Annotated in this window: 113 protein-coding genes and 1 tRNA gene (2 of these 114 only partly in view); 54 read left to right on the top strand and 60 right to left on the bottom strand. The window is 61.1% G+C overall.

What is annotated here, in order from left to right:
• Positions 1-279: the 3' portion of a cupin domain-containing protein gene (locus tag ACK509_RS09230; protein ID WP_410766192.1), read on the top strand. Its footprint begins 99 nt before the window's first position; only the last 279 of its 378 coding nucleotides appear in the window; the start codon falls outside the window, past its left edge; its stop codon occupies positions 277-279.
• Positions 276-872, top strand: a complete 597-nt coding sequence (locus tag ACK509_RS09225; protein ID WP_410766191.1) for a hypothetical protein — start codon at positions 276-278, stop codon at positions 870-872. The genes ACK509_RS09230 and ACK509_RS09225 overlap by 4 nt, the downstream gene beginning before the upstream one ends.
• A gap of 32 nt (positions 873-904) precedes the next feature.
• Here the strand turns inward: ACK509_RS09225 and ACK509_RS09220 are convergent, their stop codons facing one another.
• From ACK509_RS09220 to ACK509_RS09210, 3 genes are all read right to left on the bottom strand, one after another.
• Complete coding sequence (locus tag ACK509_RS09220) at positions 905-2,722, bottom strand: carbon starvation protein A (protein WP_410766190.1); 1,818 nt, start codon at positions 2,720-2,722, stop codon at positions 905-907.
• Between the two features lie 168 nt (positions 2,723-2,890).
• On the bottom strand, positions 2,891-3,856 hold the full coding sequence (locus tag ACK509_RS09215) for an ArsA family ATPase (RefSeq protein ID WP_410766189.1): 966 nt from the start codon (positions 3,854-3,856) through the stop codon (positions 2,891-2,893).
• A gap of 1 nt (position 3,857) precedes the next feature.
• Positions 3,858-4,154 (bottom strand): hypothetical protein, encoded by a 297-nt coding sequence (locus ACK509_RS09210; protein ID WP_390225485.1) that lies wholly within the window; start codon positions 4,152-4,154, stop codon positions 3,858-3,860.
• Between the two features lie 101 nt (positions 4,155-4,255).
• Here ACK509_RS09210 and ACK509_RS09205 point away from each other — a divergent pair, with 101 nt between their 5' ends.
• The 7 genes from ACK509_RS09205 (at position 4,256) to ACK509_RS09175 (ending at position 11,565) form a co-directional block, all read left to right on the top strand.
• Positions 4,256-5,497 (top strand): CobW family GTP-binding protein, encoded by a 1,242-nt coding sequence (locus tag ACK509_RS09205; RefSeq protein ID WP_410766188.1) that lies wholly within the window; start codon positions 4,256-4,258, stop codon positions 5,495-5,497.
• Entirely contained in the window at positions 5,494-5,697 is a 204-nt protein-coding gene (locus ACK509_RS09200) for a hypothetical protein (protein ID WP_410766187.1), read from the top strand. Before ACK509_RS09205 ends, ACK509_RS09200 begins: the two co-directional genes overlap by 4 nt.
• An 86-nt stretch (positions 5,698-5,783) precedes the next feature.
• Entirely contained in the window at positions 5,784-6,467 is a 684-nt protein-coding gene (upp, locus tag ACK509_RS09195) for a uracil phosphoribosyltransferase (RefSeq protein WP_410766186.1), read from the top strand.
• Between the two features lie 86 nt (positions 6,468-6,553).
• Positions 6,554-6,754 carry a hypothetical protein gene (locus tag ACK509_RS09190; RefSeq protein ID WP_410766185.1) on the top strand — a complete coding sequence of 67 codons (201 nt, stop codon included), beginning with the start codon at positions 6,554-6,556 and terminating at the stop codon, positions 6,752-6,754.
• A 369-nt stretch (positions 6,755-7,123) separates the two neighbouring features.
• The gene (locus ACK509_RS09185; protein ID WP_410766184.1) at positions 7,124-8,143 is read left to right on the top strand and encodes a TAXI family TRAP transporter solute-binding subunit; all 1,020 of its coding nucleotides are present in this window, start codon (positions 7,124-7,126) and stop codon (positions 8,141-8,143) included.
• Positions 8,144-8,188: 45 nt separating this feature from the next.
• The gene (locus tag ACK509_RS09180) at positions 8,189-8,674 is read left to right on the top strand and encodes a DUF1850 domain-containing protein (protein ID WP_410766183.1); all 486 of its coding nucleotides are present in this window, start codon (positions 8,189-8,191) and stop codon (positions 8,672-8,674) included.
• 14 nt (positions 8,675-8,688) lie between these two features.
• Positions 8,689-11,565, top strand: coding sequence for a TRAP transporter permease (locus ACK509_RS09175; protein WP_410766182.1), 2,877 nt, complete (start codon positions 8,689-8,691; stop codon positions 11,563-11,565).
• 27 nt (positions 11,566-11,592) lie between these two features.
• Here ACK509_RS09175 and ACK509_RS09170 read toward each other — a convergent pair whose 3' ends face one another.
• Positions 11,593-12,225: an IMPACT family protein gene (locus tag ACK509_RS09170; protein ID WP_410766181.1), complete on the bottom strand. Its 633-nt coding sequence runs from the start codon at positions 12,223-12,225 to the stop codon at positions 11,593-11,595.
• A gap of 279 nt (positions 12,226-12,504) precedes the next feature.
• Positions 12,505-13,008 (bottom strand): ACT domain-containing protein, encoded by a 504-nt coding sequence (locus ACK509_RS09165; protein WP_410766180.1) that lies wholly within the window; start codon positions 13,006-13,008, stop codon positions 12,505-12,507.
• A 174-nt stretch (positions 13,009-13,182) separates the two neighbouring features.
• On the opposite strand from ACK509_RS09165, the gene ACK509_RS09160 reads away from it, so the two are divergent.
• On the top strand, positions 13,183-13,902 hold the full coding sequence (locus tag ACK509_RS09160; RefSeq protein ID WP_410766179.1) for a hypothetical protein: 720 nt from the start codon (positions 13,183-13,185) through the stop codon (positions 13,900-13,902).
• Here ACK509_RS09160 and hisB read toward each other — a convergent pair whose 3' ends face one another.
• Positions 13,903-14,496 (bottom strand): imidazoleglycerol-phosphate dehydratase HisB, encoded by a 594-nt coding sequence (hisB, locus tag ACK509_RS09155; RefSeq protein WP_410766178.1) that lies wholly within the window; start codon positions 14,494-14,496, stop codon positions 13,903-13,905.
• A 140-nt stretch (positions 14,497-14,636) separates the two neighbouring features.
• Between hisB and ACK509_RS09150 the strand changes: the two genes are divergently transcribed.
• Both ACK509_RS09150 and ACK509_RS09145 read left to right on the top strand, forming a co-directional pair.
• Positions 14,637-14,795: a hypothetical protein gene (locus tag ACK509_RS09150; protein WP_410766177.1), complete on the top strand. Its 159-nt coding sequence runs from the start codon at positions 14,637-14,639 to the stop codon at positions 14,793-14,795.
• A 40-nt stretch (positions 14,796-14,835) separates the two neighbouring features.
• Positions 14,836-15,021, top strand: coding sequence for a hypothetical protein (locus ACK509_RS09145; protein ID WP_410766176.1), 186 nt, complete (start codon positions 14,836-14,838; stop codon positions 15,019-15,021).
• A gap of 7 nt (positions 15,022-15,028) precedes the next feature.
• Here ACK509_RS09145 and hisA read toward each other — a convergent pair whose 3' ends face one another.
• The gene (gene hisA / locus ACK509_RS09140; RefSeq protein ID WP_410766175.1) at positions 15,029-15,745 is read right to left on the bottom strand and encodes a 1-(5-phosphoribosyl)-5-[(5-phosphoribosylamino)methylideneamino]imidazole-4-carboxamide isomerase; all 717 of its coding nucleotides are present in this window, start codon (positions 15,743-15,745) and stop codon (positions 15,029-15,031) included.
• A gap of 147 nt (positions 15,746-15,892) precedes the next feature.
• Between hisA and glmM the strand changes: the two genes are divergently transcribed.
• Both glmM and ACK509_RS09130 read left to right on the top strand, forming a co-directional pair.
• Positions 15,893-17,254, top strand: coding sequence for a phosphoglucosamine mutase (gene glmM / locus ACK509_RS09135; RefSeq protein ID WP_410766174.1), 1,362 nt, complete (start codon positions 15,893-15,895; stop codon positions 17,252-17,254).
• A 58-nt stretch (positions 17,255-17,312) separates the two neighbouring features.
• Positions 17,313-17,906, top strand: coding sequence for a GNAT family N-acetyltransferase (locus ACK509_RS09130; protein WP_410766173.1), 594 nt, complete (start codon positions 17,313-17,315; stop codon positions 17,904-17,906).
• Here ACK509_RS09130 and ACK509_RS09125 read toward each other — a convergent pair.
• The 3 genes from ACK509_RS09125 to ACK509_RS09115 all read right to left on the bottom strand — a co-directional run bounded on the left by ACK509_RS09125 (position 17,896) and on the right by ACK509_RS09115 (position 19,606).
• Positions 17,896-18,147 (bottom strand): hypothetical protein, encoded by a 252-nt coding sequence (locus ACK509_RS09125; protein ID WP_410766172.1) that lies wholly within the window; start codon positions 18,145-18,147, stop codon positions 17,896-17,898. The genes ACK509_RS09130 and ACK509_RS09125 overlap by 11 nt on opposite strands.
• 18 nt (positions 18,148-18,165) lie before the next feature.
• On the bottom strand, positions 18,166-18,528 hold the full coding sequence (hisI, locus tag ACK509_RS09120; RefSeq protein WP_410766171.1) for a phosphoribosyl-AMP cyclohydrolase: 363 nt from the start codon (positions 18,526-18,528) through the stop codon (positions 18,166-18,168).
• A gap of 64 nt (positions 18,529-18,592) precedes the next feature.
• On the bottom strand, positions 18,593-19,606 hold the full coding sequence (locus ACK509_RS09115) for a prepilin peptidase (protein ID WP_410766169.1): 1,014 nt from the start codon (positions 19,604-19,606) through the stop codon (positions 18,593-18,595).
• Positions 19,607-19,842: 236 nt separating this feature from the next.
• Between ACK509_RS09115 and ACK509_RS09110 the strand changes: the two genes are divergently transcribed.
• Complete coding sequence (locus tag ACK509_RS09110; RefSeq protein ID WP_410766168.1) at positions 19,843-20,136, top strand: hypothetical protein; 294 nt, start codon at positions 19,843-19,845, stop codon at positions 20,134-20,136.
• 77 nt (positions 20,137-20,213) lie between these two features.
• Complete coding sequence (locus ACK509_RS09105) at positions 20,214-20,366, top strand: AbrB/MazE/SpoVT family DNA-binding domain-containing protein (protein ID WP_410766167.1); 153 nt, start codon at positions 20,214-20,216, stop codon at positions 20,364-20,366.
• Positions 20,367-20,410: 44 nt separating this feature from the next.
• Here ACK509_RS09105 and ACK509_RS09100 read toward each other — a convergent pair whose 3' ends face one another.
• Both ACK509_RS09100 and ACK509_RS09095 read right to left on the bottom strand, forming a co-directional pair.
• Positions 20,411-21,103: an NTP transferase domain-containing protein gene (locus ACK509_RS09100; protein WP_410766166.1), complete on the bottom strand. Its 693-nt coding sequence runs from the start codon at positions 21,101-21,103 to the stop codon at positions 20,411-20,413.
• Positions 21,100-22,329: a molybdopterin molybdotransferase MoeA gene (locus ACK509_RS09095; RefSeq protein WP_410766165.1), complete on the bottom strand. Its 1,230-nt coding sequence runs from the start codon at positions 22,327-22,329 to the stop codon at positions 21,100-21,102. Before ACK509_RS09095 ends, ACK509_RS09100 begins: the two co-directional genes overlap by 4 nt.
• 161 nt (positions 22,330-22,490) lie before the next feature.
• Here ACK509_RS09095 and ACK509_RS09090 point away from each other — a divergent pair, with 161 nt between their 5' ends.
• Genes ACK509_RS09090 through ACK509_RS09045 form a run of 10 tightly spaced genes read left to right on the top strand, consistent with a single transcriptional unit; the run spans position 22,491 to position 33,540 of the window.
• Positions 22,491-23,087: a CoxG family protein gene (locus tag ACK509_RS09090; RefSeq protein ID WP_410766164.1), complete on the top strand. Its 597-nt coding sequence runs from the start codon at positions 22,491-22,493 to the stop codon at positions 23,085-23,087.
• Positions 23,084-23,971 carry an FAD binding domain-containing protein gene (locus ACK509_RS09085; RefSeq protein WP_410766163.1) on the top strand — a complete coding sequence of 296 codons (888 nt, stop codon included), beginning with the start codon at positions 23,084-23,086 and terminating at the stop codon, positions 23,969-23,971. Before ACK509_RS09090 ends, ACK509_RS09085 begins: the two co-directional genes overlap by 4 nt.
• Positions 23,968-24,597 (top strand): (2Fe-2S)-binding protein, encoded by a 630-nt coding sequence (locus ACK509_RS09080; RefSeq protein WP_410766162.1) that lies wholly within the window; start codon positions 23,968-23,970, stop codon positions 24,595-24,597. The genes ACK509_RS09085 and ACK509_RS09080 overlap by 4 nt, the downstream gene beginning before the upstream one ends.
• Positions 24,594-27,077, top strand: coding sequence for an aerobic carbon-monoxide dehydrogenase large subunit (locus ACK509_RS09075; RefSeq protein ID WP_410766161.1), 2,484 nt, complete (start codon positions 24,594-24,596; stop codon positions 27,075-27,077). Before ACK509_RS09080 ends, ACK509_RS09075 begins: the two co-directional genes overlap by 4 nt.
• A 6-nt stretch (positions 27,078-27,083) precedes the next feature.
• Positions 27,084-28,241: an XdhC family protein gene (locus ACK509_RS09070; RefSeq protein ID WP_410766159.1), complete on the top strand. Its 1,158-nt coding sequence runs from the start codon at positions 27,084-27,086 to the stop codon at positions 28,239-28,241.
• Entirely contained in the window at positions 28,238-29,272 is a 1,035-nt protein-coding gene (locus ACK509_RS09065; RefSeq protein WP_410766157.1) for an AAA family ATPase, read from the top strand. The genes ACK509_RS09070 and ACK509_RS09065 overlap by 4 nt, the downstream gene beginning before the upstream one ends.
• Positions 29,256-30,707: a VWA domain-containing protein gene (locus ACK509_RS09060; protein WP_410766156.1), complete on the top strand. Its 1,452-nt coding sequence runs from the start codon at positions 29,256-29,258 to the stop codon at positions 30,705-30,707. The genes ACK509_RS09065 and ACK509_RS09060 overlap by 17 nt, the downstream gene beginning before the upstream one ends.
• Positions 30,700-31,581 carry a Rossmann-like domain-containing protein gene (locus tag ACK509_RS09055; protein ID WP_410766155.1) on the top strand — a complete coding sequence of 294 codons (882 nt, stop codon included), beginning with the start codon at positions 30,700-30,702 and terminating at the stop codon, positions 31,579-31,581. The genes ACK509_RS09060 and ACK509_RS09055 overlap by 8 nt, the downstream gene beginning before the upstream one ends.
• The gene (locus tag ACK509_RS09050) at positions 31,578-32,774 is read left to right on the top strand and encodes an XdhC family protein (RefSeq protein WP_410766154.1); all 1,197 of its coding nucleotides are present in this window, start codon (positions 31,578-31,580) and stop codon (positions 32,772-32,774) included. The genes ACK509_RS09055 and ACK509_RS09050 overlap by 4 nt, the downstream gene beginning before the upstream one ends.
• Complete coding sequence (locus tag ACK509_RS09045; RefSeq protein ID WP_410766152.1) at positions 32,767-33,540, top strand: hypothetical protein; 774 nt, start codon at positions 32,767-32,769, stop codon at positions 33,538-33,540. Before ACK509_RS09050 ends, ACK509_RS09045 begins: the two co-directional genes overlap by 8 nt.
• A 74-nt stretch (positions 33,541-33,614) precedes the next feature.
• On the opposite strand, the gene fer is transcribed toward ACK509_RS09045, so the two are convergent.
• From fer to ACK509_RS09020, 5 genes are all read right to left on the bottom strand, one after another.
• Positions 33,615-34,004 (bottom strand): ferredoxin Fer, encoded by a 390-nt coding sequence (gene fer, locus ACK509_RS09040; protein WP_390225408.1) that lies wholly within the window; start codon positions 34,002-34,004, stop codon positions 33,615-33,617.
• Between the two features lie 118 nt (positions 34,005-34,122).
• A complete protein-coding gene (locus tag ACK509_RS09035) occupies positions 34,123-35,244 on the bottom strand; it encodes an anion permease (protein ID WP_410766278.1) in 1,122 nt (373 codons plus the stop codon).
• 95 nt (positions 35,245-35,339) lie between these two features.
• Positions 35,340-36,632, bottom strand: coding sequence for an O-acetylhomoserine aminocarboxypropyltransferase/cysteine synthase family protein (locus tag ACK509_RS09030; RefSeq protein ID WP_410766151.1), 1,293 nt, complete (start codon positions 36,630-36,632; stop codon positions 35,340-35,342).
• A 117-nt stretch (positions 36,633-36,749) separates the two neighbouring features.
• Positions 36,750-37,997, bottom strand: coding sequence for a homoserine O-acetyltransferase (metX, locus tag ACK509_RS09025; protein WP_410766150.1), 1,248 nt, complete (start codon positions 37,995-37,997; stop codon positions 36,750-36,752).
• On the bottom strand, positions 37,994-39,316 hold the full coding sequence (locus tag ACK509_RS09020) for an O-acetylhomoserine aminocarboxypropyltransferase/cysteine synthase family protein (protein ID WP_410766148.1): 1,323 nt from the start codon (positions 39,314-39,316) through the stop codon (positions 37,994-37,996). The genes metX and ACK509_RS09020 overlap by 4 nt, the downstream gene beginning before the upstream one ends.
• Before the next feature lie 102 nt (positions 39,317-39,418).
• On the opposite strand from ACK509_RS09020, the gene ACK509_RS09015 reads away from it, so the two are divergent.
• From ACK509_RS09015 to ligA, 4 genes are all read left to right on the top strand, one after another.
• Positions 39,419-40,066: a helix-turn-helix domain-containing protein gene (locus tag ACK509_RS09015; RefSeq protein ID WP_410766147.1), complete on the top strand. Its 648-nt coding sequence runs from the start codon at positions 39,419-39,421 to the stop codon at positions 40,064-40,066.
• A gap of 62 nt (positions 40,067-40,128) precedes the next feature.
• On the top strand, positions 40,129-41,487 hold the full coding sequence (locus ACK509_RS09010; protein ID WP_410766146.1) for a cytochrome P450: 1,359 nt from the start codon (positions 40,129-40,131) through the stop codon (positions 41,485-41,487).
• A 48-nt stretch (positions 41,488-41,535) separates the two neighbouring features.
• Positions 41,536-41,754 carry a hypothetical protein gene (locus ACK509_RS09005; RefSeq protein WP_410766145.1) on the top strand — a complete coding sequence of 73 codons (219 nt, stop codon included), beginning with the start codon at positions 41,536-41,538 and terminating at the stop codon, positions 41,752-41,754.
• 54 nt (positions 41,755-41,808) lie between these two features.
• On the top strand, positions 41,809-43,944 hold the full coding sequence (gene ligA / locus ACK509_RS09000) for an NAD-dependent DNA ligase LigA (RefSeq protein ID WP_410766144.1): 2,136 nt from the start codon (positions 41,809-41,811) through the stop codon (positions 43,942-43,944).
• Between the two features lie 28 nt (positions 43,945-43,972).
• Here ligA and ACK509_RS08995 read toward each other — a convergent pair whose 3' ends face one another.
• The 4 genes from ACK509_RS08995 to ACK509_RS08980 form a co-directional block, all read right to left on the bottom strand.
• The gene (locus ACK509_RS08995) at positions 43,973-44,899 is read right to left on the bottom strand and encodes an ABC transporter permease (RefSeq protein WP_410766143.1); all 927 of its coding nucleotides are present in this window, start codon (positions 44,897-44,899) and stop codon (positions 43,973-43,975) included.
• On the bottom strand, positions 44,896-45,861 hold the full coding sequence (locus tag ACK509_RS08990; RefSeq protein WP_410766142.1) for an ATP-binding cassette domain-containing protein: 966 nt from the start codon (positions 45,859-45,861) through the stop codon (positions 44,896-44,898). Before ACK509_RS08990 ends, ACK509_RS08995 begins: the two co-directional genes overlap by 4 nt.
• 114 nt (positions 45,862-45,975) lie before the next feature.
• Positions 45,976-46,242: a hypothetical protein gene (locus tag ACK509_RS08985; RefSeq protein ID WP_410766141.1), complete on the bottom strand. Its 267-nt coding sequence runs from the start codon at positions 46,240-46,242 to the stop codon at positions 45,976-45,978.
• Positions 46,243-46,366: 124 nt separating this feature from the next.
• On the bottom strand, positions 46,367-47,845 hold the full coding sequence (locus tag ACK509_RS08980; RefSeq protein WP_410766140.1) for a methyl-accepting chemotaxis protein: 1,479 nt from the start codon (positions 47,843-47,845) through the stop codon (positions 46,367-46,369).
• Positions 47,846-48,010: 165 nt separating this feature from the next.
• Between ACK509_RS08980 and ACK509_RS08975 the strand changes: the two genes are divergently transcribed.
• A complete protein-coding gene (locus ACK509_RS08975) occupies positions 48,011-49,750 on the top strand; it encodes an excinuclease ABC subunit C (RefSeq protein ID WP_410766139.1) in 1,740 nt (579 codons plus the stop codon).
• Positions 49,751-49,846: 96 nt separating this feature from the next.
• Here the strand turns inward: ACK509_RS08975 and mdh are convergent, their stop codons facing one another.
• The gene (mdh, locus tag ACK509_RS08970; RefSeq protein WP_410766137.1) at positions 49,847-50,761 is read right to left on the bottom strand and encodes a malate dehydrogenase; all 915 of its coding nucleotides are present in this window, start codon (positions 50,759-50,761) and stop codon (positions 49,847-49,849) included.
• A 177-nt stretch (positions 50,762-50,938) separates the two neighbouring features.
• On the opposite strand from mdh, the gene ACK509_RS08965 reads away from it, so the two are divergent.
• Both ACK509_RS08965 and ACK509_RS08960 read left to right on the top strand, forming a co-directional pair.
• On the top strand, positions 50,939-51,526 hold the full coding sequence (locus ACK509_RS08965) for an Sjogren's syndrome/scleroderma autoantigen 1 family protein (RefSeq protein ID WP_410766136.1): 588 nt from the start codon (positions 50,939-50,941) through the stop codon (positions 51,524-51,526).
• Between the two features lie 34 nt (positions 51,527-51,560).
• Positions 51,561-51,950 (top strand): universal stress protein, encoded by a 390-nt coding sequence (locus ACK509_RS08960; protein WP_410766135.1) that lies wholly within the window; start codon positions 51,561-51,563, stop codon positions 51,948-51,950.
• A gap of 18 nt (positions 51,951-51,968) precedes the next feature.
• Here ACK509_RS08960 and ACK509_RS08955 read toward each other — a convergent pair whose 3' ends face one another.
• From ACK509_RS08955 to ACK509_RS08935, 5 genes are all read right to left on the bottom strand, one after another.
• Positions 51,969-52,205 carry a hypothetical protein gene (locus tag ACK509_RS08955; RefSeq protein ID WP_410766134.1) on the bottom strand — a complete coding sequence of 79 codons (237 nt, stop codon included), beginning with the start codon at positions 52,203-52,205 and terminating at the stop codon, positions 51,969-51,971.
• A 150-nt stretch (positions 52,206-52,355) separates the two neighbouring features.
• The gene (locus ACK509_RS08950) at positions 52,356-54,848 is read right to left on the bottom strand and encodes a DEAD/DEAH box helicase (RefSeq protein WP_410766132.1); all 2,493 of its coding nucleotides are present in this window, start codon (positions 54,846-54,848) and stop codon (positions 52,356-52,358) included.
• Positions 54,849-55,213: 365 nt separating this feature from the next.
• Positions 55,214-56,200, bottom strand: a complete 987-nt coding sequence (locus ACK509_RS08945) for a Zn-ribbon containing protein (protein WP_410766131.1) — start codon at positions 56,198-56,200, stop codon at positions 55,214-55,216.
• Positions 56,201-56,247: 47 nt separating this feature from the next.
• On the bottom strand, positions 56,248-56,637 hold the full coding sequence (locus tag ACK509_RS08940) for a DUF2073 domain-containing protein (protein WP_410766129.1): 390 nt from the start codon (positions 56,635-56,637) through the stop codon (positions 56,248-56,250).
• 5 nt (positions 56,638-56,642) lie between these two features.
• Positions 56,643-57,284: a GTP-binding protein gene (locus ACK509_RS08935; protein WP_410766128.1), complete on the bottom strand. Its 642-nt coding sequence runs from the start codon at positions 57,282-57,284 to the stop codon at positions 56,643-56,645.
• 1,505 nt (positions 57,285-58,789) lie between these two features.
• Between ACK509_RS08935 and ACK509_RS08930 the strand changes: the two genes are divergently transcribed.
• A complete protein-coding gene (locus ACK509_RS08930) occupies positions 58,790-60,391 on the top strand; it encodes a Cdc6/Cdc18 family protein (RefSeq protein ID WP_410766277.1) in 1,602 nt (533 codons plus the stop codon).
• Positions 60,392-60,484: 93 nt separating this feature from the next.
• Here ACK509_RS08930 and ACK509_RS08925 read toward each other — a convergent pair whose 3' ends face one another.
• A complete protein-coding gene (locus ACK509_RS08925; protein WP_410766276.1) occupies positions 60,485-61,174 on the bottom strand; it encodes a S26 family signal peptidase in 690 nt (229 codons plus the stop codon).
• 202 nt (positions 61,175-61,376) lie between these two features.
• Between ACK509_RS08925 and ACK509_RS08920 the strand changes: the two genes are divergently transcribed.
• Positions 61,377-62,975 (top strand): DNA-directed DNA polymerase II small subunit, encoded by a 1,599-nt coding sequence (locus ACK509_RS08920; RefSeq protein ID WP_410766127.1) that lies wholly within the window; start codon positions 61,377-61,379, stop codon positions 62,973-62,975.
• Positions 62,976-63,037: 62 nt separating this feature from the next.
• Here the strand turns inward: ACK509_RS08920 and ACK509_RS08915 are convergent, their stop codons facing one another.
• Positions 63,038-63,469 (bottom strand): hypothetical protein, encoded by a 432-nt coding sequence (locus tag ACK509_RS08915; RefSeq protein ID WP_410766126.1) that lies wholly within the window; start codon positions 63,467-63,469, stop codon positions 63,038-63,040.
• 188 nt (positions 63,470-63,657) lie between these two features.
• Between ACK509_RS08915 and ACK509_RS08910 the strand changes: the two genes are divergently transcribed.
• Entirely contained in the window at positions 63,658-64,836 is a 1,179-nt protein-coding gene (locus ACK509_RS08910; RefSeq protein WP_410766125.1) for an aspartate kinase, read from the top strand.
• A 210-nt stretch (positions 64,837-65,046) separates the two neighbouring features.
• Complete coding sequence (locus ACK509_RS08905; RefSeq protein ID WP_410766124.1) at positions 65,047-66,393, top strand: tryptophanase; 1,347 nt, start codon at positions 65,047-65,049, stop codon at positions 66,391-66,393.
• A gap of 64 nt (positions 66,394-66,457) precedes the next feature.
• Here ACK509_RS08905 and ACK509_RS08900 read toward each other — a convergent pair whose 3' ends face one another.
• Entirely contained in the window at positions 66,458-67,117 is a 660-nt protein-coding gene (locus tag ACK509_RS08900; protein ID WP_410766123.1) for a metallophosphoesterase family protein, read from the bottom strand.
• Between the two features lie 50 nt (positions 67,118-67,167).
• Positions 67,168-67,740, bottom strand: coding sequence for an IMP cyclohydrolase (locus tag ACK509_RS08895; RefSeq protein ID WP_410766122.1), 573 nt, complete (start codon positions 67,738-67,740; stop codon positions 67,168-67,170).
• Positions 67,741-67,871: 131 nt separating this feature from the next.
• Here ACK509_RS08895 and ACK509_RS08890 point away from each other — a divergent pair.
• A tRNA-Gln gene (locus tag ACK509_RS08890) sits at positions 67,872-67,944 on the top strand.
• A 106-nt stretch (positions 67,945-68,050) separates the two neighbouring features.
• Here ACK509_RS08890 and cgi121 read toward each other — a convergent pair.
• Both cgi121 and ACK509_RS08880 read right to left on the bottom strand, forming a co-directional pair.
• Positions 68,051-68,545, bottom strand: coding sequence for a KEOPS complex subunit Cgi121 (cgi121, locus tag ACK509_RS08885; RefSeq protein WP_410766121.1), 495 nt, complete (start codon positions 68,543-68,545; stop codon positions 68,051-68,053).
• Positions 68,542-70,956 (bottom strand): ATP-dependent DNA helicase, encoded by a 2,415-nt coding sequence (locus ACK509_RS08880; RefSeq protein ID WP_410766120.1) that lies wholly within the window; start codon positions 70,954-70,956, stop codon positions 68,542-68,544. Before ACK509_RS08880 ends, cgi121 begins: the two co-directional genes overlap by 4 nt.
• 166 nt (positions 70,957-71,122) lie before the next feature.
• Here ACK509_RS08880 and ACK509_RS08875 point away from each other — a divergent pair, with 166 nt between their 5' ends.
• Both ACK509_RS08875 and ACK509_RS08870 read left to right on the top strand, forming a co-directional pair.
• Positions 71,123-71,368 carry a ferredoxin gene (locus ACK509_RS08875; RefSeq protein WP_410766119.1) on the top strand — a complete coding sequence of 82 codons (246 nt, stop codon included), beginning with the start codon at positions 71,123-71,125 and terminating at the stop codon, positions 71,366-71,368.
• 210 nt (positions 71,369-71,578) lie between these two features.
• Positions 71,579-72,397, top strand: a complete 819-nt coding sequence (locus ACK509_RS08870; protein ID WP_410766118.1) for a hypothetical protein — start codon at positions 71,579-71,581, stop codon at positions 72,395-72,397.
• A gap of 21 nt (positions 72,398-72,418) precedes the next feature.
• Here the strand turns inward: ACK509_RS08870 and ACK509_RS08865 are convergent, their stop codons facing one another.
• Both ACK509_RS08865 and ACK509_RS08860 read right to left on the bottom strand, forming a co-directional pair.
• Positions 72,419-72,997: a hypothetical protein gene (locus ACK509_RS08865; RefSeq protein ID WP_410766117.1), complete on the bottom strand. Its 579-nt coding sequence runs from the start codon at positions 72,995-72,997 to the stop codon at positions 72,419-72,421.
• 86 nt (positions 72,998-73,083) lie between these two features.
• Positions 73,084-73,542, bottom strand: a complete 459-nt coding sequence (locus ACK509_RS08860) for a DUF2391 family protein (RefSeq protein WP_410766116.1) — start codon at positions 73,540-73,542, stop codon at positions 73,084-73,086.
• A gap of 123 nt (positions 73,543-73,665) precedes the next feature.
• On the opposite strand from ACK509_RS08860, the gene ACK509_RS08855 reads away from it, so the two are divergent.
• Positions 73,666-74,346, top strand: a complete 681-nt coding sequence (locus ACK509_RS08855; protein ID WP_410766115.1) for a class I SAM-dependent methyltransferase — start codon at positions 73,666-73,668, stop codon at positions 74,344-74,346.
• Positions 74,347-74,364: 18 nt separating this feature from the next.
• Here the strand turns inward: ACK509_RS08855 and ACK509_RS08850 are convergent, their stop codons facing one another.
• From ACK509_RS08850 to ACK509_RS08840, 3 genes are all read right to left on the bottom strand, one after another.
• Positions 74,365-75,414 (bottom strand): ABC transporter ATP-binding protein, encoded by a 1,050-nt coding sequence (locus tag ACK509_RS08850; protein WP_410766114.1) that lies wholly within the window; start codon positions 75,412-75,414, stop codon positions 74,365-74,367.
• 76 nt (positions 75,415-75,490) lie between these two features.
• Positions 75,491-77,203, bottom strand: a complete 1,713-nt coding sequence (locus ACK509_RS08845) for an ABC transporter permease (RefSeq protein ID WP_410766113.1) — start codon at positions 77,201-77,203, stop codon at positions 75,491-75,493.
• A 1-nt stretch (position 77,204) separates the two neighbouring features.
• Positions 77,205-78,344, bottom strand: coding sequence for a thiamine ABC transporter substrate binding subunit (locus ACK509_RS08840; RefSeq protein WP_410766112.1), 1,140 nt, complete (start codon positions 78,342-78,344; stop codon positions 77,205-77,207).
• A 106-nt stretch (positions 78,345-78,450) separates the two neighbouring features.
• On the opposite strand from ACK509_RS08840, the gene ACK509_RS08835 reads away from it, so the two are divergent.
• Positions 78,451-79,518, top strand: a complete 1,068-nt coding sequence (locus tag ACK509_RS08835) for an AI-2E family transporter (RefSeq protein WP_410766111.1) — start codon at positions 78,451-78,453, stop codon at positions 79,516-79,518.
• A 63-nt stretch (positions 79,519-79,581) separates the two neighbouring features.
• Here ACK509_RS08835 and ACK509_RS08830 read toward each other — a convergent pair whose 3' ends face one another.
• Positions 79,582-80,358 carry a sulfurtransferase gene (locus ACK509_RS08830; protein WP_410766110.1) on the bottom strand — a complete coding sequence of 259 codons (777 nt, stop codon included), beginning with the start codon at positions 80,356-80,358 and terminating at the stop codon, positions 79,582-79,584.
• Positions 80,359-80,609: 251 nt separating this feature from the next.
• Here ACK509_RS08830 and ACK509_RS08825 point away from each other — a divergent pair, with 251 nt between their 5' ends.
• Entirely contained in the window at positions 80,610-81,470 is an 861-nt protein-coding gene (locus ACK509_RS08825) for a sulfurtransferase (protein WP_410766108.1), read from the top strand.
• Positions 81,471-81,497: 27 nt separating this feature from the next.
• Here ACK509_RS08825 and ACK509_RS08820 read toward each other — a convergent pair whose 3' ends face one another.
• Entirely contained in the window at positions 81,498-82,925 is a 1,428-nt protein-coding gene (locus ACK509_RS08820) for a short-chain fatty acid transporter (protein WP_410766107.1), read from the bottom strand.
• A 138-nt stretch (positions 82,926-83,063) separates the two neighbouring features.
• On the opposite strand from ACK509_RS08820, the gene ACK509_RS08815 reads away from it, so the two are divergent.
• The 3 genes from ACK509_RS08815 (at position 83,064) to ACK509_RS08805 (ending at position 84,559) form a co-directional block, all read left to right on the top strand.
• Positions 83,064-83,663 carry a transcription antitermination protein gene (locus ACK509_RS08815; protein ID WP_410766106.1) on the top strand — a complete coding sequence of 200 codons (600 nt, stop codon included), beginning with the start codon at positions 83,064-83,066 and terminating at the stop codon, positions 83,661-83,663.
• 181 nt (positions 83,664-83,844) lie between these two features.
• Positions 83,845-84,093 (top strand): hypothetical protein, encoded by a 249-nt coding sequence (locus ACK509_RS08810; protein ID WP_410766105.1) that lies wholly within the window; start codon positions 83,845-83,847, stop codon positions 84,091-84,093.
• A gap of 64 nt (positions 84,094-84,157) precedes the next feature.
• On the top strand, positions 84,158-84,559 hold the full coding sequence (locus tag ACK509_RS08805) for a hypothetical protein (RefSeq protein ID WP_410766104.1): 402 nt from the start codon (positions 84,158-84,160) through the stop codon (positions 84,557-84,559).
• A 134-nt stretch (positions 84,560-84,693) separates the two neighbouring features.
• Here ACK509_RS08805 and ACK509_RS08800 read toward each other — a convergent pair whose 3' ends face one another.
• Positions 84,694-84,963 (bottom strand): hypothetical protein, encoded by a 270-nt coding sequence (locus ACK509_RS08800; RefSeq protein WP_410766103.1) that lies wholly within the window; start codon positions 84,961-84,963, stop codon positions 84,694-84,696.
• Positions 84,964-85,051: 88 nt separating this feature from the next.
• Between ACK509_RS08800 and uvrB the strand changes: the two genes are divergently transcribed.
• Together uvrB and ACK509_RS08790 are read left to right on the top strand one after the other, a co-directional pair.
• Positions 85,052-87,106 carry an excinuclease ABC subunit UvrB gene (gene uvrB / locus ACK509_RS08795; RefSeq protein ID WP_410766102.1) on the top strand — a complete coding sequence of 685 codons (2,055 nt, stop codon included), beginning with the start codon at positions 85,052-85,054 and terminating at the stop codon, positions 87,104-87,106.
• 5 nt (positions 87,107-87,111) lie between these two features.
• Complete coding sequence (locus ACK509_RS08790; RefSeq protein WP_410766101.1) at positions 87,112-87,498, top strand: NUDIX domain-containing protein; 387 nt, start codon at positions 87,112-87,114, stop codon at positions 87,496-87,498.
• A 106-nt stretch (positions 87,499-87,604) separates the two neighbouring features.
• On the opposite strand, the gene ACK509_RS08785 is transcribed toward ACK509_RS08790, so the two are convergent.
• On the bottom strand, positions 87,605-87,850 hold the full coding sequence (locus ACK509_RS08785; RefSeq protein ID WP_410766100.1) for a hypothetical protein: 246 nt from the start codon (positions 87,848-87,850) through the stop codon (positions 87,605-87,607).
• A gap of 52 nt (positions 87,851-87,902) precedes the next feature.
• On the opposite strand from ACK509_RS08785, the gene ACK509_RS08780 reads away from it, so the two are divergent.
• Together ACK509_RS08780 and ACK509_RS08775 are read left to right on the top strand one after the other, a co-directional pair.
• Positions 87,903-88,985, top strand: coding sequence for a sulfite exporter TauE/SafE family protein (locus ACK509_RS08780; protein ID WP_410766099.1), 1,083 nt, complete (start codon positions 87,903-87,905; stop codon positions 88,983-88,985).
• Between the two features lie 36 nt (positions 88,986-89,021).
• Entirely contained in the window at positions 89,022-89,450 is a 429-nt protein-coding gene (locus tag ACK509_RS08775; protein ID WP_410766098.1) for a universal stress protein, read from the top strand.
• 53 nt (positions 89,451-89,503) lie between these two features.
• On the opposite strand, the gene ACK509_RS08770 is transcribed toward ACK509_RS08775, so the two are convergent.
• The gene (locus ACK509_RS08770) at positions 89,504-90,673 is read right to left on the bottom strand and encodes an SPFH domain-containing protein (protein WP_410766097.1); all 1,170 of its coding nucleotides are present in this window, start codon (positions 90,671-90,673) and stop codon (positions 89,504-89,506) included.
• 77 nt (positions 90,674-90,750) lie between these two features.
• On the opposite strand from ACK509_RS08770, the gene ACK509_RS08765 reads away from it, so the two are divergent.
• A complete protein-coding gene (locus tag ACK509_RS08765; RefSeq protein ID WP_410766096.1) occupies positions 90,751-90,945 on the top strand; it encodes a hypothetical protein in 195 nt (64 codons plus the stop codon).
• 96 nt (positions 90,946-91,041) lie between these two features.
• Entirely contained in the window at positions 91,042-91,539 is a 498-nt protein-coding gene (locus ACK509_RS08760; RefSeq protein ID WP_410766095.1) for a 2'-5' RNA ligase family protein, read from the top strand.
• A 30-nt stretch (positions 91,540-91,569) separates the two neighbouring features.
• Here the strand turns inward: ACK509_RS08760 and ACK509_RS08755 are convergent, their stop codons facing one another.
• Both ACK509_RS08755 and ACK509_RS08750 read right to left on the bottom strand, forming a co-directional pair.
• Complete coding sequence (locus ACK509_RS08755) at positions 91,570-92,943, bottom strand: cytochrome P450 (RefSeq protein ID WP_410766094.1); 1,374 nt, start codon at positions 92,941-92,943, stop codon at positions 91,570-91,572.
• A 70-nt stretch (positions 92,944-93,013) separates the two neighbouring features.
• A complete protein-coding gene (locus ACK509_RS08750; protein ID WP_410766093.1) occupies positions 93,014-93,673 on the bottom strand; it encodes a helix-turn-helix domain-containing protein in 660 nt (219 codons plus the stop codon).
• A 92-nt stretch (positions 93,674-93,765) separates the two neighbouring features.
• On the opposite strand from ACK509_RS08750, the gene ACK509_RS08745 reads away from it, so the two are divergent.
• Positions 93,766-94,119 (top strand): methyltransferase family protein, encoded by a 354-nt coding sequence (locus ACK509_RS08745; protein ID WP_410766092.1) that lies wholly within the window; start codon positions 93,766-93,768, stop codon positions 94,117-94,119.
• Positions 94,120-94,123: 4 nt separating this feature from the next.
• On the opposite strand, the gene ACK509_RS08740 is transcribed toward ACK509_RS08745, so the two are convergent.
• On the bottom strand, positions 94,124-96,319 hold the full coding sequence (locus tag ACK509_RS08740) for an ATP-dependent DNA helicase (protein WP_410766091.1): 2,196 nt from the start codon (positions 96,317-96,319) through the stop codon (positions 94,124-94,126).
• Positions 96,320-96,453: 134 nt separating this feature from the next.
• Here ACK509_RS08740 and ACK509_RS08735 point away from each other — a divergent pair, with 134 nt between their 5' ends.
• A complete protein-coding gene (locus ACK509_RS08735; protein WP_410766090.1) occupies positions 96,454-96,912 on the top strand; it encodes an ester cyclase in 459 nt (152 codons plus the stop codon).
• 10 nt (positions 96,913-96,922) lie between these two features.
• Here ACK509_RS08735 and argF read toward each other — a convergent pair whose 3' ends face one another.
• From argF to ACK509_RS08665, 14 genes are all read right to left on the bottom strand, one after another.
• On the bottom strand, positions 96,923-97,822 hold the full coding sequence (argF, locus tag ACK509_RS08730) for an ornithine carbamoyltransferase (RefSeq protein WP_410766089.1): 900 nt from the start codon (positions 97,820-97,822) through the stop codon (positions 96,923-96,925).
• A gap of 18 nt (positions 97,823-97,840) precedes the next feature.
• Positions 97,841-98,920, bottom strand: coding sequence for a [LysW]-lysine hydrolase (locus ACK509_RS08725; RefSeq protein ID WP_410766088.1), 1,080 nt, complete (start codon positions 98,918-98,920; stop codon positions 97,841-97,843).
• Positions 98,917-100,065, bottom strand: a complete 1,149-nt coding sequence (locus tag ACK509_RS08720; protein WP_410766087.1) for an aspartate aminotransferase family protein — start codon at positions 100,063-100,065, stop codon at positions 98,917-98,919. The genes ACK509_RS08725 and ACK509_RS08720 overlap by 4 nt, the downstream gene beginning before the upstream one ends.
• A complete protein-coding gene (locus ACK509_RS08715) occupies positions 100,062-101,051 on the bottom strand; it encodes an acetylglutamate/acetylaminoadipate kinase (RefSeq protein WP_410766086.1) in 990 nt (329 codons plus the stop codon). The genes ACK509_RS08720 and ACK509_RS08715 overlap by 4 nt, the downstream gene beginning before the upstream one ends.
• A gap of 21 nt (positions 101,052-101,072) precedes the next feature.
• A complete protein-coding gene (gene argC, locus ACK509_RS08710) occupies positions 101,073-102,116 on the bottom strand; it encodes an N-acetyl-gamma-glutamyl-phosphate reductase (protein WP_410766085.1) in 1,044 nt (347 codons plus the stop codon).
• A complete protein-coding gene (gene lysX, locus ACK509_RS08705) occupies positions 102,113-103,036 on the bottom strand; it encodes a lysine biosynthesis protein LysX (protein ID WP_410766084.1) in 924 nt (307 codons plus the stop codon). Before lysX ends, argC begins: the two co-directional genes overlap by 4 nt.
• 55 nt (positions 103,037-103,091) lie before the next feature.
• Positions 103,092-103,271 carry a lysine biosynthesis protein LysW gene (gene lysW / locus ACK509_RS08700; RefSeq protein ID WP_390225274.1) on the bottom strand — a complete coding sequence of 60 codons (180 nt, stop codon included), beginning with the start codon at positions 103,269-103,271 and terminating at the stop codon, positions 103,092-103,094.
• A gap of 314 nt (positions 103,272-103,585) precedes the next feature.
• Positions 103,586-105,052 carry an argininosuccinate lyase gene (argH, locus tag ACK509_RS08695; protein WP_410766083.1) on the bottom strand — a complete coding sequence of 489 codons (1,467 nt, stop codon included), beginning with the start codon at positions 105,050-105,052 and terminating at the stop codon, positions 103,586-103,588.
• A gap of 1 nt (position 105,053) precedes the next feature.
• Entirely contained in the window at positions 105,054-106,280 is a 1,227-nt protein-coding gene (locus ACK509_RS08690; RefSeq protein WP_410766082.1) for an argininosuccinate synthase, read from the bottom strand.
• A 476-nt stretch (positions 106,281-106,756) separates the two neighbouring features.
• Positions 106,757-107,968 (bottom strand): cation:proton antiporter, encoded by a 1,212-nt coding sequence (locus ACK509_RS08685; protein WP_410766081.1) that lies wholly within the window; start codon positions 107,966-107,968, stop codon positions 106,757-106,759.
• Positions 107,968-108,453 carry a cation:proton antiporter regulatory subunit gene (locus ACK509_RS08680; RefSeq protein ID WP_410766080.1) on the bottom strand — a complete coding sequence of 162 codons (486 nt, stop codon included), beginning with the start codon at positions 108,451-108,453 and terminating at the stop codon, positions 107,968-107,970. The genes ACK509_RS08685 and ACK509_RS08680 overlap by 1 nt, the downstream gene beginning before the upstream one ends.
• A 45-nt stretch (positions 108,454-108,498) precedes the next feature.
• The gene (locus ACK509_RS08675) at positions 108,499-109,041 is read right to left on the bottom strand and encodes a dolichol kinase (protein ID WP_410766079.1); all 543 of its coding nucleotides are present in this window, start codon (positions 109,039-109,041) and stop codon (positions 108,499-108,501) included.
• Between the two features lie 58 nt (positions 109,042-109,099).
• Positions 109,100-110,884, bottom strand: coding sequence for a glycine--tRNA ligase (gene glyS, locus ACK509_RS08670; protein ID WP_410766078.1), 1,785 nt, complete (start codon positions 110,882-110,884; stop codon positions 109,100-109,102).
• On the bottom strand, positions 110,877-111,547 hold the 3' portion of the coding sequence (locus ACK509_RS08665; protein ID WP_410766077.1) for a CBS domain-containing protein. The gene runs 184 nt beyond the window's last position; only the last 671 of its 855 coding nucleotides appear in the window; its start codon lies beyond the right edge, outside the window — the gene reads right to left on this strand; the stop codon is at positions 110,877-110,879. Before ACK509_RS08665 ends, glyS begins: the two co-directional genes overlap by 8 nt.

The raw sequence follows: 111,547 nt of genomic DNA, 5'->3' as shown, positions 1-111,547 counted from the left end.
GCGCTCAACTACTTCCGGGCCGAACCCGGCGAGCAACCGCCGCTGATGTATCACTCTCACTCTGAACAGGAAGAAGCGTTTTACGTCCTCTCGGGCACTCTTTTCGTCGAAACGCCCGAAGAAACGTTCGAAGTGGCGGAAGGAAGCACGTTCGTCGCCGACCCCGAAAGCCCACACCGGGCTCACAACCCTGCAGACGCGACGGAGGCAGTCGAACTCTTGGCTATCGGCGCACCCGCAGTCTCCGGCGACGCCTCGCCCTACGAACCCGACGAATGAGCGACGGCGCGCGACCCGACGAGGAGTTCGACCCGCCGGTCTGGGACGACGAGTATCTCGACCGCGTTTCGGACCGCCTCATGTTCAACTACGACCTCGAACAGGACTACAGCATCCACGGAGAGCAGTTCGACCTCTTCGGGTCGATGCGGATGGAGACGCAGAAACAGTTCGTCCATCAGTCGATTAACTACGCGAACCACCACGCGAAAGAGTATCTCTTCGCTCGCTACGTCGATACCGCGACGATTGCCGAACTCGAACGACTCGTCGAACTCGGCCACAGACTCAGCGACGAGTGGGTCGAACCGAGCGAAGAACACTTCGGGACGGACTTTACGTTCGTCCTCATCGCACCCGACGTTCCCGACGACGTACACTCGTTCGTCAGCGACTTTTCGGACCGAACGCTCCTCAAATTCGGCTACTACGGCCACTTCGAGATGAACGTCGCCGTCGTCTCTCCCGAGACGGAGACGGCCATTGCGAGTCCGAGTGCCGATTCGGTCGCCGCGTTTACGCTCTGGACCGACGTGTCGCCGACTGCCTCGGGTGGGTTGGTGCAGCGGCTCCTCGACCGGTTACGCAAATAAAAAAAAGCGAATCGACGGTTCGATTCTATTTTTTAGTCGTCGCTCGGCGTCGGACGACCGCCACTGCCACCACTGGAGTCGCGGGCGTCTTGGATGTTGTCGTAGCCCATCTTCGCCAGCGAGAGTGCCAGGTAGATGAGTACGAGTGCGATGACTATCTGCACGACCGACGAGAGGATAGCGAAGATGCCAGCGTCGGCCATCCATTCGCCGTTCATGAACTTCGCGTAGATGTTGTCGTGGAAGACCAGCCACAGCAGACCGAGCGTGGTGATGGTCGTCATGAGCGCCATCGGGCCGCCGGTGCTGAGAAGCTGCTTGGAGTCGTCCCAGTTGGCGAGCCAGACAGTCGCCGTCAGGAGTGCCATCGCAGCGAGGAGCTGGTTTGCGCCACCAAACAGTTGCCAGAGCGTGAGCCACGACCCACTCGTGATGAGCAGGTACGCGGGCACGGACTGGACAAGTGCGTTACCGTAGCGGTCAGACGCGAACTCTTCGACCGGCGACTCGGGCGTGCCGATGATCTCTTCCATCATGTAGCGGCCGAGACGCACAGCCGTGTCAGTCGAGGTGAGCAAGAAACTCACGAGAACGAGAGCCATGAACGGGCCACCGAAGCTCGTCGGAATACCGAAGCTCGACAGGATGACACCGCCACCAGTTGCGAACGTCGGAAGTGCGAGGCCGATACCGCCACCCACGTCGGGAGCGATGATAGCGACCGTTGCGAGTGCGACGGTAGCGAGCAGGCCTTCGCCGAGCATGCCACCGTAGCCAATCATCCGTGCGTCGCTCTCCTTGTTCAGTTGCTTCGAGGTGGTCCCCGAAGAGACGAGCGAGTGGAAACCGCTGATGGTCCCACACGCGATGGTGATGAACAGGAGTGGGAATAGTGGTGCGCCGGAGCGACCGATGAACCCGTAGAAGGGTTCGAGGTTGGTCACGAGCGGTTGGGTCGGGTTCGTGACGAACGTCCCGACCACGATTGCAACGAGCGACCCACCGACGCCTGCGTAGAGCAGGAACGACGAGAGGTAGTCACGCGGTTGGAGAAGCACCCAGACCGGAAGGGCGCTCGCAATCGCACCGTACAGGAGGATAATCGGCACCCACGCCGCTGCGTTTGCACCGAAGGCTCCCGCACCGGGGAGCCACGCGCCACCGTCTCCGAGCAGAACGAGCGTCGATGCGGGAGCACGCGCCGCTGGCTCGAAGATTGCAATTGGGAACTGAATGCCCGCGTAGACACCGGCGAACATCGCGATGACGAACGCGGCGGTTCCCGGCAGGAACGGCAGATTGAGTTGGTACAGGTAAACCCCGAAGAACACTGCGAGAACGATGTATACCAAACTCGCAGTTGCCGCCTCGGGATACGCGTTGAACACGATTGCCACCACGAGGGCGAACACCGCGACAACCAGTACAATCGTCAGGAACGCGAACCAAAGAAGCATGTTCTTGCCGCGTTCGCCGACGTACTCACCGATGATGTATCCAATCGACTTTCCGTCGTGTCGCAAACTGCTCGAAAGCGACACGAAGTCGTGTACACTGCCGAGCAGCGGATTACCGATCGCAATCCATGCCAGCGCCGGAAGCCATCCCCACACCACACCGGCCGTAATCGGGCCGACGATAGGTGCGCCGCCTGCAATACTCGAATAGTGATGCCCCAGTAGCACCGGCTTCTTCGCCGGAACGTACTCTTGACCGTCTTCGTATTTGTGTGCCGGTGTATCACGACTGTCGTCGAGATCGACGAACTGCGCAAGGTACCGCGAATATCCGAAATATCCGACGGTAAACAACGCTACAACCGCTGCAACCAGCCAAATGACTTGTACCATGGTACTCTGCCCCATTGCCCGACACGGATATATCTAACTTAACGTTAACGATAGTTGTGAAACTATCACGGACGAATAACAGGTAACGGAGGAGAGATGACGGAGAAGTTGTATCTGGCAAATATCTGGAAATTACCAGTTCCGTTCTCGTTCAGTACGAGTCGGTCGTTATGCGTCGTCAGGTTCGACGTCGATGTCGAGTTCGTCGGCAACCTCGCCGAGGAAATCTCCTTTCACTTCGGCGATGCGTGTCTCGATTGTGGCGACGAGCGGGGGTTCGAGGTCTTCGCGGAGTTCGTCGAGTCGGTCTTGCTCAGTTGTGACTCTGTCGCGCAAGAACCGTGCCCCCCGTCCCTCTTCGTCGGGGTCCGGCTCGGGCGTCAGGCGATTGACCGCGAGGCCACGAACCGATAGGTCGTAGGAGTCCAGTTCGTCTACTGCTCGTTTCGTCTCCCAAATCGAGAGTTGGTCGGGGTTGACGACGAGGAAGAACGCCGCATCGTTTCGAAGCGTCTCCGCGGCGAACGAGAAGTTGTCGCGTCGAGCTTCGAGGCGGGCGATAATCGGGTCACCGTCCATCATTCTTCGAGGCTCGTTGTTGCCGATTGCGGCGCGTTCGAACAGTTTGACCGACTGTTTGCGCTTGTGGATGAGTCGCTGAATCCACCCGTCGAGATACCCCGGGAGCGAGAGAAGTCGAAGCGTCCCGCCGGTTGGCGAGGTGTCGAAGACGACCCGGTCGTACTCGTCCGAATCGCGCATGACCTCGATAAAGCGGTCGAACAGCGCGGATTCGTGTGCCCCGGGTGTCTGGTGAGACATCTCGATTTGGCGGTCGATTTCGTTCACCATCGCCGGACTCACCTGGTCGGAGAGCGCCCGCTTCGTCTCCATCAGATGGTCTCGAACCTCTGTCTCGGGGTCGATTTCCATCGCATCGAGGTTGGGTTCGCCCTCGACAGGAGATGGTTCGTCTGTAAACTCTTGGTCGAACACGTCGCGAGTGCTGTGTGCCGGGTCGGTCGAGACGAGGAGCGTCTGCAAGCCTGCTCGTGAACACTTGACCGCGTACGCACTCGACATGGTAGTCTTACCGACGCCGCCTTTGCCGCCGAAGAAGACGAATTTACGCATATTAGAAGTGGTACTGGTGGCCTTTTCGTTCGAGCAACGAACCCCGGTCCCACATCCGTCGTTCCCACGCTTCGAACTCGTCTTCGAGGTAGGGGAGGAGTTCCGCCGTGTAGTAGGAGACGGGCGAGGGGATGCCGAACGCATCGGGGAAGCACGCGAGCATGAACGCGTCTTCGTAGTCTTCTGCCTGCTTCTCGATTTTCTCGTAGGCAGGGTGGGTAATCATCCCGTGATAGAGTCCCCGAACCCACTCTTCGACCAGCAGTCGGAACGACTCGATTCGCGCGGCGAGGGTCATCAGTTTACAGTGTCACCATCCCCCGTGCAAAAGCGTATCGCTCATGAATTTACACCGAAGATACCCACGGCTTCTTATACGAGGGCGAGGTAGGCCCGCCTATGACTACGCGGGATACCATCCCCGTGACTATCCTCGGCGGAAGCCTCGGCGCAGGGAAGACGACGCTGCTCAACCACTTGTTGACGAACGCAGACGGGAGAGATATCGCCGTCCTCGTCAACGACATGGGTGAAGTGAACGTCGATGCCGAGTTGGTCGCCGCAGAGTCCGACCTCGCGGTCGGCGGGGGAGTCACAGAGCTATCGAACGGGTGTATCTGCTGTGAACTTCAGGACGACCTCGAAACGGCAGTCGTCCGCCTCGCCCAAGAACGGTCGTTCGACCACCTCGTCGTGGAAGCTTCCGGCGTCTCCGAACCCGGCCCAGTCGCTCGTCTCTTCGTCACCTCGCGCGCGGCCGCGCGATACGATATCGCCGGACTCGTCACCGTCGTCGATTCACGCCTCTTCGCGGATACCTTCGCGGGCGGTGACCCCGACCAAACTATCGCCGAAGACAGCGACGGTGAGGTTCGACCACTCTCAGACCTGCTGGTCGAACAGGTCGAGAGCGCCGACCTCGTGGTACTCAACAAGCGTGACCTCGTCTCAGACGAGGAGTTAGCGGGTGTCCGCGACGTGGTGAGCGCGCTCCGACCAGAAGCAGACATCGTCGAGACGGCCCACAGCAACGTCGATATCGACACGTTGCTCGCCGACCTCTACGACCCCGAGGCACCGGTCGGGTGGCGGGCGGCACTGGAGACCGAAGGCGATGAGAGTGACCACGGTCACGACCACAGCCACAACAGTGAGGACCACAGCCACGACCACGACCACGCCGTCGTTTCGCACGCCGAGGAGACCTACGGCATCACGTCGTTCGTCTACCGACGACGTGCCGCGTTCGACCCCGACGGCCTCGAATCGGTACTCGGCGACCTGCCGAGTTCGGTGATTCGTTCGAAAGGAACCGTGTGGGTCGGTGGGGCAGAAGACGTCCAGTACACCTACAGTCAGGCCGGACCGTCGGCGTATCTCACCGCCAGTGGCCCGTGGATTGCCTCGCTGCCGGAGTTCGAACAGGACACCTATCGTCGCAACCACCCCGAACTGTCGTGGCACGACGAGTACGGCGACAAGCGCACGGAGTTGGTCTTTATCGGCCGCGACATCGACGAAGACGCGCTCGTGGCGGCGTTGGACGAACACGCACTGGACGCCGCAAGCGACACGGACCAGCACTTCCCAACAGAACCCGGTGCGGAAGTGGCTCTCGCCGAACCGGAGGCGGACCAATGAGCGAGGAAGCCGAAGGTGGCATCGAATGGGGCGAAGGCGACCCGCGAGTGCTTCTCGTGATGAACATCATCCTCTCGTCGATATTCGCAACAGTCGTCGTCTGGGCGCTCGACTACGCGAGTCTCTGGACGTTCAACGTCGTCAACGTCGTCACGGCGGCGCTGGTACTCACGGCGATAACCTACCTCGTGACGAAGTAAGTCAGTCGCTCGTCAACGTACAGCAAACGTTCGTCTGGGCGGCCGATAGCCGGTTTTATGTCCTTCGGGAATCCGCTTATTCGGTAATGCCGATTGAAGACCGAGACGATGCGTACGTACTCACGCATGCGCTGGCGAAGGACACGCTCTCGCGCCTCCGCGACGTGGAAACGACGCAGGTAGCGTTCCGGAAAGGGCTGGTCAAACTCGGCCGCATCTGTGGCTACGAAATCATCGACGGGGCCATGGAAACCGAGTACGTCAGCATCCAGACGCCGCTGGCAGAGACGACCGGCGAGCGTGTGAAAGGACTGGACAATGTCGTCATCATCAACGTGCTTCGCGCCGCGACGCCCTTCGTCGAAGGCCTGCTCAAGGCGTTCCCACGCGCAAAGCAGGGTGTCATCTCTGCCGGGCGCGACGAGGAAGCGGGCATGGACGACGATGGAAACTTCCCCATCACCATCGACTACGTGAAACTCCCCGAAATCACCGAGAAGGACACCGTCATCGTGGCCGACCCGATGCTAGCGACGGGTTCGACGATGTGTTCGGTCCTCGACCACATCCTCGACAACAACGACGGCGTCGACCCGGCCAAACTGTTCGTTCTCTCGGCCGTTTCGGCCCCCGACGGACTGCTTCGCGTCGGTGACGAGTTCCCCGACATCGACCTTCTGACGGTCTCTATCGACGACTACCTCGACGACGACGGCTACATCGTCCCCGGTCTCGGAGACGCAGGCGACCGCGCCTTCCGCACGACGTAAACGCGAGTTGGGCGGGTAACGACTAAGTTACCCCCCGCGGACTTCGGAAGCATGGACGAGATTCGCGCGACAGGAGGTACGCACCGATGAGTGACCCTTGCGACGGGTGCGGCCAATCGGTCGAAGACGCACTTGCCCGAGACGTTCGACTCCAAGTCGACCGCTCGACAGTCGATAGCCAGCGGTTCTGTCCAACGTGTTTCGCCGAGTGGATTACGAAATATCAAGAACAGATGTCGCCGTCGTCGAACCGCGAATCGTCGGACGCCGACATCATCGTCGACTAAGAACCCCCTTTCTTCGAGTCGAAAATCGAGAGACAGCGTTAGATTTTTCTGTTATCGAAGGTGTTCCGAAACGGACCCATAGAACACTATTGTGAGATACCCTGCCGACAGAACGCCCACACGAACCTCCCCCACGATTCGAACCCCTTCTGTTTGGGTCGAATCTGCACCATCATGTTACCAGTTCTATATTTCGAGAGAATTGTTGTGCATATTTGTCAAAGGTGGCGCGAAATAGACTCTATTGCCAATGATTAGCATTTAACAACAATACCATAATAATGATTTATTACAATTGGTGTGAAAATATACACATGTTTTGTGTTGACATGAACAGGCCTATATATTAATTAATACCAATAGTAGTGTATGACTCGGAAACTTAACCGTCGAGAGTTTATCGCAGCAACAGGCGTCGCCGGCGTTGCAGGCCTCGCTGGCTGTACTGGTGGCAACGGTGGCGAAGACACGACCGCCGAAGACACGACCACTGAATCTGGCGGCGAAGAGACGACCACGGAAGGTGGAAACGAGAGCGGTTCGTCCCGTCTCTCGTGGCACGCTGGTGGTACCGGTGGGACGTACTTCCCACTCTCCAACGAGTTCAAGTCCGTCGTCGAAGCGAACACGGACTTCACGCTCCAGGTCCAATCGACCGGTGCATCCGTCGAGAACGTCGGCAGTCTCGCCCGTGGCGACGCCGACTTCGCACTGATTCAGAACGACGTTGCCTACTTCGCACGCAACGGTGAGGGTATCGAAGCGTTCCAGGGGAACCCCGTCGAGAACCTCCGTGGCGTTGCGACGCTCTACCCTGAGACGATTCACATCATCACGCTCGCAGACACCGGCATCGAGTCGGTCGGCGACCTCTCGGGTGCGACCATCAACACCGGTGACCTCGGTTCGGGTACGCAGGTCAACGCCCTCCAGATTCTCGAAGCCCTCGGAATCAGCGACTACTCCGAGCAGAACACTGGCTTCTCGCAGGCATCCGACCAGCTGAAGAACGGTGACATCGACGCCGCGTTCGTCGTCGGTGGCTGGCCAGTCGGCGCAATCGAAGAACTCGCCGCAACCGAGGATGTCGTCGTCGTCCCCGTCGATGGCGAGGACCGCGAAGCCGTCAAAGGTGCAGCACCGTTCTACGCGGACGACGAGATTCCGGCCGGTACGTACGGTCTCGAATCGGCCGTCCCGACCGTCTCCGTGCAGGCGATGATTGCGACCAACGCCGAACAGCCTGATGCAACCGTCGAAGAAGTCAGCGCGGCTATCTTCGACAACGTGGACGACCTCACCATCAAGACCGACTTCATCTCGAAGGAAACCGCACAGGACGGCATGTCCATCGAACTGCACCCCGGCGCGCAGGCCTACTTCGGCTAATCGGTCGGCAAGCGTCCACAGAACCGCACACTTTCACCTCTTTCAATGCTCGACTCGACAGCAAAACGTCTCCTCGTCGTCTTCGCCATCTTAGCACTCGCTGTCGGCGGCAGTGCCGCGGTCCCAGCGGGGCAAGCACTCGTCGTCGAAGATGCAGAGACCGGCGAGGTTCTTTTGACACAGCACGTTTCGGAAAACTCGACTGTCTCGGTCGAATACAACCACAGTGTCGAAAAGACACGTGTCCTCGACGAGTACACCGTCCGGAACGGTGAACTCGAGATGACGAGAATGGAGTTCGAATCGTACGGTTGGGGACTTCCCGCCCGTGCCGACGTACACAAAGAAAACGGGTCGTACGTCTTCGACCCCGAAGGAAGCTGGGAGGAAATTTACGTCAAGCCCGGCCACGTCGCGGGGCACAAACTCCACGTAGGAGAGAAGACGTATGACCTAGTAGCGCTCTCGGATGCGCGAACGGTCCGACTCAGCGTGACGAACCAGTCCGTACTCGACGCAGCCCTCCACTGACTACCGACTGACCAATGACGAACCGAATACACGACGAGGGTCGAGGCAACGACCCTTCCGACGAGAACTGTGGTGGCCGCGAGTCCGACGAGTGGACGGAAAGCGACACCACCTCGCCAGCCGTGCTACCCGATGGAGGCACTCCTTCGGACGAGGCAGGCGAGAGTACAGACGAAGAGCTATCCGAAGAAGAGGCACAGGAGATGCTCGAAGGAATCGAGCGAAAGCGGACCCTCACTGGGTGGGCCGCCATCGTCACCTCGATTATCGCAATTTCCTTTTCCCTCTTCCAGTCGTGGCTGGCCGCACGCGGCTTCGACTTCTCTGCGACGCTTCCACTGGTGGGCGAAGTGTCGCTCGGCGCGCTGCAACTGTTGCAGGTCAACGCCGTCCACGTCGCATTCGCGCTCGTCTTGGCGTTCATCCTGTTTCCGCCGACGACCGGGCACGGCGCGTTCGCTCGTCGCCTCGGGCGAGTCGTTCCAACACTCGCCTCGCGGTTCGGTGAAGACAGCCCCATTACGCGCGCCGCAGACGGGCTCCGTCGCGGGGTTCGATGGCTCGCCGTCGACCCCGAACGCGAGCGTGTGACGCCACTCGACGTGGTGTTCATGATACTCGCCGCGGCGACGGCACTCTACATGGTGATGGAGTGGGGCGAGATTCAGCGCCTCCGCGTGTTCGGTCTCTCGGCAGGCCGAAGCGTCGCGGAGTATCTGAGCATGCCCTTCGCCGCACTCGGTGACGTCTTGGGGGTCGATTTCATCGCCAACGCGGCGATGGGTCTCATCGGTCTCCTTCCGTTCTCGGACATCTCCTATCCGTTCTTCCTCGGAATCGTCGGCGTGTTCCTCGTGCTCGAAGCGACGCGGCGCTCGCTCGGGTTCTACCTGACTATCATCGTCGCGTCCTTTATCGTCTACGCGCGGTGGGGCTACCTCATCTCGCCGAGCATGCCCATCGTCGGCGTCCTCTCGATTCCGCAGGGGTCGTGGACGAACATCATCCAGAACCTCTGGTACAACACCGAAAACGGTGTCTTCGGGATTCCGGTCACCGTCTCGGTGCAGTTCATCTACATCTTCATCCTGTTCGGCGCGTTCTTGGAGATGTCTGGTGCGGGTCAGTGGTTTATCGATCTCGCGTACGCCGCAACCGGAACGCGAAAAGGTGGCCCGGCCAAGGCGTCGATTCTCGCCTCCGGGTTCATGGGAACGATCTCCGGCTCGTCGATTGCGAACACCGTGACGACCGGTGCGTTCACCATCCCGCTCATGAAGAAATCCGGGTATCGCTCTGAGTTCGCGGGCGCAGTCGAAGCATCTGCATCCTCCGGTGGACAGATTCTCCCACCGGTCATGGGCGCGGCCGCCTTCCTGATGATTGAGTTCATCGGCGTGCCCTTCGCGGACATCATCATCGCCGCGACCATTCCGGCTATCGTGTTCTTCTTCGGGGTGTGGGTGATGGTCCACCTCGAAGCCACGCGGGCGAACATCGGGGGACTCGACCGCTCCGAGGTCGTCAACATACGACAGCATCTCTCTCGCGGGTGGTTCTACCTCCTCCCGCTCGGGTTGCTCATGTTCTATCTCATCGTCGAGCGACTGACCGTCGCTCGCTCTGCGTGGTTCACGCTCATCGCCATCATGGCGTTGCTCGCCGCAGTGGCCGCGTACAACGAGCGGACGAAGATACCCCTGCTCGGGACGATTGGCGCGGTGTATCTCGCACAGGTCGTCTCGTTCCTCACGACCGGTGTCGGCCTCCCCGACGCGATTGCTGGCGCTGGCGGCGAGGGTCTCTCGCTCGGTGGCGCACTGTTTGCTGCCGCGGGCAACCTCGGCTACATCGTCATCTTCGTCAGCCTCGCAATCATGCTGGCGCGGCCAAACCTCGATGCACCACTGCTCCGGTTCGACGACGCAGTGGACGAGACGGCAGACAAGCTTTCGACGAAGCTCTCGCGCCCGTCGCTCTCGGACATCAACGCGTTCCGCTACGTGACGTTCATCGGCAAGTCGATGGACTCCGGTGCGCGTACTTCGACCGAAGTCGTCATCGCCGTCGCCGCCGCCGGTATCATCCCCGGCGTCGTCAGTGCGACTGGCCTCGGTCCGAACCTGACCGCGCTCATCAAGGCAGTCGCAGGCGGGTCTATCGTCCTGCTCTTGCTCTTCACCGCGATTGCCTCTATCATCCTCGGGATGGGCATGCCGACGACCGTGACGTACATCATTCTGGTGTCGCTCCTCGGTCCGGCAATCGCTCAGTCCTCGGATATCCCGCTTCTTGCGGCCCACCTGTTCATCCTGTACTTCGGGGTGATCGCAGACATCACACCACCGGTGGCGGTCGCAGCGTATGCTGCATCCGGGATTGCCCGGTCCAATCCGTTCCGAACGGGGACGAAAGCCTTCTCGCTCTCGCTCAACAAGGCGGTCGTTCCGTTCGCGTTCGCACTCACGCCGGGCATCCTGCTCCTTCGCGGGCGGGGTGAGGCGGCGAAAGTCATCACGTTCGCCGACGTAATCGACCTCGGGTGGTTCGTTCCGCAGGTCGTCATCCCCGTCGCGGGCGTCTTTATCGGCGTCATCGCGCTGGGTGCGACGGTCATCGGGTATCTCTACACCCGTGTGAGTCGCTCCGAACGCGCGCTGTTCGCACTCTCGGCGTTCTTCCTCATGGCACCGTCGCTGCTCTTGAACGCCATCTTCGACCTCGGTGGGGCACTCGGACTCGTCGGCGCGGCACCCGGCGGAGTCATCGTCGACCTCGGAATGCGCGCCGTGGGTGGCGTCATCTTCGGGGCGCTCGCGCTGAAGAACAAGCGAGAAACTCGGGACGGCAGTCAACCCGCACCCGAAGCAATGGCCGAACCGACCGACTAACGCGACGGTTCGACCGAAAACACCCTTTTATTCGAGTTCGACGCGTCCGCTCGTCGCACTCCTGAGTCTATCTCGAAGTTCGTCGGCGTCTTCGATGGGAACGCGAACCGCAAACGACACCTGCTGGTCGTAGTCGGCGTCGAACTCAACGCCCGTCGATTCTAAGATTCCTCGCACACTCCCCGAGTCGTCGTACTCGACTGTCGCGGTGAATCGCTCGTGAGGAATCTCTTCGACGACGCCCGCCGCGTCGAGTGCCTCTTTGACGGCCCGTGAGTAGGCCCGGGCGAGGCCGCCGACGCCGAGGTTGGTCCCGCCATAGTAACGAGTGACGACCACGACGACGTTGCGGATGTCTTGTTGGACTAAGACGTTGAGCGCGGGTTTGCCCGACGACCCGGTCGGTTCGCCGTCGTCGCTCTGGTACTCGCGGAGCATGACGTTGCCACCGCCCGGAACCGACGACGAGGACGACCCGGCGGGAACGCGATAGGCGGGAACGTTGTGGGTCGCATCCGGGTGCTTCGCCTCGATTTCGTCGATAAACGCCTCCGCGTCTTCGACCGTCTCGGCAGGGGAGATGTATCCGATGAACTCCGAACCTTGGACGTCAAACCGCGCGTCGGCCCGGCCCGAAACGGTGCGATAGGCGGTAGTCATGACTCCGAGTTGGCGACGCGGCACTCAAAAACATTCGCACAAAGAGAGGTTACAATCCGCAGGAATTCGCGTAGGAGGTACAGCCGTTTTGGATACAAACGCCACAGAAGTGGCTCGTCTGGGAGACCGTGGAACCACAGCACAGGCAGGTTCGGAATTGGGACATGCTACAATGTAGCACAAATTTCTATATGAATCTTATCCCCAAAATGACAGAACTTCACGAATTGTAACAATAACCAGAATTTCCGTCATGAACGATAGTTCAGAAATCGGCGTTTATGCGATGGTGATACGGCGAACGAACGAGAGCGTCGAGAGGTCGTTGAGGAGTTCGCCGGGCACGGGGTCGTCGGTGATGAGGTAGAGTTTCGGGTCGTCGGTGAACTCCGGGTCTTCGCTTATAGTCTGTCGAATCGAGATGCCTGCGTCGGCGAGTTTCGACGTGACCGTGGAGACGATACCGGGTTCGTCCGCGTTGGCGACTTCGACGGTGAGTACCGAGAGGTTCAACACGGGTGCGAGGTCCATCAGACTCGGAATCGAAGAGATGTTCTGGAAGATGCGGCGCAGTTCGTCGTCAGCGAGAATGGCGTCGGTGGTCGAATCGACGACGCGGCGGTCAACACCTGCCTCGCGGGCGATTCCCGTGTTCGGAATCTCGATACCGCCGGAAACGACTCGCCCCTCGTCGTTGACCGAGAATCCACGTTCCAAGAGCAATCGAATGACAGCCTGTTGACTTGGACTGCCTTCGAACTTCTCCATAATCTCGTCAAACATCTGAATGGGTGCAGATTTGCGTCCTGACGCATTAAGTGGTACGTCAGACAGCACATTCGCCCCGGCGTGGGCATGGAAAAACACGGCCGAACCACGAAGAGAGAGCAGGTCACGAAATACGACGAAAGTGCTGGTGGACAAGGGTTTTTCCCGCCGCAGGGAGACACCTCGTGCATGCGCGAACTTCGCTCCTGTGACTTCTGTGGTGGCGACGCCGCAGGAATCTTCGAGGTGCTTCCCCCGAAATTCACCCCCGCTCCGGACCAGCGCCGTGTCATCCTCTGTGCCGACTGCCAAGAGACGCTCACCTCCGTCATCGAACCGCTCATGACGAGACTCGGCGTGTCGGACGGCGACGCGCCCGCACCCGATGTCACTCCCGAGCCGACGGCGGGACCGCCGGAGTCGGCTGGGTCGCAGGCAGGTGGGGCCGCATCCGTCGAAGTCGATGCTGTCGAACCTGCGCCAGAACCCGAACAAGAGTCAGTGTCGGAGTCACTGACCGAAAAATCACCGACCGAAGACCCACTCTCGGAACCGGAATCGACAGAGACAGTCGAAGTGGGCGTAGAATCCGAAGGAGAACTGGCCTCCGAGGAAGTGGTTGAATCCGACGAAGAAGAAGACAACGAGACGGTCGATACAGCAGACACAGGGGCCGACGAACCAGCGAACTCGACCGCAAACGGCGATGAACTGCGACCTGAGCCACCGAAGTTCCGACAGGTGATTCGCATCCTCCAGAACCGCGAATTCCCGGTCGATAGAAACGACGTCGAAGACCTCGCGGCGAACGCCTACAGTCTCGAAGACGACGAAGTACGCGACATCTTCGAGTACGCTATCGAACGCGGTCTCCTCGAAGAGACGAACGGGCAGTTGCGAAAAGTCTGATTAGAGGGTGCCTTTGGTACTCGGGGTGTCCGAGCGCCGTGGGTCGATTTTCGTCGCGTCGTCGAGTGAGCGAGCGAGTGCTTTGAACATCGCTTCGACCTCGTGGTGAGCGTTGTCGCCTTCGACACCGACGTGGAGGGTGAGTCCGGCGTTCATCGCCAGCGAGAGCGCGAAGTGTTCGGCCATGTGGCTGGTGAACTCGCCGATGTAGGGTTGCGAGAAGTCGCCATCGAAGTCGAAGAACGGACGGCCCGAGACGTCCACGACGACGGATGCAACCGCCTCGTCGAGCGGAACCTTACGGTCAGCGTAGCGGACGATACCACGCTTGTCGCCCAGTGCTTCGACGAACGCCTCGCCGAGGACGATGGACACGTCTTCGATAGTGTGGTGGTCGTCGATGTGGAGGTCGCCATCGCAGTTGACCGTGAGGTCGAACAGTCCGTGTTTGGCGAAGGCTTCGAGCATGTGGTCGAAAAAGCCGATTCCCGTATCGACGACGGCGTCGCCATCGCCATCGATATCGAGTGTCACCTCGATAGTCGTCTCGCTCGTCTCGCGCGAAAGCGCAGCAGTTCGGTCGGCGTCGCTCATATCGCGTTCGAAGAGGGGCGAACATAAGGTGATTGCGCTCCCCACAGTCGCTCGAACTGAATGGTTTGTGCAAATTGTGTGGCGCTGTGTCAGACGCACGTCTGCCTGAATTTCATATCTTCTGACTGAGAGAGACCCACATGCATCGAACAGGAGCGCTGATGGCTGGGTATACCATCTGCATTGGCGGGCTGTTGCTCACCGCTCCTTCAGGAACGACGGCCGCAGTGGGTGGGGTACTCGTGCTGTTCGCGGCCGGAGCAACGGTGGTGAGTGAATGGGGAGACAGAAAGGCGTAGCCAGCGATTCTCTCGAGGGAGAGAGACGGAGGACCGCATAATGTGCGCACTCACGAGTCACCCGAAGCGTGACCTCGTGACCACAGCGATGCTCGCACTTGGCGCGCCCTTCTTGCACACCCCACGGCCCGAAATCGTACTTATCGGCGTGCTGTTCGTCGCAGCAGGCGTCTACGGAACGGTCGATTCCATCGCGGAACTCGTCACGAAATACGTCCGTCTCTGAGACGAATTCAGGCGTCCATCGCTTCTTCCAAGGTAAAGCGACCCTCGTAGAGTGCCGTCCCGACGACGACCGCCGCCGCACCAGCATCGCGGAGCGCACGGATATCGTCCAGTGTGGCCACACCGCCCGATGCGACGACCGGGATATCGACGGCTTCGACAACACTCGTGGTCGTTCCGAGTTGAACACCCTCGAGTTGGCCTTCGACGTCCACGTCGGTAAAGAGAATCGCGGCCGCACCGAGTTCTTCGTAGCGCGCGGCGGCCTCGGCGGGGTCGAGACCGGTCCCTTCGGTCCACCCGGAGACGAGGACTTCGCCGTCTTTCGCGTCGAGGCTCACCATCACGCCGTCGGGGTAGTCGGCGGCGAGTTCGGAGACGATATCGGGGTTTTCGACCGCCGCAGTCCCGAGAATCACCCGGTCAACGCCACGTTCGAGAAGTTCGCGCGCGTCGTCAGCAGTTCGAATCCCGCCGCCGAGTTGAACCGGAACTGAAACTGCGTCGAGGACGGAATCGACCGCAGGAGCGTTCTTTCGCTCGCCTTCGAACGCGCCATCGAGGTCAACGAGGTGGAGTGTTTTCGCGCCCGAATCGACCCACTTGCGTGCGGCTTCGACCGGTTCGCCGTAGCTTTTCTCGGTCCCACGCTCGCCTTGGACGAGTTGGACGACCTCGCCGTCTTGCATATCGACTGCCGGGATAACTTCGAACTCAGGGAACATACGCCCTCCTGAGAGAGCGAGGGGCCTAAACACACCGAATGCGGCGACTGGATGCCCAGTAAGAAGCTCGGTTGCGACCACAAATTGACCGACCTGAATCCCAACAGTTCGGAACGGCTTTGTCGCGCCAGTGTAGAGACAGAGGCAATGAAACTCTTCGGTTCCAGCGGCACGCGTGGCGTGGTGGGTGAAAGTCTCACCCCCGAGTTCGTGCTTCGCGTCGCCAAAGCCGCGGGGACGGTCTGGAACACCGACCGCGTCGCAATCGCCCGTGACACGCGAACGACGGGTGAGATGTTCGTCAACGCCGCCTCCGCAGGGCTCGCCAGCGTCGGTGTCGATATCTGTGACCTCGGCGTCACGCCGACGCCTGCGGCCGTCCGTTACTGCGAAGTCGAGGACGTTCCGGGCGTCATCATCACCGCCTCCCACAACCCGCCAGAGTTCAACGGCGTCAAACTCGTGGACGACGGCGTCGAACTCTCGGTCGAACAGTTGGAACTGGTCGAAGACCACATTCTCGCAGAAGACTTCGACGTGGCCGCGTGGGACGAGGTTGGGTCGGTCCGAACCGTCGAGACGGCGAATCAGGACTATCTGGACGAACTCCTCGCCAGCGTGGATAGACAGAAAATCGCGGACGCGAATCTCACCGTCGCACTCGACCCCGGCCACGGCGCAGGCTCGCTCGTCACGCCCAACTTCCTCCGCGAACTCGGCTGTGAAGTCCGCACGGTCAACGCCCAACCCGACGGCCACTTCCCCGGTCGCGAGTCAGAACCAATCCCCGAGAACTTGACCGACCTCGAACGACTGGTTCGCGCGAGCGACGCAGATATCGGCATCGCCCACGACGGCGACGCCGACCGCGCCGTGTTCGTCGACGAGAACGGCGAGGCAATCTCCGGTGAGTCGTCGCTGGCGGCGCTCGTCGCCGCGAACCTCGAACCCGGCGACGCGACCGTCTCTGCGGTCAACGTCTCACAACGGCTCGTTGACGTGTGCGAAGAAGCCGACGCTGACCTCGAACTCACGCCGATTGGCTCGACCAATCTCATCACCCGTATTCGTCAACTGTGGACCGAAGGCGTCAACGTCCCGGTGGCGGGCGAGGGCAACGGCGGCGTCTTCTTCCCGAACTACCGACTCGTCCGCGACGGCGCGTACATCGCGGCGAAGTTCCTCGAACTCGTCGCCGAGCAACCTGCAAGTGAGGTCGTCGCCCCGTATCAGGACTACTACAACGTCCGCATCAACGTCGAATATTCACGCGACGAAGAACTCGATGCGATGCTCTCGGCGGCCGCCGCGTACGCCGAAGCCTCGGATGCGACGCCGAATACGACCGACGGCTACCGACTCGACTACGGCGATGCATGGGTTCTCGTCCGACCCTCGGGGACCGAACCCAAAGTTCGGGTCTACGCCGAAGGCCGGAGCGAAGCACGCGCCCAAGAACTCGCCGAAGACGCCGCCGACGCGCTCTATGCGGCCTTAGACGAACTGTAACTCGATTTCGACTTATAACTCGGTTCTCACTTTTACGACTCGCCTGCGTAACTCCGGTATGAACAGCGACGTGGTCATCAGGCCGCCGCGTTCTCGTGCCGACATGCGCGGCATCTGGCGCGTGGACGTCCGATGCTGGAACGACGCCTACTGCCACATCCTCCCCGACGAGGCCCTGCCGAGTCTCGAAACTGTGCCACCAACCTCGTCGTTAGAAGAGCGACTCGTCTACGCGACCAGCCTCAACGAGTCGAGGACCGGGCGCTACGTCGTCGCCGTCGATGAATCGGCAGGGGACGCTGTCGAGGAGTCCAGTGCTGGAGACACAACCGGCGACCACATCGTCGGTTTTGCCGCAGTTCGATGGGGAGAAGACACCAAATCGTTCGTCGGCGACGACGAGGCCGGACTGTGGGTACTCTACGTCGACCCGGCGTGGTGGGGAGAGGGTATCGGGACACGACTCCTCGAATCGGTCGAGGAAGCGATTCCCGAGGAGTACACGACTCTCGTGTTGGACACACTGGCCGACAACGACGTTGGAAGACGATTCTATCGCGCTCGCGGGTTCGAGAAACGCGAGACGATGCAGGTAGAAATCAGCGGAGAGCCCTACGCGGTCGTAATCCTGTCTCGCCCGCTCAGAAGCTAATCGCCGCGAAGAGGAGACACAGGCCGCCGAAGACGAGAAGCATGAAGCCGCGTTCGAGGCCGTCGCCGTCGATTTCGTCGTCTGGTGGGTCCTCGCGTGTCGGGTCGAGGACGAACTCGGGGTCGTCTGGACGAGCGGTACGTTTGGCGGCGGCAGCACTCTTCAGCAAGCGGGCCCCCATGCCGAAGCACGCAAGCCCGAGGAGGAGCGAAAACACCGCGACCGGGTTCACGTTCAGCATCGCTCTCTCAACATTCGATTATTCGTATACGTCGTCGGGGTCGAACACGCGCTCGCCCACGGTCTCACCGTCGATAGTTCGGTAGAAACACGACCGATGGCCGGTGTGGCACGCGCCGACGTTCTGGTTGACCAGATAGAGCAACGTGTCGGCGTCGCAATCGACCCGAACCTCTTGTACTGCTTGGGTGTGGCCACTCGAAGCGCCTTTCTCCCACAGTTCGTCACGACTCCGCGAGTAGTAGTGTGCCCGGCCCGTTTCGAGCGTTTGCTCCAGTGCTTCTGGGGAAACGTAGGCCAGCATGAGTACCTCCCCCGACTCAACATCCTGTGCGACGGCGGGGACGAGCCCATCGTCGCCGAAATCGACCTCGACAGCCATAATTCGGCTCACGAGGTGACGTGAGTTATCTCTTGTGCGTCACCGTCGGCTCGTTCGATGTCGATTAGACGATTCCGAGTGCGCCGAGGACGCCGAAGAGGATGTCGCCGTAGACCAGCGCGGCGACTAACCCGAAGAACATCGGGACGATGAACGGAATGCCGGGCGATATCCAAACCGACTCGCGCTCGGTGACGACCTCTAGGCCGCCGCGGAGTTTCTCGGGCGTCGTTCCGTAGGCCGACCCCTCGATTGCATCGAGGAAGGCGTCTGCACCCCACAGGTCGTCGAAGTCGTCCGATTCGCCGTCGGCGACTACGTCCTGGTTTCCATCCGTAGCGACGACGCCACCATCAGTCACCGGAGCGCGATGAACCGCACCGTCGGTCGGGTCGAACGTCTCGGAAATCGTCGCGGGGTCACGCAGGGTGTCGGGGTTCTCACGCACGTCGGAGAGGGTGAGCCCACGCCAGCGGAGGTACATTCGGAGGGCGTCGAGGTCGAGACCGTTTCGCGTGATTCCCTCGGGAGACTCGAACAGACGACCGTGAGCAGTCGAGAGTGACGGGACCGACACCTTCCGCCCGACGAACGAAATCGGGAACTCGAACTCGCCTTCTGTGAGGTTTCGAGCCGCGAGCATGAGCGGGTAGCCGAGGCCGAGAATGACCGTGTTCGTGAGGATAGTCATCGAGAAGACGCCGAGCGTCGTCCGCGTGAGCGGAAGGACCGTTTCGCCGAGTGTGTAACTCGGGAACGTCGGCAGGAGGATAGCAAAGACCATCAGTGCTTTCGCGTCTGCGCCGCCGAAGCCGCCGAGTCGCCAAAATAGGTACGACAGCGGGACGATGAAGAAGACGCTCACGCCGACGCGGATGAGATACAGGCGGTCGAACACCGTCTCTGCGGGGAGGTGGCCGAGCAGTTCCCACACGAGCAAGACGAGTCCTAACGCCGCGAGAGGGTACCAGACGACGTTGGGGACGCGCCGCGTGCGGATGTCGCGCCACGCGGTCCACGCGAGAACGGGCACGACGACCAATCTGAGCAGGTCGGGGAGCGTGCCGATACCGAACATACCCGGAGACTGGGGGCGAGGGAGATAGGTGTTCGGGAACGATATCAATCGTGAAAGTGCCCACAGTAACATCATCACCGTTGCCACCGACGAAGCCGTGGCCGTTCCCGACGACGGCGAACTCGTGGCGTTGTGAGAGAGTTTCGATAGAAGCTAACGAGGGAGTGAGACGGATTCAAGCGACACACGTCCGCTCTCCAGAAGCTATAACCGCTCACACTACAGAGAAAGGAGGCATGTGTCGGGAGACGAAGCGCGAACCAGCCTGGGTGTCGGTCATCAGGCTCGCGTTTCTCAAGGGGACGATAACCGTCGAAGCCGTGATGGAAGAAGCGAACCTCCAACCCGGCTACGAACGAACGGTCCAAGACGTCCTCTCGACGATGGCTGAACGAAACCTCATCAGGCCAGTCGAATCCAAAGAAGGAACGTACGTCCCCGGCCCCGTCCTCATCGAATCCGACCGATACAACCTCGATTTCTCGAAAGCCTCGGACGGCGGTGCCCATCGCTGGCAGTCAGCAGACTGACGGTTTTGATACCGACCATTGGCCATCGACACCCCATAGCGTAAACTATGAGTTGGCTACGTGATTACTCGTGAACTATGGGCCGCCTTACGGACACGAAGATATCCGAGAAGAACTTGACGACGATACCGAAACCAGTGCGGAATTTTCTCGATGTCGGTGCCGGTGACCGAGTCGAGTGGCACGTCGAAGACGGGAAGATTATCGTCAAAAAACTCGACTCCGAGTAGGGCTCGAGCTTCGGTCTGTCGAGATGCCATGCGGCGTCTCGAACTCAGACGTCGTCTGGAACGTCGACGTCGCGCCTGACTCCGGGGTCGTCGACGGCGACGAGCGCGCTCTTTTCGCCGTTGAGAAGAATCTCGCGCCCACCAATGTCTCCTTCAGTGTCGAGCAACGCGTCGAAATGACGCGCGTCGAAGAGGACTGGATTTCCTCTGTCGCCGTCGAACGCTGCGGCGAGTGCGTCACCGGCACCGCCCGCGTACGCGGCACAGAGTGAATCGACGGTCTCGGGGGCGACGAAGGGCATGTCACCGAGTGCGACGACGACTGCGTCTGTGTCGGGGTATCGCTCTCGAACCGCCCCGATTCCCGTCCGAAGCGACGATGCCTGCCCCGTATCGTAGGCGTCGTTGACGGCGGTATCGACAGAGAGACCGTCGAGGGCGTCGCGCACGCGGTCGGCCTCGTAGCCGAGAACGACGACGACGGAATCGACGCCGCTCTCGACGAGTGTTCGAGCGGCGTGGCGGACGACGGGCTCCGAATCGAGCGTTGCCAGCAACTTGTTTTGGTCGCCAAATCGACTGCTCGTCCCGGCGGCGAGGAGGACACCGATAATGGTCGGCGAGTTCCCCGTGGAGTCGAGACCGAGAGAAGAGTCGGAGACGGCGCCCCGAACGATGGGAAGGCCTCGAGAATCGACCGCTGACTCCGGGTCTCGCTCCGGGCGCTCTGCCGTCATCGCTCCAGTACCGAGAAGGGGACGACGGCGACCTGTTCGTCGGCCGCAACCGGGTCTTCCGTGAGTATCACGCCATCTGCTGTACTCGCGCGCGTAGTCGAAGAGAGGACGCTCGGGTCGAACGTCTCTTCGTACACCGAGAGTGCCGAGTCGGCGTGTCCGAGGGGCATCGCGACGCCATCCTCGAGAGTCACGGGAATCCCGTACGTGAACCCGGGGACGGCGAGGCCAACGTCGCGCGCCATTCGCGCAGTGACTGTCGGAAGCGACGATTCACCGGTGAAGAACGGTCGGGCGACGAGCGATGTCACGAGGTGTGCGCCGATTGGCTTGCCGGGGATGGCGAACACCACCGCGTCGTAGTCGGGGAGTCGAGCGACGGCGATGGGTTTCCCCGGGCGCAGTTGGACGCGGTGAAACAACACCTCGCCGAGGTCGGCGAGCGCACGGACGACGTAGTCTTTGTCGCCAACGCTCGTTCCACCGGTGGTGACGACGACGTCGTAGTCGCGGGCGAGGTCAGCGATGCGGTTTTTCACTCGGTCGTACGTGTCGGGGACCGACCCTTCGTACGTCGCCTCGTGACCCCACGACCGGATGAGTCCGGCGAGCATCGGCGAATCGAGGTCGGCGAGACGGCCCTCGTGAATCTCCGTCCCGGTCGCCAGCAACCCGACCGAAAATCGCTCGTGGAGTCGTACGTCTTCGATATCGAGGTCACCCAGCAAGATGGCATCTTTAGCACCGAGACGGTCGCCGACTGCGAACAGCTCTGTTCCCGCCGAGACGTTACTCCCGCGCTCGTAGACGTACGTCCCCTGCTCGATGTCGGGACCGGTAAGTTGGCCGTCTTCGACGACTGCCTCCTCGCGTTTGAGGACGGCATTCGCCGACGGTGGGAGTGGCGCACCGGTCGCAATTCGAGTCGCCGTTCCGGGGTCGAGCGGGGGTGGTTCGTCTTCGGGAAACACGCCAGTCTCGACGACCTCGAATGGGTAGGAATCAGACGCGTCGAAGGCGAACCCATCCATCGTTGCGAAACTATACTCGGGAAGGTCGACCGGAGCCACGACCGTCTCTGCGACTGTTCGACCGACGATGTGGTCGAGCGAGACCCGTTCGGTCCCGAGCCGAGCCAGTTGTTCGTCACGAAGTAATCGAGTTCGTTTACTCGCGTCCGATACCGGGATGAGGTCGTCGCCGTCGTGCGCTTTTTTGGAACTCATTGAATGTATTATCCTGTGTTAGGTGATAGCATATCCCCGAACACTTATTGTCATAGTAGTCCATGACAGAGCTTGAGGTAATAGTATGCACATAGTGCGGGGTTATAAAAGATGAGTACGAGCAGTAGACGACCGACGCGGCACAGGCCGGGGTGGTATTGATGGAGTTCAACGGCGAGTTCGAACTCGAAAGTGTCCCGCCGGAGAAGGCGTGGATCGTGTTGTCCGACCCTATCGCGGTCCGAAATTCGTTGAAAGGCTGTAAGTACATCACGCCGAAGACTGACGATTTCAGTTTCGACGACTACGAGCCAGAAGAAGGCGTCGAGACGCTCCCGGAGGCAGACCCGGACGACGTCGTGGCGCGCGCGTTCAAAGAAGGTCAAGAGTACGCCGCACTGATGCAAGTCGGTGTCGGGAGCGTCAAACCACGCTTCGAGACGACGGTGACCATCCAAGAGCGCGACCATGACGACTTCATCATGACCGCGACGGGCGGTGGAAGCGCCAGTGGCAGTAGCTTCAGCATGGAGTCGGGGATGCAGATATTCCCGCTCGAAGACGGCGACGGCTCACGAATTGAGTGGTGGACCGAGGCCGACATCTCGGGTCGCATCGCCCAACTCGGGTCGCGCGTCATCAACCCGGTTGCGAACAAAATCGTCGGCAACTTCTTCAAGGATATCGAGCGGCAGATGACTGAAGTGAGCGAGGAGACAGATTCGAGCATCACAGACCGAATCCGAGGGCTGTTATGAAACCCGCACCGTTCGAGCAGCACGAGCCAACCACCGTCAAAGAGGCCGTGAGTCTGCTCGAAAGTCTGGACGACCGCGCGATTCTCGCCGGTGGTCAGAGTATGGTTCCGATGCTTCGATTCCGACTCGCGGTGCCGGAGACCATCATCGACATCAACCGTGTCGAAGGTCTCGACACCTTCGAAGAAGCAGATGGATGGCTCAGAATCGGCGCGCTCGTTCGCCACGCCGACGTGGAACACTCCGACCTCATCGCCGAGAAGTACGGCAGTTTCGCCGACGCGGCCCCACTCGTCGCCGACCCGCAGATTCGAAATCGCGGGACGGTCGCGGGGTCGGTCGCACAGGCGGACCCGAAAGGTGACTGGGGAAGCGTCCTCCTCGCCCACGAAGGCGAGGTCGTCGCTCACGGTCCCGACGGCGAACGGGTCATCCCAGCGGACGAGTTCTTCTTGCTTCCGTACGACACGACGCTCGAAGAGAACGAACTACTCACCGAACTTCGCGTGCCGGTTCCGGCCCCGAACGAGGGGAGTTCGTATCGCAAACTGAAGCGCAAGGTCGGTGACTACGCGATGGTCGGTTCGGCCGTGCGACTCGTTCTCGACGACGACGGCGTCATCCAGACTGCCAACATCGCGCTCACCGCCGTCGATATCACCAACGTCCGGGCGACCGACGCCGAGGAGTATCTCGAAGGTGAGCGTCCGGGGAGCGACGTGTTCAAGCGCGCCGGAGAACTGGCCGCAGAGCAATCGAACCCAGAGGCCGACGAACACGGCGGTGTCGCGTACAAAGAACGAATGGTGAGCGTCCTCACCCAGCGCGCACTCGCCGACGCGGCCGAACGAACTGGCGCGGTGAAACGAACGGTGAAACAATGACGATTACACGAGAAATTACGCTCACGGTCAACGGGACCGAGCATACGGTCGAAGTCGAACCGCGCCAACTGCTGGTACACACAATCAGGGAAGAACTAGACATGACCGGGACGCACATCGGGTGCGACACCGGAAACTGCGGTGCGTGTACCGTCGTGAAGGACGGCGAACCCATCAAGTCCTGTCTGATGTTCGCCACGCAAGCCGACGGGAGCGAACTGCTCACCGTCGAAGGGATGGAAGAACTACCCGAGGCGGCTGGTGGTCTCCACCCGTTACAAGAGGGCTTCCGCGAGGAACACGGCCTCCAGTGTGGCTACTGCACGCCCGGCATGCTCATGTCCGGAAAGGCACTCCTCGACAACAACCCGGACCCGAGCGAGGCGGAGATTCGCGAGGCCATCAGCGGCAACCTCTGTCGCTGTACCGGCTACCAGAACATCGTCAAATCGGTCGAATACGCCTCGGAGAAACTAAGCGAGGTCGCCGCCGCCGACGGTGGCGTCGAAGCGACCGACGTATCCAGCACGACCGACGCCGAGTTTACCTGTGGCGTCGAGAACTGCTGTGGCGGGCCATCGACCGACCGCGAACACGTCTCTGACACCGGAGGTGAGAGCCAATGAGTAGCGACGAACGACCCTACGTTCACTCGGAGGACGGCGGACCCGACCCGGAGACGTTCTGTGGTCACGGTCGTGGCGGCATGGGTGAAGAGGTCAAACGCAAGGAAGACCAGCGCTTCATCACCGGTCGCGGTAACTACATCGACGACATCAAGAAACCAGGGATGCTGCACTGCGAAATCGTCCGCAGTCCGCACGCTCACGCCCGTATCGAGAACATCGACAAGTCGCGGGCGCTGGATGTAGACGGTGTCGTCGCCGTCATCACCGCAGACGACCTGCTCGAACACGGTCTCGCGACGATGCCGACGCTGATGGCGGACACGCAGGACGTCCTCGTCAACGAGAAGGTGAAGTTCCAGTCCCAAGAGGTCGCCGCGGTCATCGCAACCGACCGCTACACCGCGAAAGACGGTGCGCAGAAAGTCGTCGTCGATTACGACGTCCTCGACCCCGTCGTGGACCCGAAGAAGGCACTCGAAGACGACGCGCCGCTCATCCGCGACGACATCGAAGGGAAAGAAGACAACCACTGTCTCGACTGGGACACGGGCGACAAGGAGGCCACGGACAAGGTGTTCGACGAGGCCGAGGTGACCGTCAAAGAGCAGATGCTCTACCAGCGACTGCACCCTGCACCAATCGAGACGTGTGGGGCAGTCGGTGATTACGACCCGGGCAGAGACAAACTGACGGTCCACATGACCTCGCAGGCCCCGCACATCCACCGGACGCTGTTCTCGCAGGTGGCGGGTATCCCCGAACACAAGGTCAGAATCATCAGCCCCGACGTTGGTGGTGGATTCGGCAACAAGGTGCCAATCTACCCCGGCTACGTCGTCGCCGCGGCGGCATCGGTTGTGCTTGAAAAACCCGTGAAGTGGGTCGAGGAGCGCTCCGAGAACATCCAGACGACCGGGTTCGCCCGCGACTACGACATGACGGGCGAACTCGCGGCGACCAAGGACGGCAAGATTCAGGCCGTCAGAACGCACGTGCTGGCAAATCACGGCGCGTACAACGCTGTCGCCCAGCCATCGAAGTTCCCTGCAGGGTTCTTCAACATCTTCACCGGGTCGTACGATATCGAGACGGCCTACGGGTCGTTGACGGCAGCCTACACGAACACCGCGCCCGGTGGCGTCGCCTATCGCTGTTCGTTCCGGGTCACCGAGGCAGTCTATCTCATCGAGCGGATGGTGAAGGTACTCGCCGACGAACTCGGCATGGACCCGGCAGAGATTCGACGGAAGAACTTCATCCCGTCGGAGAAGTTCCCCTACAAGAGTCCGACCGGTTGGAACTACGACTCCGGTGACTACGAGAAAGCGCTCGACCTCGCACTGGAGATGTCCGACTACGATTCCTACCGCGAAGAGCAACAGCGCCGCATCGACGAAGACGCCGACAAACTGCTCGGTATCGGCATCTCTTCGTTCACCGAAATTGTCGGGGCAGGCCCCGGAAAGACCTGTGACATCGCGGGCGTCGAGATGTTCGACTCCGCCGAAATCCGGGTACACCCGAACGGGAGCGCCACGGTTCGAGTCGGTGTCCAGACGCAAGGACAGGGTCACGAGACCACGTTCGCTCAAATCGTCGCCGAGGAACTCGGCATGAACGTCGAAGACATCACGGTCGAACACGGCGACACCGACACCGACCCGTACGGACTCGGTACCTACGGTTCACGGAGTACGCCGGTCGCGGGCGCGGCAGCAGCAGTCGCCGCCCGGAAGGTCCGCGAGAAGGCCAAGACCATCGCAGCGAACGAACTCGAAACGAGCGAAGACGACGTGACGTGGGACCGCGAAACTGGCGGGTTCCACGTCGTCGGCGCACCGGACCGGTCGGTCACGATTACCGAAATCGCCGCCGGAGCGTACATGAACCACCCTGCGGGCGAAGAACCCGGTCTCGAAGCCGTCGATTACTACGACCCGCCGGAGATGACATACCCGTTCGGCTCCTACATCGTCATTGTGGAAGTCGACCGCGAGACTGGCGAAGTCGACTTCGAGAAGTTCGTCGCCGTCGACGACTGTGGCAACCGCATCAACCCGATGATTATCGAAGGGCAAATCCACGGCGGACTCGCCCAAGGTATCGGGACGGCGATGCTGGAGCACGTCACCTACGACGACAACGGCAACGTCACCGGTGGCGACTTCATGAACTACCTGCTTCCCACCTCGATGGAGATTCCGGAGTTCGAGACGGGCTACACCGTCACGCCGTCTCCGCACCACCCCATCGGAGCGAAAGGTGTCGGCGAATCGCCGACAGTCGGGTCACCACCAGCCATCGTCAACGCCGTCGTCGACGCGATGGCACACGCAGGTATCAGGCACATCGAGATGCCGATGACGCCCGACCGAGTCTGGGAGAAACTCGACGAAGCAGGCCTCGCCATCGACCCGGCCGACAACTTCGAGTTCGAGTTCGAAGCGGCGGGAAGCGGTGAGACAGCAGACGACTAACGATAAATGACAGACGGAACAGCACACGACGGCCATCATGGCCACCACGACGCCGCGGACGCCAGCGACGACCTCGCCGAACGCGAACGACTGCTGACCGAGCGCGGCGAACCGTACGCCCGGGCGACCGTCGTCCGGCGCGAACCGCCAGTGTCGGCGAACGTCGGTGACCGTGCGGTCGTCACCGCAGACGGTGACCTCTTCGGCTGGGTTGGCGGCGCGTCCTGCGCGCAATCGACGGTGATTCGAGAAGCACAGGCGGCCATCGGCGACGGAAAGCCGCGACTGCTCGGTCTCGCACCAAACCCGGACGACGTTGCACGCCCCGGACTGGACGCGTTCCCGATGACGTGTCACAGCGAAGGGACACTCGAAGTGTTCGTCGAACCGGTGATTCCGGTGACACAACTCCTCGTCGTCGGTGACTCACCCGCCGCACGCTCGCTCGCCAGACTCGCCCCCGAACTCGACATAGCAGTTACCATCGTTGACCCGGACAGGGCAAGTGAGGAGCAGGCAAGTGGCGAATCAGCCACGGTTCTCTCGACGCTTGACCCCGACGAAATCGCCGCGGAAGTCGGCGTTGGACCGTTCGTCGTCGTCGCCTCGATGGGCAAATACGACGCCCGCGGTATCGCCGCAGGCGTCCTCGCCGACGCGCCGTACATCGGTCTCGTAGCGAGTAGCGTGCGCGCGACAGAAGTCGTCGAACGCGCCGCTGGACTTCTCGACAGCGACCCGGAGGCGGTTCGAAACGCGATTACGAACCCCGCCGGTCACGATATCGGCGCACACACGGGGGGCGAAATCGCCGTCAGCATACTGGCTGAACTGGTCGAGGTTCGGGCATCGGTGGGCGCAATCACCGCATCTGCTGGTGACTCGAAGCACGTCACCGCTGGCGATGCAAGCGAGAGCGCCGACGCCGACGCATGCTGTTCCGGAGACCACGACGAGGCAGAAAGCGCAGACTCCGCCGACGCGAGTGACGGCCCACACATCGACCCAGTCTGCGGGATGACGGTCGAACCAGAGGGCGCACCGAGCGTCACATACGAGGGTGAGACCTACTACTTCTGCTGTCAGGGCTGTGCTGACTCCTTCAGCAACGACCCCGAGCAGTACCTCGACGCGGACAAGGGCCAACCCGCCCACTCACGATGACGAAAGAACAGCCGAACTCCGCGAACGCACCTTCGCCGTTCGGCGACCTCTCGGAGTCGGCATTACGCGAGCGGTTCGACCACCTGAACTACGTGGCGACCGACCGCGTCGTCACCACCGTCTATCTCGCACTTCGGATGGGCCGCCCGCTCCTTGCGGAAGGACCGCCGGGAAGCGGGAAGACGGAACTCGGGAAGGTACTCGCCGAGGCGTTCGACACGGAGTTGATTCGCCTCCAGTGTTACGAGGGGTTGACCGTCGAGAACGCCCTGTACGAGTGGAACTACACGAAGCAACTCCTCGCCGTCCAGTCGGACGAGGCACGGGTGGGCGCAGGCGAAAGTGACACCCAAGTGTCCGACGAGACGACGACTCGCTCGAACTCGGTGTTCAACGAGGAGTACCTCCTCGAACGCCCACTTCTGCGGGTACTCACCGCAGGCGGCGACCGGCCGCCGGTACTACTTATCGACGAGATAGACCGTGCTGACGAGGAGTTCGAGGCGTTCCTCTTGGAACTGCTCTCGGACTTCCAGGTGTCGATTCCCGAACTCGGCACCATCACGGCCGACCACCCACCCATCGTCATCCTAACCTCGAATCGAACGAGGGCGCTGAGCGACGCGCTCAAACGTCGGTGTCTCTACTTGCACGTCGAACCGCCGTCGTTCGAGACGGAGTACGAAATCGTCACCCGCAAGGTACCCGAACTCGACGCCGTCGTCGCGGCCGAGGTGTGCGCTATCGTCGAACGACTCCGAGAGGAATCGTTCCTCAAGCGCCCCGGTGTCGCCGAGACCCTCGACTGGGCGCGAGCGGTTGCCACCCTGCGAGCCGATTCGAGCGGAGATGGCGAGGCGGCGGATACAGAATCCATTTCGACCGCCGAAATCGAGCGGACAATCGGCTGCCTGCTCAAGGAGGTAGAAGACGTAGAGCGCGTCGATTCCGACCTGCTCGAAGGACTACGCGAGGCCGCGGCCGTGGCACACGAACGAACCGCGGAGGTTCCCGATGGCTCCCGGCCGTGACTTCTTCGACGGGAAAACTGCGAGACAGAACCAGCCACGAGGCTGGCAGAACGTCCCCGATTTCCGACTCGCACGACGCCACGTCGTGACGGAGTTGATTCGTTTCACACGGAACCTCCGAGACGCGGGAGTGGCGGTTCCAGCGAATGGCAGTCTCGACGGTGCCAGCACGCTCGCAGTGATGGGTCTCGCCGACCGAGATGCCGTCGCCGACGCGCTACGGGCGACGTTACTCTCCGACGCCGCCGACGGCGACGCCTTCGACGAGGCGTTTCCAAACTTCTGGCACCGCATGCGAACTGGACTCGACCGAATCGCAACCGACGAGGGTGGCCTCTCACCCACCGGAGACGAGACGGACGACTCAGACGAGGGCGGCCCGGTCGCGCAACTACAGGAAGAAGGTGCCGACACGGACACCCCGGAGACGCTCGGAAACGCAGCGGCACCCGAGATAGACACTGGCGACGAAGCAGGCCGGGTTGACGTTCGTATTCGAACGGGGATGCAGCACACGACAGGTGACCAATCCGCATCGACCGACCCCGGCGACGGCAATGCCCGGCGATACAGCGCCGTGGGCGGACGTGAGACGGTCGATAACGATATCCCACCGCTCTCGGAGCGCGACCGGGTGGCAATCGACCGGTTCATCGACGCACTGGCGACGATTCCCGGTCGCCGAAGCCACAGGACCGAAGGCGGAAGCCACGTCGATGCCCGCCGCGCACTCCGCGCGAGCATCGCCACTGGCGGGACACCGATTCGCTTGCCGAGTCGAGAACCAGTTGACAGCGAACTCCGGTGCTGTCTCCTCGTGGACGTCAGCGGGTCTGTCCTCGACACCATCGACCGAGGGGCGCTCCTCGCGTTTGCAGAGGCACTCCAGACGAGCGCCCGAAACGGGTCGGTGTTCTTGTTCGACACAGACCTCGTTGACGCCACCGACCAGTTCGCACGAGCGAAAGGAGACCCCGCCGCTGCGCTCCGTGCCGCCGAAATCGACTGGGGTGGCGGCACGCGAATCGGAGACGCGTTCGAGACACTCCGGCGAGAGTTCCCTCACGCTGTGGACCGGCGAACTGCCGTCGTCGTCGTCAGCGACGGCCTCGACGTGGGCGACCAGGAGACCCTCCGTCGGGGCGTGACGTGGCTCTCCCGGCGGGCGAACGCGCTCGTGTGGCTCAACCCGCTCGCGGTGTCCCCAGACTACGAACCGCTGTCCAAAGGGATGGCGACGTGTCTCCCCTACGTCGATGGGTTGTTTGGGTTCGCCACGCCAGCAGACCTCGACGAGGCCGCACGACAACTCGAACGACGTGGGACTGCCGGACCCATCGGCTACGAGTACGACCCGCGCCGAGGGTACTCCAGAGACGGCGCGGCGTCGGCAACGGCCGGAAGCACGCGAGAGAAAGGAGAGACCAATGACTGACCCGCTCCTTCCAACCGTCGTTGACCAACTCCGCACGCTCGGTGCGCCAAACCGAGCGACCGTCGAGCGCGTGACGGTTGGCGACAAAGCGGTGATGGTCGAACTATCCGGTGTGCGAGATGCGACCCAAACCGAAGAGCAATCGAACGGCGAGCGAACTGCCGGTCTCGCGCACCGGCCGCCCGGTCCCGCACCATCGACTGCTGACATCGACGTGGCGACACTGCTCGATTGGGCGGCGTCGGCACCGGTCGGCGGGCCAGAAACACCCGATGGCCGTGTTTCGCTGTCTGTCGCCGTTGCGGCACTCAACGCGCTGTCGGCTCCGTACATCGACTGGGTGGTCGGTGACCCGATGGCACTGCTCGACTCGAACGTCGGGACGATTGCGACAGTCGGGCTGTTCCGACCCGCGTTCAAGAAGTTCGACGACGTGGACGTTCGCGTCATCGAACGCGACGAGGTTGGCGACGTGACCACCCCAGACGGTGTTCGGGTCACGACCTATCGGCAGGCAGAAGCGAACACAGCACTCGCCGACGCTGAAGTGATTTTCGTGACCGGTTCTGCGTTTCTCTACGGCGGCGTCGAGCGATATTTGGACGCCGCACCGTCTACGGCAACGGTCGTGGTCGTCGGTGCGACCGCGTCGTTCCTTCCCACCCCACTGTTCGATGCTGGCGTCGATGTCGTCGCTGGCGCGTCAGTGGCCGACGCCGACCGTGCCAGAACAGCGATTCGCGCCGGTGCGTGCGGGACCGACCTGCACGACGCTGGCGTACAGAAAGTCTACGCCGTTCGTGACGGGTCCACCGCGACCGGCCTGTCGCTTTCGCGGCAGACGAGTGAGGACCAGAGAGGATTCAACTCATGACAGGAAGCAAGTGGAGTGTCCCAGAGACCGAAGTTGTACAGCGCGTTCACGAGCGACTCGATGCGGACGGGTCTGACGTCCTCGCAACCATCGTGGATGTGAAGGGGAACGCCTACCGACGCCCCGGTGCGAAGATGCTCCTCGACGAGGGGGGCGAAGGCGTCGGCAGCATCACCGCCGGGTGTCTGGAAGACGACCTTCGTAAGGTCGCTGAATCGGTCCGCACTGCGGGCCGTCCGGAACTCGTCACCTACGACCTGATGGACGACGAAGAGGACGTGTGGGGCCTCGGTGTCGGCTGTAACGGTATCATCGAAGTGCTGTTGGAGCCACTGACCGAAACCTACCGACCGGCCGTCGAAGCGTTCGCCAGCGGGCGAGACGTGGCGGTACTCACCGTTCTCGAGAGTGGCGAGAGTGGAGACGAAACAGGAGGAGACGGTGGGTCGCTCGAAACCGGAGGCCGGGCGTACTACTACCCGGACGATGGCAGTTTCGTGACTCCCGACGGCGAATCGGCCAGCGATTGGCCCACGTCGCTGGCGGCGCTGACCGAGAACGCCAAATCGCTCGCCGAGCGTGGGCGGGCAGGCGTCGTCGAACTCGACTACGAAGGGCGTCGGCTCAGTGTGTTCATCGACGGTCTCGCCGCCCCGCCGAACCTCGTCGTCTTCGGAACGGGCCACGACGTTGGTCCAGTCACCGAGTTGGCCGCGAAGAACGACTTCCGAGTGACGGTTGTCGGGTTCCGCGGCGGGGTTGACCTCGAAGAACGGTTCCCGGACGCAGACGAGACGCTGACGACCTCACCGGGGTCAGTCGCCGACACAGTCGACCTCACCGACCGAACCTACGCCGTCGTCATGACGCACAACTTCATCGACGACCGGTTGACCATCGAGACGCTCCTCGAGTCGCCAGCCCCGTACGTCGGACTGATGGGACCACACGAGCGCTTCGAGGAGATGCGCGAGCAATTCGAAGCAGAGGGAACAACGTTCGACGAACAGGCGCTATCCACGCTCTACACACCTATCGGACTCGACCTTGGCGGCGGGTCACCGTACCAGATAGCACACAGTATCGTCGCGGAGATATTGGCTGTCTCTAACGACCGACGCCCCAACCACCTCCGGACACGTGAGGGTCACATCCACGAGCGAGTTGCCACGGACTCAAGTGGCGATGACTAACCGTGGCCGCTGGCGTGGCCGCGGTCTCACGCTCGCCGCACTCGTCTGGTTGAGTGTCAGCCCCGTTCGAGCCCACGAGTTCGGGTCGAACGAGAGTACTGTCGTCCCGCTTGCCGTCGTCCTCTTCCTGTCGGTCGGGGTCGCCACAGTCGGTGGGGTGTGGGCGCTCCTCGGTTCGACCCGATTCACGACACTCACACCGGAGACACGGCGGCGTCTCACGACTACGTTCGGTGTGGTACTCGTGGGTCTCGGCGTCAGTCTCTTTCTTCCGATTGCCGTGGCGGACCCTGTAGTCGGTGTCGTCGGGGTCGTAGTTGGAGGCGTGGCTGGGCGGTGGCTCCCACACTCACACGCGACCGGTAAGGGGAGTGTGAGACGGGCCAGTGCTGTGAGCGGTGCGTTGACTATGCATCGAGTCATCGAGGGTGTCGCGCTCGCGGCAGTGTACGCGGCTGACCAAGCACTCGGTGTCGTCGCTGTTCTGCTCTTGACGCTCCACACGACAGTCGAAACCGTCGCTGTCGGTGTCGAGTACGGGTCGGTGGGGCAGCGAACGCAGGGTGTCGTGGCGATACTGCTCATGCAAGCAGGGTTCGTCCTCAGCGCGGTGGTCGCACTCCTCGCGGCCGGGTCGCTGCCAGCGGTCGTGCGCGGACTCGTGCTGGCCGGAATCGCTGGCCTGCTACTCGTCGTCGGTGGACACGACGTCCGTGGGCACATCGTCGGAGGCACACGACGACGGCTCAGCAGTGACGTAGAGTAGGGCCAGTGTTCGACACTCAGTCGAGAGCAGTCGCTGGTCGGGTGAGTCTGTTAAAAATTCAGAGAGTTGGCGTCTTAGATGACGCGGTTCTGCAGGTAGTCGAGGTGCTTCGCGTTGTAGACAATCTTGACCTCGTCGGTCGTAGGCGAACCGATGCAGGTGAGGCGGACGTTCTTCTCGTTGACTTCTTCGTCGGAGAGAATCTGCTGCATGTCCATCTCGATTTCGCCGACCTTGACGATGGAAGCACAGTTTGCACAGGCACCTGCACGGCAGCTGAACGGCCAGTCGTAGCCCTGCGCTTCTGCGGCTTCGAGGATGTACTCGCCCTGGTTGACTTCGAGTTCGCCGAAGTCCTCAGCGTCGAGGCCTGCGTCAGCAGCTTTCTCGAAGAGGTCGTCGTCATCCATGTCCCAACCTTGGTCATCGAGAGTTTCGTAGTTAAGGTAAGTTACCGTGGGCATCGACCGCTGATTCGAAGGCCATCCCATTAGACTTTGCTGTTTTCTTGCCGAAACCGACTGGCGTGGTGGCCCCGCTCACGGCGTCTCGCGAGGAAATGTTCGACCCACCAAAAGGGAGTTAGAACGAAACCGTCGAAAAGAGCGCGTACGACGCGATTGCCGATATCGAGGGCGTGAGAATCCAGAAGAAGATGACCCGCCCCGTCGTTCCGGGGTCGAACAGGTCGTGGGATGCGAGTTCGTCGGGTGCTTCCTCACCCATCGCTGGGACGTGATCTTCGCGTTCGGCGGCGAGTGCGTTCACGGAGACAGCAGGTGCTTCACCCTTCCCAAGCGCTTCGCCGAGCGTGACCGTCCGGGTCGCACGACCCCACCCGAGGCCGACGATACACATTGTTGCACTCACGGCGAGACTCGCGGGGATACCGATTGCCGAGAGGAACGAGATGAGCGACGCACTCACGGTTTCGACGATGAGCGCCGCGAGAATCGGAAGTTCGGTGAGGTCGTTGCCGACGGTATCGAGCGTCCGGCGAGCGATGGTGAATGCACCCAGTCCAATCGCCCCTGCGGCGAGGAGAATCCCCATATCCATGCTGAGCGCACCGTTGCCGACGAGCGGGGCGACGGCGTTCGCAACGTTCGATGCGCCCGCCGAGAACGCCATGTAACAGGCGACGACGACGACCAGAATGGTGCTTCCGAGTTCTCGATAGGTCGTGTTAGGCCCGAGTTGTGGGCGTGGAATCGCCCCCGTTTTGTCGAGTTTGACGAGTGGGCCATGGCTCTGGTCGAGTTTGAGCCACGCATCGAGATACGGGTAGATGTACCGCCCGATAACGGCACAGACCCAGAAGGCGATGACGGGCGCGACGATCCACCACGAGATGATTTCGAGCATGACGGCGGAGTCGAGAGAGCCCCGAGCGAGTCCGAGACCGGCAATCGCGCCGACTGCTGTCATTGACGTGGATGCGGGAACGCCGAACGTGTTCGAGACGAGAAGCGCAAGCCCGACGAAGAAGAGGACGGCGACGCTCGCAACGAGCGTAAACTCGCTCTGTGGGACGATTTGGCCGCCCATCTTGGCGACGACTTCGCGGCCGATAGTCCATCCACCCAAGAGTGCAAAGCCGGTCATCAACCCCGCAGCGGCGAGTTTCCCGAGGACGTTCGACCCAACTGCGGGACCGAAGGCTACCCCCGTCGATGAACCGCCGATGTTGAACCCGACGAACACCGCAACCACGAGACCAACTACGAGCAGTGCTTCTACCACACCGGGTCTAAACACTCAGCCACAAAAGGGGCGACGGTCGGCGGCGCTGGTGCGAGTCAGTTCGAAGCCGTACGGATGGCCTGGTCCAGGTCGGCGATGATGTCGTCGGGGTCCTCGATGCCAACCGAGAGACGGACCATGTCGGGGGTGACGCCCGCGGCGGCCTGCTCGTCGTCGGTGAGTTGCTGGTGGGTCGTCGAGGCAGGGTGGATGACGAGCGTCTTCGCGTCGCCGACGTTGGCGAGCAACGAGGCGAGTTCGACGTTGTTCACGGTCCCTTTTGCGGCCTCGTACCCGTCGGCGAGGCCGAACGTAATCATACCGCCGTAGCCGCCGTCGAGGTACTTCGCGGCCTCCTCGTGTGTCTCGTGGGATTCGAGACCGGGGTAGTTGACCCACGACACCTTCTCGTGGTCGTCGAGGAACTCCGCGACGAGTTGAGCGTTCTCGCAGTGCGCGCGCATCCGAAGCGGGAAGGATTCGAGCTTTTCGAGCGTCTGCCACGCGTCGAACGGCGATTGGGCGTTCCCGAGGTCGCGGAGGCCGCGAGCGATACCGGCGTAGGTGAACGCGGCGTCGCCGAAGGTCTCGGCGAAGTTGATGCCGTGGTACGCCGGGTTCGGTTTGGCTATCTCGGGGTAGTCGTCGGCGTACTCCGCCCACGGGAAGGTGCCGCCGTCGACGAGGACGCCGCCGATAGTCGTCCCGGCACCGTGAATCCACTTCGTCGTGGACTCCCAGACGATGTCCGCGCCGTGTTCGATTGGGTTGCACAGGTACGGCGTCGCAAAGGTGTTGTCCACGACGAGGGGCACGCCGTGTTCGTGCGCCACGTCGGCGATGGCTTCGATGTCGGGCGTCACGAGTGCCGGATTGCCGATGGTTTCGAGGTGGACGAAGGCGGTGTCCTCGTCGATGGCCTCAGCGTAGGCGTCCACGTCGAGGGTATCGACGAATCGAGTGGTGACGCCGCGACGCTCGACGGAGTGAGTGAGGTAGGTGTAGGTTCCCCCGTAGAGCGACGACGACGAGACGATGTTGTCGCCAGCCGACGCGAGCAGGAAGTTCGTGAGGTCGAACGCGGCCATCCCCGAGGAGGTGGCGACCGCGCCAACCCCACCTTCGAGCGAGGCGAGTCGCTCTTGGAGCATACCGACGGTCGGATTCATCAGCCGCGAGTAGATGTGACCGGGTTTTTCGAGGGCGAACTGCGCGGCGGCGTCGGCGGCGTCTTCGAAGACGTACGACGTGGTCTGATACAACGGCGGTGCGCGAGCGCCGGTCGCGGCGTCTGGCTCTTGTCCGGCGTGGAGACTGCGGGTGTGGAATCCCGGTGTGTCGTCGCTCATGGCTCGACTATGAGAGCGAATCGGCCTAAATCGGTGTGGCGAGCGCAATTCCCGCCGGTGTCTGCGACGAGGTAGCAGGCGTCGCTCGTCGGGGTGGGCGGTCCGTGACGAGCGGGCCTATCGACTGAACAACGACGAGTGGACTGGCGCGAACGACGTGTCTTCGTCCGCGACGTGGTTATCCGAGGCGGTGTCGGTGACGGCACGACCGGACGGTCCGTCGGCGACGAAATCGCTCACCGGCGGGCCGACCTTCTCGGGTTCGACGAGGAACGCGTCGTGGCCGTGGTCGGATTCGACGACGTGGTGTGAGACAGGGATATCGACACGGCGACAGGCCGACGCGAGTGATTCGGCCTGTTCGGTCGTAAAGTGCCAGTCGCCGGTGAACGAGAGCAAGAGCGCCTCACCCTCGAACGCCGCGAGCGCCGCTGAATCCGATTCGTATCCCTCCGAGAGGTCGTAATCGTCCATCGCGCGAGTGAGATACAGATACGAGTTGGCATCGAAGCGCTGGGCGAACTTCTCGCCTTGGTAGTCGAGATACGACTCCACCTCGCGGTAGGGGAAGAACATCGCCGCGGGGTCGGCGGGGTAGGTGTCGCCGCGGCCACCCCGACCCGCCGCTCGCCGCCCGAACTTGTGGTCCATCGAATCCTTCGAGAGGTACATCACGTGACCGATTTGGCGGGCCAATCCGAGTCCCGCGTCCGGGCTTGGCTTGTCGTCGCCGTAGTAGTCGCCGCCGTTCCAGTCCGGGTCGGTCGTGATGGCGCGGCGAGCGATGGCGTCGAGGCCGAGACACTGCGGGTCGAGTCTGGCGGCAGAGGCGACGACGACGATTCTCGTCACGTCGTCGGGGTACTGAACGGCCCAGTCGAGTGCGTTCATGCCGCCGACAGAGCCACCGACGACGGCGTGGAGACGACCGATGCCGAGATGGTCGCACAGGCGTCGCTGTGCCTGTGTCCAGTCACCGATGGTGACGGGTGGGAAATCGGTCCCCCACGGGTCACCATCGGGGCTGTCGCTTGCGGGACCGCTGGACCCGTAGCACGACCCGGGGACGTTCGCGCAGACGACGTAGTACTCGTTGGTGTCGATGGCCTTGCCAGGGCCGACGATATCTGACCACCACGCCCGGGCCTGTCCGGAGACGCTGCTTTCGGTCCCGTAGCCAGCGACGTGCTGGCTTCCGGTCAGGGCGTGACAGACGAGGACTGCGTTATCCCCGGTGAACTCGCCAAACGTCGCATAGGCAATCTGGAGGTTCGGAATCGACTCACCCGACTCGAAGCGGAACTCGCCGAGGTCGGCGGTCGCCGAGTCACTCTGTCGGCCCGGACTGGTTCGTCCGCGACTCATGCGTGCCCCGGGCGTGTCTGTCGTGCGGGTGTTTCGTCTGTTGCACGGGAAATCGCTTGGTCGAGGTCGGCGATGATGTCGTCTGCATCTTCGATGCCGACCGAGAGGCGAAGCAGGTCGGGGGCGACGCCCGCGGCGTGCTGTTCTTCGACCGAGAGTTGTGCGTGCGTGGTCGATGCCGGGTGAATGAGGAGGGTCTTCGCGTCACCGATATTGGCGAGGAAACTCACGAGTTCGACCGACTCGCAGACGGTCTTTGCGGCCGCGTAAGATGCTTCGTCGTCATCGCCGACGAGGCCAAACGTGACCATCCCCGCGAAGCCATCGAGGTACTTCGAGGCCAGATGGTTCGTCTCGTGGGCTTCGAAACCGGGGTAGGTCACCCACGCAACGTCTTCGTGGTCACGGAGGAATTCGGCGACCTGTCGGGCGTTATCGCAGTGGGCAGCCATCCGAAGGCCAAGCGTTTCGAGGCCCTGAATGGTCTGCCACGCGTCGAATGGCGACTGGCAGTTACCGAGGCTTCGGACGGCACGGTGGCGGATTGTCTGGGCGAAGGCGCGCTCGCCGAATCGCTCCACGAAATCGACGCCGAAGGCGGGGTTCTCACCCGAGAGTTCCTCGTAGTCGGCGGCCTCCCACGGGAAGGTGCCGCCATCGACGACGACGCCGCCGACGGTGGTTCCAGAGCCGTGAATCCACTTCGTCGTGGACTCCCAGACGATGTCTGCGCCGTGTTCGATTGGCCGACAGAGTGCGGGCGTCGCAAAGGTGTTGTCCACGACGAGCGGAACTTCGTGTTCGTGGGCAACGTCCGCGACAGCCTCGAAATCAGGCGTCTTCAGCGAGGGATTCGCCACCGTCTCGACGTGGACGAACGCGGTGTTCTCGTCGATTGCGTCGGCGTAGGCGTCGATATCGAGTGTCTCGACGGTTCGGGGTTCGATACCACGACGAGCTGCGGTGTTAGAGAAGTACGAAGACGTGCCGCCGTACATGTCTTCGGAGAGGACGACGTTGTCACCTGCGGAGGCGAGAACCGTCGTAATCGCGTCGATAGCGGCCATCCCCGAGGAGGTGGCGACGGCATCGACGCCTGCTTCGAGCGCGGCGAGGCGGCGTTCGAGGATTCGAGTCGTCGGATTCGAGATTCGGGAGTACACGTCGCCTTCTGCCTCGAGTGCGTAGAGGTCTGCGGCGTGGTCGGCGTCGTCGAACACGTACGACGTGGTTTGGTAGAGCGGCGGGGCACGCGCCCCTGTCGCCGGGTCCGGGCCCTGACCGGCGTGTAGACCGCGAGTGCGGAAACCTCGATTCATGTATGTGGTGCATAATTCTGTAAAGATGTATAACCCTCAGTTACGGCAAGCGTTGCCGGACGGGGAGAACAAGTTGATACGCCCGTGGGCGCGAGGAAGTGCATGAAGTGTCTGCGGGCTCACTTCGACACCGAAACCAACCCGTTTGGGGACCTCTACGAGGTGTTCGTCACGGACGGCGAGTGGCCGCGAGGCGAACTCCGAGACATCCGACTTCGGCGTGACGGAACTGTCGTCGAACTGTGCCATCTCGAGACCGCGCCAGACCCTGAGCGCGTCGCCTCTCACGATGATATCGTCGATTTCGACATTTCGTCCACCAGCGACGGCGGTGCAGTCTGTCACCTCCACATGCATCCGACCGAACACGTCCGCCGACTGCTCGAACTCCTCGACGAACACGACCTGCTCCTCGATACGCCGATTCGACTCACTCGCGACGGCATAACTGTCCACGTTCTCGGCGGCCACGACCAACTCACGGCGGCGGTGTCGTCGCTTCCGGACCCGCTCGCGGCGGCGTTCTCGGTGGATGGATTTTCCGAGTACACCCCGGTTGCGGATAGCGTTCGCGCCGGGTTGACGACGAGACAGCGAGAGGCACTCTCAGTCGCCGTCGAACTCGGGTACTACGATATTCCGCGCTGTTCGACCATCGACGACGTGGCGTGTGAACTCGGCTGTTCGGCGAGTACGGCCTCGGAACACCTGCGAAAAGCCGAATCGCACGTGCTGACCAAACTCGGATAGCACTTAAAGAACCGGCCGCCAACGGCGACAGTTGCATGCCCGAACTCTGCGAAGTATGAGATATGTCTGAGTCTACGCCCACCCCGCGCGAGGACCCACCGGGTCCTTCGGGTGCGCCGTTCGTCGAGAACACCTTCCAGTACGCCGCTCGTCCACTCTCGTTTATGACCGACGTGGCGCGCGAGTACGGTCCCGTCTCGCAGTACGAACTGGGTGGCATCTCGTTCTACCAGTTGAGCGACCCCGAACTCGTCGAACACGTCCTCGTGCAAGCGAATCAAAAGTACATCAAAGGCGAGCGCTTCCAAGCGTCGTTGCGGCCGCCACTTGGTGACGGACTACTGACGAGCGAAGGCGAGTTTTGGCGACAGCAGCGCCACCTCATGCAACCTGCGTTCCTGCCGCAGATGCTCCAGCGATACAGCGAGGTGATGGTCGAGTACACCGAGCGTATGCTGTCGTCGTGGGAAGACGGCGAGACCCGCGATATCCACGAGGATATGATGACGCTCACCGTCGAAATCGCCGCCAAGACACTCTTCGACGTGGATATCCGCGAGGCAGAGTCGGCAGTCAGTGAGGCGCTCGAAACCGTCATGGACTTCTCTTCGACGACGATGCGCCGACCCGTCGAAGTCCCGCGGTGGCTTCCGACGCCGCTCAATCGACGCTACAAGGACGCACTCGCCGACTTACAGGAAATCGCCGACCGCATCATCCACGAGTACCGCAACGAGAAGTCCCACGAAGGTGCGAACGATATCGTCTCTCTCCTTCTCTCGTTCCGCGACGAGAACGGCGACCCGCTGCCGGAAGCACAGATTCGTGACGAACTCATCACTATCCTGCTGGCCGGTCACGAGACGACGGCACTCGCGCTCACCTACACGCTTCACCTCCTCGGCCGGAATCCCGAACAGGAGGCGACGTTACACGAGGAGTTGGACACTGTTCTGGCTGGCGAGCGCCCGACGTTCGCCTCACTGGATGACCTCACGTACACCGAGCAAGTCGTCAAAGAGGGAATGCGTGTCTATCCGCCCGTGTGGCAACTCATCCGTGAGGCCGCCGAAGACGACGTCGTAGGCGGCTACCGCATTCCGAAAGGCCAGACCGTCGCCGTCCAACAGTGGGTACTCCACCGCGACCCACGCTTCTACGACGACCCCGAGAAGTTCAACCCAAGTCGGTGGACCACCGAGTTCGAGAAGGACCTTCCTTCCTACGCGTATTTCCCGTTCGGTGGCGGCCCACGCCGCTGTATCGGCGACCGCTTTGCCATGATGGAGGCGCGTCTCGTCCTCGCTACAGTCGCACAAGAGTGGACCGTCGAACCGAGTCACGACCTCTCGTTCGACCCGTCGATTACGCTCCGACCCGATGGGTCAGTCGAGATGGTCGTCCGTCGGCGCGAGAACTAACACTCGTCCAGCCCGAAAACTCATCACAATTCATCGAATCGTTCGGGTATGACAGAACACCTGTGGATGGTTGGTGTGATGTTTCTCGCTATCGGCCTTCCCGGTGCAGTCTTTCCGTATCGCGTGACGAAACTCGGCGAGCGAATCGACGCGTTCGGGAGCAAGACCCCGCGTGACGACGTCGAACCCGCAGAGTGGAACGTGACGCTCACGCGCTTCGGCGGGGTGTTCGCAACCGCTCTCGGTGTTGCGTACCTCTTCGCCTGAGTCTCGTCGGCCTGCCCGGAGCGTTTACCCGTCGTCCGTTCGACACCACGACCAATGAGCGATGCCGACGCCGAGAATCCCTATCTTCGAGAGCCATCGACCGAGTTCGAGCCCATCGATTCGCTGACTCGCGAAGAAGGTGCGAAGCAGGCAGACCTGCTCCGCGACGCGATTCGAGAACACGACTATCGCTACTACGTCGATGCGGAGCCCCTCGTCTCGGATGCCGCCTACGACGCTCTCTTCGCGCGGTTACAGGACCTCGAAGACGCGTTCGACCTCGATACGACCGGGAGTCCGACGAGTCGCGTCGGCGGCGCGCCACTCGACAAACTCGAAACCGTCGAACACGTCGCGCCGATGCTCTCTATCGACCAGAGTACGGAGGCCGAAGAGTTACGAGAGTTCGACGAACGCGTCCGCCGCGAGGTCGGCGACGTGGCCTACGTCTGCGAACCGAAGTTCGACGGCCTCTCGCTCGAAGTCGTCTACGAAGACGGCGAATTCGTCCACGCTGCAACCCGTGGCGACGGTCAACGCGGTGACGACGTGAGCGCGCAGGTGAAGACGATTCCCGCCGTCCCGCTTCGACTCCGGGGTGACTACCCCGAGACGCTCGCAGTCCGTGGCGAAGTCTACATGCCGAAACCCGCCTTCAGCGACCTGAACCGCGAGCGTGTCGAGGCGGGTGACGAACCTTTCGCCAACCCGCGAAACGCCGCCGCCGGAACGCTTCGGAATCTCGACCCCTCGGTCGTCGCCAGTCGCCCGCTCTCGATTTTCTTCTACGACATTTTGGATGCGAGCAGTCTCCCCGACTCCCAGTGGGAGTCTCTCGACCGACTCCGCGAGTGGGGTCTGCGCGTCGCCGACCGTATCGAGCGCGTCGAAGACGTAGACGGCGCAATCGACTACCGGAATCAGATGAAAGCCGAGCGCGACGACCTCGACTACGAAATCGACGGGACGGTCATCAAAGTCGATTCGCGCGACGCACGCGAAGAACTCGGCGAGAAGAGTCGGTCTGTCCGGTGGGCGTTTGCGTACAAATTCCCCGCCCGGCAAGAGGTGACGACGCTCCGCGATATCGTGGTGCAGGTCGGTCGAACCGGGAGATTGACGCCAGTCGCTCTCTTGGACCCCGTGGACGTTGGCGGCGTAACGGTGTCGCGGGCGACGCTCCACAACCCCGACGAAATCGAATCGTTGGGCGTTGCTATCGGCGACAAAGTGCGAATCAAGCGCGCTGGCGACGTGATTCCGCAGGTCGTCGAAGTCGTCGAGGTCGATGAGCAACGCTCGTCGGCCCGGCGGACAGAATCCGGCGAAGACGCCGGTGGGAGCTACGACTTTCCCGACGAGTGCCCCGTCTGCGGGAGCGTCGTGGACCGCGACGGCCCACTCGCGTTCTGTTCGGGCGGGCTTTCGTGTCCCGCCCAGCGCGAAGCCTCGATTGGCCACTTCGCCATCAAAAGCGCGATGGATATCGACGGACTCGGCGGCGAACGTGTCTCACAATTAGTAGACGAAGGCCTCGTAGAGACGGTTGCCGACCTCTACGACCTCACAGTCGATGACCTCGTCGAACTCGAAGGCTGGGGGGAGACGAGCGCCCAGAACCTCGTGGACTCGGTTGCCGATTCGAGAGCGCCAACACTCGATTCGTTCCTCGTCGGCCTCGGCATCCCCGAGGTCGGCGAGGCGACCGCACGCGGACTGGCACAGGAGTTCGAAACCATCGATGCGTTTCCACTCGGTTCGGAGATGGGTCCGGACGAGTTCGACGAGTTCGAGTCCCGCTTACAGACCATCGACGACGTGGGCGAAACCGTCGCGCGACACATTCGCGACTTCTTCGAGAACGAAGACAACCGTGCCGTCATTCGCGCCCTCCTCGACCGCGGCGTCGAACCCCAACCCGTCGAATCTGGCGGCGACGAACTCGACGGCCTCACCTTCGTCGTCACGGGGGCGCTCTCGGTGCCGCGAAGCGCCATCAAAGAACTCGTCGAACGACACGGTGGGTCGGTCACCGGGTCGGTTTCGGGTAACACCGACTACCTCGTCGTCGGCGAGAACCCGGGACAATCGAAACGCGACGATGCCGACGAGCGTGGTGTCCCGATTGCGACAGAGACGGAGTTCGCCGATTTACTGGCCGAGCGCGGTATCGACTATCCGCCGGAGTGAGTACGACGAAAATCGAGCGACGCCGCGCTTAGAGGTCGGCGTCGTCGAACGCGCGGTAACCGAGAATTGGCGGAACGACAATCCACGCGATGAGGACGAGAAGGATGAATCCGCCGGTGAAGTAGAACGGAACCGATTCGGCGAACACTGGCTGGAGGACGAGTTGTTCGCCGAGGCTGGCTTTGAACATGCGAGCCGCCCCTGCCGAGCCGTAGAGTTCGGCAATGAGCGTCTCGTAGGCGCGAAGTGGGTTCAGGTACTTGATGAACAGTCGCATCTGGACGATTTGTTCGGCGGTGAGGGCATCGATGCCGGGGAGTTGCTCGAACGCCCAGTTGATGAGTCGTGGAATACCGGTCGAAACCGTCGCCCAGAGGATGGAGAAGATGAAGTAGATACCAATCGTGCCGAAGAGAGCCTGTCGTTGGGACTCCGAGGTGGCCGAGAGCCAAACACCGATGGAGACGAACGAAGCAACCAGCAGTCCGGAGAGTGCGACTTGGCCCAGATACGAGACGAACTGAATCTGCGTTCCAGTTGCGGCCATCGCGACGAGCGCGACCACGAAGCCGACGAGCATCGAAATCGAGACGACGAGCGTCCGACCGAGATACTTGCCGAGGACCACGTCTTGCCGAGAGTTCGGGAGCGACAACAGGAGCTTCAGGGTTCCCGATTCTCGCTCGTCGATGAGCGCGCCGTGGGCCGTCACGAGCGCGATGAGCGCGAGGACGAATCCGAGCATCCCGGCGTACGAGAAGCTAAACAGCCCCGGCATGGTCGAAGTGAGGCCGAACAGTGCTTCGGAGTTCGCACCCGCACCTTCGAACAACACGCCGTAGAACAGCGCGGTCGAACCGCCGATGAGGAGGGCAAAGAACATCGTCAGTCCGGCGAGCCAGCGCGAGCGAATCGCGTCGCGGAAGTCCTTTCTGGCGACCGATTCGAGCGTCATGCGGTCACCTCCGCGGGCGACTCTTCGGTGTAGGCGAGGAAGATATCCTCCAGCGAGGCGGCGTCGGTTTCGAAGTCAGAGACGGTGGCTCCGGCCTCTTCGATTGCAGTGATGACGCGTGTCTTCGCGTCGTCGGTACAGGCGACGACGAGCGTGTCACCTTCGACCGATGCCGACGAGACGCCTTCGACCGATTCGACGACACTGGTGTCGATATCGCCCACGACGTCGATGCGAAGGACCGCTTCGCCCTGCATCTGGTCGCGGAGTCCTTCGATGGTGTCTTCGGCGATGAGCGACCCGTTTCGGAGGATTCCGACGCGGTCACACACGGCTTCGACCTGTCCGAGGACGTGGCTAGAGAAGAAGACAGTCGCACCGCGTTCTGCCTCTTCGCGGACGATATCGCGCATCTCTTTGGCTCCGGCGGGGTCCAGACCCGACGATGGTTCGTCGAGGATGAGCAGGTCGGGGCTTCCGACGAGCGCCATCCCGAGTGCGAGGCGCTGGGCCATCCCTTTCGAGTAGCCACCAGCGCGGCGGTCCGCGTCTTCTTGGGAGAGTCCAACCCGAGCGAGGATGTCGTCGGGGTCGTCGTCCGCCTCTTTCGACTCGATGGCGAATTCGAGGTGTTCGCGCCCGGTGAGTCGGTCGTACACATCGTAGCCTTCGGGGAGGACACCCGTCCGTTTTCGGACTTCGACACTCTCGGATTGGGCGTCGAAGCCGAGGACGCGGATAGACCCGTTGGTCGGGCGCACGAAGTCGAGCAGCATGTTGATTGTCGTCGATTTTCCGGCACCGTTGGGACCAAGGAAGCCAAACACCTCACCGTCCTCGACGGTGAAAGAGAGGCTATCGACGGCAGTCACGACATCGGACGGAGAGCGACGAAGAGTGTTCATCAGGCCTTCGTGCTCTTCGAACCGTTTCGTGACACCGTCCACTTCGATGGCGGCCATGGCCGAGGGTGTGTCGCCCTGTCATAAAGGGTTTTAGGTGCGAAAATCAGCCACGATAACAGTCTGGTAGTTAAATCGCTACAGGGAACCGCCGAACAACGCGCTCAGCAGCGATTAGATTTCGTCGTCGGGGTCGTGCTTCTCGGCCATCTTCGTCGCTTCTTGTGCGTACTGTTCCTGGCGGTCTTCGGAGACCGGTGAGAGGTCGTCTTTCGAAGCTTCGATGGCGGCCGTCGTCGCCATTCTGCGCTGGTGCATCACGGCCGCAGCGAGTTCTTTCTGGAGTGCGTACTCGCCATCGGTGGTCGCATAGACGAGGATGATGAGGTCGCGGTCGTCGTAGGAGCGTTCGACCAACCAGAGGCGAACAGTGTCGTCCATGGCTCTCGATTCGGTGGCGAGTCCCTTACGCGTGCCGCATCACGAAAGTCGAAGAGAGAAAAACGTCCGAGTTCAAGAGTAGTTGCTGGTGGGTTAGTTCAAGAGTAGTTGCTGGTGGGTTAGTTCAAGAGTGGTTGCCGGTGAGTTCCTCGACTTCGCGTGCGAGCGAGGAGAGCGCCTGCGTACTCTCGTCACTGGCGACGACGATTCGCTCGACCGAACCCTCGGTCTCGGCGGTGTGGTCGTGGACGTCTTCGATGGTTGCGGTGAGTTCTTCGACGGCCTCGGCCTGTTCGTCCGTCGCACGCGAGACTTCTGCGACGCCATCGGCAGCGGTGTCGATAGACGTTGCAATCTCTTCGAACGCCTCGAGCATCTCGGTGATACGCTCGTCGGCGTGTTCGATGCGGTCGTTCGACTCGGTTGCGGCGGTGACTGCGTTGTCCGTCCGCGACTGAATCGTCTCGATTTGCTCGGTGATATCTTCGGTGTGCTGGCGCGTCTCGTCGGCGAGCGATTTGACTTCCTCTGCGACGACGGCGAATCCGTCGCCGTCTTGGCCCGCACGTGCCGCTTCGATGTTCGCGTTGAGTGCGAGCAAGTTGGTCTGTTCGGCCACGTCGGAGATGACTTCCACGACGTCTTCGATTTCGTCCATCCGCTGGCCGAGGTCGGTCACGCGGTCGACGAGTTCGTCACCCATCTTGACGACTGCGGCGGTTGCTTCGCGTGCTTCGGTGTTCGCCTCACGGCCGTCTGCGGTCGCATCGCGTGCTTCGCCAGCGGCGCTATCGACTTCGTCGGCCGTGGCGGCGACTTCTTCCATCGTCGCGCTGAACTGCTGCATCTGTGTCGCGCCTTCGTCCAGCAGGTCGCGCTGGGCTTCGACGTTCTCTGCAATCGCATCGGCGGCGTTCGCCGCGCGGGTGACCGCTTCGGTTGCCGTCTGCGTCTCGTCTTCGACGTTCGAGGCGAGGTCGGCGAGTTTGCGGGACATCTCGTTGACCGAGTCCACGACGATGAGGAGTTTCTCGTCGGTCAGGTCGGCTTCGTCGAGCATGACTTTCGAATCGAGGTTGCCGCGGGTCAACTCCGTGAGCGTCGTCTGGACTTCGTTGACGAAGAGGTCCACTTCGCGGTTGCGCTCGACTTCTTCGGTTCGGTCGCGGACGGTCTGCAAGACGCCGACGAGTTCTTCACCCTCGTACAGCGGCATCGCCGTGTGGCGGAGGTGGTGTGTCTGACCTTCGAGGTCGGTGTACGCCTCGTCTGCGGCGTAGAGCATCCGTGCTGCATCTTCGAGTTCGATATCACCGTGTTGGTCTGCGTTCTGTGGGTTCGCCAGGACCGTTCCCGAGAGGACTTCGTGGGTATCGTCACCGTAGAAGACCTCGCTGAGGTCGGTTCGTCCGAGTGCAACGGCGGCGGCGGTCGCGGTGAGCGACTCCATACCCTGATTCCACGCGGCGATTCGCCCGTCGGTATCGAGTACCAGCGCCGGGAGACCGACGCCATCCAACAACACTTCGTCCTCGACGTTGAGGTCGGGCGCTTCCGAGAGTGCGACGGCACCACCATCGGTGAGTGGTACACCTCGACCCATCAACGAGCGGAGATGATTAAAGATACGACCTAGCATTTGCGCCAATCTTCCAGAGAATCCTATGAGTAGCTTTCGCGGCAGTTATCAACCCCGATAACTAGCACCACCAGTTTACGACCACAAAACGCGTCACCCTCAAGCCGTTCGCGTGGTAAGAACCCCCAGATGGACGCAGACGCGGTACGGACGCGGGCAGGTGAGTTACCCACTGACCCAGGGGTATATCAGTTCATCGCCGGAGACACAGTCTTGTACGTCGGCAAGGCGGTCGATATCCGCGCCCGCGTTCGGTCCTACGCGGACCCGCGTTCGCAACGTATCGCTCGGATGGTCGAGAACGCGGCGCGAATCGACTTCGCCGTCACCGACACCGAGACGCAGGCGCTCTTGCTCGAAGCCAACCTCATCAAGCGCCACCAACCGCGGTACAACGTCCGACTAAAGGACGACAAATCCTACCCGCTCGTCCAACTGACGAACCACGCCGTTCCCAGAATTGAAGTCACCCGCGACCCCGCCGACTCGGCGACAGTCTTCGGCCCATTTACCGATAAAACGCGCGTCGAAGTCGTCGTCAAGGCACTCCGCGAGACCTACGGACTCCGCGGGTGTTCGGACCACAAGTACGCGAATCGGTCACGACCATGTTTGGATTACGAGATGGGGCTGTGTACTGCACCCTGTACTGGCGAGATTAGTGAGGCGGACTACGCCGCCGACGTGAAAGCAGTCACCCGATTTTTCGAGGGCGAAACCGGCGTTCTCACCGACCCACTTCGCCGGGAGATGGAATCTGCCTCGCAACACGCAGAGTTCGAACGCGCCGCCAACCTTCGAGACATGCTCGAAGCCGTCGAATCGTTCCACGGCGCAGGCGAAGAAGCCGTCTCCGCCCACAGCGACGACCGAGCAGTGGACGTACTCGGGGTTGCCCTCCGCGGCGACTCTGCGACGGTCGCCCGTCTCCACGCCGAACGCGGCCAGTTAGTCGATAGAACACGCCACCACCTCGATGCACCCGAAGGCGAGGACCGAACCGCCGCCGTCCTCTCGGCCTTTCTCACCCAATTCTACGCCGAACGCGAGTTCCCCGACGCCGTTCTCCTCTCCGAACGGCCCGACGACGAAGACGTGGTCTCGTGGCTCGAAGGCGAAGGCGTCGGCGTCAGGGTTCCCGGTGCTGGCCGAGAGGCAAAACTCGTCGAACTCGCGCTCAAGAACGCTCGACGTCGTGCCGGACGCGACGACGGACTGGCGACGCTTGCCCGCGAACTGCAACTCGACGTGCGCCGTGTCTCACGTATCGAAGGCTTCGACGTGAGTCACGCGCAGGGAACGGCCGTCGTCGGGAGCGACGTGTGCTTCGTCGATGGAAAATCCGATACGAGCGGCTATCGGCGGCGGCGACTCCCCGAGCGCAACGACGACTATGCCAACATGCACGAATTGATTCGCTGGCGAGCGACGCGGGCACTCGAAGGCCGAGACGACCGACCCGACCCCGACTTACTCCTCATCGACGGCGGCAAGGGCCAACTCAACGCCGCGCTCGATGCCCTCGAAGAAACAGGCTGGGACGTCCCTGCGGTCGCGCTGGCAAAAGAAGAAGAACTAGTCATCACGCCCGACCGGACGTTCAACTGGGATTCGAACGCGCCGCATCTGCACGTCCTCCAGCGCGTCCGCGACGAGGCGCACCGCTTTGCTGTCCAATATCACCAGACCCTCCGCGACGAGGTGAAGACCGTCCTCGACGACGTGCCCGGTGTCGGCCCGAAGACGCGACGGGCACTACTTACTCGGTTCGGGAGCGTCGAAGGGATTCGAGACGCCTCGATAGCCGATTTGACGGACGTGCCGGGCGTCGGCGAGAAGACGGCCGCGGCGCTGAAACAGCGGTTGTGAGCGACGGCAGGGAACTGACAGTGAGCGGTTGCCGCCACGGCACCGCGAACGCCGTCGCTCGCGGCGGGTGAAAAACGTGGAAAACTGGGGTCTCGCTTACGCGATTTTGTTGTACTGGTCGTGAAGCTTCTCGGCGGCGTCGTCCATGAGGTCGGACTCGTAGTCGTCGAGGTCCCATTCGACGACTTCTTCGATGCCGTTGGAGCCGAGTTTGACCGGGACACCGAAGGCGGTGTCTTCGTAGCCGTATTCGCCGTCGAGGACGAGCGAACCGGGGAGGACTTCGCCAGTGTCGCGGAGGACGGCCTCGGTCATGTGAGCGACGCCCGTTGCCGGACCCCACTGGGTTGCGCCCTTGCGCTCGATAACGTCCATCGCGGATTCCTTGAGGTCGCCGAGAATCTCCTCTTTCTCGTCGGCAGAGAATTCGGGGTCTGCGCCATCGACGCGGACCTTCGAGAACACGGGCACTTGTGCGTCGCCGTGTTCGCCGAGGATGGTCGCTTCGACGTTCTTAACGGGTGCGTCGAAACGCTCGCTCAGGACGTAGCGGAAGCGTGCGGAGTCGAGACGGCCACCGAAGCCGATGACTTTGTGGCGGTCGCGGTCGCCCGCCTCGTAGAGGTGACGGTTGAGCAAGTCGACGGGGTTCGACGTCGTGATGGACACGAAGTCGTCGTTGTACTCAGCGAGGGAAGAACCGATGTCCTCCATGATGGGCGCGTTGTCGCCCGCGAGGTCGATACGGGTCTGACCCGGCTGGCGCGGGATGCCCGCCGTGATGACGACCACGTCGGAGCCAGCGGTGTCTTCGTAGCCACCCTGAGTGATGACGGTGTTCGAGTCGTAAGCGACACCGTGGTTGGTGTCTGCTGCCTGACCGACCGTCTTGTCTTCCATCTTCGGGATATCCACGAACACGAGCTCGTCGCAGATGTCACGAAGCGCGATGTTGTATCCAGCCGCGGCGCCGACCGTTCCGGCCGCCCCAATCACGCTAACTTTCGTCATACCATGTCACAGTCGCCGTGGATTCCGAGTAAACGTTTCGGAACGCCCATCAGAACCGTGTCTGTCGATTTTCGGGTACGTCGTGCGTCGAAGTCGCAAGTCGAAGACGGGCGCAGTGTGCGGGTTCTGCGACCACACGCCGCTGGGTTTTTCGACGTTGCTCGCCACGTTCTGGATATGAGCGACTTCGATAAGGAAAAAGAGCGGCAGCGTCTCCGCGAAAAGTACGAGCAGGACGCCAAGAAGCGCGACTCCACACAGCGGATGAGTGAACTCCTGCTCAAAGGGGCGACGATGACCAACAAACATTGCCCGCAGTGTGGCGACCCGCTGTTTCGCTACAACGGCCAGGAGTTCTGTCCATCGTGTCAAGCCGAGGGCCAACAGGCGAACGCCGCCGCTGACGCCGACACCGGCGCGGCGAGTGCCGCCGAAGAAGTCGCACAGGAAACCGTCGCAGAAGGCAAGTCGGTTCCATCGCAGTCTGTCGATTCTGAAGGAGAGAGCGCCGAAAGTAACGGTTCGGCTGCGTCCAGCCCCGCAGGCGAACAACACCAGTCGAGTGTCGAGCAGATGGGCCACAGGCAAGCGACTCCACGCCAGCGAACTGGCGATTCGAGCCTCAGCGCCGCACGCGAGTCGCTCGTCGAGACGCTGACGTGGGCCGCAAATGAGGCCGCCGCGACCGACGACCCACACCGGGCAAAAGAGTACCTCGCCGCCGCGCGCGAGGCCGCCGAAGCGATTGCCGCACTCGACCGGTAGGAGAACTTACCTTATCGCCCCACGATATCCGGGTATGCGTATTTTAGTCCCCGTTGACGGCACAGAAGCGAGCGGGCGGGCACTGGCGTTCGCTATCGACATGGCAGTCGAGATGGAAGCGACGCTCCACGTCGTTCATTTTACAGATAGAGAAACGGACGCGACAGAAACAATTCTCGACGATGCGCAGGCGAAACTCGACGCCGCAGACATCCCTGACCAGCCCGAACTCACCACCATTACCGTCGCCATCTGGACGGCCGACCGGGTGGGAAAAGAAATCCTCGACCTCGTCGAAACACGCGACTACGACCACGTCGTGATGGGACACCACGAAGACGGTGCAATCGAACGCGCGGTCTTCGGCAGCGCCGCCGAAACCGTCCTCCGCGCCGAAGTGGTCCCGGTGACTATCGTCCCCTAACGGGGCAGGCGACCCGAATTAGGCGACCGAAGCGTGGTTGTTGGAAGAGCCACTGTGCGCATAGTTCCGCGCGTCGGGGCGGAAGTGTGGCATGAGGCAGTAGAGAGCACGCTCGTCTTCTTCTTCGAACTCTGACTCCTCACTCGCGGCGGCGAACATCTCTCGGTCGTCCACATCCGCGTCTTCGTGCTGTGGCTCGCCGTAGAATTTCCGCTGCTTCACTGACTCGTCAGCGTCCGCGAAATTATTACTCATCTTCGAGTAGTAAATTGTGCGCCATCCACATAATGCTTGTTGCGATACAACAATCGTGAGTGATAGAAAATCGTGAACGTTGGAGTGGAAGTTCGAAACCCTCGATTATCGGCAAATGGATAGCAACGGTAAAGAAGATTTTTCGTGGATTTACCGATAGTCAGCGCCGATGACTTCACGGATACGTTCGGCGGTGACCGCACCGACCCCACGTACGTCTTGGAGTTCGTCTTCGCTCGCAATCATCACCGCTTCGACGGTGCCGAACGCTTCGAGGAGATTTCGGGCAGTCACCGGGCCGATGTCGGCGATAGCCGAGACGACGTACTCCTGTTGTTCGTCGAGCGTCTTCGAACTCTTACCACCGTGGACGCTCACGTTACGTTTGCGCTCGGTTTGCTCGCGGAGTGCGATGGTCGCGAGCATCTCGGCGGTGTCGTCTTCGCCCTCTGTGAAGAGGACGCTCACGCCGAAATCGACCGCAATCGACGAGAGGGCACCGCGAATCGCACCGGGGTGGATGTTGCGCTCTTCGTAGAGGCCGCGACCCTCGATGATGAGTATCGGTCGCGCGTAGTGTCGCGTCAGGTCGGCGATTTGCTCGAAGATAGAGCGGTCGCCACCAGTGAGCGTATCGAGGAAGTCCGAGACACTTTTGCGCTCGACCGCGACGCGGTCCGAGAGGACGTAGTCGCCGACAGCGAGGGTTTCGAGTCGCGTCGTCAGGTCGTCGCGTTTCGAGAGCATACGCGCGATGTTCGAGTCGAGTTCGCGCTGGTCGACGACGATTTCGACCCCGTCGTCCGATTGGGCTTTGGCGATTGTACCGGTCGGTTCAGACGACTCGGTGTCACCATCAGCGTCGGCATCCGCCGATTCGTCCTCATCTGTGTCGTCCGGTTCTGCACGTGCGAGTTCTTCCTCGGACGGGCTGAAGTCGGCAAGTCCGGATTGGCCGTTGTTCGCGCCAGTCGATGCGGCCGTCGTCTTCGGCGGTTGGTCCTCGGATTCGTCTCCGTCAACCCCCTCATTTCCGGTGGAACTCTCACTCGATGCGAACGACGCGAGCGCCTGCTGAGCGCTATCTAATTCGGCCTCGATATCCGGTGCAGAGCCTTTCAGTTCACGGAGTTCCTGCTTCATCGTCTTCTCACGACGGCGTGAAATCCAGAAGTACGCCTCGTCACGGGTGTTCTCGGCGAGGAGGACGACGACACGACCATCTGCTTGTCGGCCAGTTCGGCCCTTGCGCTGGATGGACCGAATCGCCGTCGGCACGGGTTCGAAAAAGAGTACGAGGTCAACTTCGGGAACGTCGAGACCCTCCTCGGCGACAGACGTCGAGACGAGTACTTCGAAGTCGCCATCTCGGAATCGGTCGAGCGTCTCTTGTTGCTCTTTTTGGGTCATACCCGACGAGCCTTCGCGGTCACCTTGCCCGACGAATCGGTGGACCGAGAAGTTCTCCGAGAGGAACTCGACGAGAGCTTCGGCGGTGTCGCGCGATTCGGTGAAGACGATGACGCGCTCGCCGTCGTTGAGGCCGAGCGTCTCGGCGAGAAGAATTCGAGTACGGCGGAATTTTGGATGGAGCCCGTCGAACGATTCGGCTTTGCGCATGGCTTCACGGACTTTGGGTTCGGCGACCAGGCGTTGACTCGCCTTCGACGCACCCGACGAGCGAGCGGCATTGCGCTGGCGTTCGAAGTATCGTCGAACCGACTCCACGGATTGCGTCTCCACGAGTTCGACCGCCCGGCGGAGTTTCATCACCTCCGCGTGCGTGGACATGCCCTTGTAGCCCTCCGACTTGTCGGCGTTCATGAGCCGTTGAAGTTCCGCTCGCATCCGGTTGAGGTTCTTCTGCGAGACGTCGGGTTTCGTGGACTTGGCGACGCCCAACTGCTTGAGTTTCTCCAGTCGGTCGGTGATGACCTCGTTGAGCGCGTCTCGAATCTCGATAATCTCGTCGGGCAGTTGGATGCGAACCCACTCCACGTCCGTGTTGTGCGTGTACTCAGCCACGTCCGCGTCCTCTTCGGTCATGACCTCGACTTCGGCGAGACCGAGGTTCTCACAGACTTCTAGAATGGCTTCTTGGTCGCCGCCGGGTGAGGCACTCATCCCAGTGACGAGAGGATGTTTCGCGTCGGCGTGGTAGCGCTCGCCGATGTAAACGTAGGCGTAATCTCCGCTCGCGCGGTGACACTCGTCGAAGGTGAGGTGCGTCACGTCTTCGAGCGAGATTCGGTTTCCGATGAGGTCGTTTTCGACGACCTGTGGGGTGGCGATGACGATGCGCGCATCTTCCCAGAGGGCGGCGCGGTCGTCGGGTCGAACGTCGCCGGTGAAGACGACGATATCGTCTTCGGGGATGTCGAGCGCCGTCCGATAGAAGTCCGCGTGCTGCTGGACGAGCGGCTTTGTCGGTGCGAGAAAGAGCGATTTCCCACCTACTTCGTGTAACCGCTCGGCCGTAACCAAGAGGCTCACCGTCGTCTTACCGAGACCGGTCGGCAGACACACGAGCGTGTTCGCGTCGCGGGCGGCCCCCGCGAGTTGAATCTGGTAGAGGCGTCGCTCGATGAACGCTGGGATGAGTAGCGGGTGGTCAACGTACGCGGGGTCCTGAGAAGCCACCATCGGTGGCGATTGCGCGCCCGTGCGAATAAGGGTTCGCGTAGCACGGTGAAAGTAGTCCGGTCGGCCGCACCGCCACCACACCGAAAGTCACTCGGCGCTGGTCGTGGCCTCGAAATCTGAATCGTCTGGTCGCGCAGTCGGCAACGATGCGCCGACGAGCGCCGCCCACTCTGCGACCTTCTGGTTGTACGGGTCTGTCATCTCGTCTCCCCTCGTGTGATATACTCTCAATTCCCGTATATAACGATTGTGACAGTCATTCTCTCTCGTGGGAACGACTACTCGTCTCCGAAAAAGAGGCATCTCCACTGGAAAAAGAGGGGTTCTGAAAGATTCGTCGTCGCTCGAATGGAATCGAGTACAGGTCAGTCGTCTCGGTTACCTGGTCCCCACGAGTCGGGAACTTCGATGACGTACCGACCGTCTTCTTTGAGCGAAATTATGTACTCGTCTCGGTCGTACAACTCCATGAGGTTCAGTTCGTACTGGCCGGGGCTGAGGATTTTAATGCTCTCGAACTGGTCGTTGAGTTCCTCGCGGAGGTCGTCGAGCGACGGTCGTTCGTCGGATTCGGGTTCGATGACCGTTCCATCCTCCGCTTCCGGACGAGGTGACTCCGAAGATGCGTCGGTCTCGTGCGCGTGTTGTCGTGATTCGGGAGTGGGAGCCTCGGAGGGCGTCTGAGATGTCGATGGGGAAGATTCGACATTCGTCTCTCGATACGCAGCGAGTTCCTCGGGTGAGACAACGTCGCTTCGGGCGCTCCGTTGAGAGTTGTCCTCGTCTTCTTCGATTCGAGCGCGAATTGGGTGGTCGCCCTCGGACGGTTGCCGAGGCGGTGTCTGCTGTTGGTTGGATCGTGGCGATTCTGGCGACTGTGACGACTGCGGTTCGTCGTCTTCGCCGGGTTTCGACGGCCATTCGCCCCACCCTCTCGCCTGTTCAGGTGATTCGGAGCCGCCAGAATCCACAGACGAGTTCTCGTCGTCGAACGTGGCACTGTCGTCAGTTGGCGACGAATCGGCAGTCGTTGGGGACCCGCTCGGTTCGGGTTCCGGTGTCTGCTGACTGTTGACCCAGTCGCTCACCGACATCTCCTCGTTGGAGTCGTCAGTTGGGGGGTCTGTCGCCTGTGCTGCTCGGTTTCGAACTGCGTCTGCGGCAGATGAGGTCAAGTCGCGCGTTCCGGTGCCGGATGCGTTGCCAGCGGCGTCGCTGTCCGATTCGCCCGCGTGTTTCGTCGTCGCAGGCTGGAATTGGAACTTATTGCCGCCGCAACTCGGGCACCCCGAGAGCATCTGCTTCGAGCCGTCGGGGAACACCTTACCGCACGTCGTACATTGATGTGGCATTGGTGGATGTGGGCGCCGGGTGGCGCGTGCTTCGTCTGTTCGACTCCTTACTTCCGCGAGACGAGTGCGCTGATGAGGTTCTCGTCTTTGTGGAGTGTCTCGATTTGATTCGCTGGACCGATGACCGTCAGCTTGGCTGCTGACTGTCGGCCCATGAGTCGGTCGAGGAATCCTTGGTCGCCAGCTTGCGAACTTGGATACGTCTCGATTTCGATACCGTTGAACTCGTCTGGGCTGATTTCAGCCATCGTCACTTCGATGAGTTTGGACTCTTCTTCCGGTGCGAGCCCCTCTTCGAGGATGACGATGTTTCCATCGCGGACCCCATCGAGGATGAGCCGAATCTTCTCCATGCTGGTGAGATTCGACATCCGGTTGCCGCTAATCAGGTCTATCTGAACCCCCGAGTTCCCGTCGGATGCTTTCGCTTCAGGCATTACATTCACCCAAAGTACTGTGCGATTTTCGCGTACACTTCGTCCATATTTTCTCCTTCGAGCGCCGAGAGTTCGACCGTCTCGTGCTGTGGGTATGCGTTGGCGATGCGCTCGACGTTCGAATCTTCGAGGTCGATTTTGTTTGCGAAGATGAGCACCGGGAGGTTCTGACTCTCGATGATGCCGATGAGCATCGTGTTGACCTGCGAGATGGGGTCTTTCGTGCTGTCGAGCACGTAGATGACGCCATCGACGTCTTCACGAAGCCAGTGCATAGCCTCGGCGACGCCCTCGGTGGCCTCGCGGGACCGCCGGACGGCGTCGTCTTTCTCCATGTCGTGGTCGAGAAACTCTTTGTAGTCTACCTTGGTCGTGACACCCGGCGTGTCGACGATGTCGATAGTGACTTTCTTCCCGTCACGTTCGATCTCGACGTTCTCCTTGCGGCGAGCACGGCGAGTCTCGTGGGGGATGTGGCTCTCGGGACCGATGGCGTCACCAGTCCAGTCACGGGCGATACGATTTGCAAGAGTCGTCTTCCCGGCGTTTGGCGGGCCATAGATACCGATTCGCTTTGGCTCGCTCTCCGAAAAGAGCCGGTCGACGGCTCGTGAGATGCTGTCTCTAAGATCTGTAAGCAGTCCCATCTGAGGCCTCCCGCTCCTCCCGAATGTCTTCGTGGAGGGCGTATGCAGGTATGACCCAACCGTACTCACTTAAGCACTACGTCAGACATCAGTCACGTTTGAGACAGAACAACAGAATTGAAAACCCCCTCGCTTCGGGTCGAAAACGGCGGTTTCAGCGTTAATATTCACGAAATACGTACTTCTGCTACCGGGAGGTGGTAATTCACCATACCCTTACATTGTTTCTTTCGCGTGTGCGCGTACTGGTGTCGTTAGAATCAGTCGAGGACTTCGGAGGCAGCGTGTGCCACGAGAACACAAAGCACAGATCAAGATTTCGTGTCGATACAGACAGAGTCGTGTGCTAACACTCCAGTAGATGACGGCATCGCGATGGACTTGAAATCGGGGGATGGCCCATTCAGCGTGTCAATCTCGACGGATTAGCCGAAAATCCACGTCGATAACCTGTCAGACGTTGGTATTGAAATCGGGCGCGAGAGGCGTAACACCCCCACCCCCTCGTTTCAGGTGGAGACGCTCGAAGGGGTGTCGGGGGTGAAACCGCTAGACGGAGAGCGAACCTTGATTTAACCACACAACCCCACAATAATAATCCATTTGCCTCTATTACGGATTTGGTAAGATGTTGGTGGTAATAAAACCCAAGTGTCTAGAGTGGTCACGAATTCGGCCCCACACCTTCGTTGTGTTCCACCCGAAACAAAGGGGTGTGGGGGAGTTCACACCGAGGGGTTTCCCGTCGAACTGGAAACACCCGACTTCTATTCGGAATCACGGGCTCAGAAAAATCTCGTATCCGCGTCTCTCACGAGTCACATCAGCAATCGAAGATTTTCTCGTCTCCACACGAAATAAAGGGGTGGAACCCGCCGAAAATTCTTCTGGAGTGGATATCTAGCCCATCTTTACCGTTGGCCGCTGTCGTGATTGATTGACACTCCGTCTAGCGATTTGTCGTTCGCTGACTTGCGGCGACCGAGGAAGTCGCGTCGATGAGGTCGGTCGGAGACGACATGTGCCAGCGCGCGTTCGATACGCAAGGTGTCACGTGGAAGTTGTATCCTGGAGGGTGCCACAGTGTAAGGTACCACAGTGTAAGGTACCACGTGTTCGGCGTTGTGCTGGTTGTGGTGCTGTTCGTGGGTGAACTAATCGTGAATCGTGAGTTTGTTAGTCGTCACGAGGCCAGCTCAGCGCGATTCGTCTACACCGATGTGGTGTCTACACCAGCTCGAAATCTACACCGACGCGATGCCACACAACCGACACGGACGGTGATTTCTTCACGAGATTTTTCTCGTTCGATTGACTGACTTGATTACTAGTTCATTAATGAGTTAGAGAAGTAAGACTTTTGTACCGGCTATTCGTTTGGTTCCTTTGCATCATCTGGACGCGCCTTTTTCGGCTTCAAAGACGAAAACCCCGTATACCGGGTTTCCCGTCTGATTTCGGCCGTTTCACCGGCGCGTTCCACTCGAAACAAGGGGGTACACATGATGGACGACGACGAGATGTCACGTGGTGACGATGGATACGATGGCCGAACCGACCCGGAGAGCGACTCGTCTGAAACTTCGGAAGAAGTGACGATGGACGAAATCGATATCGAGGCGAGTATCGGCCCTGACACTGATATCTCCGAAGGGACCGACGTCGACCAGCACAAGGATCCCGACGTCGGACTCGACAAGGTCGTGTTGAACAGCGACGAGAACTCGAAGGGACTGTTCGACGACCTGCTCGCAGGCGAACCAATCTTCGAGAACAAAGAGGTGCTTCGCCCCTCGTACACGCCACACGAACTCCCGCACCGGACCGACCAAATCAATCAGATGGCGACGATTCTCGTCTCTGCACTTCGAGGTGAGACACCATCGAACATCCTCATCTACGGAAAGACCGGGACCGGAAAGACCGCGAGCGCGAAGTTCGTGAGCCAAGAACTCGAATCGACTTCGCAGAAGTACGATGTCCCCTGTGAAGTCGAGTACATCAACTGCGAGGTAACCGACACGCAGTATCGCGTCCTCGCGCAGTTGGCAAACAAGTTCATCGAGAAGAACATCGAGCGTATCGAGACCGAACTTGACCAACTCGACGAGATGCGAACGCACGCGACAGAGAACCCAAACGCGCTCGACGATACCCCCTACAGTTCCATTGCAGAAATCGACGAGCGTGCGGAGGAACTCGCCGAAGACGCTGACGAGATGGAGACCGTCCCCATGACAGGGTGGCCGACAGACCGCGTCTATACTACCTTCTTCGACGCCGTAGACTACAAAGAGCGCGTGGTCGTCATCATGCTCGACGAAATCGACAAACTCGTCGAAAAATCGGGCGACGACACGCTGTATAACCTCTCGCGGATGAACTCGGAACTGAACAATTCTCGCATCTCCATCATGGGTATCTCGAACGACCTGAAGTTCACCGACTTTCTGGACCCACGGGTCAAATCGAGTCTCGGTGAAGAGGAAATCGTCTTCCCACCCTACGATGCGAACCAACTTCGCGACATTCTCCAACACCGCGCGGACGTGGCGTTCAAGTCCGGTGCCCTCACCGAAGACGTGATTCCGCTGTGTGCGGCGTTCGCCGCGCAGGAACACGGTGACGCTCGCCGCGCACTCGACTTGCTTCGTACTGCTGGCGAACTCGCCGAACGCGGACAGGCCGACACCGTCGAAGAAGCACACGTACGTCAGGCACAGGATAAAATCGAACTCGACCGGGTCGTCGAAGTCGTTCGCACGCTCCCCACGCAGTCGAAAATCGTCCTCTTTTCTATCATCCTCCTCGAGAAGAACGGTGTCCGCAACATCAACACGGGAGAGGTGTTCAACATCTACAAACGCCTCTGCGAGGAAATCGACGCCGACATCCTCACCCAGCGGCGCGTGACCGACCTCATCTCCGAACTCGACATGCTCGGCATCGTTAACGCCGTCGTCGTCTCGAAAGGTCGCTACGGCCGGACGAAAGAAATCAGCCTCTCGGTTCCCATCGACGAGACCGAAGCGGTCCTCCTCTCGGACTCTCGTCTCGGCGACATCGAGAGCGCACAACCCTTCGTCCAAGCGCGCTTCGACAACTAACTTCGACACCCGAGCGGTTCGATGGTTCTCCCAAAATCCACGCTTCTCTCGACCGCAGAATAGAACGCGATTCAGTAGGTGAGCGACCCCGATTCAGTAACCGAGTGCGAGCGCCGTCTGTGATGCCACTATTCCACTCGAAGCGATGCCCGTTCCTGGCGTCAGCGGCGTTGCAGCCGATAGAGCCCCGCCGAGCGTCAGGCGAACCCATCCGAGGAAGGGAATGCGAATGCGTGCGACACCTTGGACCCACTCGGGTCTCACTGGGGCGCTGATGCCGCTCACCTGGTCGTACCCGGGGTTGGCATCGCCTTTCGTGATGAACCCGGAATACGGTGCGGGACAGTAGGTGAGTTCCTCGCAGTTGTTGGCGTTCATGTACTCCGGATTTGCTCTGTCATACCAGTTTTCACCTTCTTCGACCCAGAGCATCGACCGATGAATAATCGGTGGGCCGCCGAGGCTCGGATTGTCGTAGACGATGACGCTTCCGTAGCCTTTGAACGTGCGATAGCCTGCCTCTTGGCCTGTTTCGGCGGTGACGACGGCGGTCTCGTCGATGGCGGCATCGGGCGCAAATCGTTCGGGTCCCGTGATGAATATCAGGTCGCCTTTCTGCATGTGCGGGTCCATACTTCCGCTCTCGACGGCGACCATCGGCGGCCACACACCGCTGATGGCGAAGAGCAGCGCGCCGATAAGTAACACGGCACCGACGCTGGTCAGCGTCTCGCGGAGGAACAGCAATGGCCCGTCTTGTGCCGTCAAGAACCGACGCAACAACCCTTCGTCGTCGTGGTCCCTGGAGGGAGTTGGTGTGCGGTCTTCGCTCGTAGCGGGCGGAGACGTAGAGTCGCGATTACTGGAGGGCGTATTGCTCGGCGGACGCCCATCGTCAGCACTCATCATCCACCGTTTAGCCGGACCGGGTTTCAACGTTCTGGGTTTCGGCACCCTTTTGGCGTCGCTTCACCCACTCGGCGGTGTGCCTTTGGAGACGCCGGCGCGCATCGTTCGGGCACTCGTGAGTCGCGGCTACAACGCAGAACGCGAGGCCGTGACACTCATCGCCGGTTCTGACGACCCCGGGCTCACGCTCGCACAGGTCGTCGAATCGACGCCCGACGACGCGCTCCGCATCACTGCTGTCCACGTTCGTGAGGTGCTCGCGTCTGCACCCGTCTCGGACCCGTCGGGGTCAGAGACTGCGAGTGACGACGAGAAAACCTCGTCGGCCCACCGGAAGATATCCGGTCACGACACCGATTCACACCCCCCCGTTTCGCCTGCAACATCGCCCGCTAGCCCGGATGTTCCTGAATCTACATCTCCATCCGAAACAGGGGGGTCGTGGTCTGGCCGGAATCCAGACTTCTCGCTTCGCTCGCTCGCTATCGCCAACGACATGACGGGCGAATCGACCGGAACCGGCGAGTACGACGACTTCGTGAAGGTGTTCCGCGACCGCTACGAGAAGCTCTCGAAGATGCTTCGCGGTCGGGTCAACCATCGCCCCGCGAAGGCGATTTCCAATATGTCCGGCGGTGAGGAAGCCGAGTTGATTGGGCTCGTCAACGACGTTCGCTCCACCAAGAGCGGCCACTGGCTCATCGAACTCGAAGACACGACGGGGACGTTCCCGTGTCTCGTGATGAAAGACCGCGACACCGCGGATGCCGTGAACGAACTCCTCATGGACGAGTGTATCGCCGTGCAGGGAACGCTCTCCAGCGACGCAGGCATTCTGTTCGTCGATTCGCTCCACTTCCCCGACGTACCTCGTGGTCACCGACCGAACACGGCCGACCGCCACGTGCAGGCCGCACTCATCTCGGACGTTCACGTTGGCAGCCAGGAGTTCATGGAAGACGCGTGGAACGAGTTTGCGAACTGGCTCCACACCGAAGAGGCAGAACACGTCGAGTACCTGCTCATCGCGGGCGATATGGTCGAAGGTGTCGGCGTCTACCCGAATCAGGACAAGGAACTAACGATTATCGACATCTACGAGCAGTACGAGGCCTTCTCCGAACACCTCAAGCAGGTTCCGGGTGACCTCGATATCGTGATGATTCCGGGCAACCACGACGCGGTTCGCCTCGCCGAACCACAGCCCGGATTCGACGAGAACCTTCGGGACATCATGTCGGCTCACGACCCTCGAATCGTGAGCAACCCGGCGATGGTCAACCTCGAAGGCGTCAACATCCTCATGTACCACGGCGTCTCGCTGGACGAAGTTATCGCCGAACTGCCCGCCGAGAAGGCGAGTTACGACGAACCGCACAAGGCGATGTACCAACTCCTGAAAAAGCGACACGTCGCCCCACAGTTCGGTGGCCACACTCGTCTCGCACCCGAAGAACAAGACTACCTCGTGATGGAGGAAGTCCCCGACATCTTCCACACCGGCCACGTCCACAAACTCGGCTGGGGGAAGTACCACAACGTCCTCGCGGTCAACTCGGGATGTTGGCAGTCACAGACTGACTTCCAGAAGTCCGTCAACATCAACCCCGACTCGGGCTACGCGCCCATCGTCGACCTCGACACGCTCAGTATGACCGTTCGTAAGTTCAGCTAAATCCGGCGCGTCGTCGCCGTTGCAGTCGTTGCCTCTGGGCCCGTCGCCTCTACTTCGGTTTCTCACTCGGCCGTTTCGTCTAACCGATAGAGTACCGTCTGTTCGCCGTCGAAGCGCGGGCCGTACCCGAGACGCTCGAAGCCCGCTTGTTCGACGGTGTCAGCGAGATTGGCTTCGGATTCGACGAGTAATATCTCGACTGGAAAGCTCTCTGTGGCGGCGAAACCGAGCGGTTCTTCGAGCAGTCGCTCGACGGCAGTTTCGGTCCCATCGAGTCGAGTGACGTGGACGACACCGTCGCGAACGTCGAAGCCGACGAAGCCGTGAATCGGTTCCGAGGCGGAGGGCGCATCGACGTTCGGGTCCGCACCGAGGTCGTCGGTCGCAACGCGAACCGTCCGCTCGCGGATGAGTCGTCGCATCGCGGCCGTCGGCGCGTCTGCAAGGGCCGCAAGCTTGTCTGCATCCGTTTCGACGGCGTCTCGCACATCCATAGTCGATAATTCCCCTCCTTCGGGTATAAACCTCCGCCCAAAAACTCCACAAAATCGCCGCTCTGTCTGTCGAATTCACGGAAGGTGGCAACCGTTGAAAAAGAGGACATAGTTATACGTCCCGCCGCGTTAGCCAATCGCATGATTGAGCACCAACAGACGCTACGACGAGCGCGCTCGGAGGGACCATGCGCGTAGTCGCCAAGTTCGGCGGCACCTCTCTCGGGAGTGGTGACCGAATTAACCGCGCGGCAGATTCGATTGCCGCCGCTGTCGAAGCGGGCCACGAAATCGCCGTCGTCGCATCCGCGATGGGGTCGACGACCGACGACCTCCTCGAGGAAATCAAGTTCGAAGCCGACGACCGCGACCGAGCAGAAATCGTCTCGATGGGCGAACGAACCAGTGTTCGCATGCTCAAAGCCGCACTCAACGCACGCGGTGTCGATGCGCTCTTCGTCGAACCCGGTTCGGACGAGTGGCCGGTCATCACGAACGACCTCGGCGAAGTCGATGTCGAAGCGACGCAGGCACGCGCCGCGAAACTCGCCGACGGCCTCGACGGCGTCGTCCCCGTCATCACGGGATTCCTCGCACAAAACCTCGAAGGCGAGATTACGACGCTCGGCCGCGGTGGTTCTGACACCACCGCCGTCATGCTCGGCAAATACATGGACGCCGACGAAGTCGTCATCGTCACCGACGTCGAAGGCGTCATGACGGGTGACCCACGCGTCGTCGAAGGTGCTCGAAACGTCGGTCGCATCACCGTTGACGAACTTCGGAATCTCTCCTTCCGCGGTGCGGAAGTCGTCGCTCCCTCGGCGCTCTCCTACAAGGACGACCACCTCGACGTTCGGGTCGTCCACTACCAACACGGCGACCTACTCACTGGCGGGACGCTCATCGAAGGCCAGTTCAAGAACCTCATCGACATGCAGGAAGAACCCCTCGCGTGTCTCACGGTCGCAGGCCGAGCGATTCGCAACCGACCGGGCATCCTCGCGGACCTCTCTGTCGCCCTGCGTGACGAATCTATCAACGTGGATTCGGTCGCCTCGGGAATGGACTCGATTACGCTCTACGTCGATGAAGACGACGCCAACCGCGCCGAAGCAGTCCTCCACGACCGAGTCATCGCCGACGAGGCACTCTCGTCGGTCACCGTGGACGACGACATCGCCGTCATTCGCGTCACGGGTGGCGAACTCCCCAACCGCCCGGGCGTCGTCCTCGATATCGTCCAGCCAATCTCTGATGCGGGCATCAACATCCACGACGTGATTACCTCGGCAACGTCGGTTGCAATCTTCTGCGCGTGGGACGACCGCGAAGAGACACTGCAAATCATCCAAGAGCAGTTCTAATCGGGACTGACCACCCCACCACATTTGCTCGGTGTACAGACATGGGCAGCGACGTGAGTCGTCTCAACCGAGTTACGATTTCGTCGGCTCACCGTTCGATTTTCTACACTTGCACTGATGCACAGTCTCGTTCACGAACGCCGAAAATCGAACGCAGTCGCCCGATTTTAAACCGTCATACTACTTCACATCTTCCGACGTGTTTCAGGTATGCGCTCATACAAGGCAAAGATGGTCGAGCCGATTCGGCTTCCCTCTCGTGAGGAGCGAGAAGCGGCGCTCGAAGAGGCGGGATACAACGCGTTCAACCTCGACTCGCGAGACGTGTTTATCGACCTGTTGACGGACTCTGGGACGGGAACGATGTCGGCAGACCAGTGGGCGGCGATGATTCGCGGCGACGAAGCCTACGCCGGTAGCGAGTCGTTCCACCGTCTCGCCGAATCCGTCCGCGACGTGATGAGCTTCGAGTACGTCATCCCGACCCACCAGGGCCGTGGCGCTGAGAACGTCCTCTACGGAACCCTCCTCGAAGAAGGCGATGTCGTCCCGAACAACTCGCACTTCGATACGACCCGTGCGCACATCGTCAATCAGGGCGCAGACCCAATCGACTGCCCCTCGCCCGCTGCCCGCGACCCGGATTCAACCGAACCGTTCAAAGGTAACTTCGATATCGACGCAGGCTGGGCACTCGTCGAAGAAGTCGGCGAAGACGCCATCCCCGTCGTCGCGCTGACGATTACGAACAACTCGGTCGCCGGGCAACCGGTCTCGATGGCTAACATCGAAGCCGTCGCGGAGTTCGCCAACGACATCGATGCGATGTTCGTCATCGACGCCTGCCGCTTCGCCGAGAACGCACACTTCATCAAAGAGCGCGAACCGGGCTACGAAGACGTGAGCATCGCAGACATCGCCCGTGAGCAGTTCGCCCACGCGGACGCGATTACCATGTCCGGCAAGAAAGACGCACTCGTCAACATCGGCGGGTTCACCGCGATGCGCGACGAGATGGTCTACGAACACGCGAAACAGCGCGCAATTCTCTACGAGGGCTTTTCGACCTACGGTGGCCTCTCCGGCCGCGACATCGACGCGATGGCCGTCGGCCTGCGCGAAGCAGTCACGCCCCCCTACGTGGAAGAGCGCGTCGGCCAAGTCGCCGAACTGGGTGACTTGCTCTCCGAGCGCGACGTACCGGTCTACCTGCCGACGGGTGGCCACGCCGTCTATCTCGATGCCAGCGAAATCTTCCCGCACATCCCGAAAGAACAGTATCCCGGCCAAGAACTCGTCTGCGCGCTCTATCTCGAAGGCGGCGTTCGCGGCGTCGAACTCGGTGGGTTTGCGTTCCCCGGAACCGACCGCCCGGACCTCGTCCGTCTCGCACTCCCGCGCCGAACCTACAGCTACGAACACCTCGAACACATCGCTGACACGGCCGAGGCAGTCCTCGAACACGCTGACGAGTACACCGGCCTCGAAATCGTCGAGGAACCGCCGATGAAAGAGCTTCGACACTTCTCGGCGAAGTTGCAGCCCGTCTCGAACTAACGTCCGTCTTTTTGCCCTCCCTGCCTTCTTCGCCCTCCTCACCCCTCGTTACTCTGTTTTCTTCTCAATACCCGCTATACAGCCGACTGGCGAGTTTCGACGGAAGGCCAACGGCGTGAATCCGCGAGACGACGCGGTCGATATCGTAGGCGATGCGGCGTTCCTCGACCGCCTTTCCATCCAAATCGACGACGGCGTAGGCCGCTTCGGGGTCGCCATCGCGCGGTTGGCCGACGCTCCCCGGATTGAGGACGATGCCCTCGTCGTACACTGCGTGGGCTTGGACGTGCGTGTGTCCCATCACGAGTACGTCTTCGTCGCCGAGGAGCGACGCCGAGAAGTCGTCGGGGTAGGTGTAGCGGTCTGGATTCTCGGGGTGGCCGTGGACGATACGAACGCGCTCGTCACAGCAGGTGCGTGAGTTCGGCAAGGAGGCGAGCCACGCTTTCGACGCTGCACTGATGTTTTTCTGGGCGAACGAGACGCCTTCTCTCGCCATCGAATTGAATCGAAACGGCGTTCCCGAGACGACCGCTCGGTCGTGATTTCCGGAGACGCTTGGGATATCGCGCTCGGTGAGGAGGGCGATGCACTCGTCGGGCCATGGATTGTAACCCACAACGTCGCCCGCACAGACCACCCGGTCCACCGAGGGCATATCGGCTAACACTGCTTCGAGTGCTGGCAGATTTCCGTGAACGTCGGAAATCACGCCGATGCGCATGGTTCACATACACTCGCACCGCTGAAAAAGGCCAGTGCTGGTCGCTGTGATTATTCGCCGTTGTAGAACGCGATATCCACGTCGTCGCCGACGGTGACGGCCGCGGCACACACGGCGTGTTCGAACTCGTGGTCGTAGAGTTCTGCTGCGAGTTCGGCTGCTTCGTCGCTGTCGAGGTCGAAGGCTCGCGGGTCGTCTTCTTCGTAGGTTGCGACCAGCGTGGGTTCGGAGACGGCTTCCACGATGAGGGCGTCCTTGCGGACGATGGCGATGTAGGCTTCGTCGTCGCCGACGACGCCCGCGATGCGCGGCGTGTTGTAGTCGTCTTTCTCGTAATCGAGCGCGAGCAGACTCGTTGCAAGCGCGTCACGTGGCGGGTAACCGAGGTCGAGTTTCTCCGCGATTGGGTCTACTTGCGACCCGTTGCCGACGGCGACGTAATCGCCGCCTTCGCGGACGCAGTTGTAGGCGATGTATGGGTTGTCCGTTTCCGGAGCGTCGGGGGTTGGGCCGACGGTCAGCATTCCGTCGCGCGCTGTGACCTGACGGTTCGGGAACGACCGAGAGGAGACACGATACCCACCGATTCCGGGGCCGATGACGACGAATCGTCCGACGTACATACACGAAGTTGGATAGAACAGGGGCAAATAGCTGGTGGTTTGTACACGTCCGTCCCTTTTCTGCCACGTCGTCGCACGCCCGCGGCGACACGCAACGTTTACAAATACCCACTGACTACGAATGGGTGCGAAGTTCCATGGGGTAGTGGCCAATCCTGTCGCCTTCTGGGGGCGACGACCCAGGTTCGAATCCTGGTGGAACTATTTTAACTTTCTACACACCGAGGCAGCGCCGTCTCCTATTCTCCAGTTGAAACAAAGGGGTCTGTCAGACAATTCGAAGGGGAACGTTTCGCGTGGAACAGTGTCGCTACCGGTCAACCGTAAGCAGTGCCACGCGCTCGATAACGAGACTCTCGAGGTCTCTATCGACAAGTGTGAGTTCCTCGTCGCCGATATCGAAGAAGTCGCGGACGAGTGATTCGTCGTAGTAGCCGAGTGTGTCGTCTGCCTCGATATCGAGACGTTCGAACAGTGTCCGCTCTGCCTCGTTCTCGTCGTCGCCATCGACCAAAATCACGACCGACCGCTCGCCTTCACCGACCCCCATCTCGAACGCGCGGTTGATTTGTCGGCGACCGCTCGCATAGAGCAAGATTTCGACTGCTCTGTCGCGGGCGATTTCGTTCCCGCGCGAGATGGCTCTGTCTGCGAGTTCCATCGCTCGTTCGAGGTGTTTTCGACTCACGACGAATCGCGCGTCGAACGCCTGAATCGTGGTGTCTGTCTCCTCGGCGACCGACCCCAACGTTTCGATGAACGAATCGAGGTCGGTAATCGTCACATTTCCTTCGACGAGTCTCATTCGAAATCACCCAGACTGGCCTGTTGGTCTGCCCGGTCTTTAGCCGTCTCGAATCCAGAGTCTTCCGGAACCGCGTCTTCGGGAGCGTCAGATTCGTCTACGTCGTCCATCGAGGGGTTCTTTCGCCCCGCTGCTTCGAGAATGTTTTCGGCTGTCTTCCGGCGGCCTCGAAGCGCGGCGAGGACGTGGGCTTTCGAGGCTTCTCGAAGGTCTGCACGCGTCTCGATACCCGCCTCGTAGAGCCGTCGCGCGCGTTTTCGACCGACGCCGCGAATCCCCGCGAGGTCGAGCAGTTCGTCGCGGACGCCGTACTCGACGCGCTTTTTCGCCTCTCTGACCGCGAGTGCCGAATCGAGGTCTAACTCGCTGGCGAGGCGTTCGGCCGCCCCGAGCAACCACTGGGCGGTTTCGACCTTGCCACGAATGTCGCCCGGGCCGACACCGTAGCGGTCGGTGATGCGGTCCTCGTCCACTTCGAGCGTCCAGTCTTCGAGGAGTTTGGCCGTCTTGAGCGCCGAGAGCCAGTCTTCGAACGCGACGTCTTCGTACTCGGAGGGAACTCTCCCGAGCAGTTCGGGTTCGCGCTCGTAGCACAACTCGGTGTAGGTCTCTTTGTCACCCGATTTCAGGTACAACTGGTACATGTCGGGTGTTCGGCAGACCAGATGGAACAGGCCGAGCGCGGTCGGATAGGTGCGGTCGGTTTCGATGGGTTCGTCGTCTTCTGACGTGGCCATCTCGCTGGCGCGCTGGAAACCACCCGGCTCCTGCTGTTGTTTGGGCTGGGATTCGACTTCACCCTCCAACTCGCGCAATTTCTTGTTCCGATTCTTCGAGGCCCATTCGAGTCCGTCGATGATTTCGGCGGCGCTCATCGGGTCGAGGTAGAGACGCGAGACGGTGTGACCGATGGCAGTTGCGCGAATCGTCTGGCCATCGAACTCGATGAAGCCGTTGACCTCCAAATAATCGAGAACGCGGTCCGTGACTTGCTCTAATCGCGCCGGGTCGTCGGTCTGGGTCGCATACAGGGTTTGGTCGAGGAATTCGAGCAGACCTTCGCGGGTGTGGGCGAATCCGGAGGCGACCGTGGCGAGCAGGTGTGTTCGAAGCGCGGGTTCGGCCGCGAGTTTTGAGTACACGTCTTCGGCGTCGGCCCAGATGTACCGTTCGAATAGCTCGTCGCGGGTGTCCATGTCGTTGGCGAGCAGGACGGCCTCGCCGTAGGGGTCGAGTCCGGGGCGTCCGGCGCGACCCATCATCTGGTGAACCTCGAGAACCTCTAATGGCTTCATTCCGCCGTAGTCCCCGTCGTAGCGTTGCCAGTCGCGGACGATGACGCGCCGACTCGGAGTGTTGACACCCGCGGCGAGGGTCGGTGTCGCACAGATGCACTTGATGAGTCTGTCGCGGAACGCATCTTCGACCAGGGTCCGGTGTTCTGCGGCGAGTCCAGCGTGGTGGAACGCCGCACCCTTGGCGACGGCATTTGCGAGGTTGTCGGAGGTTTCGGTATCTGAAACGTCTCGAATCTCGGCGGCGAGCTCGGCGAGTTCACCGCGTTCGACACCCGTGATGTACTCGTCCGTGACGCCTGCCATGCGGCGCGCTGCGGACTCTGCGTTTCGTCGGGAGTTGACGAAGACGAGCGAGGAACCTTGGTCGTCGTCGTCGTCGCCGTCCAGTGCGTCTGCGACGAGTGCGGGTGCCTGCCGGTCACCTTTGGCGACCGGAACCTCCTTCTGTGTCCCGTCGTCGAACATGATGGCGTTGCCGAAGTGGACGCCCATCTTCAGGTCGATTGGTCGCCAGTCGGATTGGACGAGCGTCGCATCGAGCCAATCGGCCACTTCGCCCGCGTTGCCGACGGTCGCAGAGAGAGCGACGACTTGGAGACTGGGATTCAGGCGTCGGAGTTTGGCGAGCGTCACTTCGAGCGTCGGCCCGCGATGTCGGTCGTTGACCAGATGAACTTCGTCGGAGACGACGCAGGTGAGTTCGTCCATCCACGACGCGTTGTTGCGGACGAGCGAGTCCACTTTCTCACTCGTGGCGACGATGATATCGCGCGACGAGAGCCACTCGCTCGTCGATTCGTAGTTACCGGTGGAGACGCCGACCGTGATTCCAAACTCTTCCCAGCGTTCGAACTCGGCTTTCTTTTCGGAAGCGAGTGCCCGCAAGGGGACGATGTAGAGTGCTTTCCCGCCGCGGGCGACGCTCGACAGCATGGCGAGTTCCGCAACGAGGGTCTTTCCGCTCGCCGTCGGGACGGCGGCGACGAGGCTCTGCCCGTCGGTTAATCCTGCCTCGACGGCCTCGGCCTGTGGGGGGTAGAGTTCCTCGATACCCTCCTCGTAGAGAGCGTCGGAAACCCCCTCGGGGAGGCCCGTTAGGTCCGCTGTTCGCATTGGCATAGCTTGGAAAGTGATGCGGTTTAAACCATCGGACAGGGTTCCCCCGAGGCGTGCCGGGTGGGAGTCGAGAACGCCTGCAGAACGAACAGAGTGAGTGAACGGCGTGACGGAGTCGCATCGCGTCGGCAGGGCTATGTACGACGCAAGAAAAGAACGCGGTATGAAAGTCGAGTACGACCGTGAGACGTGCATCGGTATCTTCCAGTGCGTGGACGAGTGGGATGCGTTTCAAAAGAACCTCGACGCGGGCAAAGCCGACCTCGAAGGTGCAGAAGAAGTCGAAGAAGACGTGTTCGTCCGTGAGATTCCGGAAGACGCCGAGTTCGACGCGAAGTTCGCCGCCCGCGTCTGTCCCGTCGAAGCCATCCGCATCATCGACGACGACGGCGAGCAGTTGATTCCCTAACGGAGACGAGATTCTTCGGTTTGTATTATTTTCCGTTACTGACCCCTCCATTTCGGGTGGAGAATTCCACTGACGGCGGACTATAAGCGTTTAAGCGTCACCACTCTAATCGTGTCACTATGAGCCAAGCGACGAAAATCGTACTCGGCACTGTTGGCATCTCGGCACTACTCGCGCTCGTTCTCGTCGGAATGAGCCTCGCATAACCAGATGTTCGAACCGCGCACGCTTTCGACGGACCTCGAAGCCGTCCGCGAGGAGTACGCACCCGACGCGCTCGTCCTCGACGTGGAGACCGACTTCGAGACGATTCCCCCGGCGGCCGCTGAGAACCTCGGCCTCGTCGTCGAATCGCTCTCTCCGACGTCGTACCCCGCAGAGTGGTTACCAGACGACGTGCCGCAACTCCTCGGGGCGTACGTGTCTTCGGACTTCACCATCGGCATGCCCGGCGACGGGACGGTGGTCTGGACGCGACAGACGACACCACCGACGGTGTTTCTGAAGCATCGTGCGAAGACCACGCCCCAGAATTTCTTGGACTTCCTCGTCGCCGAGGCGTTCGTCCAACTCAGTTTCGAGGACGTTCCGGAACACTTCCTGCCCTTCTTCGGCGAACACTACCGTGACCTCACGACGGCGATTCCGCACGGTCCGAACGACGTGTATCAAATCGCCCTCGCGCTGTTCGAAGGCTGGATTGGACTCCACACCCGCGACGTGTTCGAATCGTGGGACGGCGAGTACGACGCACTCTACGACACGTGGGAAGATACGGGCGAGCGACTGGACGAGCGACTCTCCGATCTCCCGCGCTCTGTCGCACTCGGTGAGACTTCCTTCCCGAACGCGACGGAGTTCGCCTGTTCGGCAATCAAGCACGGTCGGGAACTTCCCGCGCCGTTCTCGGCACTCGACACGGAGGCGTACCTCGAATATGGCCCTGCCTACGCGGTTCGCTGGGCCGAGAAGACGTTCGAGCAACTCGCCGAGAAGCACGATGCTCGGCGGGATGCTGAGTCGAACTGAGGGAAGATTTCCCGACTGTTTCTAAAATTCGCTGGTGACAGTTCCGTCTTCTTCGAGTTCGACGACACCCGTGAAGAGTTCGCGGAAGCGGTCCAGTGTCTCTTCGTCGTGAACTTCGTTCGAGAGGTGGAACAGACCGACCGCATCGAACTCTTCGAGGAGTTCGAGAATCTGCTTGGTCGCTTCGAACGCGCGGTCAACGTCGGCGTAGTAGGCCATCTCGGTGACCGAATCGACGCTGAGTCGAAGCTTTCCGTCGTGTGATTCGAGGAACCTGCGGGTCTTTTCGACGATGGCGTCGAGGTCGTCGGGTGAGGCGACGTAGTAGATGTTTTCGGCGCTTCGGCGCGAGTAGCCTCGCTCGATAGAGAGTGTGTCGAGAATCGTCGCGCGAGACTCGTCTACTTCGTAGTATTCGAGCTTTTGCTCGACTTCGCGCGCGGTGGTTCGCGTCGAGATGACGAGGAAGTTGTCGGTGTCGGCCTTGAAGAAATCCGTGTCGATACGGTCCGTCTCGCCGATGCTCGGGTGAAGGAGCAGGATTCCCGTTCCGCCGGGAATTGTGTCAGGAGTCGTCTCGATGGCGAGCTCGTAATCCATACCCGAAGGACTGACCCCGCGAACTTAACGCTTCAGGGTCATGCAGTCGCATTGTCTCACCAGATGTAGACCAGCGCACGGGGAGGTTAGAACAGCGAGTCAGCGGTTGCTGCACCGATGACACTGAACACCGCGCCCACGCTCGTCGCTTTGAGTGTAATTGCAATCACCGCGAGGTCGAGGGTGATACCAGCACCTTCGAACAGAACCCGACCTGAGACGTCTGAGAGGAAGGTTCCCGGCGCGTCGAAGGCGACCGCGAGGATGAACACAGAGAGGTAGGAGACGGTGATGAGTGAGATGAATCGCAGTGGAATCCCCGCGACCTCGCGCTCTTTGTCGGGGTCGCGGTCGTCTGCTTTGTAGAGTGCGCCGTAACCGACGGCGAAGACGATGAGCGCGGTGAGGAGTCCTTGGAAGACGGACATGCTCCGCGCGAGTACCCACACCTCCTCGGTCACGACGAACGGACCGGCGAGCAGAAAGCCCCCAACGATTTGTTGTGCAGAGTCTTCGAGGGCAAACCTGCGACGGACACCAACCATACACCGTCTGTGGGATGGGATTAATTAAATGACCCGCCCGAGGTGGTCGATTAGTGCCCGCTTCGTCGCGCGTAGACCGTTCTGCTTCGAACTGGTTTAGTCGCCTGCGTGTCTGCCTCCGGTATGAGCGTTCGCGACGAGTTCGACGATTGGGCGACCGACGGCCGCGACAAAGGAATGGAAGACCGACACTGGCACACCGCAAAGCACGCGCTGGCCCGGATGCCGGTCGAACCCGGTGACGTGGTCCTCGACCTCGGAACTGGAAGCGGCTACGCATTGCGCGCCCTCCACGACACGAAAGATATCGGCCACGGCTACGGACTCGATGGCTCTCCGGAGATGGTGAACAACGCCCGCGAGTACACCGAGAGCGACGACATCGAGTTCGTCGTCGGCGACTTCGACGACCTGCCGTTCGAAGACGACAGTATCGACCACGTCTGGTCGATGGAAGCCTTCTACTACGCTCCAGACCCGCATCACACACTCGAAGAAGTCGCGCGCGTCCTCAAGCCGGGTGGCACGTTCTTCTGTGCGGTCAACTACTACGAAGAGAACGTTCACTCCCACGAGTGGCAGGACAACATCTCCATCGAGATGACGCGCTGGAGCCACGAGGAGTACCGAGAACACTTCCGCGACGCCGGTCTCTACGTCGCAGAACAGGATTCGATTGCGGACATGGATATCGACATCCCCGACGAGAGCGAATTCCCGACCGACAGTTGGGACACGCGACAGGATATGATAGACCGGTATCGCACCTACGGAACGCTCCTCACCGTCGGCGTCGCGCCCTGAAAATCGACTTCTATCGCGTCACTCCACGACGTGAACCGCGTCGGCGTCGAAGCCGACGACCAACTCGCTTCCGTGTTCGAACGTGGTTCGCTCGTCGTCGGCGACGGCAACCGTCAGTTCTCGTCCCTGCCAGTCGAGTGTCAACCGTGTCGTCGCACCCTGAAATTCGGTTCCGATGAGTGTTCCTCGTAACTGATTCTCTCCGCCGTCGAGGACGAACTGCTCGGGTCTGACACAGAATGTCACGGCGTCGCCGGGCGATTTTTCTACGCCATCGAGTCGCCACTCCTCCTCGTCAACTTCGACCACCGACCCCCCTGTTTCCGGTCGAGATTTCACCCTTCCATCGAAGACGTTGTTCTCGCCGATGAACGACGCGACGAACCGTGTTTGGGGGCGACGATACACCTCGCGGGGGTTGCCCACTTGTTCGACGCGTCCACGGTTGAGGACGGCCACACGGTCGGAGACGGCGAGCGCCTCGGACTGGTCGTGGGTGACGTAGATGGTTGTAACACCCAACTCGGACTGGATTTGCTTTACTTGCCTTCGAAGTCGCTTGCGGAGTCGAGCGTCCAGCGCGGACATGGGTTCGTCGAGGAGCAGGAGTTCGGGACCGGGAGCAAGCGCGCGAGCGAGTGCGACGCGCTGTTGCTGGCCCCCAGACAAGGAGTCTGGTTCGCGGGATTCGAAACCCACCAAATCGACGAGTTCGAGCAGTTCAGAGACACGCTCGTCGCGGGAGACACCACCCGGCGGGTCTGTGAATCGAAGGCCGTAGGCGACGTTCTCACCGACACTCATGTGTGGGAACAGCGCGTAGTTCTGGAAGACGACGCCGACCCCTCGTGCTTCGGGTGGCACACCGGACATCGACTCGCCGTCGAACGTGACGGTTCCCGTGGTCGGGTCTTCGAATCCGGCGATACAGCGGAGTGTGGTCGTCTTGCCGCACCCCGAGGGGCCAACGAGCGTAAAGAACTCACCGTCTTCGACCGTCAGCGACACTGAATCCAGCGCGGTGGCAGTGCCGTACTGCTTCGAGACGTCTTCGAGTTCGAGTCTCACTGTGGACCCTCCAGATTCGTCTCGCTCGCCCAAACCGCACTCCCCGAAATCACACGACTTGGTTTCGACACACGCCTCATAAATCACCCCACCTCCCGCCGAAGCGGTCCACGACGACGAAGCTCACCGACGTGACGAAGAGAAGTACACACCCCATCGCCGTCGCCGGTCCGAGTCGTCTGCCGAGGAATCGCTCGACAGCGACGGGCATCGTGTAACTCTGTGCGCCTTCTGCGAGGATGATAGTCGAGTTGAACTCGCCGATACTGATGGCGACGGCGAAGGCCGCGCCCGCGACGACGCCGGTCCAGACGAGCGGGATTTCCACGTCACGGAGGGCGCGCGCTCGCGTCGCACCCAAACTCCTGGCCGATTCTACGAGTCGGCCATCGAGACGAGCCAGTAGCGGTGCGACGTTTCTCGTCACGAACGGATACGCGCTGACCGTGTGGGCGGCGACGATGGCGAGCGCGCCGGTCACCTGGATGCGCATGCCGAAAGCGTCGATACCGAAGACGAGGCCTCTGAGCAGGCCCAATCCAACGACGATTCCCGAGACGGCGAAGGGAGCCATCGCGAGGGCATCGACGATGGTTCGCCCGCGGTAGCGACGCGTCGTCAATACGGCCATCGTCACGCCCATCGGGACGGCGATGACGAGTGTCCCGACGGCGAAGACGAGCGAGTTCCAAATCGCAGGCAACGGCCGGACTTGGAACTCTGCACCGGTCAACTGACGTTCGACCAAGAAGGCGTAGTTTTCGAGACTGAAGGTCCCGTCTGCACCGGTGAAACTGGCGAGAACCATGCTGGCGATGGGGACCACGAAGACGAGGAACACGACGACCGAGTACGCACTGATTCCGAAGGTTCGAACTGTCGCTCGCGGCGTCCACTCGCTCGGGATGATTCGCTGTCGAGGCAGTGGATTCGCGGTTCCACCCGCTGCACGCTGACTCGCTTCGTATTGGAGATAGACGGCAGTCAAGCCCAGCGAAATTGCCGTCTCGATGACGGCGAGACTGGCGGCGTCGGCGTAGGCGAGGTCACGAACTTTCGAGAAGATGAACACCTCGATAGTCGCCAACTGAAACCCCCCGAGGGCGAGAACGATTGGGAACGACGCGAACGTGAAGATGAACGTCAGTGTCGCACCGACAGCAATCGAAGGGAGGAGCTGCGGCAAGACGATATCGACGAAGGCACGCCACCGACCAGCACCGAGCGCGCGAGCGGTTTCGACTGCGCGCGCATCGACACTCTCCCATGCAGCGGTGGTCACGCGGGCGACCAGTGGGGCGTTGTAGAACGCGTGAGCGATGATGATGGCTTCGAGCGTGAACAGGAGTTCGACCGGCGGTAGGCCAAGGAGTGCGAGCGCCCGATTGAGCGTCCCGTTCTGTCCGAACGTGGCGACAAAGCCCGTCGCGACCATAATCGAGGGCATGACGAACGGGAGAATCGTCAGCGAGCGGAGTGTCTCGCGGCCAGGAAAGTCGAACCGCGCGAAGAGCCACGCGGCGGGTAGTCCGAGGAGGACGCTCGCAACTGTCGAGTAGAACGCCTGTTTGGCGGTGAACCAGATGATGTCGTTGCGATAAAACTCGCTGGAGAGAATGTCGATGATGGGGTCGAGGGTGAAATTGCCGTCCACGAGAACTGCGTCAGCGAAGACCGTTGCGACGGGATAGTAGAAGAGAACAAGGAGGACGAGGGCGGTTGCGACCGCGACGAGCGAGAGCAGATGCTCTTCGAGACGCCGGGTGAGGCGGCGCACGGTGGCGGTCACCTTACTTGCTGGCGAACTCTTGGGCCCACGCGTCGGTCCACTCACTTAGGTTCTCCTTGAGGCGGCCGTAGGAGAACGTAACGGCTTCCGGTGGCGCTTGGGCGTACTGTGCGAAGTCCTCGGGGAGTTCGGCGGTAGTCGTCGCTGGGAACTGAACGTTGCGAACCGCGATTTCGGCCTGCACGTCGGGTCGGAGCATGAAGTCCATGAACTCGGCGGCGAGGTCGGGATTCGCGGCGTCGGCGAACCGTGCCATTCCCTCTGGATTCGCGTAGCCCTGGTCGTTCAAGAAGCGAATCTGGTGCTTTGCGAGGTCGGCACCCGATGCTTCGGCGTACACTTGGTCTGTCGAATACGAGACGACCATCGGGGCCTCGCCGTTCGAATAGGCGGTGTAGGAGTCTTCCCACGTGCCGAGGACGCGAACGCCGTTGTCCTTCAGGCCCGCCCAGTAGTCGAGGTAGCCGTCTTCGCCTTTCGCGTCGATGGTGTGGAGCAAGAACGCCTGCCCGGTCGCCGACGAGGTCGGGTTCTGACAGAGCAGGTCGCCTTCGAACTCGGGGTCGAGCAGGCCGTCGAACGTCTCGGGTGCGGTGAACGTGCCGGACTCTGCCTGCGTCTCGTCGTAGACGAGCGAGATGTAGCCCGTGTCGTATGGAATCGCGCGTCCCTGTGGGTCGAATTCGAGTTCTTCGTTCACGTCGCCGAGGTTCGAGAGGTCTTCGGTGGGGACGAACAGTTCGCTGTCGAGACGTTCGTCGATTCGGACGAGCATCTGGGCGTCCAAGCCGACGTACGCGTCCGCCTCGGACTCGACGCCGCGTAGCGCGCGCTCGATGTAGTAGTTGACGCCAGCGTCGGGCGTCTGCCATTCGAGCGTCGCGTCGAATTCGGATTCGAACTCCTGTTTTAGCCACACGCCAGGACTCGAACTCGGCGCGTCGATGAACGCACCGTAGGTCCCAACGGTCAGCGTTTGGCTCTCACCGCCGACAGTCGTTCCGTTCGCTGTCGTGGTCGAATCGCCCGACTCGGCCGTCGTAGTCGTCTCTTGTTGGCTTCCGCCACCACCGGTACACCCTGCGAGCATCGCCGAGGCTCCACCGGCACCGGCGGCTTTGAGGAAAGTGCGTCGTTTCATCACTCAGTTGTTACACCTGGTGATATTTAATCGGCGTGATATTGGGGGTCGTACACGTGGGCGCTGTGACACAATGACTTTCACCTCCTATGCAGTAGTCACAGGAATGACGAATCGTCGCCCGTACGTGCTCGGAGGGTTTTTACTCGCGTTGTCGGTCCTCGTTGCGTTCATTCTCGTCGATGTACTCGCAACGGTCTTTTTCGCCATTACGGTCGCCTATCTCTTGATTCCGCTCCGCCGATGGCTCGAAGAACGCGGTCTCTCTCGGTGGATTGCCAGCGTCATCTCCACTATCGCGGCAGGAATCGGCGTCGTCGTCGTCCTCTCACCGCTCGTCGTGATTCTCTTTCTTCGACTGAACGATTTGGTTGCGCTCGCCTCCTTTATCCCCGACAGTTTCTCTATCGACCTGTTCGGGTTCTTCTATCAGTTGACCTTGGACGACGCGTTTGCGGTCGGATTCTCGTTGCTTCGGTCGGTCGCTCGGACCACCGCATTCGCCGCCCCGGTCATCCTCATCAAACTCACGCTGTTCGGTTTTCTGGTGTTCGCGTTGCTTCTCAGCGGCGATTCGGTCGGGCGAACACTCCTCGCGCTCGTCCCCGAAGAATACCACCACGCGGCCACCTCGCTCAACACCCGCGCACGTGAGACTCTGTTCGCAATCTACGTCTTGCAGGCCGCAACCGCCGTCGGCACGTTCATCATCGCCATCCTGGTCTTCTGGGTACTCGGCTACGATTACGTTATCACACTCGCCACTATCGCGGCTGTTCTCCAGTTTATTCCCATCGCAGGACCAAGTTTCCTCCTCGCCGGGCTTGCGGTGTATCACGCCGCCGTCGGCGATGTCGTCGCCGCTGGGCTGATTATCGTCGTCGGTGGCGTGTTCGTCGCGTGGCTCCCAGACATCCTCATTCGCCCGCGACTCGCCAAGGAGACCGCAGACCTGCCGGGCAGTCTCTACTTCGTCGGGTTCGTCGGCGGCCTGCTCAGTCTCGGTCCAGTCGGCATTATCGCCGGTCCGCTCGCGGTTGCCCTGCTCGCCGAGGCGGTCTCACTCCTCAGTGAAGAACTCAACGTCGAGGACGCACCAGAGGTGCCGACGAACGGAAAGATACCGAACGATAACGCCTCGCAGTCACCTGATGGGACGGCGAACGACTCTTAATTTCGACTTCTCGATTCCGCACCCGGTTCTCGATTCCGCACCCGGTTCTCGATTCCGCCCCGATTATTCTTCGACCAACTCGCCATCGCGTGCTTCCCACTCGATGAGACTTCCCTCGTAGAAGGCCACGTCCTCGAAGCCGAGGTGTGAGAGGACGACGAACGTGTGACTGATTCGGCGAGCGGTGTTGCAGTAGAGAAGTACCCGCGATTCGGGTTCGATTCCTTTCGTCGAGAGAATCGACTCCAGTTCGTCGCGCGCTTTCAGGCCTCTCGTCTCGTCGGAGACGAGTTCCCGCCAATCGAGATTGACCGCCCCCGGGAGGTGGCCCGCTGCGTACTCTTCGGGGTCGCGGGTATCGACGATGACCGTCTCACCGTCGTCGAGCGCCGCTTCGACCGCCTCGAATTCGATGAGTGGTGAGGTTGTCGCGTCTGTCACCTCGTAAGTCGCATCCGGAATCTCGCTCGCCGAAGACGTCGTTTCGAACTCGCGGTTCCACGAACTGTAATCGCCATCGAGTAAGTGGAGCTTCGAGGAGTCGTGACCGTACAGGAGCGCCGTCACGAGAAACCGCGCCGCAAAGACGCCGTGGGTGTCGTCGTAGGCGACGATGTCGTCGCCGGGAGAGATTCCAGCATCCGAGAGGAGGTCGGTCCACACGTCGCGGCCGGGGAGCATCCCGAGGTCGCCGTCGGCGCTTCGGAACGAGTCGAACGGAACCGACACCGCACCCGGAATGTGGCCAATCCCGTCGAATTCCCACGCGTCGCGGACATCAACGACGCGAACGCTGTCGATGTTCTCGGAGAGCCAGTCCGAAGAAACAACGTCTATCATGCGAATTCGTTTTCCTTCCGAGGGTTTAGTCTCGTGGCTCTCTGCACCCCTCGCCACGTGTGCGCGATACCAGAATATATTGCCGCATGTGTCCCAATTGCCGTCAAATCGGCTTCATTCGGCTGTCTTCAGTTGCATATCAGCCACGATTCAGCACCGTTTCGGGGCGATAGTTGCCGCATCACCGGGGGTGAGGCTGAACATGCCGTCGCTGTGAGAGTTATCCCACTTGCTGTGCTACTTCTCTGTGTATGTCAAGCTCCGATTACGCAAAGGACGTACTCGTCTCCGCTGATTGGGTGGAATCCCACCTCGACGAGTTCCAGAGTGATGACCCGGCGTATCGACTCGTCGAAGTCGACGTTGACACCGAAGCCTACGACGAGAGTCACGCACCCGGTGCCATCGGCTTCAACTGGGAGTCCCAGTTGCAGGACCAGACCACTCGTGACGTGCTGACCAAGGAGGACTTCGCGGACCTCCTCGGCTCCCACGGTATCAGCGAGGACTCCACCGTCGTCCTCTACGGCGACAACTCCAACTGGTTCGCTGCCTACACCTACTGGCAGTTCAAGTACTACGGCCACGAGGACGTTCGCCTGATGAACGGCGGCCGCGACTACTGGGTGGACAACGACTATCCATCCACGACCGAAGCCCCGTCGTTCCCAGCACAGGACTACTCGGCCAAAGGTCCGTTCGAGGACATCCGTGCCTACCGCGACGACGTGGAGAAGGCAGTCGACAAAGGCCTGCCGCTCGTCGACGTTCGCTCGCCCGAAGAGTTCTCCGGCGAGATTCTCGCACCACCGGGACTCCAAGAGACCGCCCAGCGCGGCGGCCACGTCCCCGGTGCATCGAACATCTCGTGGGCCGCCACGGTCAACGACGACGGCACCTTCAAGACCGCAGACGAACTTCGTGACCTCTACGCCACCGAAGGCATCGAAGGCGACGAGTCCACCATCGCCTACTGCCGTATCGGCGAACGTTCGTCGATTGCGTGGTTCGCACTCCACGAACTCCTTGGCTACGACAACGTGACCAACTACGACGGGTCGTGGACCGAGTGGGGCAACCTCGTCGGCGCGCCGGTCGAAAAAGGAAACTAAGCAGTTTCGCGGTTCGATTTTCTATTTTTACATCGGGAGGACGGTAATCCCGACGGCGACGATGACACCGACGCCGAGGAGAACCATCACACAGTAGCCCATGATGTCGCGGACAGAGAGACCACTGATTGCGAGGAGCGGAATCGCCCAGAATGGCTGAATCATGTTGGTCCACGCGTCACCCCACGCTGCGGCCATGGCGACTCGCGGGATGGATTCACCAGATGCGTTAGCGGCCGTGACGAGCGTTTCGCCGATGACTGCCCACTCGCCGCCACCGGAGGGGACGAACACGTTGACGATGCCCGCAGTGAAGAACGCGATTGCGGGGAGTGCGCCGTCGGGAGCGACGGCGACCATTCCCTGTGCAATCTGCGTTGCGAGACTCACAGAGCCTTCTGGCGAGTAGGCCATGATGCCCATGATACCCGCGTAGAAGGGGAACTGGAGGATGATTCCCCAGACGTTCTCGACGGCCTCCATAATCGAATCCACGTAGGCACGGGGTGTTCCGTGGAGCGTGAGGCCGAGGAAGAGGAAGCCGAAGTTGACGATGTTCAGGTTGAGGTTGTTCCACGGCATGACACCGTTCTGGATTCCGTTCCAGAAGTAGAGTGCGACTGCGACGAGACCAGCGAGACCGATGCCGATTGCGACGGCCGCCGAGTGTTCGATACGCGTTGCGAGCGTCGCATCAGCACCAAGCGTCGCCGAGGCGGTCGAACCGCCATCGGTCGCCGTCTCGAACTCTGCGGGGTCGATTGGCGTCTTCTTCGAGTCGCTCTTCGGGTACATCAGCGCGAAGAGTGCTGGGAGGAAGAGGAACGCGATGACGACGAAGAGGATGAGATTTGCCACCGTGAAGATGGTGCCACCGGTTCCGAACGTCGAACTGAGGACGCCCGCCTCGATGAGGAAGTTACCGTCAGTGTTCAAGAGAAGCGGAATCGACCCGGCGAGGCCGCCGTGCCAGACGACGAACCCGGAGTACGCACCGGCGACGACGATGGGGAAGTCGATGCCGCGAATCTCGTCTGCAATCTTGCGAGCGAAGAGTGCGCCGACGACCAGGCCGAGACCCCAGTGGATGAACGACGCGACGGCGGCGACGACGGGAACCATCGCGGCGGCACTCTTCTCGCTATTTGGAATGCCCGCGAGTTTCGTCAGCACCCAATCGACTGGCTCGGTTTGCGCGAGCGCATAGCCCGTCATCAAGATGAGTGTCATCTGCATCCCGAACGATAGGAGGTTCCAGAAGCCACCGTACCACCCGTCTACGAGCAGGTTTTGTGCGTGGCCGAGCGTCCCCGTCCCGGCGGCCGCCGGAACGAAAAACAGTGCCAATACGTACGCCACCCCGGTCAGGAGAATAGCGAAGAGGAACGCGTCGGGAAGATAGCGTTCGACTAGCTTCGAACTGCTCTCTGCTGCTGCCCTGATGATATTTGCCATGTTACAGAATCACATCATTATTATCTGATATAATTGTTTATATTCTCAATCTTAGATGGGTTTGACTCGCGTCGGAGACGCCCCCCAGAACTCGCCGCCGCCGATGGGTACAAACCGCAGACTGGCGTATCATTTCGTATGACTTCGTTCCTCGATTCCCTCCGCGGCGACCACGAGACGCCCCTCTCTCGACTCGGCTCTTCGAAGGCACTCTACGCCCTCACCGCAGGCGACATGAACGCCGATGCAGTTCGCGCCGCCGCCGCCGCCGATGCATCTGCCGCGGCCAACTTGTTCGACGAGTGGACTGCAGCCGAATCCAGTGGGGATGCCGCCACGCACTTCGCGGACATCGCCGAAACTGCTCGCTCGCACCTCGATACTGTGAATGCCGACGACGAATCCGATGCCCCCCAACTCTACGACGTCCTCGCCGAGTTCGAGACCACCGACGAACGACTCGGCGGCGCGCTCGCCCGTGTGCTCGTCTCGCTCAAAGCGACCGAACAGATGGTTGGCTTCTTCATCGGCGACGCCGACCCGAAGTCCGCAAACACCTTCCGCACGCTCAAATCGGATTTGCAAGACCAGTTGGAGGCGCTCGCAGAGGCAGTGGATGAACTGGTAGACGACGAAGCCCTCGCCCGAACCGCCGCCGACGCGGTGATTCAGTCCGCCTACGACGAGTACGTGGAGACACTGGAAGGAATGGGTATCAAGCCGAAGAACGTCTGCTAGACCCCCACCTTTTTCATCGTCGGGTTTCCTCGGGCAACTTCGTTGCCCTCCAGGAACCCTCCTCGAAAAATCTGGACCAAAAAGGGCCGAAAAGCTCGCTCTGCTCGCCTTTCGGTACAGTACACTAGTTTCGTCTGTTCTCCAACGCAACAACTATCTGATACGAATTTGAGACTCAACCATGCTCGATGGTCCCGCTGGCAACTCCTTTCGATACGCACTGAATCCCGAACTGCTCAAACTATACGGTGCTGTTATCGCTGGATGGGTCGTTTTAGGCCACTTACTGTCTGTTTTTTCTGGACTTGGATTGCCCGAACCGTTCGAATCGATTGTGGAACTCCCGTTTCTACTCCTCGGACTGGCGCTATTCCTCGGCGGATTGGTTGGCATTCTTCACCGGGTAGTGGTGGACGCGATTGCTGAGTGAGCAACAAAGCCGCAGGCGAAACTCTCGCCCGAAAACACTTAGTCTCGCATACAAGTCACTCTCTGTGAAAGACGACGCTCGGTGGTGGGTTGTGGGAATTTTGGTACTCCTGTTCGTCGTTCCGTTTGGGGTGCTGACTGGGCTTCGTGTCTGGAACCTCGAACCACCGATTTCAGTACAATCGCTCATCGTCAACGTCTCGGTATTCGTCATCGTCGCTTACGTCGCCTATTACGCCGCTCGTGGAGGGTCGCTCGTCGGGTGCTGGTTGCTCGCTTTCGGCCCGAGTCTCGCGTTCACGGTCAATCTGTTCCTCCCAGTCGCGGTAACCGACTCTCTCGCGTGGCTCGCATACCCTCTCGTCAGTGCCTCGGGTATCGCCCTTCTGCTGGGGGCCGTTGGTTTCCTTCTCGGCTACGTTCGCAACAGTATTCGGAACGAACAGAACGGCGCTGGTACACGATAGAAGCCAGCCAACTCGACGCTCTTCTCAAACCTCTAGAAAATCTTGACTGTTTTTCTGACTCGCTGTTTCTCCGCTCTCCATGCCTGACAACCCCACACTCTCCAGTGGAAACGAAGGGGTTTGTCCGACACGTGTCAGACGCCCGGCACACCTTTTCGGTATTCGAAGAGTTGCGAGCGTGCTTCGGCCACTTTCTCGCTCACGTCACCATCGAGTTCGTTCGCGAGGTCGTGCAGGACGTTCATGTGTCGGTCGAGTCGCCCGTGGTCGGGGCCTTGGTCGCGGGTGGCGAGGGCGGCTATCTGGTCTGACTGTTCGTAGAGTCGTTCTTGAACGTCGCCCGTTGTTTGTTCGGCCGCGTCTTTCAGCAGTTTTGACGCCGTTTGAAGCTCTTCGCGTGTCATGTGTAGACATACGCTCACACGGCGGAAAATAGTTACCACACCGACAGACACCGCCTCGCTCAAGTACGCCGCGGCCTAATTCGAATCAATGAGTGAGTCCGGTCCCCTCTCGGCCGACAGACCCGACGTAGAGCGTGAATTCCGCGTCGATGCCCCCTTCGACCCGGCGGGTGACCAACCCGAGGCAATCGAGCAACTGGCCCAGGGGTACCGTGAGGGTGCGAATATTCAGACCCTCCTCGGCGTCACCGGTTCCGGCAAAACCAACACGGTGTCGTGGCTTCTCGAAGAGATTCAAAAACCGACGCTCGTCCTCGCCCACAACAAGACGCTCGCCGCCCAGTTGTACGAGGAGTTCAAGTCCCTCTTTCCAGACAACGCCGTCGAGTACTTCGTCTCCTACTACGACTACTACCAACCCGAGGCGTACATCGAACAGACCGACACCTACATCGACAAGGACATGTCCATCAACGAGGAAATCGAGCGACTGCGCCACTCTGCGACTCGTTCGCTCCTCACCCGCGACGACGTGATCGTCGTCGCCTCCGTCTCCGCAATCTATGGTCTCGGTGACCCGAAGACGTACACCGACATGGCGCTTCGATTGGAGGTCGGCGAGCAACTCGACCGGGACGACCTACTCCGAAAACTGGTAGACCTCAACTACGAGCGCAACGACGTGGACTTCCAACAGGGCACCTTCCGCGTGCGCGGCGACACCGTTGAGGTGTTCCCGATGTATGGCCGCTACGCCGTCCGCATCGAGTTCTGGGGTGACGAAATCGACCGAATGCTGAAACTCGACCCCCTGCAAGGTGAGGTCAAGTCGTCCGAGCCTGCGGTCCTCGTCCACCCGGCGGTCCACTACTCCATCCCCGAGGAGAAACTCGAAACCGCAATCGGCGAGATTGAAGAACTCATGGAAGACCGGGTTCGGTTCTTCCAGCGCAACGGTGACCTCGTGGCCGCCCAGCGAATCGAAGAGCGAACCACCTTCGATATCGAGATGCTCCGCGAGACGGGCCACTGTTCGGGTATCGAGAACTATTCAGTTCACCTCTCGGACCGCGAACCCGGCGACGCTCCCTACACACTGCTCGATTACTTCCCCGACGACTTCCTCACCGTCGTGGACGAATCGCACGTCACGCTCCCGCAAATCAAAGGCCAGTACGGCGGCGACAAATCTCGAAAAGACTCACTCGTGGAAAACGGCTTCCGCCTCCCCACCGCCTACGACAACCGACCGCTCACGTTCGAGGAATTTGAAGAGAGCATCGGACAGGCGCTCTTCGTCTCTGCGACGCCCGCCGACTACGAACACGAACACTCCGAGCAAATCGTCGAACAAATCGTTCGTCCGACCCACCTCGTGGACCCGAAGGTCGAAGTCACCGACGCGACCGGGCAGGTGGACGACCTCATGGCCCGCATCTCCAACCGAATCGACCGCGACGAGCGCGTCCTCGTGACCACGCTGACCAAGCGGATGGCCGAAGACCTCACAGATTACCTCGAAGAGGCAGGTATCGACGTGGCCTACATGCACGACGAGACCGACACACTGGAACGTCACGAACTCATCCGGTCGCTCCGTCTCGGCGATATCGACGTCCTCGTCGGCATCAACCTACTTCGTGAGGGACTCGACATTCCGGAAGTTTCGCTCGTCGCCATCCTCGATGCCGACCAGCAGGGCTTCCTCCGGTCGGAGACCACGCTCGTCCAGACGATGGGGCGCGCGGCCCGCAACGTCAACGGCGAAGTCGTTCTCTATGCCGACAAGATGACTGATGCGATGGAGTCGGCCATCTCCGAGACACAGCGCCGTCGCCGTATCCAGCAGGAGTTCAACGATGAACACGGCCATGTTCCAAAAACCATCGAGAAGGAAGTCGGCGAGACGAACCTGCCGGGAAGCAAGACCCACTCGCGCGGCGTGGCGAGCGACAAACCGGCCGACGAGGACGAAGCAGTCGAGCAAATCGGCTTCCTCGAAGACCGGATGCAGGAGGCCGCCGACAACCTCGAATTCGAACTCGCCGCCGACATCCGCGACCGGATTCACGACCTCAAACGCGAATTCGACATCCAGCGACTCGACGACGGTATCGAACCCGAGGAACCCGACGAGTTCTGATTTCGATGGTCACGTTCGCCGCAGGTGGCCTGCTTCGTCGCGCTGATGGTCGCATCTGTCTCGTCCACCGCCCGCACTACGACGACTGGTCGATTCCCAAAGGAAAACTCGAATCCGGTGAGACGCTGGTCGAAGCGGCAGTTCGAGAAGTCGAAGAAGAGACTCGGTGTACGGTGGAATGTGGACGGTTTGCGGGGCGATACGAATATCTCGTCGATGGCGAGCCGAAAGGTGTCTTCGTGTGGCACATGTCGCTCGTCGAATCGCGCCCGTTCGTCGCGGACGACGAAATCGATTCGTACACGTGGGTAACGCCGAAATCATCTCTGTCGCGGCTTTCATACAACACCGAACGCGCCCTGGTTCGCCGAACGTTCGGATTCGGTGAATGAACCAGACTAGGGGTTCGTGCAGAAGTTGCCGACAGTTCGACGCGCGTCGGTATGTTCGTTGTACCACATTCAGCCGAGGCATCAAGACTTTTCAACCTCCCCTTGTCTAGGCCGAGTCACCGTGACCCGCAACTCGGCGGACGACTGCCTCGAATGGGACGCACAGTACGTGCTTCCGAACGGAGGTATCACGTAGATGCACCTGTCGTCTCTCGAAGGATGCGTCGCTTCGTCGGTCGATTCCGACGACCTGACGCTCGGCTCCGTTGCGCACGACGCGACGGACGACGACGGTAGCACGTGGTGCGATTCCGCTGATAGTATGGTAACTGGTCTGTTTTACTCGCGTCATACTCGTGGCGCGAGTGTCGCTACACACTGACACAACACTCGACTACAGAACCATGAGTACCCAGTCTCTCAGTCACGTCCAGAAGTTGTTCCTGAAGTATCAGCACATCCTCGTGTTCATCGCACCCGTGCTGTTCATCGCGACCGTGTTCACCGCGGCACCAACTCCTACTGGCGCCGGTACCGACTACTGGCTTCAGTACTGGTGGTTGTTCCCGGTGTTCGTCCTCGGTGCGACCACGGTGAACACGGTTGGAATCAGTGGGTCGGCGCTCTTCGTGCCGTTCCTCATCTTCATCTTCCCCATCTTCGCACACCCCCTCGAACCCGCGACGTTGGTGAAGGTGGGCCTCATCAGTGAGGCGTTCGGACTCTCCAGTTCCGCTGTCGCGTTCATCCAGTACGGACTGGTCGACCGCCGTCTCGCACTCAGCCTCGTCGCCGGGTCGATTCCGTTCGTCGTCGGTGGCGCACTGCTTTCGTTTATCATCCCGGAAGTGGTGTTCCACACGCTCCTCGGCATCGCCCTGCTCGCAGCAGCCTACCTGCTGTTCAAGGCAGACCTCGACCACGAAGAACCGAGCGGTAGTTCCGACTCGGGACAGGCGGCCGCCACCGACGGTGGGACCGTCAACCTCCCGAACGACCCCGGAAAGCTCGGCCCTGCGGGCGTCCGTACTGACGACGACGGTATCGTCACCCGTGTCGACCGCGAAGGTGACGACTATCGCTACGACCGCGGTGGCTACCTGCGCCGCTTTGCCAACTACAGCATCGGCGGCACCTTCCAGGGCCTCGCTGGCTTCGGTGTCGGCGAACTCGGCATCATCTCGATGCTCAGCACCAAAGTCCCCGTCCGAGTTGCGATTGGGACGAACCACATCGTCGTCGCACTGACGGCGATTCTCGCCTCGCTCGTCCACGTCTTCGGTGGCGGCCTCGTCGGCGGCCACTCGCTCAGTCTCGCTTCGACGCCGTGGAACATGGTCGTCTTTACCGTCCCCGCGACGGTCCTGGGCGGCCAAATCGCACCATACGTGTCGAACGCGCTGGACACTGACACCATCAAAAACTTTGTCGGCGCACTCTTCGGCGTCATCTCGCTCGCGCTGTTCCTGATGGCGCTGGGTTTCTAAGCCGACGTACTCACACCCGCTTTTCAGTCACCACCCATGTACGACAACATCCTGTTACCCACCGACGGTAGCGACGCGACTGAAGCGACCATCGAACACGCGACGACGCTCGCCCGGACGTACGACGCGACAGTTCACGTCCTGTCGGTCGCCGACTCGCGGAACCGATTCGAGTCTCCGTCTTCGGGTATCGCACCCGAAGTGTGGCAGGAGTCGGAACTCGAACGCGCCGAAAACGCGGCCCAAGCCGCGCTCGATGCACTCCCAGACGACGTTACCACAGAGTACATCATCGAGGAGGGTGTTCCGGACTCGGTCATCACCGACCACGCTAGCGACGCCGATATCGTCGTGATGGCGACGCACGGACGGACCGGTCTCGACCACTACCTCATCGGGAGCGTCACCGAGCGCGTCGTCAGGACCGCCTCGGCACCTGTGATGACTGTTCGGGCTGACGACTGAAGCAAAACAAAAACGCCGCAACCATCGTTTTTCGCACTACTCGAACGCAGCGACTAGCGCTGCGATTCCGTCTCTACGCTGCCGTCTTCGATTTCGATATCGACGCCTGTTCTCGCATCTGCTTCGGCGGCCTCGACTTCACCGATGAGTTCGTCGATGTCGTCTAAGCCGAGCAGTTCGCGGGTCTCGGCGTCGAACGGCAGACTGTCGAGACTCGGTTGGTCTTTGACTGCGCTGTCGGTCAGGCTCTTGCCGTAGCGCCCCAGCAACGACGTGAGTTCCTGCGGGAGGACGTACGTCGTCGATGGCGACGTGCCGATGTTCGCCAGTGTCTCCATGCCTTTGTCGATGATGGCGCGTTCGCCCATCGACTCGGCCGCACGAGCGCGGAGAACGGTCGAAATTGCGTCACCCTGTGCGCGGAGAATGGCGGATTCTTTCTTCCCCTGTGCGCGGATGATGTTCGACGATTTGTCACCTTCTGCCTTTTCCACCGCCGACCGGCGTTCACCTTGTGCTTCGAGAATCATCGCACGGCGACGACGTTCGGCGGAGGTCTGTTTCTCCATCGCGTTCTCGACGTCTTTCGATGGCTTGACTTCGCGGACTTCGACGGATTCGACGCGAACACCCCACTCGTCGGTCGGTTCGTCGAGTTCGACGCGGATGCGTGCGTTGATGTGGTCGCGGCGGGCCAGCGTCTCGTCGAGTTCCATGTCGCCGAGTGCGGCACGGAGGGTCGTCTGCGCGAGCAACGAGACGGCGCGTTTGTAGTGGTCCACTTCGAGGAAGGCCCGTTCGGGGTCCATCACGCGGATGTAGACGACGGCGTCTGCGGTCACGGGCGAGTTGTCCTCGGTGATGGCCTCTTGGGTCGGCACGTCGAGTGTCTGGGTTCGCATGTCGAAGCGGTAGGTCTTCGAGACGAACGGCGGGATGAAGTTGATACCCGGTTCGAGGATACCCTTATACGAGCCAAAGACCGTGAGTGTGCGTTTTTCGTACGCTTGGACGATTTCGACCGCATCGTACACCGCCGCGATGGCGAGGGCGAGAAAGACGTAGCCGACGATGGTAACCGGTGTTACTGGGAGGATGACGACGGCAAGGCCGAACGCGAGGATGGCAATCGCGAGGGGACCAACCCAACGCGGGAGACGGGGACCGCTCACTGTCGGAGAGGAGGACGACAGCTTCCCGAGTTGGTAGAATATGCTGTCCATGTGTTGACGTAGCATCGGGGGCGATGTAAACCTATCCGGCCACCAAGTATTTGTTCACGAGAACCAGAAGGCCGTCTATGCTACCAGATCGTGCGAAACTCGAAGCGGATAGTCTCATCCGGATTGTGCTGGTACTCGTCCTCATCTGGGTGGCTCTCGAGATCGTCGGTGAGATACTCGACATCTTCAGCTGGCTCTTAGGGCCGCTTCAGCCACTGCTCGGTCTCGCAGTCATCGCCATCATCGTCCTCTGGCTGCTGGACCGCATCTAAGATTCTGGACCGCGCCTAAACGCCACTTCGGCGTGCATGCTACCCACGGCCGACTGTTGTCGATACGTCTTTCTTTCCGACCCGTGAGAAACGGGTGTGTACAGCCTGAACGTCCCGGTTCACGGACAGGTTTCCCGACTCGCAGCAGAGATGTTTCCGTATCTCGCCTCTTTTGACCGAATCCGAGACCGACACACGCTCGTCTGCAAACGCTTCGAGGAATCGAATCTCAACCACCTCCGAGACTCGCTTCGACACGCGCTTCGTGGGTCTCCCGCCTTCGAGGTCCAAGTAACGGGCATCGACTACTTCGAGTCGCCACCAGTCGGCTCTGCACCGGTCGTTTACCTCGCAGTCGAGAGTCCCGGTCTCTTCGACTTGCACTCGCGTCTCACCGACGAGTTCGGTGCTGTCGAAGGATTAGAAGCAGAGGATTACACGCCACACATCACACTCGCTCGGAGTGGCTCGCTCGCGGACGCACAGGCCCTCGCCGAGCGCGACATCGACCCTCTCACGTGGACGGCCTCTCACCTCGAACTGTACGACCCTGAATATCGAGAAACCGTCGCGTCGATATCGCTCCCGGCCTGAGCGAGTTTCGTTCCCCGTTTTCGCTGTCCGCTACTCTCGGCGCGCGAGTCGCATCCCCATCGGTTCGCGGGGGTGCATCGTCAGCGACCCGCGGAGACTGAAGGGTTCGTCGCGGATGTAGTCGAGTTCGTACTGCTGGGCGACGGTTCCGAGAATCAATCGCCCTTCGAGTAGAGAGAGATGCTTCCCGATACAGTGGCGCGGGCCGCCGCCGAACGGGAAGTACGCGAATCGTGGTCGGTCGCGTGACCGCTCTGGACTCCACCTGTCTGGGTCGAATTCGAGCGGATTGTCCCACCACCGTTCCGAGCGGTGGACGACCCACTGCGGGAGCATGATTGCCGACCCTTTGGGGACGCGATACCCACCGAGTCGAACGTCGGTCTTCGCCTCGCGGAACATGACGTAAACAGGTGGATAGAGGCGCATCGCTTCGTTGAGGACGCGTTCGGTGTACTCCAACTGCCGAACGTCTTCGAACGTCGGTGTTCGCCCACCGAGTACCTCGTCCAACTCTCGCTGGAGTTTGGCTTCCGCGTCGGGATGTTGCGAGAGCAGGTACCACGCGTAGGTGAGCGTCAGGGCGGTCGTATCGTGACCTGCCAAGAGCATCGTCATCAGTTCGTCGCGGAGGTTCTTCTCGGTCTGTTCGCCCTCGTCGTAGGCACGAAGGAGAATCGAGAGCAGGTCCATCGGTTCGTCGCTGACTGGTTCACCCGAAACCGTCGAGGCTGGCTCGCTCCCGTATTCGGTCCCGCGACGCTCGTCTACGATGTCCCAGAGAATCTCTTCGAGGACCGACAGCGCGTGTTTGTAGTCGCGATTCTCGCGGGTCGGTGCCCAGTCGGGCATGAGGAATCTGAAGGGGTCGGGTTCGAACCGCGCGCCGAGTGGTTCGAGATGCTCTTGGACGACTTTGATTCGCTCGTCGTCGAGGTCCGAGCCGAACATCGCATCGACGATGATTTCGACGGTGAGACGTGCCATCTCCAACTGGATATCGACCACGTCGCCGTCGTGCCATCCCGAAAGCATCGACTCGGTGCGGTCGGTCATCATCTCCGACATCGTCGAAATCCGTCGCATGTCGAAGGCGGGTTGGGCGAGTCGCCGTTGCTTTTGCCACGTCGAACCTTCGCTCATCAAGAGTCCGTCGCCGAGCAAGTCACCGATTGCTCGGTCTTGGAATCGCGGTTTTCTGAACTTCGCCGCCTCGCTCACGAGCACCCGCTCGATGTCTTCGGGGTTCGTGAGCATGTAGGTCTCTAACGGCCCGAGTTCGAAGTGAATCACGTCGCCGTACGCGTCCGCAACTGCCGTCAGGAAGCTAAACGGGTCGCGCGCGTACTGTCGGCTTGCGCCGAACAGTGGGACACCCTTCGGTCCCGGAGGGGTCGTTTTCATGAGTCGTGTTGGCCTGAAGACGGAAGAATGTCTCGGCGTGTGAGGTCGGTTTACGGGGAGTTGGCCTCGATTACTCCCACTGCAACGCTTGCCGCATCGTCGTTGCCTCTGCTTTCCGCAGGTGTTCTGCGGCCGTACTCTTCGAGACGCCGAGGTGGGCTGCGACCTCGCTGACGGTCCCCTGTCTCGGCGACTCGTAGTAACCGAGTTCGACAGCGACAGCGACTGCTTCGCGTTGTCGGTCGGTTAGCACACCGACAGCACCGGGAATGCGCGTCTGATAGTTGGCGATGGCTCGAACCTCGATTGGGGCATCCGATGGAAGTCTCTCGAAGACGTGTTCGACGGCCATCGCCGACCCGACGAGTGTCACATCGACCGTTCTGTCTTGATTATAGTGGACCGGTGGAACGACCACGACGGGGTGAGAACTGAGCGCGTCGATGTACGACTCGTCGCGGTCGGTCAGTCGCTCGCACACCCAGCAGTAGAAGACGTTCTCACCGGTCGGTGCAATCGAGTGTGACACCGCTTCCTCTCGGTCTGTGAGCAGCTCGTCGTACGCCGCCGGGTCGCCCCAGACTTTGAATATCATCGAATTTCGCTCCCCGAGCGAGGGGTTCCAATAGCGTAACTCCGACCCGTGGAACGCCGGGTGCGTGATTTCGAACTCGTGGACCGGATGAATCGTCTCGGGTGTGTGCGTAATCCGCAGGTCGAGACACTTCATGTCACTCGATTGCTGTCGCTGTCAATAAAAACCAACCTCACCTGTGCGGCAGTGAGGCTATCCAACTGCTCTCACTATCTCTCGCTACGATGATGGCCCGCTCGACTTTGCTGCTCGTCGCGTTCGGAACTGGTCTCGTCGCCGCCACAGGTGTCTATCTGTTGCTCGTGGGTACGCTCTTAACTCCTCGGCAGTGGTGGCCGCCGGGAGACAAGTCGTGGGCGTACTATCTCCACTGGTCGCTCGTCGGCCTTGCTGGCTTTGGACTCTTCGTCAACTCGGGCTTTGTCGCCATTCTCGCGGCTGCGCACATCGGTTGGGTGCTGTTGCTCCCGTTCGCCGAAGAACCACACTTACGTGACGAGTATGGACCTGCCTACGAACAGTACGCCGCCCGAGTTCCACGATTTGTGGACCGAACGACGATTCGAAATCTCGTTGGCTAATCCCTCAGGGTCGCGGCGGCGACCCGCCGTAGGCGTCGTGGTCGTTGTAGAAGTTGAGCATCGCGAACTTCAGTTTCGTCGGCGAGATATCGACCATCTCGGCCCGTTCTTCGACTGGGAACGCTCCACGGACGCCGTACTTCCCCATCGAGGAACTCTCACGGGTGTAGCGCTTGTCGGCGAGGATACGAACCCCGTAGTCGTCGGGCGACCGGATAACCCGACCTAACGCCTGTCGCGTCTTTCTGATGGTCGGAATCTCGACGGCGTACTGCCAGCCAGCGTCCTTGATTCCTTTGTACACTCGGTCGTAGGCGTCTTGGACGGCCTCCATCCGTTCGGAGAGATGCGGGTACGGCACGCCGACGACCACTACGGTTCGTGCGTCGTCGCCGTCGAAACTCACTCCCTCGGCGAGCGTCCCCCACAGCGACGTGAGGAGAACTGCGCCGTCTTTGTTGACGAACTCTTTTCTCGCCTCCTCGGCCCGAACGCCCGGTTCGTCCAAGAAGAGTTCGTCGTCGATATCTGAGCGCATCCTGAGCCGTTCGTGGTGGCGCTCTGCTTCTGCATACGACGGGAAGAACACCAGTGTGTTGCCGGGCGTAAACCGTGACGCGTCGGCGAGTAGCTCCTCGATTTGCTCTTGGGTCTTCGGGTTGTCACGCTCCGACGAGAAGAGCGCCGGAAGCGACGCCGTGAACGTCCGTCGATTCTCTTCGGGGTACTCCAGTCCGTAGGCCATCGTCACCGGGTTTGGAAGCCCCAGTGTATCTTCGGTCACGTCGAACGGGCGCAACGTCGCCGACATGAGGATACTCGCGTGGACTTCTTCGAACAACCCACGGGTGACTTCTCGTGGGATACAGGTGTAGAGTTCGGCACGGCCGTAAATCTCCTCGGTCCCCGAATCCCGGCGCACCGAGAGCATCGGGTGATGGCCGAGTTCGCCACCCATCTCCATCCAGTCGGCGATAAAGGAGGCCGCTTGGAGCGTCTGACACTCTCGGCGCGTCGTGGACTCGCCGTTCTTGTACTCGTCTTCGTACTGCTCGTCCAGTCGCTTGCCCAACTGCAAGGCGAGTTCGACCTCTACGTCGATGCCGCGGCCTTCGTACGATTGGAGGAAACTCATCGTCAGGTCGTCGCGGCGGCCACGTTTCGCAATCGAGAGGTCGTACCAGTTCTCGCCGACCTGTTCGCGCTCGCCGAAGCCGAACGCCTCGTCGTAGCTCTCTCGAAGCGCGGTCAGAAACGCCTCGACGACGTTTCTGGCGCTCTCTGCTCGGGAGTCGTCAACTTCTTCTAACTCGTTGACGGCGCTTTCGAGCGTGTTCTCGGTCAGCGCCCGACTCGCGTGGTCACGGGCGACGCCTTCGATGTTGTGGGCCTCGTCGAAGACGGTGATGACCTCGTCGGGGTCGCGGCCGAGCCATCTGAAAAACTGCTCGCGAATCATCGGGTCGAGCAGGTGGTGATAGTTGCAGACCACGAGGTCGATGCCTTCCATCCCCTCTTTCAACAACTCGTAGCCGCACATCTTCTGCCGACCGGCGTATTTAAAAATCTCGTCGGGGGTGCGAACGTCGTCGAAGAGCCACTGAAAGAACTCGTCGGTGTTCTGCGTGAGGTTGTTGTAGTAGTGTTCGCAGGTGTTTCCCTCGCGCATCTCGCTCACTTCGTCTTCGAGCGAGTCGAGTTCGTCGGTGATTGCGCTCCGGGCGTCCGCGGCACCCTGTTGGCCCTCACGCATCTGGTCGAGCAACGTCTCGGCTTGCGAGGCCAACTCTGCTTTGTCAGACTCCTTTTCGACGAGGCTCCGAGTCGTATCGCGGAGTGTCTGGCACTCCTGAAAGCCGACTTCGATGTGGCACATCGAAGACTTCCCACGGAAGACGACCGCACGAATCTGCTCGCTACGCGTGATGGCGCGGGCGTCTTCGATGAACTGCCGCATCTGCTGGTGGACGTTCGTCGTGATGACGACCGTCTTGTCGTGTTCGCGGGCGTGTTCGAGTGCGGGGACGAGCGCCGAGATGGTCTTCCCGGTTCCCGTCGCCCCTTCGAGCAGGACGTTTCGGCCGTCATCGAGCGCGTCGGCGATGCCGGACATCGCCGCCTGCTGATTCGGATACGGCTCCTCGTAGGGGAAAAAGCGCCACGTTCGTGGTTCATCCTGCGGACCGTTCGAGGAGGACACGACCAATGCTCGGTCGCCATCCGATTAAAAGGCTCGGAGGACTGGACGGCCATTGTCCGCCGAAGTGGAGTTACTACATAACCTGACAAATATGATATCGGTCAGCCGAACGTATCCACTCACGGTGACTCGTGATGATACCGACGCCGAGACGCAAAGCAATCGTTGAACAACACCTCTATAGCGTCTGGGACGACCGCGACCCCGACAGCATGGACGAACTCTGCACCGACGACTTCGTGATGCACGACCCGATGGGTGACCGCGACCTCGACAGGGCCAAAGGAATGCTGCGAGAGGTCATCGACGGAACACCCGACGTCGAATTCACCATCGAGGACCTCATCGCCTCTGGCGACCGCGTCGTGGTTCGATACACCCTCGAAGGGACGAACGAAGCGCCGTCGTTCTTGACAGACCAACCAACAGGCCTCCACTGGCGCTCGCCCGGCATCACAGTCTATCGGTTCGAGGGGGAAGAAATCGCAGAACAGTGGAACGCGTTCGACTACCTCGGGACGATGCGACAACTCGGTCTCATCCCGTCAGAAGCGGATGCGGATACGACGGGTGATGCTGGCGCAGAAGCCTAATCGAGTGCTTCTACTCGTCCAGTAACTCCACGAGCAGTCCTTTCTGCGCGTGCAGACGGTTCTCTGCTTGGTCCCAGACCAGCGAGCGCTCGCTTTCGAGTACGTTGCCCGTTATCTCTTCGCCGCGGTGAGCGGGCAGACAGTGCATGACCTTCGTGTCCGTTCCTTCGAGCAAATCTTCGTTCAACTGGAAGCCCTCGAACGCCTGTAACTTCTCGTGGCGCTGGTTCTCTTGGCCCATCGAAATCCACACGTCGGTGTAGACTACGTCTGCGCCGTCGATTGCCTCTTCGGGGTCGGTCGTGATGGTCGGTGCCGACCCGAGTTCTTCGGCGCGGACGAGTACTTCGTCGTCCACTGCGTAATCCGGTGGCGTCGCCACGGTGAGGTCGATTCCGGCCATGGCGCATCCGAGGACGAACGACTGACCGACGTTGTTGCCGTCGCCGACCCACGCTGCACTCACCTCGTCGAAGTCGCCGACGAACTCACGAATCGTGAGCAGGTCGGCGAGCGTCTGACAGGGGTGGGCGTCGTCGGTCAGGCCGTTGATGACCGGCGCATCGGAGTGTTCGGCGATTTCCAAGAGGTCGGCGTGGTCGAACAGACGGACCATGATGGCGTCGCCGTAGCGACCCAGCACGCGCGCCGTATCCGAGAGCGGTTCGCCGTGGCCGAGTTGGATGTCTTCGGGACCGAGAAAGAGGGCGTGGCCGCCTAGTTGCGTCATTCCCGTCTCGAACGAGACGCGGGTGCGCGTACTCGGTTTCTCGAAGAGCATCGCCAGTGTCGCTCGGGAGAGTTGCGTGTCGTCCGCGCCCGATTTGAGGTCGGCGGCGCGGGTGAGAACGCGGTCTAACTCCGATGCGCTGATGTCGTCGATATCTGTGAAGTGTGTCGTTTCGAGCATTGTGTCTCTTCGAGATGGTCAGTCGGTGAGGCGCTCGCAGACGTCTACGAGCACGTCGATAGACGAGTCGAACTCGTCCAGTTCGAGGCGTTCGTCGGGGGCGTGGTCGAGGTCCGAGTCACCGGGGCCGTAGGTGACCATCGGACAGTCCCAGACGCCCGCGAAGATGTTCATGTCGCTGGTACCGGTCTTGCGGAGCAAACGAGGTTTCGTGCCCGCCCCGCGAATCGCAACGCGGAATGCGCGTGCGATGTCGGTCCGGGGGCTTTGCATCACCGGCGAGATAGGCTTGTTCCAGTGGACGCTCCCCCTCGTCAGTTCGCCTTCGGCGACTTCGCGCACGTCGTCGATGGTGTAGCGTGGGGGGATGCGGAACTGCACGTCTACCGTCGCTTCGACGGCGAGGCCATCGTCGGTGGGTCCGCCGTCGAATTTCACGGGTTTCGTCGTCACGGTGTCGAAGACGCCGTCACGGTCTTCGTCGAAGAAGTCGGCGACGCGCGACCACCACGCGACCGCAGACTGAATCGCGTTCTCTTCGGGGCGCGAGGAGTGGCCGAGTTCGCTCGTGGCGATGTAGGTTCCCGAGAGGAAGCCGCGATAGCCGAGCGTGATGCCGTCCCAGCCGGAGGGTTCGCCGTTGATGACGGCCTCGGGTGCGTCGCGGGCTTTAGCGAGGTGCCACGCGCCGCGCGAGGTCTTCTCTTCGCCGACGACGCCGACGTAGGAGACACCCGTTTCGACTGCCGCGGCGGCCATCGAACAGAGTGGGCCGGTCGCATCGACGCTGCCGCGACCCCAGAGAACGCCGTCTTCGACCTTCACTGGAACGTCGCCGGGGACGGTGTCGATGTGCGAAGTGAGCAGGACCGAATCGTCGGCGGGTGCGCGAACGTTGCCAACGTCGTCGATCCAGACCTCGCGGTCATGGGCCTCGAAGAAGGCCTTCAAGACCTCGGCTGCGTCGGCTTCGTCGCCCGAGACCGAGGGCGTCGAAACCATGTCGTAGAGCAAGCGACGTGCCTCTGCCCAGTCGCTCCCGGCGACGAGTTCGGCGTCGGTCTCATTGCTCGCCTCGTGGTCGAGTTTCGCGGTCATGAGAGGACGTTCACCATCGCTTCGACTACCTGGTCGGCGTGCGACTCGTCGATGATGAGCGGCGGGAGGAACCGCACGACGGTCCGGCCTGCGGGAAGTGCAAGAACCTGTTCGGACAGCGCGAGGTGCTTCAGGACGCGATTCGCACCGCGCTTGACTTCGACGCCAATCATCAGTCCTTCGCCGCGAACCTCTCTAATCGGCAGGTCGTGTTCTTCAGCCGCCGCTTCGAGTTCGCTCGTGAGGTAGTCGCCAATCTCGGCGGCGTGAGCGGGCAGGTCTTCTTCGACAATCGTATCGAGCGTGGCGTTCGCGGCGGCACAGACGACCGGTCCGCCCGAGAAGGTCGAACCGTGCGAGGCCGCTCCGTCGGCAATCCAGTCGGCACAGAGCGTCGCACCGAGTGGGAGGCCGTTTGCGATACCTTTCGCGCTCGTGAGGATGTCGGGGACGACGCCCGAGTGTTCGCACGCCCAGAGTTCGCCCGTGCGTCCGAGACCGGTTTGAATCTCGTCGAAGACGAGCGCGGCATCGGCTTCGTCGGTCAGGTCGCGGGCGGCTTGGAGGTACTCCGCGGAGGCGGGATTGATGCCGCCTTCGCCCTGAATCGGTTCGAGGAACACTGCCGCCGTCTCGTCGTCGATAGCTTCGGCCAGTTCTTCCTCGTCGCCGTAGGTGACAAACTCGACGCCGCCAGCGACCGGCTCGTACGGCTTCTTGTACTTCTGTTTCCACGTGAGCGCGAGCGACCCCAGCGTACGGCCGTGGAACGCGCGCTTCGTGGCGATAATCTTCTGGCGACCCGTCGCCGAGCGGGCAAACTTGAGTGCGGCTTCGTTGGCTTCCGTACCGGAATTACAGAGCCACACCTTCGAGATATCGCCGGGTGCGAGTGCGCCGAGTTTTTCGTACAACTCGGTGCGAACATCGACGGGATACGACGCCTGTACGTAGGTCAATTTCGCGGCCTGCTCTTGAATCGCGGAGACGACTGCGGGATGTGAGTGACCGAGTGCGGCGACGGCGTAGTTCGCGCCGAAGTCGAGATACTCGGTTCCCTTGTCGCTGTAGAGGTACGCGCCTTCGCCCGATTCCATTTTGATGGGTTTCTCGGAGAAGACGAAGCTAGAACCTTTGTCAGTCATTTCGCGTCACCTGCCTTCTCTCCCTCGACGAGCGCACCGGGCGTCACGTGCGTGCCGCCTCCGTTCAAGGCCGTCACGATTGGGTCGTTGACGTTCGCGTCGGAGACGATGACCTCCGCGGCCCCGCCGTCCAGTGCTTCTTTCGCGGCCATGACTTTCTTCGTCATGAACCCCTCTGCGGCGGCTTCGAGAGTGGCGAACTCGTCGGGGTTGTCTGCCGATTCGATGAGCGTCGATTCGTCGTCGGGGTCGGCGTAGACGCCCTTCACGTCGGTGAGGACGACGAGTCTCGCCCCGAGTGCGCCCGCGACTGCGGCGGCCGCACGGTCGGCATCAGCATTCACAGGAACGCCGTCGTCGGCGAGCATCGGGACGGTCACGATAGGCGTGTAGCCGCCGTCGAGGAGCGTCTGCAAGAGGGTGCTGTTGACGTTCGTAATCTTCCCCGAGTGGTCGCCGCGCTTGATTTTCTTCTTCCCGTTTTCGACCACGCGAACAGCTGATTTGCGTGGGCCGGTGAGGAGGCCGCCATCGACACCCGAGAGACCGAGTGCATCGACGCCCGCATTGCGGAACAGCGCCGTCAGGTCGGTGTTCAGCTTGCCGGGCATCACCATCGAGAACACCTCCATGGTGCGCTCGTCGGTGAAGCGGCCGGTGACGCCGGAGGGTGACTCGACGTAGGTCGGTTCCTCGCCGAGTTCTTCGAGCGTCTCGTCGACGGCAGTGGAACCGCCGTGGACGACGACGACGTCTGTTCCGTTGGCGACGAGGTGTGCCACGTCTTGGACTGCGCCCTCGGGTTCGACGGCTTTTGCACCGCCGATTTTGACGACGACCGGTGGCTCCTTTCCACCGTCAGAGCGCAGCTCTGACGAGGCTTCGGAATCGGAGAGTCCGAAACCACCATCCGCGAGGAGGTTCGCGTCGTTGTCGATGAGCTGTTCGTGTGCTGCGAGCAGTTCTGTGCGTGTGTATTCAGTCATTGGTCAGTCTGGGGGACAGGGTTAGGGCGACCCGATGGGGTGGAAGCCCGTGAATTCGAGCCCGGCAGTTTCGTCCATTCCAAGCGCGATGTTCGCGGCGTGGATGGCCTGCCCGGCGGAACCTTTCATCATGTTGTCGATGGCCGAGAAGACGACGAGGCGCCGATTTTGAGGATCGATTTCGAAGCCGACTTCGCCGAAGTTGGTGCCAGCGACCGCCTTCGGTTCGGGGTAGCGGTAGACGCCACCGCCGCCTGCGACGGTGCGCATGAAGGGTTCGTCGCCGTAGCTTCCTTTGTACGCCTTCCACATGTCGCCCTTCGAGACGGGGCCGTTGGGAAAGACGTGACACGTCGCGGCCGCGCCGCGAACCATGTCTACGGCGTGGACGGTGAAGGAGACGGAGAGACCGAGGTACTCCTCGATTTCCGCCTCGTGGCGGTGGCCCGTTGGTGCGTACGGGCGTACGATACCCGAGCGTTCGGCGTGCGTCGATGCCTTGCTCGCGCTCGCGCCGCCTTCCGAGGAACCGACTTTTACGTCAACGACAACCTGCTCGTCGCCGGAGAGAATTCCAGCATCGAACAGGGGCTTGAGACCGAGAATCGTCGCGGTCGCGTTACAGCCACCCGCGGCAATGAGGTCTGCGCCGGGGAGGTTTTCGCGGTTGAGTTCGGGGAGTGCGTACTCCGATTTTTCGAGGTACTCTGGACAAATGTGGCCGTCGTACCACTCGTCGTACTGCGCCTCTTCAGAGAGGCGGAAGTCGGCCGAGAGGTCGACGACGGTGTCCGCTGCGTCCTGAAATTCGTCGATGTGTTCCATCGAGACGCCGTGTGGCGTCGCCGTAAACAGCACATCGACCGATTCGAGGTCTTCGGGGTCGGTAAAGCGAAGGTCGAGGTGACGGAGGTTGGGGTGAACGTTGCCGACAGTCTTGCGCTCGTAGGAGCGACTCGTGGCCTGTACGGTATCGAAATTCGGGTGACCATCGAGGAGGCGAAGGAGTTCGCCCCCGGTAAAGCCGGACCCGCCGACGACGCCTGCGGTGAGTTGCTCGCTCATGCGGAGGCCTCGGCGAGTTGTTTTCCGCCTTCGACTTTGGCTTCCAGCCAATCGACGACCTTGGCGGGGACGTCCACATCGACAGTCTTGTTGAGCGCTTTGAACTCGACGGTGTGGTTGACCTCGTGGACCGTATAGTCAACGTCAGACGCAGTCTGACGAGCCTCCGAATCACCGGATTCGGAGACCTCTCCCGTCTCCATGAGGTCGATACCGAGCAGTCCGCCGCCAACGGCGTTGGATGCCTGTTTCACGAGTTCTTTCGCGCGGTCGTCGAGTTCGAATGCCGACGAGTCGGCACCCTTCGCGGCGTTCGTCAGCCAGTGGTCGGAACTACGGGTCATCGCGGCGATAGGCTCGCCATCGACTGCGAGAACGCGGATGTCACGACCCGGCTTTTCCACAAATTCCTGGATGTAGAACACCTTGTGTTCGTAGCTTCCGAGCGTCGCCTTGTGTTCGAGGATGGCTTCGGCGGCGGCTTCGGAATCGATTTTTGCCATCAGGCGTCCCCACGACCCGACGACGGGTTTGAGGACACAGGGGTAACCGAACTCTTCGACAATCTCCATCGCCGAGTCGATAGTGAAGGCCACTTTCGTGTTCGGCGTGGGCACGCCCGCGTCTGCGAGTGCGAGGCTGTTCTGCGCTTTGTCGGCGCAAATCGCGGCGGTCTCGTGCGAGTTGACGACCGGGATGTCGTAAGACTGCAGGAAGCGCGTGATGTAGAGGCTCCTGCTCGTCGCCAGACAGCGGTCCACGACGATGTCCACGTCGTCGAACACGGCTGGCGCTTCGGTCAGGTCGAACTGCTCTTTGCGCACGTCGATTTTCGTCACTTCGTGGCCGCGGTCGCGAAGCTCACTGAGCAGGAGCTTTTCGTCGCGGCGAATCCGGGAGTACAGGAGTCCAACGTTCATTATGACCACCCGTAAGCGTGTGTGGAGTTGTCGCTAAGTTCGGCTGTGTTCACGGTTATTCTCCCCAGTCCTCTTCGAGTTCAGGTGCTTCTTCGAGTACCACGGGGTCGAGCGAGACGACTTCGAGCTCTGCGCCGGTGGCGGGACTGTCGATAATTTCGCCGACTTCGACGTCTGCTGGGATGTCGATTGCTTCTCCGGTCAGCGGGTCTTCTGCGGTGATGGTGTCGCTCATTACATCCGTGGCTGGACGTGGGATAGTATTAAACCCACCGAAAATTACGTGGCAAAAAACAGCGTAAAGAAGGCTCTAACGGAGTTTATCGGGCGAATCGGCCAATTCGTTTGGCCGAAAAGCCGACGTATCGAGCTTGGGTGCCAGCCTCACTCGATACTGGGAATAGCCCCGGTCGAACCGGTCGGGCCATCCCCGTCGTCGGGCGCCGTCGTGGTTCCGGTCGCGGTCGCCGCCGCGGGAGTCGGACCGGTCGTCGCGGCGGTCGCGGAGCAACCGCTCGCGGTGGTCGCGGCACCGTGCGTGGAACCTGTTCAAACATATTCGGACACCTCTTCTTCGAGGGATTCGGCCGCGGCCGACAGTGAATCGCGTGCGTCGGCGACGGCGGCGGAATCGAGAGAAAGTTCGTCGTTCGCCGTCGAGAGCGTGGACTCGACAGCAGTAGGCGCAGGCCCACCGAGCGAGTCGCGGCTTGCCACGCTCTCGGTCGGGTCGAGCGCGGCTTCGACGGCGGCTTCGGTCACGTGTGTAAAGAGAGACTCCCCTAATACGTCCGTGGCGACGGCGTCAAGTGTTGCCACGTCAGGTGTCCCCGTAGACTGCGCGGCCGCCTCCGCGACGACTTCGTGGGCCGTACGGAACGGAAGCCCCGCCATCGCCAACAGGTCGGCGACGCCGGTTGCAGTCGAAAAGCCGTCTCCAGCCGCGTCGGCGAGGGCATCTTCGGGCCACGTTGCAGACGCGACTGCTCCGGCGGCGACCGCCGTCGCTTCGCTCACGTCGTCAACTGCACGGAAGACGTGGGTGTGGGCACGTTGCAAGTCGCGGTTGTAGGCGCGTGGGAGTCCTTTGAGCGTCGTCATCAGCCCTGTCAACTCGCCGACTGCGTCGCCCGCGACGGCGCGGACGAGTTCCATCGTGTCGGGGTTCTTCTTCTGGGGCATAATCGACGACGTCGAGGAGTAGTCGTCCGACAACTCGACGAAGCCCTTGTTCGAGAAGATGATGAGGTCTTCGGCGAGTCCCGAGAGGGTAATCGCGTGGGTCGCCAGCGCGGAGAGCGTCTCGGCGAGGAAGTCACGGGTCGCAGACGCGTCCATCGAGTTTTCCATCACGCGGTCGAAGCCGAGCAGTTCGGCGACGAGTTCGCGGTTGATGTCGAAGGGCGTTCCAGCGAACGCCGCAGACCCGAGCGGTGACTCGTTGATGCGGTCGTACGCACACATGAGGCGGGCGCAGTCGCGGGCGACCGCCCGTTCGTACGACAGCAAGAAGTGAGCCACCGTGGTCGGTTGTGCAGGTTGGAGGTGCGTGTACCCGGGCATCACCGTCTCGGTGTGCTTGGATGCAGTTTCGATGAGCGACTCGCGGAGTGCGAGCGCGGCATCGAGCGTCTCCAACACGTCCTCGCGCAGACGGTAGCGAAGACAGGTCGCCACTTCGTCGTTGCGCGAGCGGGCGGTGTGCATCTTGCCACCGTCGGTTCCGACGATATCGATGACCGCGGCTTCGATGGCTTCGTGGACGTCTTCGCCGCCCGAGAGTTCATCGTGGCCCGCGGCCTCGACGTCGTCGAGTGCGGCGAGAATGTCGCCTGCAACCTCGGATTCGATGATTCCCTGCGAGGCGAGCATCACCACGTGCGCGCGGTCCACAGCGAGGTCGGCGTCGAAGATGCGTTCGTCGGCCGCGAGGCTCGACATGAACCCGCGGGCGGGGCCGCCGCTGAAGCGACCCCGGCGAATGACACTTCCGTCGTCGCCATCCTCGCCTGTCATCTTACTCTTCGCTACCGCCGTCTGCGGCCAGTTCGGGCTTTGCTTTCTGCTTCGCGCCTTGGTTTGCGAGACGCGACTGGAAGCCGTGGTACTTGGCGACGCCCGTCGCGTCAGCCTGCTCGATGCCGTCCACGGTTTCGGTGTTGAAGGAAGCGGCCGATTCGGAGTAGACAGCGTAGTCGGAGTCGCGGCCGACTGCCTGTGCCTGTCCACCCTGGAACTTGATGGTCACCGTGCCGGTGACGCGCTCTTGGGTCTTTTCGAGGAACGCGTTGAGTGCGCCGACGAGGGGTGCGTCGATGAGGCCTTCGTAGGCCTTCTGGCCCCACTCTTTGTCCACGGTCTCCTTGAAGTCGCGCTCTTCTTTCGTGAGGACGAGTCCTTCCAGCGACTTGTGTGCATTGAGGAGCGTCGTCGCGGCGGGGTGCTCGTAGTTCTCGCGGACCTTCAGACCGAGCATGCGGTCTTCCATCATGTCCGTGCGGCCGACGCCGTGTGAGCCTGCTTTCTCGTTGAGGAACGCGATGAGTTCAGACGGGTCCATCTCTTCGCCGTCGATGGCGACGGGGTAGCCCGCTTCGAACTCGATTTCGATGAGTTCGGTCTCACCCGATGGCTCGTCAGTCCACTCGAAAATCTCCTCCGGCGGGACGTAGCTGGGGTCTTCGAGGTTGCCGCCTTCGATGGAACGGCTCCAGAGGTTGGTGTCGATGGACCAGACGCCCTCGTTGCCACCCTCCACTGGGAGGTCTTTCTCGGCGGCGTACTCGATTTCCCACTCGCGGGTCATGCCCATCTCGCGGACGGGGGCGATGACTTCGAGGTCGGAGGCGCGCCAGACGGCCTCGAAACGGAGCTGGTCGTTACCCTTGCCCGTACAGCCGTGGGCGATGCCGTCACACTCTTCTTCGAGCGCGAGGTCGAGAATCGCGTTTGCGATGACCGGGCGTGCGAGCGCGGTTCCGAGCGGATAGCCCTGATAGTCCGCGTTCGCGCACACGGAGTCGAGACAGAGCTGTGCGAACTCGTCTTTCGCGTCGATGACGTAGTGGTCGAGGCCGAGTGCCTCTGCGGTCTCGTATGCCTCTTCGAACTCTTCTTCGGGTTGGCCGACGTCGACGGTGACGCCGATGACTTCGTCGTAACCGTACTCTTCTTTCAGAATCGGGACGCAGACGGTTGTGTCGAGTCCGCCTGAGAATGCGAGTGCGACTTTCTTCATATACATCTCTGTGACGTGGATAGGTAAATAAATTCTTTGACTTCAATTTACGAAATTAAGTGGTAGAGATGCCTATGGGCAAGAAAACGGAAGATTAGCGAATTGGACGTGTCCCGAAGGATATGATAATAGTGGCCCTAAAGGGCCGGTCGTCGTCGTCGGACAGCGGCGGCTCGCAGCGAGGAAAGCGCGGCGAGGGTGCTACGAGTCGCCATTGGTTGGCAGAAGGTACTGTGTACTCGATATTAAAACCTTTCGGGGGCGCAATGTTCGCCTCAGTCGAGTATCTCCATGGCGAGTTCGAAGAGGAGTTCTTCGTCGAACAGCGCGACCACGAGTGCGACGACGGCGAGCACGACGAGGCCGATGATGAGCCATTCGATGAGTGTCATGGGTGTGTTCGGTCGTGAGAGGCGCATCGGGTAAATGTTCTGTGGCCGTCCATGAGAATGCTGGTCGAATGGGTGTGGACTCGTCTCGGCTCAGGCGTCTGCCGTCGCCGACTGTCCGCGAAACACCAGCCGCTCGACCAAATCAGACCGCTGCATCAACAGCGTCCCAATCGTACTCATCAGAAGCACGTACCCGACGGCGAAGGCCGGAATTATCTCTTGCATCACTGTCGTCCCGCCAGATGCCGCGAGTGCGGCGATGACCAGCGAGAACTCACCGCGCGGAACCATGCCGACGCCGACGCGGAGCGACCGATGCTGTGAGAGGTCGTAAATTCGCCCGCCGAGATAGCCGGAGACGACCTTCGAGGGCGTCGTCAACAGAACTGCCACGACCAGCGGAACGACGACTGCGGCGAGCAACGTCGGGTCGGTGCCGACACCAATCCAGAAGAAGAAGATGGCGGCGAACACGTCTCGGACCGAGGTCAGACGGCGTTCGATGCGCTCGCGGTGCCCGCTCGTCGAAAAGCCCATGCCGACGAAGAAGGCCGCGACCGCCTCGCTGACGCCGAGTTGCAGGGCGAATCCGGCGACCGGAACGACCACTGCGAGCGTCCGCAGGACGAAGGCTTCCTCGCCGGTCACGTCGAGGACGCCCGTGAAAAAGCGCGTGCCGTACTGGACGAGGACGAGAAGCAAGCCCAGAAAGCCGAACGAGATGGCGAGTGCCTGTGCAAGCGACCCGAGACCGCCGCTTCCGCCCCCAGTACCCCCGAGGACGAGAGAGGTCACGACCGCGAGGTAGACGGCGATTGCGAGGTCTTCGAAGACGAGCGTCCCTAACAATGGCTCCGATTCGGGGTCTGCAATCCACCCGAGGTCGATGAGTGTCTTCGTGACGATTGCCGACGACGAGATGTAGACAATCCCGCCGAGGAGGAGTGATTCGACGAGGGACCACCCGAGGACGAGACCGATACCCACGCCGAGTGGGAGGTTTATCGCGAGGTCGACCGCGCCCGCGCGGCCGATGTTCGACCGCGATGTCATGAGTCGGTCGAGGCTGAATTCGAGACCGAGAAAGAACAACAGAAGGACGATTCCGACCTCTGCGAGGAGTGCGATAATCTCGCCGTCAGCGACGTACGGAAGACCGAATCGCCCGGCCACGTACGGTCCCGAGAGCATGCCACCGATGACGTACAGCGGAATCACCGAGAGGCCGACACGCAGCGCAATCGCTCCCGTGATGGCGAGTACCGCGAGCAGGTAGCCGAATTCGAGGAGTTCCCCGGCCATTAGGCTCCCGTCACAAACTCGGCAAAGTCGCGGCAGGCCGCACGCGGGCCGATGACGATGAGTACGTCACCCGCTTTGACGACCGTATCCCCGCCGGGAGAGGTGATTACCTCGTCGTCGCGCTCGATAGCGATAATCGAGGCTCCGGTCTCCTGTCGAAGGTCGGACTCGGCGAGCGTCTTGTCCGCGACGCGGGAATCTTCGCCGACTTCGACCCATTCGAGGAGGGTGTTGTCGCCGAGCAAGGTCTCGATGTCCGTCGATTGGACGGGCTGGAAGTACGCACCTTCGAGGAGCGTCCCGACCTGCCGAGCGAGGCTATCAGAGAGTTCGAAGAGTTTCTCGGAATCGCTGTCAGCACTCGCACGGCGGAACACCTCTCGCTTGCCGGTGTTGTGCGTCACGATGACGAGGCGTGACCCGTCACCAAGTTCGACTTCGTGTTTCTTTCCGACACCGGGCAGGTCGCTCTCGTAGATAGTCACGACAGTGAGATTTAGACGCAGGTAAAATAAAACGACCCCGCTCGGTCAGGCGAGAATCCAGACGACGGCCGCAATCGTAGTGCAGGCGACCGGCGGAATCGACAGGTTGTCGTCGATGACGTAGCCCGCGACGACCGGTTTTGCCCCGTCGGCGACTGTCGCGCCGAGCGCGCCCGCGAGCGACGCTATCCCACCGACGACCGCCCCATAGACGGGGACGACGAAGATGGCGGCGAACGCGAAACAGACCGAAAACATGGCGAGCAGTGGGAGGAGTCCTTTCGTCTCGCCCACTCGATTCGACCCGAGCAGTCCACTGATGGGGTCGCCCACTGTGAGCATGAACATCCCCGGAATCGCAATCGCCGGGCCGAACACCAGCGCCACGAAGGTCTGACTGTAAACGTAGAGTGCGTAGCCCGCGACGTTGTCCTGTTCGTACTCTCGGGTGAGTTCGTCGTAGATTCGCCACTCCAGGTTCCCGAAGAGACGGAGTACTTCGAGGACGGTGACGACAATCGAGACGCCGACGAAGAGCAACCCGAGGGTCGCCCAATCGACGATTCCGAGAATGTACAAGAGGGGCATGCCGGACCCGCTGGCGTGAACCAGTCGCCGTTTTAGCTCGCCCCCCGACACGGTTCGATTATGCCTCGACTGCTTCGTACGCTTCGACCACGTCGTCGAACGCCGTCGTACCTGCACGCAGGCCGACGAACGTCTCGACGAGCGACGAGACCGGCAAGCGAACCTGCCGACCAGTGTCTCGCTCCCGAATGGTCACCGTATCGGCACCCTCGCCTTCGATACCGTCGCGGTCGATGGTGATACAGAACGGCGTACCAACCTCGTCCTGTCGGCGGTAGCGACGACCGATACTCCCCGAATCGTCGTAGACGACTGCGAAGCCAGCGGCGCGGAGTTCGGCCGCAACGTCGTCTGCGAGTTCGACGAGTTCGTCCACGTTGCTGACGAGCGGGAAGACGCCGACGTTCGTCGGTGCGACGGCGGGCGACAGCGAGAGGAACGTGCGTGCTTCGCCATCGACTTCGTCGTTCTCGTAGGCGTGTGCGAGAAGCGTGTAGACCGTGCGGTCGATACCGAACGAGGGTTCGACCACGTGCGGGGTGACGTGTTCGCCCGCTTCGGTCTGTGTCTCGACCGAGAAGTTCGCAATCTCGGTGTCTACGGCAATCTCCTCGCCATCGACTTCGACGGTCACTTCGTCGCTCCCGAATGCTTCGGGATTCTCGGCGGCGAGTGCTTCGAGTGCGTCTGCGACACCTGCGGCTTTCGCACCGAACTCCGGACCGAGCGTGGCCATGTCGGGGTCAACGACGGCGCGTTCGACCGTCTTCGGCTCGTCGTACTGCTGGAAGATGGTGAAGTCGTCGTCAGCGTGTTCGCCGTGCTTCGTCAGGTCGTAGTCGCCACGGTAGGCGAAACCGGCGATTTCGATCCAGTCGCCATCGACTTCGCTCTCTGCGTCCCAACAGTCGGCGGCGTAGTGGGCGCGCTCGCCGGGAAGGTGCTGACGGAACCGGAAGCGGTCCATATCGACGCCGACGTGTTCGTACCACTCTTGGGCGATGCCGAGGTAGTAGCCAATCCAGCCGTTGGCGATGATGCCTTCTTCGACGGCCTCGCCGATGGTCGTCGTGAGGTACTGGCCGTCGTCTTTCTCCTGCTCGGTGATTGGGTAGAGCAGGACTTCGACGTCTTCGACCGACGACAGGTCGGGTTCGTCGCGCTCGGGGTCGATGAACTGCTCTAACTCAGCTTGCGTGAACTCGCGCGTGCGCACGATGTTCTTTCGCGGGCTAATCTCGTTGCGGTAGGCGCGACCGACTTGCGTCACACCGAACGGGAGACTGTTGCGAGCGTAGGCTTTGATGCGCGGGAACTCCACGAAGATACCCTGTGCCGTCTCCGGGCGGAGGTAGCCGGGTGTCTTCGAGCCGGGGCCGATGTTCGTCGCGAACATGAGGTTGAAGTCCTCGACTTCTTGGCCGGCGAGTTCTGCGTCACAGTTCGGACAGTGGAGGCCGAGTTCGGCGATTTTCTCTGCGGCCGCTTCGGGCGAGAGCGTCTCGGCGTCTTCGAGGTTCGAATTGTCCTCGATGAGGTGGTCGGCGCGGTGCGATTCACCACACTCGGCACACTCGACGAGCATGTCGTCGAAGCCGTCCAGGTGTCCCGAGGCTTCGAAGACGGGTTCGGGCATGATGGTCGGCGCTTCGATTTCGAGGTTCCCCTCTTGGACCGCAAAGCGGTCGCGCCACGCCTCTTCGACGTTCGATTTCAGCGCCGCGCCTTGTGGGCCGTAGGTGTAGAAGCCACCGACGCCGCCGTAGGACTCCGACGAGCCGAAGAAGAAACCGCGACGCTTCGCGAGTTCGGCGAGTGCCGCGGACTCACTACCTTCACTCATAGAGCGCCTCCAAGAGGTTGATGTCGCGGACGATGGCGATGAGTCGGTCGCCGGTCATGACCGGAATCTGCTCGATGTCCTCGCGAATCATGATTTGGGCGGCCTCTTTTGCGCTCGCGCGCTTCGAGACGGTCACGAGGTCGTCGGTCATGAACTTGGAGACTGGCTCTGCAGGAATCTCGACGCTCCGGGTTGGGATGTAGCGGTTGCCGACTGCTTTGATGCCTTCCCACATCCACTCGTCGTCCTGATTCGCCACGGAGTCGCCCGTACCCGCTTCGCCTTCGACCACGCGCGCAACGTCGATGATATCGACTTCCGTGACGATACCGGCCATCGACGCTTCGTCGTCGAGGACGACTGCGTAGGGGACGTTCGCGTAGTAGATTTCGCGTTCGACGACAGGGAGCGGGACGCCGACGTAGGTCGTGTTCACGTCCTGAGCGGCGAGGTCGCCGACGGCCGTCTCGCCGTCGATGTTGCCGCGGGCGATTGCGCGAATCACGTCGGTCACCGTGATGATGCCGACGATTTCGTGGCCATCGACGACCGGCACGCGGCGCGTGTTCTCGGTGACCATCATCGCGGCCGCCGTTTCGAGGCCAGTGTCGGCCGTCGTCGTCGGCACTTCGTGGACGAGAACGGCAAGTTGGTCCTCTTCGG

The sequence above is a fragment of the Haloferax sp. DFSO60 genome (genome assembly GCF_046557615.1).
Lineage (GTDB): Archaea > Halobacteriota > Halobacteria > Halobacteriales > Haloferacaceae > Haloferax.
This window is presented reverse-complemented; position numbering and strand designations above follow the sequence as displayed.

Coding starts and splice junctions, on each gene's coding strand:
- ACK509_RS09225 (WP_410766191.1), top strand. CDS start 276: ATGAGCGACGGCGCGCGACCCGACGAGGAGTTCGACCCGCCGGTCTGG.
- ACK509_RS09220 (WP_410766190.1), bottom strand. CDS start 2,722: ATGGTACAAGTCATTTGGCTGGTTGCAGCGGTTGTAGCGTTGTTTACC.
- ACK509_RS09215 (WP_410766189.1), bottom strand. CDS start 3,856: ATGCGTAAATTCGTCTTCTTCGGCGGCAAAGGCGGCGTCGGTAAGACT.
- ACK509_RS09210 (WP_390225485.1), bottom strand. CDS start 4,154: ATGACCCTCGCCGCGCGAATCGAGTCGTTCCGACTGCTGGTCGAAGAG.
- ACK509_RS09205 (WP_410766188.1), top strand. CDS start 4,256: ATGACTACGCGGGATACCATCCCCGTGACTATCCTCGGCGGAAGCCTC.
- ACK509_RS09200 (WP_410766187.1), top strand. CDS start 5,494: ATGAGCGAGGAAGCCGAAGGTGGCATCGAATGGGGCGAAGGCGACCCG.
- upp (WP_410766186.1), top strand. CDS start 5,784: ATGCCGATTGAAGACCGAGACGATGCGTACGTACTCACGCATGCGCTG.
- ACK509_RS09190 (WP_410766185.1), top strand. CDS start 6,554: ATGAGTGACCCTTGCGACGGGTGCGGCCAATCGGTCGAAGACGCACTT.
- ACK509_RS09185 (WP_410766184.1), top strand. CDS start 7,124: ATGACTCGGAAACTTAACCGTCGAGAGTTTATCGCAGCAACAGGCGTC.
- ACK509_RS09180 (WP_410766183.1), top strand. CDS start 8,189: ATGCTCGACTCGACAGCAAAACGTCTCCTCGTCGTCTTCGCCATCTTA.
- ACK509_RS09175 (WP_410766182.1), top strand. CDS start 8,689: ATGACGAACCGAATACACGACGAGGGTCGAGGCAACGACCCTTCCGAC.
- ACK509_RS09170 (WP_410766181.1), bottom strand. CDS start 12,225: ATGACTACCGCCTATCGCACCGTTTCGGGCCGGGCCGACGCGCGGTTT.
- ACK509_RS09165 (WP_410766180.1), bottom strand. CDS start 13,008: ATGTTTGACGAGATTATGGAGAAGTTCGAAGGCAGTCCAAGTCAACAG.
- ACK509_RS09160 (WP_410766179.1), top strand. CDS start 13,183: ATGCGCGAACTTCGCTCCTGTGACTTCTGTGGTGGCGACGCCGCAGGA.
- hisB (WP_410766178.1), bottom strand. CDS start 14,496: ATGAGCGACGCCGACCGAACTGCTGCGCTTTCGCGCGAGACGAGCGAG.
- ACK509_RS09150 (WP_410766177.1), top strand. CDS start 14,637: ATGCATCGAACAGGAGCGCTGATGGCTGGGTATACCATCTGCATTGGC.
- ACK509_RS09145 (WP_410766176.1), top strand. CDS start 14,836: ATGTGCGCACTCACGAGTCACCCGAAGCGTGACCTCGTGACCACAGCG.
- hisA (WP_410766175.1), bottom strand. CDS start 15,745: ATGTTCCCTGAGTTCGAAGTTATCCCGGCAGTCGATATGCAAGACGGC.
- glmM (WP_410766174.1), top strand. CDS start 15,893: ATGAAACTCTTCGGTTCCAGCGGCACGCGTGGCGTGGTGGGTGAAAGT.
- ACK509_RS09130 (WP_410766173.1), top strand. CDS start 17,313: ATGAACAGCGACGTGGTCATCAGGCCGCCGCGTTCTCGTGCCGACATG.
- ACK509_RS09125 (WP_410766172.1), bottom strand. CDS start 18,147: ATGCTGAACGTGAACCCGGTCGCGGTGTTTTCGCTCCTCCTCGGGCTT.
- hisI (WP_410766171.1), bottom strand. CDS start 18,528: ATGGCTGTCGAGGTCGATTTCGGCGACGATGGGCTCGTCCCCGCCGTC.
- ACK509_RS09115 (WP_410766169.1), bottom strand. CDS start 19,606: ATGTTCGGTATCGGCACGCTCCCCGACCTGCTCAGATTGGTCGTCGTG.
- ACK509_RS09110 (WP_410766168.1), top strand. CDS start 19,843: ATGTGTCGGGAGACGAAGCGCGAACCAGCCTGGGTGTCGGTCATCAGG.
- ACK509_RS09105 (WP_410766167.1), top strand. CDS start 20,214: ATGGGCCGCCTTACGGACACGAAGATATCCGAGAAGAACTTGACGACG.
- ACK509_RS09100 (WP_410766166.1), bottom strand. CDS start 21,103: ATGACGGCAGAGCGCCCGGAGCGAGACCCGGAGTCAGCGGTCGATTCT.
- ACK509_RS09095 (WP_410766165.1), bottom strand. CDS start 22,329: ATGAGTTCCAAAAAAGCGCACGACGGCGACGACCTCATCCCGGTATCG.
- ACK509_RS09090 (WP_410766164.1), top strand. CDS start 22,491: ATGGAGTTCAACGGCGAGTTCGAACTCGAAAGTGTCCCGCCGGAGAAG.
- ACK509_RS09085 (WP_410766163.1), top strand. CDS start 23,084: ATGAAACCCGCACCGTTCGAGCAGCACGAGCCAACCACCGTCAAAGAG.
- ACK509_RS09080 (WP_410766162.1), top strand. CDS start 23,968: ATGACGATTACACGAGAAATTACGCTCACGGTCAACGGGACCGAGCAT.
- ACK509_RS09075 (WP_410766161.1), top strand. CDS start 24,594: ATGAGTAGCGACGAACGACCCTACGTTCACTCGGAGGACGGCGGACCC.
- ACK509_RS09070 (WP_410766159.1), top strand. CDS start 27,084: ATGACAGACGGAACAGCACACGACGGCCATCATGGCCACCACGACGCC.
- ACK509_RS09065 (WP_410766157.1), top strand. CDS start 28,238: ATGACGAAAGAACAGCCGAACTCCGCGAACGCACCTTCGCCGTTCGGC.
- ACK509_RS09060 (WP_410766156.1), top strand. CDS start 29,256: ATGGCTCCCGGCCGTGACTTCTTCGACGGGAAAACTGCGAGACAGAAC.
- ACK509_RS09055 (WP_410766155.1), top strand. CDS start 30,700: ATGACTGACCCGCTCCTTCCAACCGTCGTTGACCAACTCCGCACGCTC.
- ACK509_RS09050 (WP_410766154.1), top strand. CDS start 31,578: ATGACAGGAAGCAAGTGGAGTGTCCCAGAGACCGAAGTTGTACAGCGC.
- ACK509_RS09045 (WP_410766152.1), top strand. CDS start 32,767: ATGACTAACCGTGGCCGCTGGCGTGGCCGCGGTCTCACGCTCGCCGCA.
- fer (WP_390225408.1), bottom strand. CDS start 34,004: ATGCCCACGGTAACTTACCTTAACTACGAAACTCTCGATGACCAAGGT.
- ACK509_RS09030 (WP_410766151.1), bottom strand. CDS start 36,632: ATGAGCGACGACACACCGGGATTCCACACCCGCAGTCTCCACGCCGGA.
- metX (WP_410766150.1), bottom strand. CDS start 37,997: ATGAGTCGCGGACGAACCAGTCCGGGCCGACAGAGTGACTCGGCGACC.
- ACK509_RS09020 (WP_410766148.1), bottom strand. CDS start 39,316: ATGAATCGAGGTTTCCGCACTCGCGGTCTACACGCCGGTCAGGGCCCG.
- ACK509_RS09015 (WP_410766147.1), top strand. CDS start 39,419: ATGAAGTGTCTGCGGGCTCACTTCGACACCGAAACCAACCCGTTTGGG.
- ACK509_RS09010 (WP_410766146.1), top strand. CDS start 40,129: ATGTCTGAGTCTACGCCCACCCCGCGCGAGGACCCACCGGGTCCTTCG.
- ACK509_RS09005 (WP_410766145.1), top strand. CDS start 41,536: ATGACAGAACACCTGTGGATGGTTGGTGTGATGTTTCTCGCTATCGGC.
- ligA (WP_410766144.1), top strand. CDS start 41,809: ATGAGCGATGCCGACGCCGAGAATCCCTATCTTCGAGAGCCATCGACC.
- ACK509_RS08995 (WP_410766143.1), bottom strand. CDS start 44,899: ATGACGCTCGAATCGGTCGCCAGAAAGGACTTCCGCGACGCGATTCGC.
- ACK509_RS08990 (WP_410766142.1), bottom strand. CDS start 45,861: ATGGCCGCCATCGAAGTGGACGGTGTCACGAAACGGTTCGAAGAGCAC.
- ACK509_RS08985 (WP_410766141.1), bottom strand. CDS start 46,242: ATGGACGACACTGTTCGCCTCTGGTTGGTCGAACGCTCCTACGACGAC.
- ACK509_RS08980 (WP_410766140.1), bottom strand. CDS start 47,845: ATGGGTCGAGGTGTACCACTCACCGATGGTGGTGCCGTCGCACTCTCG.
- ACK509_RS08975 (WP_410766139.1), top strand. CDS start 48,011: ATGGACGCAGACGCGGTACGGACGCGGGCAGGTGAGTTACCCACTGAC.
- mdh (WP_410766137.1), bottom strand. CDS start 50,761: ATGACGAAAGTTAGCGTGATTGGGGCGGCCGGAACGGTCGGCGCCGCG.
- ACK509_RS08965 (WP_410766136.1), top strand. CDS start 50,939: ATGAGCGACTTCGATAAGGAAAAAGAGCGGCAGCGTCTCCGCGAAAAG.
- ACK509_RS08960 (WP_410766135.1), top strand. CDS start 51,561: ATGCGTATTTTAGTCCCCGTTGACGGCACAGAAGCGAGCGGGCGGGCA.
- ACK509_RS08955 (WP_410766134.1), bottom strand. CDS start 52,205: ATGAGTAATAATTTCGCGGACGCTGACGAGTCAGTGAAGCAGCGGAAA.
- ACK509_RS08950 (WP_410766132.1), bottom strand. CDS start 54,848: ATGGTGGCTTCTCAGGACCCCGCGTACGTTGACCACCCGCTACTCATC.
- ACK509_RS08945 (WP_410766131.1), bottom strand. CDS start 56,200: ATGCCACATCAATGTACGACGTGCGGTAAGGTGTTCCCCGACGGCTCG.
- ACK509_RS08940 (WP_410766129.1), bottom strand. CDS start 56,637: ATGCCTGAAGCGAAAGCATCCGACGGGAACTCGGGGGTTCAGATAGAC.
- ACK509_RS08935 (WP_410766128.1), bottom strand. CDS start 57,284: ATGGGACTGCTTACAGATCTTAGAGACAGCATCTCACGAGCCGTCGAC.
- ACK509_RS08930 (WP_410766277.1), top strand. CDS start 58,790: ATGGACGACGACGAGATGTCACGTGGTGACGATGGATACGATGGCCGA.
- ACK509_RS08915 (WP_410766126.1), bottom strand. CDS start 63,469: ATGGATGTGCGAGACGCCGTCGAAACGGATGCAGACAAGCTTGCGGCC.
- ACK509_RS08910 (WP_410766125.1), top strand. CDS start 63,658: ATGCGCGTAGTCGCCAAGTTCGGCGGCACCTCTCTCGGGAGTGGTGAC.
- ACK509_RS08905 (WP_410766124.1), top strand. CDS start 65,047: ATGCGCTCATACAAGGCAAAGATGGTCGAGCCGATTCGGCTTCCCTCT.
- ACK509_RS08900 (WP_410766123.1), bottom strand. CDS start 67,117: ATGCGCATCGGCGTGATTTCCGACGTTCACGGAAATCTGCCAGCACTC.
- ACK509_RS08895 (WP_410766122.1), bottom strand. CDS start 67,740: ATGTACGTCGGACGATTCGTCGTCATCGGCCCCGGAATCGGTGGGTAT.
- cgi121 (WP_410766121.1), bottom strand. CDS start 68,545: ATGAGACTCGTCGAAGGAAATGTGACGATTACCGACCTCGATTCGTTC.
- ACK509_RS08880 (WP_410766120.1), bottom strand. CDS start 70,956: ATGCGAACAGCGGACCTAACGGGCCTCCCCGAGGGGGTTTCCGACGCT.
- ACK509_RS08875 (WP_410766119.1), top strand. CDS start 71,123: ATGAAAGTCGAGTACGACCGTGAGACGTGCATCGGTATCTTCCAGTGC.
- ACK509_RS08870 (WP_410766118.1), top strand. CDS start 71,579: ATGTTCGAACCGCGCACGCTTTCGACGGACCTCGAAGCCGTCCGCGAG.
- ACK509_RS08865 (WP_410766117.1), bottom strand. CDS start 72,997: ATGGATTACGAGCTCGCCATCGAGACGACTCCTGACACAATTCCCGGC.
- ACK509_RS08860 (WP_410766116.1), bottom strand. CDS start 73,542: ATGGTTGGTGTCCGTCGCAGGTTTGCCCTCGAAGACTCTGCACAACAA.
- ACK509_RS08855 (WP_410766115.1), top strand. CDS start 73,666: ATGAGCGTTCGCGACGAGTTCGACGATTGGGCGACCGACGGCCGCGAC.
- ACK509_RS08840 (WP_410766112.1), bottom strand. CDS start 78,344: ATGAAACGACGCACTTTCCTCAAAGCCGCCGGTGCCGGTGGAGCCTCG.
- ACK509_RS08835 (WP_410766111.1), top strand. CDS start 78,451: ATGACGAATCGTCGCCCGTACGTGCTCGGAGGGTTTTTACTCGCGTTG.
- ACK509_RS08830 (WP_410766110.1), bottom strand. CDS start 80,358: ATGATAGACGTTGTTTCTTCGGACTGGCTCTCCGAGAACATCGACAGC.
- ACK509_RS08825 (WP_410766108.1), top strand. CDS start 80,610: ATGTCAAGCTCCGATTACGCAAAGGACGTACTCGTCTCCGCTGATTGG.
- ACK509_RS08820 (WP_410766107.1), bottom strand. CDS start 82,925: ATGGCAAATATCATCAGGGCAGCAGCAGAGAGCAGTTCGAAGCTAGTC.
- ACK509_RS08815 (WP_410766106.1), top strand. CDS start 83,064: ATGACTTCGTTCCTCGATTCCCTCCGCGGCGACCACGAGACGCCCCTC.
- ACK509_RS08810 (WP_410766105.1), top strand. CDS start 83,845: ATGCTCGATGGTCCCGCTGGCAACTCCTTTCGATACGCACTGAATCCC.
- ACK509_RS08800 (WP_410766103.1), bottom strand. CDS start 84,963: ATGACACGCGAAGAGCTTCAAACGGCGTCAAAACTGCTGAAAGACGCG.
- uvrB (WP_410766102.1), top strand. CDS start 85,052: ATGAGTGAGTCCGGTCCCCTCTCGGCCGACAGACCCGACGTAGAGCGT.
- ACK509_RS08790 (WP_410766101.1), top strand. CDS start 87,112: ATGGTCACGTTCGCCGCAGGTGGCCTGCTTCGTCGCGCTGATGGTCGC.
- ACK509_RS08785 (WP_410766100.1), bottom strand. CDS start 87,850: ATGACGCGAGTAAAACAGACCAGTTACCATACTATCAGCGGAATCGCA.
- ACK509_RS08780 (WP_410766099.1), top strand. CDS start 87,903: ATGAGTACCCAGTCTCTCAGTCACGTCCAGAAGTTGTTCCTGAAGTAT.
- ACK509_RS08775 (WP_410766098.1), top strand. CDS start 89,022: ATGTACGACAACATCCTGTTACCCACCGACGGTAGCGACGCGACTGAA.
- ACK509_RS08770 (WP_410766097.1), bottom strand. CDS start 90,673: ATGGACAGCATATTCTACCAACTCGGGAAGCTGTCGTCCTCCTCTCCG.
- ACK509_RS08765 (WP_410766096.1), top strand. CDS start 90,751: ATGCTACCAGATCGTGCGAAACTCGAAGCGGATAGTCTCATCCGGATT.
- ACK509_RS08755 (WP_410766094.1), bottom strand. CDS start 92,943: ATGAAAACGACCCCTCCGGGACCGAAGGGTGTCCCACTGTTCGGCGCA.
- ACK509_RS08750 (WP_410766093.1), bottom strand. CDS start 93,673: ATGAAGTGTCTCGACCTGCGGATTACGCACACACCCGAGACGATTCAT.
- ACK509_RS08745 (WP_410766092.1), top strand. CDS start 93,766: ATGGCCCGCTCGACTTTGCTGCTCGTCGCGTTCGGAACTGGTCTCGTC.
- ACK509_RS08735 (WP_410766090.1), top strand. CDS start 96,454: ATGATACCGACGCCGAGACGCAAAGCAATCGTTGAACAACACCTCTAT.
- argF (WP_410766089.1), bottom strand. CDS start 97,822: ATGCTCGAAACGACACACTTCACAGATATCGACGACATCAGCGCATCG.
- ACK509_RS08725 (WP_410766088.1), bottom strand. CDS start 98,920: ATGACCGCGAAACTCGACCACGAGGCGAGCAATGAGACCGACGCCGAA.
- ACK509_RS08720 (WP_410766087.1), bottom strand. CDS start 100,065: ATGACTGACAAAGGTTCTAGCTTCGTCTTCTCCGAGAAACCCATCAAA.
- ACK509_RS08715 (WP_410766086.1), bottom strand. CDS start 101,051: ATGACTGAATACACACGCACAGAACTGCTCGCAGCACACGAACAGCTC.
- argC (WP_410766085.1), bottom strand. CDS start 102,116: ATGAGCGAGCAACTCACCGCAGGCGTCGTCGGCGGGTCCGGCTTTACC.
- lysX (WP_410766084.1), bottom strand. CDS start 103,036: ATGAACGTTGGACTCCTGTACTCCCGGATTCGCCGCGACGAAAAGCTC.
- lysW (WP_390225274.1), bottom strand. CDS start 103,271: ATGAGCGACACCATCACCGCAGAAGACCCGCTGACCGGAGAAGCAATC.
- argH (WP_410766083.1), bottom strand. CDS start 105,052: ATGACAGGCGAGGATGGCGACGACGGAAGTGTCATTCGCCGGGGTCGC.
- ACK509_RS08690 (WP_410766082.1), bottom strand. CDS start 106,280: ATGTATATGAAGAAAGTCGCACTCGCATTCTCAGGCGGACTCGACACA.
- ACK509_RS08685 (WP_410766081.1), bottom strand. CDS start 107,968: ATGGCCGGGGAACTCCTCGAATTCGGCTACCTGCTCGCGGTACTCGCC.
- ACK509_RS08675 (WP_410766079.1), bottom strand. CDS start 109,041: ATGCCCCTCTTGTACATTCTCGGAATCGTCGATTGGGCGACCCTCGGG.
- glyS (WP_410766078.1), bottom strand. CDS start 110,884: ATGAGTGAAGGTAGTGAGTCCGCGGCACTCGCCGAACTCGCGAAGCGT.